This window comes from Clostridium peptidivorans, assembly GCF_900205925.1.
GTDB classification, from domain to species: Bacteria; Bacillota; Clostridia; order Clostridiales; family Clostridiaceae; genus Clostridium_AK; species Clostridium_AK peptidivorans.
This window is the reverse complement of sequence record NZ_OAOD01000007.1, coordinates 1-115,343: the sequence shown is the minus strand read 5'-3', so window position 1 is coordinate 115,343 and position 115,343 is coordinate 1. Positions and strand designations below refer to the sequence as shown.

The 115,343-nt window shown below is 30.4% G+C and carries 117 protein-coding genes, 1 tRNA gene, 1 pseudogene, 3 riboswitches and 1 other annotated feature (1 of these 123 running past the window's edge); of the genes and pseudogenes, 84 read left to right on the top strand and 35 right to left on the bottom strand.

Annotated features, from left to right (window positions below; genetic code table 11):
- Together malQ and htpG are read left to right on the top strand one after the other, a co-directional pair.
- On the top strand, positions 1 to 7 hold the 3' end of the coding sequence (malQ, locus tag CRN98_RS08090; protein WP_097026923.1) for a 4-alpha-glucanotransferase. Its footprint begins 1,466 nt before the window's first position; 7 of the gene's 1,473 nt are visible here — the last part of the coding sequence; the start codon falls outside the window, past its left edge; the stop codon is at positions 5 to 7.
- A gap of 224 nt (positions 8 to 231) precedes the next feature.
- Positions 232 to 2,112 carry a molecular chaperone HtpG gene (htpG, locus tag CRN98_RS08085; protein ID WP_097026922.1) on the top strand — a complete coding sequence of 627 codons (1,881 nt, stop codon included), beginning with the start codon at positions 232 to 234 and terminating at the stop codon, positions 2,110 to 2,112.
- Between the two features lie 357 nt (positions 2,113 to 2,469).
- Here the strand turns inward: htpG and cls are convergent, their stop codons facing one another.
- Complete coding sequence (gene cls / locus CRN98_RS08080; RefSeq protein WP_097026921.1) at positions 2,470 to 4,005, bottom strand: cardiolipin synthase; 1,536 nt, start codon at positions 4,003 to 4,005, stop codon at positions 2,470 to 2,472.
- 176 nt (positions 4,006 to 4,181) lie between these two features.
- On the opposite strand from cls, the gene CRN98_RS08075 reads away from it, so the two are divergent.
- From CRN98_RS08075 to CRN98_RS08005, 15 genes are all read left to right on the top strand, one after another.
- Positions 4,182 to 4,634, top strand: a complete 453-nt coding sequence (locus CRN98_RS08075; protein ID WP_097026920.1) for a MarR family winged helix-turn-helix transcriptional regulator — start codon at positions 4,182 to 4,184, stop codon at positions 4,632 to 4,634.
- Between the two features lie 32 nt (positions 4,635 to 4,666).
- Positions 4,667 to 6,523 carry an ATP-dependent zinc metalloprotease FtsH gene (ftsH, locus tag CRN98_RS08070; protein ID WP_097026919.1) on the top strand — a complete coding sequence of 619 codons (1,857 nt, stop codon included), beginning with the start codon at positions 4,667 to 4,669 and terminating at the stop codon, positions 6,521 to 6,523.
- 81 nt (positions 6,524 to 6,604) lie between these two features.
- Positions 6,605 to 7,021 (top strand): acyl-CoA thioesterase, encoded by a 417-nt coding sequence (locus CRN98_RS08065; protein WP_097026918.1) that lies wholly within the window; start codon positions 6,605 to 6,607, stop codon positions 7,019 to 7,021.
- Between the two features lie 186 nt (positions 7,022 to 7,207).
- Positions 7,208 to 8,566, top strand: a complete 1,359-nt coding sequence (locus CRN98_RS08060) for an MATE family efflux transporter (protein WP_097026917.1) — start codon at positions 7,208 to 7,210, stop codon at positions 8,564 to 8,566.
- A 185-nt stretch (positions 8,567 to 8,751) separates the two neighbouring features.
- Entirely contained in the window at positions 8,752 to 9,807 is a 1,056-nt protein-coding gene (locus CRN98_RS08055) for an energy-coupling factor ABC transporter permease (protein WP_097026916.1), read from the top strand.
- 61 nt (positions 9,808 to 9,868) lie between these two features.
- A complete protein-coding gene (cbiQ, locus tag CRN98_RS08050) occupies positions 9,869 to 10,681 on the top strand; it encodes a cobalt ECF transporter T component CbiQ (protein WP_097026915.1) in 813 nt (270 codons plus the stop codon).
- The gene (locus tag CRN98_RS08045) at positions 10,678 to 11,433 is read left to right on the top strand and encodes an energy-coupling factor ABC transporter ATP-binding protein (protein ID WP_097026914.1); all 756 of its coding nucleotides are present in this window, start codon (positions 10,678 to 10,680) and stop codon (positions 11,431 to 11,433) included. Before cbiQ ends, CRN98_RS08045 begins: the two co-directional genes overlap by 4 nt.
- Positions 11,434 to 11,509: 76 nt before the next feature.
- Complete coding sequence (locus CRN98_RS08040; protein WP_097026913.1) at positions 11,510 to 12,757, top strand: MFS transporter; 1,248 nt, start codon at positions 11,510 to 11,512, stop codon at positions 12,755 to 12,757.
- A 285-nt stretch (positions 12,758 to 13,042) separates the two neighbouring features.
- Positions 13,043 to 13,237 carry a YwbE family protein gene (locus CRN98_RS08035; RefSeq protein ID WP_097026912.1) on the top strand — a complete coding sequence of 65 codons (195 nt, stop codon included), beginning with the start codon at positions 13,043 to 13,045 and terminating at the stop codon, positions 13,235 to 13,237.
- Between the two features lie 14 nt (positions 13,238 to 13,251).
- Positions 13,252 to 13,491 (top strand): YdbC family protein, encoded by a 240-nt coding sequence (locus tag CRN98_RS08030; RefSeq protein WP_097026911.1) that lies wholly within the window; start codon positions 13,252 to 13,254, stop codon positions 13,489 to 13,491.
- A gap of 164 nt (positions 13,492 to 13,655) precedes the next feature.
- Positions 13,656 to 14,420, top strand: coding sequence for a type I 3-dehydroquinate dehydratase (gene aroD / locus CRN98_RS08025; protein WP_097026910.1), 765 nt, complete (start codon positions 13,656 to 13,658; stop codon positions 14,418 to 14,420).
- A gap of 354 nt (positions 14,421 to 14,774) precedes the next feature.
- Positions 14,775 to 15,416: a hypothetical protein gene (locus CRN98_RS08020; protein WP_097026909.1), complete on the top strand. Its 642-nt coding sequence runs from the start codon at positions 14,775 to 14,777 to the stop codon at positions 15,414 to 15,416.
- 44 nt (positions 15,417 to 15,460) lie between these two features.
- Positions 15,461 to 16,741 carry a VanW family protein gene (locus CRN98_RS08015; protein ID WP_179632037.1) on the top strand — a complete coding sequence of 427 codons (1,281 nt, stop codon included), beginning with the start codon at positions 15,461 to 15,463 and terminating at the stop codon, positions 16,739 to 16,741.
- A 189-nt stretch (positions 16,742 to 16,930) separates the two neighbouring features.
- A riboswitch (cyclic di-GMP riboswitch) is annotated at positions 16,931 to 17,018 on the top strand.
- Between the two features lie 132 nt (positions 17,019 to 17,150).
- Positions 17,151 to 18,152: a ketoacyl-ACP synthase III gene (locus CRN98_RS08010; RefSeq protein ID WP_097026907.1), complete on the top strand. Its 1,002-nt coding sequence runs from the start codon at positions 17,151 to 17,153 to the stop codon at positions 18,150 to 18,152.
- Between the two features lie 60 nt (positions 18,153 to 18,212).
- A complete protein-coding gene (locus CRN98_RS08005) occupies positions 18,213 to 19,745 on the top strand; it encodes a methyl-accepting chemotaxis protein (RefSeq protein WP_097026906.1) in 1,533 nt (510 codons plus the stop codon).
- Between the two features lie 162 nt (positions 19,746 to 19,907).
- Here the strand turns inward: CRN98_RS08005 and CRN98_RS08000 are convergent, their stop codons facing one another.
- Entirely contained in the window at positions 19,908 to 21,299 is a 1,392-nt protein-coding gene (locus CRN98_RS08000; protein WP_097026905.1) for a L,D-transpeptidase family protein, read from the bottom strand.
- A 389-nt stretch (positions 21,300 to 21,688) separates the two neighbouring features.
- Here CRN98_RS08000 and CRN98_RS07995 point away from each other — a divergent pair, with 389 nt between their 5' ends.
- From CRN98_RS07995 to CRN98_RS18120, 4 genes are all read left to right on the top strand, one after another.
- Positions 21,689 to 22,861: a glycosyltransferase family 4 protein gene (locus tag CRN98_RS07995; RefSeq protein ID WP_097026904.1), complete on the top strand. Its 1,173-nt coding sequence runs from the start codon at positions 21,689 to 21,691 to the stop codon at positions 22,859 to 22,861.
- Positions 22,862 to 22,966: 105 nt separating this feature from the next.
- Complete coding sequence (locus CRN98_RS07990; RefSeq protein WP_097026903.1) at positions 22,967 to 23,545, top strand: phosphatase PAP2 family protein; 579 nt, start codon at positions 22,967 to 22,969, stop codon at positions 23,543 to 23,545.
- Positions 23,546 to 24,008: 463 nt separating this feature from the next.
- Positions 24,009 to 24,566 (top strand): ATP-binding cassette domain-containing protein, encoded by a 558-nt coding sequence (locus CRN98_RS18125; protein ID WP_341455800.1) that lies wholly within the window; start codon positions 24,009 to 24,011, stop codon positions 24,564 to 24,566.
- Positions 24,548 to 24,955, top strand: coding sequence for a hypothetical protein (locus CRN98_RS18120; protein ID WP_341455799.1), 408 nt, complete (start codon positions 24,548 to 24,550; stop codon positions 24,953 to 24,955). Before CRN98_RS18125 ends, CRN98_RS18120 begins: the two co-directional genes overlap by 19 nt.
- A 76-nt stretch (positions 24,956 to 25,031) precedes the next feature.
- On the opposite strand, the gene CRN98_RS07980 is transcribed toward CRN98_RS18120, so the two are convergent.
- On the bottom strand, positions 25,032 to 25,292 hold the full coding sequence (locus CRN98_RS07980) for a thioredoxin domain-containing protein (RefSeq protein WP_097026902.1): 261 nt from the start codon (positions 25,290 to 25,292) through the stop codon (positions 25,032 to 25,034).
- Between the two features lie 202 nt (positions 25,293 to 25,494).
- Between CRN98_RS07980 and nagZ the strand changes: the two genes are divergently transcribed.
- The 6 genes and pseudogenes from nagZ to CRN98_RS18185 form a co-directional block, all read left to right on the top strand.
- On the top strand, positions 25,495 to 26,955 hold the full coding sequence (gene nagZ / locus CRN98_RS07975) for a beta-N-acetylhexosaminidase (RefSeq protein WP_179632035.1): 1,461 nt from the start codon (positions 25,495 to 25,497) through the stop codon (positions 26,953 to 26,955).
- 54 nt (positions 26,956 to 27,009) lie between these two features.
- Positions 27,010 to 27,579 carry a hypothetical protein gene (locus CRN98_RS07970; RefSeq protein WP_207653582.1) on the top strand — a complete coding sequence of 190 codons (570 nt, stop codon included), beginning with the start codon at positions 27,010 to 27,012 and terminating at the stop codon, positions 27,577 to 27,579.
- Positions 27,580 to 27,731: 152 nt separating this feature from the next.
- Positions 27,732 to 28,496, top strand: coding sequence for a MerR family transcriptional regulator (locus CRN98_RS07965; protein WP_097026901.1), 765 nt, complete (start codon positions 27,732 to 27,734; stop codon positions 28,494 to 28,496).
- Positions 28,497 to 28,744: 248 nt separating this feature from the next.
- Positions 28,745 to 29,473, top strand: a complete 729-nt coding sequence (locus CRN98_RS07960) for a DUF421 domain-containing protein (protein WP_097026900.1) — start codon at positions 28,745 to 28,747, stop codon at positions 29,471 to 29,473.
- Between the two features lie 15 nt (positions 29,474 to 29,488).
- Positions 29,489 to 29,854, top strand: a complete 366-nt coding sequence (locus tag CRN98_RS07955; RefSeq protein ID WP_097026899.1) for a DUF4363 family protein — start codon at positions 29,489 to 29,491, stop codon at positions 29,852 to 29,854.
- Positions 29,833 to 29,943, top strand: a pseudogene (locus CRN98_RS18185) (hypothetical protein); the annotation flags it as partial. The gene CRN98_RS07955 and the pseudogene CRN98_RS18185, both read left to right, overlap by 22 nt.
- An 84-nt stretch (positions 29,944 to 30,027) precedes the next feature.
- Here the strand turns inward: CRN98_RS18185 and CRN98_RS07950 are convergent.
- A tRNA-Met gene (locus CRN98_RS07950) sits at positions 30,028 to 30,103 on the bottom strand.
- 116 nt (positions 30,104 to 30,219) lie between these two features.
- A complete protein-coding gene (locus tag CRN98_RS07945) occupies positions 30,220 to 30,588 on the bottom strand; it encodes an HsmA family protein (protein ID WP_097026898.1) in 369 nt (122 codons plus the stop codon).
- 211 nt (positions 30,589 to 30,799) lie between these two features.
- Here CRN98_RS07945 and CRN98_RS07940 point away from each other — a divergent pair, with 211 nt between their 5' ends.
- From CRN98_RS07940 to CRN98_RS07920, 6 genes are all read left to right on the top strand, one after another.
- Positions 30,800 to 31,105 carry a hypothetical protein gene (locus CRN98_RS07940; RefSeq protein ID WP_097026897.1) on the top strand — a complete coding sequence of 102 codons (306 nt, stop codon included), beginning with the start codon at positions 30,800 to 30,802 and terminating at the stop codon, positions 31,103 to 31,105.
- The gene (locus tag CRN98_RS17480; protein ID WP_179632033.1) at positions 31,083 to 31,319 is read left to right on the top strand and encodes a hypothetical protein; all 237 of its coding nucleotides are present in this window, start codon (positions 31,083 to 31,085) and stop codon (positions 31,317 to 31,319) included. The genes CRN98_RS07940 and CRN98_RS17480 overlap by 23 nt, the downstream gene beginning before the upstream one ends.
- Before the next feature lie 440 nt (positions 31,320 to 31,759).
- Complete coding sequence (locus CRN98_RS07935; protein ID WP_097026896.1) at positions 31,760 to 32,884, top strand: radical SAM protein; 1,125 nt, start codon at positions 31,760 to 31,762, stop codon at positions 32,882 to 32,884.
- Between the two features lie 389 nt (positions 32,885 to 33,273).
- Positions 33,274 to 33,588 carry a hypothetical protein gene (locus tag CRN98_RS07930; protein ID WP_097026895.1) on the top strand — a complete coding sequence of 105 codons (315 nt, stop codon included), beginning with the start codon at positions 33,274 to 33,276 and terminating at the stop codon, positions 33,586 to 33,588.
- Positions 33,589 to 33,830: 242 nt separating this feature from the next.
- The gene (locus tag CRN98_RS07925) at positions 33,831 to 35,351 is read left to right on the top strand and encodes a methyl-accepting chemotaxis protein (RefSeq protein WP_097026894.1); all 1,521 of its coding nucleotides are present in this window, start codon (positions 33,831 to 33,833) and stop codon (positions 35,349 to 35,351) included.
- Positions 35,352 to 35,532: 181 nt separating this feature from the next.
- A complete protein-coding gene (locus CRN98_RS07920) occupies positions 35,533 to 36,336 on the top strand; it encodes a DUF368 domain-containing protein (protein ID WP_097026893.1) in 804 nt (267 codons plus the stop codon).
- 747 nt (positions 36,337 to 37,083) lie between these two features.
- Here CRN98_RS07920 and CRN98_RS07915 read toward each other — a convergent pair.
- The 6 genes from CRN98_RS07915 to yfcE form a co-directional block, all read right to left on the bottom strand.
- Entirely contained in the window at positions 37,084 to 37,779 is a 696-nt protein-coding gene (locus tag CRN98_RS07915; RefSeq protein ID WP_097026892.1) for a response regulator transcription factor, read from the bottom strand.
- Between the two features lie 15 nt (positions 37,780 to 37,794).
- Positions 37,795 to 39,231 (bottom strand): sensor histidine kinase, encoded by a 1,437-nt coding sequence (locus CRN98_RS07910; RefSeq protein ID WP_097026891.1) that lies wholly within the window; start codon positions 39,229 to 39,231, stop codon positions 37,795 to 37,797.
- Positions 39,232 to 39,260: 29 nt separating this feature from the next.
- A complete protein-coding gene (locus CRN98_RS07905) occupies positions 39,261 to 40,013 on the bottom strand; it encodes an ABC transporter permease (RefSeq protein WP_097026890.1) in 753 nt (250 codons plus the stop codon).
- Positions 40,000 to 40,725 (bottom strand): ABC transporter ATP-binding protein, encoded by a 726-nt coding sequence (locus tag CRN98_RS07900; protein ID WP_097026889.1) that lies wholly within the window; start codon positions 40,723 to 40,725, stop codon positions 40,000 to 40,002. Before CRN98_RS07900 ends, CRN98_RS07905 begins: the two co-directional genes overlap by 14 nt.
- A gap of 82 nt (positions 40,726 to 40,807) precedes the next feature.
- On the bottom strand, positions 40,808 to 42,052 hold the full coding sequence (locus CRN98_RS07895) for a hypothetical protein (RefSeq protein ID WP_097026888.1): 1,245 nt from the start codon (positions 42,050 to 42,052) through the stop codon (positions 40,808 to 40,810).
- Positions 42,053 to 42,196: 144 nt separating this feature from the next.
- Positions 42,197 to 42,742, bottom strand: a complete 546-nt coding sequence (gene yfcE / locus CRN98_RS07890) for a phosphodiesterase (protein ID WP_097026887.1) — start codon at positions 42,740 to 42,742, stop codon at positions 42,197 to 42,199.
- A gap of 168 nt (positions 42,743 to 42,910) precedes the next feature.
- Here yfcE and CRN98_RS07885 point away from each other — a divergent pair, with 168 nt between their 5' ends.
- Positions 42,911 to 43,897, top strand: a complete 987-nt coding sequence (locus CRN98_RS07885) for a biotin--[acetyl-CoA-carboxylase] ligase (RefSeq protein WP_097026886.1) — start codon at positions 42,911 to 42,913, stop codon at positions 43,895 to 43,897.
- Between the two features lie 35 nt (positions 43,898 to 43,932).
- Here CRN98_RS07885 and CRN98_RS07880 read toward each other — a convergent pair whose 3' ends face one another.
- The gene (locus CRN98_RS07880) at positions 43,933 to 44,493 is read right to left on the bottom strand and encodes a biotin transporter BioY (RefSeq protein ID WP_097026885.1); all 561 of its coding nucleotides are present in this window, start codon (positions 44,491 to 44,493) and stop codon (positions 43,933 to 43,935) included.
- A gap of 175 nt (positions 44,494 to 44,668) precedes the next feature.
- Here CRN98_RS07880 and CRN98_RS07875 point away from each other — a divergent pair, with 175 nt between their 5' ends.
- On the top strand, positions 44,669 to 46,042 hold the full coding sequence (locus tag CRN98_RS07875; protein WP_097026884.1) for a hypothetical protein: 1,374 nt from the start codon (positions 44,669 to 44,671) through the stop codon (positions 46,040 to 46,042).
- Between the two features lie 132 nt (positions 46,043 to 46,174).
- On the top strand, positions 46,175 to 46,666 hold the full coding sequence (locus CRN98_RS07870; protein WP_097026883.1) for a DsrE/DsrF/DrsH-like family protein: 492 nt from the start codon (positions 46,175 to 46,177) through the stop codon (positions 46,664 to 46,666).
- A gap of 523 nt (positions 46,667 to 47,189) precedes the next feature.
- Here CRN98_RS07870 and hutG read toward each other — a convergent pair.
- Positions 47,190 to 48,203: a formimidoylglutamase gene (gene hutG, locus CRN98_RS07865; RefSeq protein ID WP_097026882.1), complete on the bottom strand. Its 1,014-nt coding sequence runs from the start codon at positions 48,201 to 48,203 to the stop codon at positions 47,190 to 47,192.
- 263 nt (positions 48,204 to 48,466) lie between these two features.
- On the opposite strand from hutG, the gene CRN98_RS07860 reads away from it, so the two are divergent.
- The 7 genes from CRN98_RS07860 (at position 48,467) to CRN98_RS07830 (ending at position 55,731) form a co-directional block, all read left to right on the top strand.
- Positions 48,467 to 48,667 carry an asparagine synthase gene (locus tag CRN98_RS07860; RefSeq protein ID WP_097026881.1) on the top strand — a complete coding sequence of 67 codons (201 nt, stop codon included), beginning with the start codon at positions 48,467 to 48,469 and terminating at the stop codon, positions 48,665 to 48,667.
- A gap of 296 nt (positions 48,668 to 48,963) precedes the next feature.
- The gene (gene mnmH, locus CRN98_RS07855) at positions 48,964 to 49,989 is read left to right on the top strand and encodes a tRNA 2-selenouridine(34) synthase MnmH (RefSeq protein WP_179632031.1); all 1,026 of its coding nucleotides are present in this window, start codon (positions 48,964 to 48,966) and stop codon (positions 49,987 to 49,989) included.
- Between the two features lie 59 nt (positions 49,990 to 50,048).
- A riboswitch (FMN riboswitch) is annotated at positions 50,049 to 50,163 on the top strand.
- Between the two features lie 241 nt (positions 50,164 to 50,404).
- On the top strand, positions 50,405 to 51,490 hold the full coding sequence (ribD, locus tag CRN98_RS07850) for a bifunctional diaminohydroxyphosphoribosylaminopyrimidine deaminase/5-amino-6-(5-phosphoribosylamino)uracil reductase RibD (protein WP_097026879.1): 1,086 nt from the start codon (positions 50,405 to 50,407) through the stop codon (positions 51,488 to 51,490).
- Between the two features lie 38 nt (positions 51,491 to 51,528).
- The gene (gene ribE, locus CRN98_RS07845) at positions 51,529 to 52,182 is read left to right on the top strand and encodes a riboflavin synthase (RefSeq protein ID WP_097026878.1); all 654 of its coding nucleotides are present in this window, start codon (positions 51,529 to 51,531) and stop codon (positions 52,180 to 52,182) included.
- Positions 52,183 to 52,194: 12 nt separating this feature from the next.
- Positions 52,195 to 53,397 (top strand): bifunctional 3,4-dihydroxy-2-butanone-4-phosphate synthase/GTP cyclohydrolase II, encoded by a 1,203-nt coding sequence (locus CRN98_RS07840; protein ID WP_097026877.1) that lies wholly within the window; start codon positions 52,195 to 52,197, stop codon positions 53,395 to 53,397.
- Between the two features lie 135 nt (positions 53,398 to 53,532).
- Positions 53,533 to 53,997 carry a 6,7-dimethyl-8-ribityllumazine synthase gene (gene ribH, locus CRN98_RS07835; RefSeq protein WP_097026876.1) on the top strand — a complete coding sequence of 155 codons (465 nt, stop codon included), beginning with the start codon at positions 53,533 to 53,535 and terminating at the stop codon, positions 53,995 to 53,997.
- Between the two features lie 177 nt (positions 53,998 to 54,174).
- On the top strand, positions 54,175 to 55,731 hold the full coding sequence (locus tag CRN98_RS07830) for an ABC-F family ATP-binding cassette domain-containing protein (protein ID WP_097026875.1): 1,557 nt from the start codon (positions 54,175 to 54,177) through the stop codon (positions 55,729 to 55,731).
- Positions 55,732 to 55,914: 183 nt separating this feature from the next.
- Here the strand turns inward: CRN98_RS07830 and CRN98_RS07825 are convergent, their stop codons facing one another.
- Complete coding sequence (locus tag CRN98_RS07825; RefSeq protein ID WP_097026874.1) at positions 55,915 to 56,364, bottom strand: GNAT family N-acetyltransferase; 450 nt, start codon at positions 56,362 to 56,364, stop codon at positions 55,915 to 55,917.
- Positions 56,365 to 56,592: 228 nt separating this feature from the next.
- Between CRN98_RS07825 and CRN98_RS07820 the strand changes: the two genes are divergently transcribed.
- Entirely contained in the window at positions 56,593 to 57,420 is an 828-nt protein-coding gene (locus tag CRN98_RS07820; protein ID WP_097026873.1) for a MerR family transcriptional regulator, read from the top strand.
- 416 nt (positions 57,421 to 57,836) lie between these two features.
- Here the strand turns inward: CRN98_RS07820 and CRN98_RS07815 are convergent, their stop codons facing one another.
- The 3 genes from CRN98_RS07815 to CRN98_RS07805 form a co-directional block, all read right to left on the bottom strand.
- Positions 57,837 to 58,355 carry a DUF2812 domain-containing protein gene (locus CRN98_RS07815; RefSeq protein ID WP_097026872.1) on the bottom strand — a complete coding sequence of 173 codons (519 nt, stop codon included), beginning with the start codon at positions 58,353 to 58,355 and terminating at the stop codon, positions 57,837 to 57,839.
- 14 nt (positions 58,356 to 58,369) lie between these two features.
- Positions 58,370 to 58,681 carry a PadR family transcriptional regulator gene (locus CRN98_RS07810; RefSeq protein ID WP_097026871.1) on the bottom strand — a complete coding sequence of 104 codons (312 nt, stop codon included), beginning with the start codon at positions 58,679 to 58,681 and terminating at the stop codon, positions 58,370 to 58,372.
- Between the two features lie 427 nt (positions 58,682 to 59,108).
- On the bottom strand, positions 59,109 to 59,453 hold the full coding sequence (locus CRN98_RS07805; protein WP_097026870.1) for a hypothetical protein: 345 nt from the start codon (positions 59,451 to 59,453) through the stop codon (positions 59,109 to 59,111).
- Positions 59,454 to 59,640: 187 nt separating this feature from the next.
- On the opposite strand from CRN98_RS07805, the gene truA reads away from it, so the two are divergent.
- Positions 59,641 to 60,390, top strand: coding sequence for a tRNA pseudouridine(38-40) synthase TruA (gene truA / locus CRN98_RS07800; protein WP_097026869.1), 750 nt, complete (start codon positions 59,641 to 59,643; stop codon positions 60,388 to 60,390).
- A gap of 36 nt (positions 60,391 to 60,426) precedes the next feature.
- Here the strand turns inward: truA and CRN98_RS07795 are convergent, their stop codons facing one another.
- Positions 60,427 to 61,554 carry a S1C family serine protease gene (locus CRN98_RS07795; RefSeq protein ID WP_097026868.1) on the bottom strand — a complete coding sequence of 376 codons (1,128 nt, stop codon included), beginning with the start codon at positions 61,552 to 61,554 and terminating at the stop codon, positions 60,427 to 60,429.
- A gap of 298 nt (positions 61,555 to 61,852) precedes the next feature.
- On the opposite strand from CRN98_RS07795, the gene CRN98_RS07790 reads away from it, so the two are divergent.
- From CRN98_RS07790 to CRN98_RS07780, 3 genes are all read left to right on the top strand, one after another.
- Positions 61,853 to 62,542 (top strand): response regulator transcription factor, encoded by a 690-nt coding sequence (locus tag CRN98_RS07790; protein WP_097026867.1) that lies wholly within the window; start codon positions 61,853 to 61,855, stop codon positions 62,540 to 62,542.
- Between the two features lie 33 nt (positions 62,543 to 62,575).
- Entirely contained in the window at positions 62,576 to 64,048 is a 1,473-nt protein-coding gene (locus CRN98_RS07785) for a sensor histidine kinase (RefSeq protein ID WP_097026866.1), read from the top strand.
- 113 nt (positions 64,049 to 64,161) lie between these two features.
- On the top strand, positions 64,162 to 65,502 hold the full coding sequence (locus tag CRN98_RS07780; RefSeq protein WP_097026865.1) for a TolB-like translocation protein: 1,341 nt from the start codon (positions 64,162 to 64,164) through the stop codon (positions 65,500 to 65,502).
- Between the two features lie 767 nt (positions 65,503 to 66,269).
- On the opposite strand, the gene CRN98_RS07775 is transcribed toward CRN98_RS07780, so the two are convergent.
- A complete protein-coding gene (locus tag CRN98_RS07775; RefSeq protein WP_097026864.1) occupies positions 66,270 to 66,686 on the bottom strand; it encodes a carboxymuconolactone decarboxylase family protein in 417 nt (138 codons plus the stop codon).
- A 140-nt stretch (positions 66,687 to 66,826) separates the two neighbouring features.
- On the opposite strand from CRN98_RS07775, the gene CRN98_RS07770 reads away from it, so the two are divergent.
- Together CRN98_RS07770 and brnQ are read left to right on the top strand one after the other, a co-directional pair.
- Complete coding sequence (locus CRN98_RS07770) at positions 66,827 to 67,273, top strand: Lrp/AsnC family transcriptional regulator (protein ID WP_097026863.1); 447 nt, start codon at positions 66,827 to 66,829, stop codon at positions 67,271 to 67,273.
- Positions 67,274 to 67,339: 66 nt separating this feature from the next.
- Positions 67,340 to 67,597 (top strand) — a binding site (T-box leader).
- A 120-nt stretch (positions 67,598 to 67,717) separates the two neighbouring features.
- Entirely contained in the window at positions 67,718 to 69,061 is a 1,344-nt protein-coding gene (brnQ, locus tag CRN98_RS07765) for a branched-chain amino acid transport system II carrier protein (protein WP_097026862.1), read from the top strand.
- Between the two features lie 288 nt (positions 69,062 to 69,349).
- On the opposite strand, the gene CRN98_RS07760 is transcribed toward brnQ, so the two are convergent.
- Together CRN98_RS07760 and CRN98_RS07755 are read right to left on the bottom strand one after the other, a co-directional pair.
- Entirely contained in the window at positions 69,350 to 69,793 is a 444-nt protein-coding gene (locus CRN98_RS07760; RefSeq protein ID WP_097026861.1) for a 2-thiouracil desulfurase family protein, read from the bottom strand.
- An 18-nt stretch (positions 69,794 to 69,811) separates the two neighbouring features.
- Positions 69,812 to 70,699: a diacylglycerol/lipid kinase family protein gene (locus tag CRN98_RS07755; RefSeq protein ID WP_097026860.1), complete on the bottom strand. Its 888-nt coding sequence runs from the start codon at positions 70,697 to 70,699 to the stop codon at positions 69,812 to 69,814.
- Positions 70,700 to 70,880: 181 nt separating this feature from the next.
- On the opposite strand from CRN98_RS07755, the gene CRN98_RS07750 reads away from it, so the two are divergent.
- On the top strand, positions 70,881 to 71,834 hold the full coding sequence (locus CRN98_RS07750; RefSeq protein WP_097026859.1) for an RsmB/NOP family class I SAM-dependent RNA methyltransferase: 954 nt from the start codon (positions 70,881 to 70,883) through the stop codon (positions 71,832 to 71,834).
- On the opposite strand, the gene CRN98_RS07745 is transcribed toward CRN98_RS07750, so the two are convergent.
- Complete coding sequence (locus CRN98_RS07745) at positions 71,835 to 72,758, bottom strand: ribonuclease Z (protein ID WP_097026858.1); 924 nt, start codon at positions 72,756 to 72,758, stop codon at positions 71,835 to 71,837.
- Positions 72,759 to 72,929: 171 nt separating this feature from the next.
- Here CRN98_RS07745 and CRN98_RS07740 point away from each other — a divergent pair, with 171 nt between their 5' ends.
- On the top strand, positions 72,930 to 74,318 hold the full coding sequence (locus CRN98_RS07740; protein WP_097026857.1) for an MATE family efflux transporter: 1,389 nt from the start codon (positions 72,930 to 72,932) through the stop codon (positions 74,316 to 74,318).
- A 71-nt stretch (positions 74,319 to 74,389) separates the two neighbouring features.
- Entirely contained in the window at positions 74,390 to 75,253 is an 864-nt protein-coding gene (locus CRN98_RS07735; RefSeq protein WP_097026856.1) for an MBL fold metallo-hydrolase, read from the top strand.
- 118 nt (positions 75,254 to 75,371) lie between these two features.
- Here the strand turns inward: CRN98_RS07735 and CRN98_RS07730 are convergent, their stop codons facing one another.
- The 3 genes from CRN98_RS07730 to CRN98_RS17925 form a co-directional block, all read right to left on the bottom strand.
- Positions 75,372 to 76,358, bottom strand: coding sequence for a GIY-YIG nuclease family protein (locus CRN98_RS07730; protein ID WP_097026855.1), 987 nt, complete (start codon positions 76,356 to 76,358; stop codon positions 75,372 to 75,374).
- 734 nt (positions 76,359 to 77,092) lie between these two features.
- Complete coding sequence (locus CRN98_RS07725) at positions 77,093 to 77,581, bottom strand: hypothetical protein (RefSeq protein ID WP_097026854.1); 489 nt, start codon at positions 77,579 to 77,581, stop codon at positions 77,093 to 77,095.
- 64 nt (positions 77,582 to 77,645) lie between these two features.
- Positions 77,646 to 78,239 carry a hypothetical protein gene (locus CRN98_RS17925; protein ID WP_242960862.1) on the bottom strand — a complete coding sequence of 198 codons (594 nt, stop codon included), beginning with the start codon at positions 78,237 to 78,239 and terminating at the stop codon, positions 77,646 to 77,648.
- A gap of 198 nt (positions 78,240 to 78,437) precedes the next feature.
- Between CRN98_RS17925 and CRN98_RS07715 the strand changes: the two genes are divergently transcribed.
- The 6 genes from CRN98_RS07715 to CRN98_RS07690 all read left to right on the top strand — a co-directional run bounded on the left by CRN98_RS07715 (position 78,438) and on the right by CRN98_RS07690 (position 81,342).
- Positions 78,438 to 78,776 carry a hypothetical protein gene (locus tag CRN98_RS07715; protein WP_097026853.1) on the top strand — a complete coding sequence of 113 codons (339 nt, stop codon included), beginning with the start codon at positions 78,438 to 78,440 and terminating at the stop codon, positions 78,774 to 78,776.
- Entirely contained in the window at positions 78,776 to 79,159 is a 384-nt protein-coding gene (locus CRN98_RS07710) for a 4-fold beta flower protein (RefSeq protein ID WP_097026852.1), read from the top strand. Before CRN98_RS07715 ends, CRN98_RS07710 begins: the two co-directional genes overlap by 1 nt.
- Positions 79,160 to 79,179: 20 nt before the next feature.
- Positions 79,180 to 79,524, top strand: a complete 345-nt coding sequence (locus CRN98_RS07705) for a hypothetical protein (protein ID WP_097026851.1) — start codon at positions 79,180 to 79,182, stop codon at positions 79,522 to 79,524.
- An 87-nt stretch (positions 79,525 to 79,611) separates the two neighbouring features.
- Positions 79,612 to 79,806 (top strand): DUF4250 domain-containing protein, encoded by a 195-nt coding sequence (locus CRN98_RS07700; protein ID WP_097026850.1) that lies wholly within the window; start codon positions 79,612 to 79,614, stop codon positions 79,804 to 79,806.
- 142 nt (positions 79,807 to 79,948) lie between these two features.
- A complete protein-coding gene (locus tag CRN98_RS07695) occupies positions 79,949 to 80,662 on the top strand; it encodes a superoxide dismutase (protein ID WP_097026849.1) in 714 nt (237 codons plus the stop codon).
- A gap of 140 nt (positions 80,663 to 80,802) precedes the next feature.
- Positions 80,803 to 81,342: a hypothetical protein gene (locus CRN98_RS07690; protein WP_143331282.1), complete on the top strand. Its 540-nt coding sequence runs from the start codon at positions 80,803 to 80,805 to the stop codon at positions 81,340 to 81,342.
- Positions 81,343 to 81,457: 115 nt separating this feature from the next.
- Here CRN98_RS07690 and CRN98_RS07685 read toward each other — a convergent pair whose 3' ends face one another.
- The 6 genes from CRN98_RS07685 to CRN98_RS07660 all read right to left on the bottom strand — a co-directional run bounded on the left by CRN98_RS07685 (position 81,458) and on the right by CRN98_RS07660 (position 86,771).
- Positions 81,458 to 82,144: an ABC-2 transporter permease gene (locus tag CRN98_RS07685; protein WP_179632025.1), complete on the bottom strand. Its 687-nt coding sequence runs from the start codon at positions 82,142 to 82,144 to the stop codon at positions 81,458 to 81,460.
- Positions 82,145 to 82,157: 13 nt separating this feature from the next.
- A complete protein-coding gene (locus tag CRN98_RS07680) occupies positions 82,158 to 82,808 on the bottom strand; it encodes an ABC-2 transporter permease (protein ID WP_097026846.1) in 651 nt (216 codons plus the stop codon).
- A gap of 11 nt (positions 82,809 to 82,819) precedes the next feature.
- Positions 82,820 to 83,680: an ABC transporter ATP-binding protein gene (locus tag CRN98_RS07675; RefSeq protein ID WP_097026845.1), complete on the bottom strand. Its 861-nt coding sequence runs from the start codon at positions 83,678 to 83,680 to the stop codon at positions 82,820 to 82,822.
- Between the two features lie 21 nt (positions 83,681 to 83,701).
- Positions 83,702 to 84,088: a GntR family transcriptional regulator gene (locus CRN98_RS07670; RefSeq protein ID WP_097026844.1), complete on the bottom strand. Its 387-nt coding sequence runs from the start codon at positions 84,086 to 84,088 to the stop codon at positions 83,702 to 83,704.
- Between the two features lie 239 nt (positions 84,089 to 84,327).
- Complete coding sequence (gene ilvA, locus CRN98_RS07665; protein WP_097026843.1) at positions 84,328 to 85,536, bottom strand: threonine ammonia-lyase; 1,209 nt, start codon at positions 85,534 to 85,536, stop codon at positions 84,328 to 84,330.
- A 29-nt stretch (positions 85,537 to 85,565) separates the two neighbouring features.
- Complete coding sequence (locus tag CRN98_RS07660; RefSeq protein ID WP_097026842.1) at positions 85,566 to 86,771, bottom strand: dicarboxylate/amino acid:cation symporter; 1,206 nt, start codon at positions 86,769 to 86,771, stop codon at positions 85,566 to 85,568.
- 440 nt (positions 86,772 to 87,211) lie between these two features.
- Here CRN98_RS07660 and CRN98_RS07655 point away from each other — a divergent pair, with 440 nt between their 5' ends.
- Entirely contained in the window at positions 87,212 to 88,111 is a 900-nt protein-coding gene (locus CRN98_RS07655; RefSeq protein WP_097026841.1) for a tetratricopeptide repeat protein, read from the top strand.
- A gap of 319 nt (positions 88,112 to 88,430) precedes the next feature.
- Here the strand turns inward: CRN98_RS07655 and CRN98_RS07650 are convergent, their stop codons facing one another.
- Positions 88,431 to 88,802: a hypothetical protein gene (locus CRN98_RS07650; RefSeq protein WP_097026840.1), complete on the bottom strand. Its 372-nt coding sequence runs from the start codon at positions 88,800 to 88,802 to the stop codon at positions 88,431 to 88,433.
- A 666-nt stretch (positions 88,803 to 89,468) separates the two neighbouring features.
- Between CRN98_RS07650 and CRN98_RS07645 the strand changes: the two genes are divergently transcribed.
- From CRN98_RS07645 to CRN98_RS07600, 10 genes are all read left to right on the top strand, one after another.
- Entirely contained in the window at positions 89,469 to 91,424 is a 1,956-nt protein-coding gene (locus CRN98_RS07645) for a DNA gyrase/topoisomerase IV subunit B (protein ID WP_097026839.1), read from the top strand.
- An 11-nt stretch (positions 91,425 to 91,435) separates the two neighbouring features.
- On the top strand, positions 91,436 to 94,306 hold the full coding sequence (locus CRN98_RS07640; protein WP_097026838.1) for a DNA topoisomerase IV subunit A: 2,871 nt from the start codon (positions 91,436 to 91,438) through the stop codon (positions 94,304 to 94,306).
- Positions 94,307 to 94,580: 274 nt separating this feature from the next.
- Positions 94,581 to 95,747 (top strand): ABC transporter substrate-binding protein, encoded by a 1,167-nt coding sequence (locus CRN98_RS07635; protein WP_097026837.1) that lies wholly within the window; start codon positions 94,581 to 94,583, stop codon positions 95,745 to 95,747.
- Positions 95,748 to 95,886: 139 nt separating this feature from the next.
- Entirely contained in the window at positions 95,887 to 96,765 is an 879-nt protein-coding gene (locus CRN98_RS07630) for a branched-chain amino acid ABC transporter permease (protein WP_097026836.1), read from the top strand.
- Positions 96,766 to 97,791: a branched-chain amino acid ABC transporter permease gene (locus tag CRN98_RS07625; RefSeq protein WP_242960860.1), complete on the top strand. Its 1,026-nt coding sequence runs from the start codon at positions 96,766 to 96,768 to the stop codon at positions 97,789 to 97,791.
- Positions 97,784 to 98,545: an ABC transporter ATP-binding protein gene (locus tag CRN98_RS07620; RefSeq protein ID WP_097026835.1), complete on the top strand. Its 762-nt coding sequence runs from the start codon at positions 97,784 to 97,786 to the stop codon at positions 98,543 to 98,545. The genes CRN98_RS07625 and CRN98_RS07620 overlap by 8 nt, the downstream gene beginning before the upstream one ends.
- 8 nt (positions 98,546 to 98,553) lie before the next feature.
- On the top strand, positions 98,554 to 99,264 hold the full coding sequence (locus CRN98_RS07615) for an ABC transporter ATP-binding protein (protein WP_179632041.1): 711 nt from the start codon (positions 98,554 to 98,556) through the stop codon (positions 99,262 to 99,264).
- Positions 99,265 to 99,317: 53 nt separating this feature from the next.
- Positions 99,318 to 99,797, top strand: a complete 480-nt coding sequence (locus tag CRN98_RS07610; RefSeq protein ID WP_097026833.1) for an L-2-amino-thiazoline-4-carboxylic acid hydrolase — start codon at positions 99,318 to 99,320, stop codon at positions 99,795 to 99,797.
- Positions 99,798 to 99,816: 19 nt separating this feature from the next.
- The gene (locus CRN98_RS07605) at positions 99,817 to 100,818 is read left to right on the top strand and encodes a dihydroxyacetone kinase subunit DhaK (protein WP_097026832.1); all 1,002 of its coding nucleotides are present in this window, start codon (positions 99,817 to 99,819) and stop codon (positions 100,816 to 100,818) included.
- Between the two features lie 19 nt (positions 100,819 to 100,837).
- A complete protein-coding gene (locus tag CRN98_RS07600) occupies positions 100,838 to 101,476 on the top strand; it encodes a dihydroxyacetone kinase subunit L (RefSeq protein ID WP_097026831.1) in 639 nt (212 codons plus the stop codon).
- 126 nt (positions 101,477 to 101,602) lie between these two features.
- On the opposite strand, the gene rocF is transcribed toward CRN98_RS07600, so the two are convergent.
- Entirely contained in the window at positions 101,603 to 102,499 is an 897-nt protein-coding gene (gene rocF / locus CRN98_RS07595) for an arginase (protein ID WP_097026830.1), read from the bottom strand.
- Between the two features lie 419 nt (positions 102,500 to 102,918).
- Between rocF and dhaK the strand changes: the two genes are divergently transcribed.
- From dhaK to dhaM, 3 genes are all read left to right on the top strand, one after another.
- Positions 102,919 to 103,911: a dihydroxyacetone kinase subunit DhaK gene (gene dhaK / locus CRN98_RS07590; protein ID WP_097026829.1), complete on the top strand. Its 993-nt coding sequence runs from the start codon at positions 102,919 to 102,921 to the stop codon at positions 103,909 to 103,911.
- 16 nt (positions 103,912 to 103,927) lie between these two features.
- Positions 103,928 to 104,560: a dihydroxyacetone kinase subunit DhaL gene (dhaL, locus tag CRN98_RS07585; RefSeq protein WP_097026828.1), complete on the top strand. Its 633-nt coding sequence runs from the start codon at positions 103,928 to 103,930 to the stop codon at positions 104,558 to 104,560.
- Between the two features lie 107 nt (positions 104,561 to 104,667).
- Complete coding sequence (gene dhaM, locus CRN98_RS07580; protein WP_097026827.1) at positions 104,668 to 105,057, top strand: dihydroxyacetone kinase phosphoryl donor subunit DhaM; 390 nt, start codon at positions 104,668 to 104,670, stop codon at positions 105,055 to 105,057.
- Positions 105,058 to 105,129: 72 nt separating this feature from the next.
- Here the strand turns inward: dhaM and CRN98_RS17705 are convergent, their stop codons facing one another.
- Positions 105,130 to 105,585, bottom strand: a complete 456-nt coding sequence (locus CRN98_RS17705; RefSeq protein ID WP_179632023.1) for a SoxR reducing system RseC family protein — start codon at positions 105,583 to 105,585, stop codon at positions 105,130 to 105,132.
- Positions 105,586 to 105,783: 198 nt separating this feature from the next.
- On the opposite strand from CRN98_RS17705, the gene dut reads away from it, so the two are divergent.
- The 10 genes from dut (at position 105,784) to CRN98_RS07525 (ending at position 113,419) form a co-directional block, all read left to right on the top strand.
- Positions 105,784 to 106,215, top strand: a complete 432-nt coding sequence (gene dut, locus CRN98_RS07570) for a dUTP diphosphatase (RefSeq protein WP_097026825.1) — start codon at positions 105,784 to 105,786, stop codon at positions 106,213 to 106,215.
- A gap of 1 nt (position 106,216) precedes the next feature.
- Positions 106,217 to 107,464: a M16 family metallopeptidase gene (locus tag CRN98_RS07565; RefSeq protein ID WP_097026824.1), complete on the top strand. Its 1,248-nt coding sequence runs from the start codon at positions 106,217 to 106,219 to the stop codon at positions 107,462 to 107,464.
- A gap of 108 nt (positions 107,465 to 107,572) precedes the next feature.
- Positions 107,573 to 108,442, top strand: coding sequence for a pyridoxal 5'-phosphate synthase lyase subunit PdxS (pdxS, locus tag CRN98_RS07560; protein WP_097026823.1), 870 nt, complete (start codon positions 107,573 to 107,575; stop codon positions 108,440 to 108,442).
- A gap of 1 nt (position 108,443) precedes the next feature.
- Positions 108,444 to 109,013: a pyridoxal 5'-phosphate synthase glutaminase subunit PdxT gene (pdxT, locus tag CRN98_RS07555; RefSeq protein ID WP_097026822.1), complete on the top strand. Its 570-nt coding sequence runs from the start codon at positions 108,444 to 108,446 to the stop codon at positions 109,011 to 109,013.
- 84 nt (positions 109,014 to 109,097) lie between these two features.
- A riboswitch (TPP riboswitch) is annotated at positions 109,098 to 109,207 on the top strand.
- A gap of 156 nt (positions 109,208 to 109,363) precedes the next feature.
- Positions 109,364 to 109,858, top strand: coding sequence for an energy coupling factor transporter S component ThiW (gene thiW, locus CRN98_RS07550; RefSeq protein ID WP_097026821.1), 495 nt, complete (start codon positions 109,364 to 109,366; stop codon positions 109,856 to 109,858).
- A 63-nt stretch (positions 109,859 to 109,921) separates the two neighbouring features.
- Complete coding sequence (gene thiD, locus CRN98_RS07545; protein WP_097026820.1) at positions 109,922 to 110,788, top strand: bifunctional hydroxymethylpyrimidine kinase/phosphomethylpyrimidine kinase; 867 nt, start codon at positions 109,922 to 109,924, stop codon at positions 110,786 to 110,788.
- A gap of 37 nt (positions 110,789 to 110,825) precedes the next feature.
- Entirely contained in the window at positions 110,826 to 111,653 is an 828-nt protein-coding gene (gene thiM / locus CRN98_RS07540; RefSeq protein WP_097026819.1) for a hydroxyethylthiazole kinase, read from the top strand.
- 11 nt (positions 111,654 to 111,664) lie between these two features.
- Positions 111,665 to 112,300 (top strand): thiamine phosphate synthase, encoded by a 636-nt coding sequence (thiE, locus tag CRN98_RS07535; RefSeq protein ID WP_097026818.1) that lies wholly within the window; start codon positions 111,665 to 111,667, stop codon positions 112,298 to 112,300.
- A gap of 213 nt (positions 112,301 to 112,513) precedes the next feature.
- A complete protein-coding gene (locus CRN98_RS07530) occupies positions 112,514 to 112,900 on the top strand; it encodes a MarR family winged helix-turn-helix transcriptional regulator (protein WP_097026817.1) in 387 nt (128 codons plus the stop codon).
- Between the two features lie 12 nt (positions 112,901 to 112,912).
- Positions 112,913 to 113,419: a GNAT family N-acetyltransferase gene (locus tag CRN98_RS07525; RefSeq protein ID WP_097026816.1), complete on the top strand. Its 507-nt coding sequence runs from the start codon at positions 112,913 to 112,915 to the stop codon at positions 113,417 to 113,419.
- Between the two features lie 78 nt (positions 113,420 to 113,497).
- On the opposite strand, the gene CRN98_RS07520 is transcribed toward CRN98_RS07525, so the two are convergent.
- Positions 113,498 to 114,316 (bottom strand): TIM barrel protein, encoded by an 819-nt coding sequence (locus CRN98_RS07520; protein ID WP_097026815.1) that lies wholly within the window; start codon positions 114,314 to 114,316, stop codon positions 113,498 to 113,500.
- 488 nt (positions 114,317 to 114,804) lie between these two features.
- Here CRN98_RS07520 and CRN98_RS07515 point away from each other — a divergent pair, with 488 nt between their 5' ends.
- Positions 114,805 to 115,227, top strand: coding sequence for a site-specific integrase (locus CRN98_RS07515; protein ID WP_097026814.1), 423 nt, complete (start codon positions 114,805 to 114,807; stop codon positions 115,225 to 115,227).
- Positions 115,228 to 115,343: the final 116 nt, after the last annotated feature.

The window sequence follows — 115,343 nt, the reverse complement described above, 5'->3', positions numbered from 1 at the left end:
AAGATAAAAAGGGATGATAGTTATTGAAGCAATTATCAATCATTTTTTTGTGAATTAGTAATAGGACAATCAACAAAGCTAATTTAATGGAATAAAAGGGATAAGTTAAGAAGTATTGACATAAAGTTTTAATTGTGATATATAAAAACTAAGGGTTAGCACTCGATGAGCGAGAGTGCTAATAGAAAATTTTAAAATATATGATTTTTATTACGAAGGGAGAAGATTTAATTGGAAACAAAAGAGTTTAAGGCAGAGTCTAAAAAACTTTTAGACATGATGATCAATTCAATTTATACTCATAGGGAGATTTTTTTAAGAGAACTTATTTCTAATGCTAGTGATGCAATGGATAAAATTTATTACAAAGCATTAACAGATGAGTCTTTAACATTTGAAAATGATAACTACTATATTAAATTAGTTATGGACAAGGAAAATAGAATATTAAAGATCTCTGACACTGGTATAGGAATGACAAAAGAAGAACTTGAAGAAAATCTTGGGGTTATAGCAAAAAGTGGATCCCTAGCATTTAAAAAAGAAAATGAACTTAAAGATGGCTATGACATAATTGGTCAATTTGGTGTAGGATTTTATTCTGCATTTATGGTAGCAGATACTGTTACTGTTATTAGTAGAGCTTTTGGGAGTGATACAGCTTATAAATGGGAATCCAGAGGTGCAGAAGGTTATACTATTGAACAATGTGAGAAAGATTCAGTTGGTACAGAAATTATACTTAGGATAAAAGAAAATACAGAAGATGAAAACTTTGATGAATACTTAGAAGAACACAGATTAAAATCTATTATTAAGAAATACTCTGATTTTATCAGATATCCTATTAAAATGAACGTAACTAAAAGTAGACTTAAAGAAGGCAGCGAAAAAGAATACGAAGAGTATACAGAGGAACAAGTTGTAAATAGTATGATTCCTATATGGAAAAAGAATAAAAATGAACTTACAGATGAAGATTATAGCAATTTTTATGCTGAAAAGCACTATGGCTTTGATAAACCATTAAAACATATTCATATTAAAGCTGAAGGAACAGTAAGCTATAATGCAATTTTATTTATTCCAGAAAAAATGCCATATGATTTTTATACAAGAGAATATGAAAAAGGCTTAGAGCTATATTCAAATGGCGTTATGATTATGAATAAGTGTGCAGATTTATTACCAGATTATTTTAGCTTTGTAAAAGGTATGGTGGATTCTGAAGATTTATCTCTTAATATATCTAGAGAAATGCTTCAGCATGATAGACAATTAAAGCTTATTGCTAAGAATATTAAGTCTAAAATAAAAAGCGAATTAGAAAATATGCTAAAAAATCAAAGAGATAAATATGAAGAGTTTTATAAGTCCTTTGGAAGACAGCTAAAGTACGGTGTATACAGTGACTTTGGAAGTAATAAAGATGTATTACAGGACTTATTAATGTTTTATTCATCAAAAGAGAAAAAGATGGTAACTTTAGGTGAATATGTTTCTAGAATGCCTGAAGAGCAAAAATATATTTATTATGCTGCAGGAGAATCAGTTGAAAGAATTGAAAAGTTACCCCAAGCAGAACTTGTATCGGATAAGGGATATGAAATCTTATACTTTACCGATGACATAGATGAATTTGCGGTAAGAATGATAATGAGTTACAAAGATAAAGAATTTAAGTCTGTATCCAGTGGTGACTTAGGTATAGAAGCAGAAGAAAATGATAATTCTTTAAATGTAGATGATAAAGAAACTAAAGAAATATTTGAACATATGAAAAATATTTTATCAGATAAAGTAGCTAGTGTTAAGGCATCAAAGAGATTAAAAAATCATCCTGTATGTCTTTCTAGCCAAGGTGAACTTACAATAGAAATGGAAAAAATATTAAATTCCATGCCAAATAATGAAAATGTGAAAGCAGACAAAGTTTTAGAAATAAACATAAATCACGATGTGTTTAAATCATTAAAAGATGCTTATGAAAATGATAAAGATAAACTTAACTTATACACAAGTGTACTATATAATCAAGCACTTCTTATTGATGGATTATCTATAAGTGACCCAGTAGAATTTACAAATAATATCTGCAAATTGATGAAGTAATTAAGGAATTTCGCTAAAGCGAAATTCCATCATTCAGCAGTTTGAGTGATATTTTTAATGTTGAATATATAAGTATAGGATTTGCATTGTAGAAAGCATTGAACAAGCACTAAAAGCTCTTTATTTCTGAATTTAAGACACCGTTAAGAGCCTTCTATTGTCTGAGCGACAGTGAGTTTAGGAGGCTTAGGTGTTTAAATTCAGAAATATTAGAGCTTTTTTGCGTAGTGAACGGCTGTATGATTTATAGAAATCTATGATTTCGTTATAAATCAGCACATCTCAGGCTACTGAGATGTTTCATTAATCATGCAAATCCCATACTTGGATTCAACAATATTAAAATGCCATAATTTTTTACATTAATGGAGCAAATACACGTAAAATTAATAAGATAAATTTTTTATACCATGGTATATTTTTATATTCATCTAAATTAATAATTTTGCATTTCTTTAGTGTATCAATAAAATCATCTTTAATTTCAAAAACGCTCCTTGTTTTGTACATCAATACTGCACATTCAAAGTGAAGATAAAGACTTCTATAGTCAAGATTAATAGTACCTATTACAGCAAAATCATCGTCTACTACAATGGACTTAGCATGAATGAAACCAGGGGTGTATTCATAAATTTTCACACCGCTTTCAATTAAAGGCCTATAATATGAACGGGTTACTGCATGAACATAGATTTTGTCGGGAATGAAAGGGGTTACAATTCTAACATCAATTCCACGTTTTGCTGCCAAAGATAGGGCAACAGTCATTTCATGGTCAAGAATTAAATAAGGAGTATATATATATATATAATCCTTTGCACTATTAATTAAGTTCATATATACAGATTCACCTAAAGCTTCTCCATCTAAGGGAGTATCAGCAAAAGGAAGTATGTAACCATCCTTTTCAAGCTCATTTTGAGTATATGATAAAGGCTTATATTTTTCATAACCTTCATCTGTATTATTTAAATAGTTCCATAAAGAAAGAAACATAACTGTAAAGTTCCAAACTGCTTCACCTTGAATCATAATGGCAGAATCCTTCCAGTGTCCATATTTTTCGCAGGCGTTTATATATTCATCTGCAAGATTAATTCCACCTGTAAAGGCTGTATGTCCATCAATTACAGCAATTTTACGATGATCGCGATTGTTTATTCTTATTGAAAGAACAGGAATAAGAGGATTAAACGCACAGCACTTGATTCCTAACTTCTTGAGATGCTTGTCATATTTATATGGAAGTTTTGTTAAACATCCAAAATCATCATAAATCACACGAACATCTACACCTTGGTTTACTTTTTCGGTGAGAATATCTAAAATAGAATTCCACATAACTCCTTCTTCAATAATAAAATATTCTAAAAATATATATTTCTGTGCCTTTTTTAATTCTTCCTTTAATCTTTCAAATTTTACTTCCCCAGGTGTTAAATATTCAGAAAATGAATTTCTATATATAGGACATGAGGAATATTTCTCTACATAAAGTGCTTGACCAGCAGCATTTTTATCTTGAAGCGCAATTTCAGTTATGATATTTTCATCTTGATTTAAAGCAGGAGACATTGTATTATAAATGTATTTCATTTTTCGTTTATTACGCTTACTAAGTTGGCTTCTTCCAAACATTAGATAAAAAAGGCCACCAAAAATAGGAAATAACATAATGGGAATTATCCATGCTATCTTATATGCAGGGTTCCTATTATTATTTACAATCCATAACACTGCAATTGCACTGAGTAAAGAGCTAACAGTATTAAAATAAATAAAATAATTTCCAAATTTCCAGATCATAATAACAAGAGTAAAAACCTGAATAAGAATAGCACACCCTACTAAAACTGCTCTGCTAAAAAGTAATCTTAATAATTTTTTCATAAATATGACTTCCTTTTGAATTATAATTTATACTATAGATAAAAACTTTAATAAATATTTATTACTAATTTATTAATTAATTATCCTGTATATTGACAATATAAATTATAAAACATATTATTTATATTGTATATATAATATAGTGAATGTTTACAAAAAGTTTGGAGGAATAGAATATGGAGGTTATGGATTTTAATAATACCATCTGGAATTTGTTTAGAGATATATCATTAAAAAAGGATAGTGTTTTCCGTCCTATGTATGATAAATATGGATTGACTTCTATGCAGGTAAGAATACTTAAAGATGTTAGAGAGCAAGAACAAACAATTGGAAGTTTAGGAAAGAGCTTATGTGTAGCGGGAGCAAATATTTCAGCCATGTGTAGAAAGTTAGAAAAAGAAGGATTTTTAAACCGTGTTCGAGATAAGAGTGATGAAAGAGTTGTAAAAGTTCATTTATCTGAAAAAGGAGAAAATGCTATTTTAGATATCGAAGCTTTGCTTACAAAAAAGTTTAACGTTTGCTTAAAAAACGAATCTACAGAAAATATAAATGACATTATTCAAGGGCTACAAAAATTAAATTTTTTATTACAGCAGATAAATGATTTGGATATAAGTTTATAAGAAAATAAATAAGATAAGGAGCATTAATAAAAATGAAAAATATAAAAAAACCTAAAAATCCATTATTTTATTATTATATCATAGCATTTATAGGTATTATGATGCTTAATGCATTTTTAATGCCTAGTCTTCAAAAACAACGTATTGTTGAAGTTGATTATGGAACATTTTTAAAAATGGTAAATGAAAAGAAAATAAATACTGTTGAAATACAGGATACAAAGATTACATTTAGTTCTAATGTTGATGGAAAAGAAACTATATATGTTACAGGAAAATTAGATGATCCTAATCTTGTGAATAGCTTGAAAACTTCTGGAGTTAAGTTTTCCAAAGTAATTCCTAAAGAAAATTCTCCACTTAATAATTTTCTAATGAATTGGATTTTACCAATGCTTTTTTTCATAGGAATGGGGCAGCTACTTGGAAGGATCATGCAAAAGAAAATGGGCACCATGGGGAACAGAATGAGTTTTGGAAAAAGTAATGCCAAAGTGTATGTTGCTGCACAAACAGGTAAGACATTTGTGGATGTTGCAGGCCAGGATGAGGCAAAAGAAGCACTTACTGAAATTGTAGATTTCCTGCATAGACCTGATAAATACAAAGAAATTGGAGCACGACTTCCAAAGGGAGCGTTGCTCGTTGGTCCTCCAGGTACTGGTAAAACACTACTAGCTCAGGCTGTTGCTGGAGAAGCTAAGGTACCATTTTTCTCTATTTCAGGTTCTGAATTTGTTGAGATGTTTGTAGGTATGGGTGCAGCAAGAGTGCGAGATTTATTTAAACAGGCACAGGAAAAAGCTCCTTGTATTGTATTCATAGATGAAATTGATGCTATTGGGAAAAAACGTGACAATTCTGGTATGACTGGAAATGACGAAAGAGAACAAACACTGAATCAATTATTAACCGAAATGGATGGATTTGATGGGGGCAAGGGAGTTGTAATTCTTGCTGCAACCAATCGTCCTGAAATATTAGATAAGGCTCTTTTAAGACCTGGTAGATTTGATAGACGTGTCCCAGTAGAACTTCCTGATTTAAAGGGACGTGAGGAAATCTTAAAGGTGCATACTAAAAAAATTAAAGTAGATACAAATATTGATTATAATAAAGTAGCAAGAGCAACTTCTGGAGCATCAGGTGCAGAACTTGCAAACATTGCAAATGAGGCGGCCTTAAGAGCGGTAAGAAGTAATCGAATGGAAGTAAATCAATCTGATTTTGATGAATCTATTGAAACAGTTATTGCAGGATATCAGCGTAAGGGTGCTGTTGTTCCAACAAAAGAAAAACTTATTGTTGCTTATCATGAAATTGGTCACGCTTTAGTTGCTGCAAAGCAAAAAAATACTGCACCTGTTCATAAAATTACCATTATTCCTAGAACCTCTGGTGCACTTGGATATACTATGCAGGTGGAAGAGGGCGAACGTGTTTTAATGTCCAAGGAAGAAATGCTTAATAAAATTACTACTTTTACTGGCGGACGTGCTGCAGAGGAAGTTATATTCAATTCCATTACCACAGGTGCTTCCAATGATATTGAACAAGCAACAAGAATAGCTAGAGCAATGGTTACACGTTATGGTATGAGTGAAGACTTCAGCATGATGGCGCTAGAAACTGTATCAAATCAATATCTTGGAGGGGATGCATCTCTTGCTTGCTCTGCTGAAACAGCAGCAAAGGTAGATGCAGAAGTTTTAAAAATAATCAAAGAAGCTTATAAAAAAGCAAGTGATATTTTAAATGAAAATAAAGATAAGCTTAATGAATTGGCAAAATATTTGTGGGAGAAAGAAACCATATCAGGTGAAGAATTTATGGAGATTTTAAATAATGATATAAATGATAATGATATAAATGATATGGTAGAGGTTTAATAAAAGAGTTAAGGGGCAAAAATAAATATTTAAGAAAGAGATATAGAGCCTTACAAGCCAGAGAAGGGAATGATAGTCTTTATGTATAAGAGCACAACAAAACTAAAGGTGAGATATGCTGAAACAGATCAAATGGGAATTGTACACCACTCTAATTATTATGTATATTTTGAAACTGCAAGAGAAGACTTTATTATTGGATCAGGTATTTCTTATAAGGATATAGAAGATATGGGCATAATGATGCCGCTTATTGAAACTCAATGTAAATACCTTCAAGGAGCAAAATATGCTGATAACCTTATAATTGAAACTACTTTAGAGGAATTAACTCCAATTAAGGTAGCTTTACAATACAGGGTTATAAGAGAAGTAGATGATAAACTTATTGCAGAAGGAAAAACCATTCAGGCTTTTGTAAATAAAGAAAACTTTAAAATACTAAATATTAAAAAGAAGAATCCAGATTTTTGGAGTAAACTAGAAAAACTTAAATAATAAAAAATGCACCCTTCATCCTAAATTAAATGGACGGGGTGCTTTTTATTTGTTAACAATATGAAAATATGCTTCTAAATGGCAATGGTGTGATGTAAAATAAAAATTGTATAGATAAAATATTATAGAAAGAAGAATGATAATGACTGACTTGGAATGTAAAAATTCTAAAAAAATAAATTGTTTATGTTTCTGAAAAATTCTACAAGAGCTGATGTTATTAATATTGCCTGGCCTGTTCTTGTAGAGCTTCTTTTAGGATCACTTTTTAGTATGATAGACATGATAATGCTCGGAAGAATTAATAATAATTCAATGGCAGCAGCTTCAGTTGCAGCTGTAGGTATAACAAACCAACCCTTATTTATAGGATTATCTCTTGTTCAAGCGTTAAATGTAGGCGGTACAGCAATGGTAGCTAGGTACCTAGGTGCTGGTAAGAATGAAAAAATAGAAACTACATTAAAGCATGTAATACTATTAAGTTTGATAATGTTAGCAATACCTCTATCATTAATGGGAATAATGTTTACTGAGCCTATTATGAAGTTCATGGGAGCACAATCGGACACTTTAGAAGTAGGCAAAACTTATTTTAAAATTATTATGATAGGTTTTATATTTCAATCATTCAGTATGTCTATATCAGCGGCGCTTCGAGGAATTGGTGAAACTAAAATACCTATGAAGATAAACCTTAAAGCAAACTTTTTAAATGTTATTGGTAATGCACTTCTTATATATGGTCTTTTTGGATTTCCAAGCCTTGGCATTACTGGAGCAGGAATATCTACTGCTATATCCAATGTGGTTGCAAGTATACTTTTATTTAGGTATGTTATAAAAGGTAAAAGTATTATTAAACTTAATTTAAATAAATCTTTTAAATTTAATAAAAATATTATATATAATTTAGTAAAGATAGGTGTACCTGCCTCCTTAGAACAGATGGCTTTAAGGATAGGTATACTTTTGTTTGTGAAAATAGTTGCAGGACTTGGAACAGTTGTTTATGCAGCACATCAAATATCACTAAATATATTAAGTCTTTCCTTTCAACCAGGTCAGGCTTTTGGGATAGCAGCTTCATCATTAGTAGGTAGAAGCCTTGGAACTAACGAACCTTCCAAGGCTGAAGATTATGCAAAGGAAACACGAAGAATTGGATCCATGATATCTACTTTTATGGCTATAATATTCTTTTTCTTTGGGCCTCAGCTTGTAGGATTATATTCAAATGATCCGGAGATTATACAAAAGTCATCTATAGCTTTAAAAATAATAGCACTAGTTCAACCATTTCAGTCATCTCAGCTTATATTAGCAGGAGGACTAAGAGGAGCAGGAGATACATTTTGGCCTTTAATAGCTACATTTTTCGGAGCAATATTAATTAGAGTTGCACTTGCACATATATTTGTGAATATATATGGATATGGTTTAACAGGAGCGTGGATAGCAGTATTTGTAGATCAATTTGTAAGATGGCTATTTGTTTATATAAGGTTTAAAACAGGAAAGTGGAAATATATAAGACTAAGATAAACATATATAAATCATTATAAGATAAAAGTGAAAATTGACAATTGTAAAAAAATATGATACAATTATTTACAATTAAAGTTATGAAAGTTTATTCGGACAACTTGTATATACAGGAATAAAACTCATAGAGGGTTGCGATTAAAGTTGCCCTTTATGAGTTATTATTTTATTAGGGGTGTGATGATATGCATATGGCAGATGCCTTGATTTCACCAATTGTTGGTGGAACAATGTTTAGTGCAACAGCTGGTATTGCTACATATTCAATAAAAAAAGTACAAAATGAATTAGATGATAAAAAAGTACCTTTAATGGGTGTTATGGGAGCTTTTGTTTTTGCAGCTCAAATGATCAATTTTTCAATTCCAGGCACTGGATCAAGTGGACATATTGGCGGAGGATTACTTCTTGCCATTTTACTTGGACCCCATGCTGGCTTTTTAACAATGGCATCAGTACTTCTAATCCAAGCACTTTTCTTTGCTGATGGAGGATTACTAGCTTTTGGTGCTAATGTATTTAATCTTGGATTCTATACATGTTTTATTGTATATCCATTAGTTTATAAAATGATTATGAAAAAAGGATATAACACTAAAAGAATTTATAGTGCATCTATAATTGCGGCAATAATTGGACTTCAGATGGGAGCTTTCAGTGTTGTTCTTGAAACACTGTTTTCAGGAAAAACCGAGTTGCCTTTTGGTACATTTGTTCTTTTAATGCAGCCTATTCATCTTGCTATTGGAATTGTGGAGGGACTTGTAACGGCAGCGGTAGTTTCATTTGTTTGGAAAGCACGTCCTGAAATTATTGAAAAATCTTCTTTAAAAGAGCCTTTAGGTAATGTTTCAATAAAAAAGATTTTTATTGTGATAATAACAAGTGTTATAATAGTAGGTGGTGTTCTTTCATCATTTGCTTCTAGCAATCCAGATGGATTAGAATGGGCAATGATTAAGACAGCAGGTACATCAGAACTAAACGCTGAAGGAAGTGTTCATGCAAAACTTTCTGAAATACAAAATAAAGTGGCCTTTTTACCTGATTACAGTTTTAAGACTTCAGAAGTCATAGATAAAGATGGAAATGAAGAGAAGAAAGAAGCAGCACAAGTTGTTAATGCACAAACGAGTGTATCGGGTATTTTAGGCGGAATTATGACTTTAGTTCTTGCTACCTTAACTGGATTTATTATTACTTTTTTCAGACGTAAGAAAAGAAAAGCAACATCAATATAAATTTACAGGTGGCGAGGGGAGTAACCTCGCCAATATTTTTGCTTAAGGGATGATCTATGATATGGCAAATATAACTGAATCGATTTATAATATTCATTTTTTGGATGAATTAGCTACTAAGAACACAATAATCCATAAAATAAATCCTAGTATAAAATTACTTGTGACAATAATATATTTAGTAGTAGTATTGTCCTTTGGGAAATATAATATTATAGGATTACTACCATATGTTTTTTATCCAATCATAATTTTTATTTTATCTGAAGTACCATTTTCCCCAATATTTAAAAAGTCTCTTATTGTTTTACCTTTTGTTATAGGAATTGGCATATTTAATCCAGTATTTGATACAAAAACTTATATTATAATATCAGAAATTTATATTTCTGGTGGATGGATTTCCTTTGCATCATTGATGATAAAGTGTAGTTTAACAGTTTTGGCAGGATTGCTTCTAATAGCTACAACTGGAATTGAAAAAATAGCCTTAGTATTAAGAAAACTATTTATACCAAAAATTTTTGTCACTCAATTTGTTTTAACTTATAGATATATTTCTGTATTATTAGAAGAAACAGCACAAGTTATAAAAGCGTATCATCTAAGGGCGCCAAGGCGGAAAGGCGTGTCTTTTAAAGTCTCAGGATCGCTTTTAGGTCAAATATTATTACGAGCCTTTGATAGGGCAAATAGAGTATATGATGCAATGATATTAAGGGGATTTAATGGAGAATATTTTTTTTCTGCAGATAGCAGACTATCAATTGGCTCTATAGCATATTTATTTTTATGGGTGACATTTTTTTTAATAGCAAGATTTTTTAATATTCCAGAAGTATTAGGAAAGATTATAATGGGAGTGATAACATGAGCCATGATTTTATAGATTGTAAGGATGTATACTATTCCTACCCCGATGGGAAAAAAGCACTAAATGGAATTACATTTAAAATAAGTCGAGGAGAATCTGTTGGAATTGTAGGAGCAAATGGAGCGGGTAAATCAACTCTTTTAAATTTACTATTAGGAATTATTTTTCCAATAAATGGTCAAGTCTATATTGGCGATACTATGATATGTAAGAAAACCTTGCCCTTAATCCGTGAAAAAATAGGGTTAGTACTTCAAGATGCTGATAATCAACTTTTCATGCCATCAGTATATGAAGATGTGGCATTTGGACCACGTAATTATAAATTAGATGAAAAAGAAGTACATAAAAGAGTCATGAAAGCTCTTGAAACCGTTGGAATATCACACCTTAAAGATAGACCACCTTATAAGTTGTCTGGAGGAGAAAAGCGTGCGGCGGCAATAGCAACTGTACTATCCATGGAGCCAGATATCCTTATAATGGATGAACCAACAGCAGCATTAGATCCAAAATCAAGGAGAAGATTAATATCTCTTTTAAAAGAGTTTACACATACAAAGATTATTGCAACGCATGATATGGACATGATTTGGGAAACTTGTGAAAGAACAATAATAATTAGTGAAGGAACTGTTATTGCCGATGGACCAACAAGAGAAGTTTTATCCAATGAGGAATTAATGAATAACAGTTCTCTTGAGTTGCCCTTATGCATTCAAAATTGTCCAATTTGCGGTAGTAAAAAATAACTTGCCAGGTGCCAGGCACCTGGCAAGTGCTATTATACTATCTTTAACATAAAGGAAATGAATTGAGGGAAAAGTTTTGGAGTCTAATAAAAATAAATTTTATAATAAAAATTATTATATTTTACTGGCCTTAGTATTTACTGGCTATCTAGTATTTGGATTTTCAGAAAATATAAAGGGGCCAGCTATTCCACGTATACAAGTAGATTTTGGCCTTAATGAAATGCAGATAGGATTACTTCTAGCGCTTAATTCATTAGGATATCTTCTTGCGTGTAGTTTTACTGGCATGCTTACAAAAAAATTCGGAATAAGATTTTCTAATTTATTTGCTTTTGGAACTATGGCTCTTTCAGGAGTTTTAATATTTTTATCAGTAAATTATACTACGCTGTCAGCAGCTTATTTCTTAATGTATATAGGTAATGGAATACTAGAAATAGCTCTTGGAATATTATCGGTAAAGGTTTTTACTAAAAACGCTGGTATGATGATGAATTTAGCTCATTTTTTCTATGGGTTAAGCTCAACTATAGCACCGATCATTGCTACTGGGCTTATGAAAATAAACGCTTTAGGTAAAAGTTTTAGTTGGCATGAAATGTATTTAATAATGTTATCCTTATCAATAGTACCATTGATAATAGCTTTACTTCCAAAGTTCCCTGAGGATTATACTCAAGAAGAAGAAAGTATATCAATTAAAGAATATGCAAAGGATCCTGCTGCATGGATGTTAGTAATCATTCTTTCATTTGGAGTAATTTCAGAGCTTGCTGTTGGTGGTTGGTTAGTTAATTTCCTTGAAAAAGTTTATAAATGGGATATAAAAGCTGCATCAGGGTTACTTTCAGCATTCTTTTTTACATTTACGCTTTCAAGACTACTACTTGGACCATTTACAGATAAGATTGGTTTTACAAAATCACTTATAATTTTTTCGGGAGGAGCAGGACTTCTTACTCTTATGGGAATAATTATTGGACAATCTGCTGCGATTTTACTTGCCCTTGCAGGGGCAGGTATAGCACCGATTTATCCTACAGTAATGGCTCTTTTATCAAAGCGATATTCCAAGAATAGTAGCACAGCTGTTACCTTCACGGTAACACTTATGGGAATAGGAAGTGTTATAGGAAATTTTTTAGTAGGCGGTATTATAGAATTATTTAAAAATATTTTCACAGATATATATGGTGTAGAAAACGGACTTATAATAGGGATGAAGGCTGGATATGCCTTTGTAGGAATTTGTGCAATGTTATGTTCCATTAGCTCAGTTATACTTTATAATTTTTTAAAAAAACAAGATCAGATTCTTTAAAATAGTTGTATGAGCATATTGTTATAGGTAGAACAAATATAATATATTAAAGGATTATTAGATTGTTATGACAATGCAGTTGATTGGACAGACAAAAAGGCTATTGAGCCTATTATTCGCTGTATAAATAAAAGATAATAGTGGTAAGAAGCTAAGTCCTTGAATTTTCAAAGGCTTTTATTTGGAGAAAGTTACACACTAAGGATACTATTACTTAATAACTATGATATAATGAATAGCGGTATAAATAAGAAAAGACTACAAAGAATATGAGGGAACAAAATTATGGATGGAACTAATAGATCAAATATAAAAATAGGATCAAAGGTTTTTGTTGTACAAAAGCAAGATCAACGCACAGGTAAACTAACTGAAGGGACAGTTAAGAGAATACTTACCAATTCGCCAAATCATCATCATGGAATTAAGGTTATGCTTGAAGATGGGATAGTTGGAAGAGTTCAGCAAATAATAACTTAAGAGGAGTGTTAATAGTGGCAGATTTTAAATTTGATATTAAACAAAATTTAGGAGTTATATCAGAAAGTACAAAGGGCTGGAAAAGAGAAGTCAATGTGATGACTTGGAATAAGAAAAAGCCAAAGGTAGATATTCGTGAATGGGATGAAAATCATGAGAAAATGGGAAAGGGAATTACATTAAATAAAGAAGAACTAAAAGAACTTAAAGAAATTTTAAATGGAATTGATATTGATGAATTAGATATAGAATAAATAATTACTGCTGGAAAGTCCCCAGCAGTTTTTGCTTTTATAAAAAGAGATGATTCATGTAAATTAGAGATTAGTAGAAGTAATATCTGATGCAGGAAGAAAGTGTGAAAATCCACACATAATTGTATATAATAATATGTATTACAAGATTTAAGGAGGCCAAGATGAATACGGTAAAGATAAAAAATATAGTACTAGGTGATGGCATACCGAAAATTTGTGTACCCATAGTAGCAAAAACTAAAAAAGAAATAGTAGACGAAGCATTAAGTTTTTCAAATATACATGTGGATGTTGTAGAATGGCGTGTGGACTGGTTTGATGATGTTTTTGATATAGAAAAGGTAAAAGATGTTTTAAATGATTTAGTGCCTGCTTTAAACAATATTCCTTTATTATTTACTTTTCGTACATATAAAGAAGGTGGAGAAAAGAAAATTGACCCTAAAACATATGCTGAATTAAATAAAGCTGTAGCAGCAACAGGATTAGTTGATATGGTAGATGTTGAAGCATTTACAGGAGACGAAATTGTAAAAGATATCATTGAAAGTGCACATGCTTCAGGTGTAAAAGTTATTGCTTCAAATCACGATTTTGGTAAGACACCATCTAAAGACGATATAATTTATCGTTTAAGAAAAATGCAGAATTTAGGCGCAGATATTCCTAAAATCGCAGTAATGCCAAAATCCAAATTAGATGTTTTGGAATTACTAGAAGCTACAGTAATTATGTCAGAAAAATATGCTGACAGACCTATCATAACAATGTCTATGTCAGGAATGGGTGCTATAAGTCGTTTAGCAGGGGAAATATTTGGCTCTGCACTGACATTTGCTGCAGCTAAAAAAGCATCAGCTCCTGGTCAAATAGGTATAGAAGATTTACACGGAGTATTGCAGTTAATTCATAAATATTTGAAATAACTATATATATTTAGTTGAAATATTATGTGGCATATAATTAAATTAATAAAATAATTAAAAACTATTAAAATTCACTAAAATGACTTCGATATATATAATATGGATGTGATTATAGTTGATAATAAAATTTTTCTTAATTGGAGCTGTATTTTTTTTAATTTCACTAATCTTTTGTAAAATTATATTAAAATTTTTTCAAAAGAAATTATCTGGAACAAAATATGGATTTACAGATAAGTTTCGGTATATCTTTTTTTGTTTAATTATGTTTGTGTTAGGTATAATAATAGGAAAAATGGTTATCTGGCGACTTATATAGCTATAGTAAAGTTTTAATATTAAGGAGTGTATACCATGTCAAAAGTAATGTCTATTTTAGAAAAGTACAATTTAGTAGAAAAAGTAAATAAAGAAAAGTCAGAGTGTACTAATTCAGATTTAAAAAATAATATTAAATATGATGAAGTGGTAAATAATGAGGATAATATTGTAAATGTTGAAGCTAATGATTACAAAGAAGAAGTTAAAATTATTGAACCAGTTATTGAGAAAAAATCTTCCACAATTGATAATAATAAATATGAAGAAAAAATGACTATAGATGAGATATATTCCTTACATGGACTTGAAAATAGTAATATTAATACAGTTTTCATGCTGCAAAATTTAATCAATGCTTTGCCACAAAATTTACCCAAAGATATAGTAAAGCAATCGGTTATAAATATTATTGATGCTTCCAAGATGGATTTAAACAGACTTCTTTCTGATGGAGAACAAAGATTAGAATTATTAGGTAAGGTAATGGATGGTTATTATAAACAAACTAGTGACAGTATTGCTAAATATAAAGAAGAAATAGCCAAGCTATCAAGCTTAATTAATGATTGCCAAGAACAAATAAAAATTAATGAAAGTATGTTGGAAGAGCAAATACACGAAATTAAATACGAATCTCAAAAAATAGGTGAAATCATTAATTTTTTTTCAAAATAGCATTATAATATCCTTTCAAATTTAGGACAACTTATGAGGGAATGATGAAGAAAAAATATCGTATTACTTTTGTCTTTAAAATTTTAATAGTTCAATTTGTTTCAAGTTTTTTGGGTTTAATAATTGGTTCAATATGGGGATTAAATATAGAAAATGAGAAGTGGAGCCAGTTAATTTATAATGGTATAAAAATAGCTGATATTGATTTAGGTGGCAAAAGCAAGGAAGAAGCAAGAAATATAATTAAAACTCAATATATAAATGATATGCGTAACAAGAAACTGTATGTAACTATTGATGATAAAATCTACTCTGTAGATAAGTCTCGTTTAATTAAGAGTTATAGTATTGATAGTGCTATTGATAAAGCATTCAACTTTGGGAAAAATTTAAGCATAATTGAACAACATAAGCTTGTAAAGATAGGAAGTAATAAGGCATATAGTTTAGATCTTATTTGTAATGATGAGGATATTAAGAGATTTATAAGTGGTATTGAGAAAGAAATCAATAAGAGCCCTGCAAATGCAACAATAAAAATGAGTAATGAAGGTACAATACAAATACAAGCTGATACAAAAGGCTCTATAGTTGAGAGAGAGAAACTTTATCAATGTATTGAAGATGTAATTAAAACAGGAAGAAGTGGTGACATATATATAAAGGCACATGTTAAAAAGGCTGAAGCCGAAATTACAAAGTCTAAACTTTCTGGTATTAATACTTGCATATCTTCATTTAGCACAAGTTTTAAATCATCATCTTTTATGAGAGCTAATAATATTAACGTTTGTGTTAACGCTATAAATGGTACACTTTTAATGCCAGGTGAAGTTTTTAGTTTTAATGAGGTAGTAGGAGAGAGAACAAAAGAACGAGGATATATGGAGGCTCCTGTTATAATTAACAATAAAATTGAATCAGGAATAGGGGGAGGTATTTGTCAGGTATCATCTACTCTATATAATGCAATTTTAAAAACAGGAATACAGAATATAGAGAGAATCAATCATTCTTTACCTTCTTCCTATGTAGAACTTGGGCTTGATGCTACAGTTGATTGGGAAAATATAGACTTTAAGTTTACAAATACTCTTGATTATCCAATATATATAGAGGCACATACTCAAAATAAAAATTTGTATATTAATATTTTTTCGAATTCCAATTTAAGGAAAAAAATATATGTAATTGAAAATCATATAAATCAAGATGAGAATGTTTATAAAGTAAAAGTTATAAGAAAAACATATGAGAACGGAGTGCTCATTGATTCAGAGTTTATTTCTAACGATACGTATACACCTGTATCTTCTAATCTGTAATATGAAAAAGTTTGAAAATTGATTCATTAAATAATACTATTAAAGGAGCAGTTTAATGATCCTAGTTGGACTTTACTTTTCGTAACTATATAAGATTATAATAAAATATGCTAAAGAAATAATAAATAAAGCCGATTATATATATGTATTCAAATTTATGTAAAAATAGGTGAATGCAATCCAAATAAATATAGAAAATAGCAAACCTATTGAAAAATAGGGACGCAAAGCTATGGGTCTAATGGATAGATAATCCAATGATTGCCAGGTTGCCAAAGTATTTTAATAAAGTAATGTTTTATATATAATGTTTATTATAAAGTGCTAAAGGTGTCCTTGCAATTAAGGATCCTATAGCATTTTTTTTGTTTTATAAATATTAATAAAGCAAACCAAGGAGGAGATTATTATGTTTAAAAATGTATATATAAGAGGAATAGGAAGTTATCATCCTAAAAAACTAGTTAAAAATCAATATTATATTAATCATTTTAAGCGTTATGGATCAGAAAAACATGTAATTGGACTTATGAAAAAACTTGGAAGAAATTCAAGGACTTTAGCTGGAAAAAATGAAAACAGTATAACTATGGGTTTAGAAGCTGCTAAAAATGCTCTTATAAATGCTGGATTAACTTCATTAGATGTTGATGCTATAATAGCAGCTTCTGATACTCCAGAATATTTAACTCCATGCTGTGCATTAATACTAAAAAATAAGTTACAAGCAGATAATGTTACTAATGTATTTGATGTAAACAATGATTGCGTAGGTATGCTTACTGGTATAGATATTGCATCAAAGTATTTAAAAACTGATAAAAAATATAAGAGAATTTTAGTCATTGGATCAATGCTCATAAGTCCTTTTGCACGTGAAGATGATATGGTTGTTTATTCATGTCTTGCAGATGGTGCAGCTGCTGTTATATTAGAGGTAAAAGAAGAGAATGAAGAAAGAGGGTTATTAGGATCTAGAGTATTTACAGATGATACATATAATGAAACTATTAGATTTCCTGCATGTGGGTTATCAAATGTCCCAAGTACTATTAAAGCACATGATAAAAAAATGGAATGGAATCCATTTGATTTTGGATTTCTTTCAGACAAATGGACAGAATTAATAACTGAATTATTAAAAGAAAATGAATATAAACCAAAAGATGTTTCTCATTATTTTATGTCTCAGTTTTCTAAATCTGATATAGAATTAACATTAAACAAGCTAGAAGCTTCTTTAAATAAAGCAACATTTGTTGGTGATAAATATGGATATACTGGTTGTACAAGCCCTATTATGGCTTTAGATGATAGAGTAAAAAAAGAAAAATTTAATAAGGATGATATTTTAATATTTTGTTCAGTAGCTGGTGGATATATAATGACTGCATTATTATATAAATGTTAGAAAAATTTATTAATAAATTTATAATACACAAATAATGCTTAAAAAGGGGATGAGATACTTATGCCTAATAATGATGGAATTGTAAGTAATTATCAAAAGAAAACTCTAAAATTTGTTTTAATTATCTATTCTATAAGTGCCCTAGCAGCAGGAATAATATTTGCATTTATGAAGCTTTTTGGATTATATGATGAGGTGAAATGGAGCTACATTGGAATATTTACATTAGTAGTGCTATTAGAGGTATTAACATTTAGATTAATTTATAAATCAATATTAAAAGCTAGTGATAATTGGATGAATCAGTTAAATAAGTTTAAGCCAATTATATTAGTAATATCATATATTAATTATCTATATATCTCACTAATGATTCCATCAAAGGAATTATGGATAAGTGTTTTTTACTTTATAATAATAGGGGCATTGTTTTTAGATAATAAAATGAATATATTATCTATAATAATAGGTGTATTATGCCAATTTATAATATTTAAATTCAATGCTTCAATTTTACCAGACGAACAGGTGATTGTAAGAGAATTAATTATAAGAGTTATAGTTATAGCACTTATTTCTATCGGAATTTTTATTTTTACACTCTTTGCTTCTATGCTACTTAAAGATGTGGAAGCCAATGAAGATATGCTTAAAGAAAAAAATGATAGAATTTCAAGTTTACTTAGCAAGATAGCTGAATTTTCAAATGGACTATTAAAATCAAGTAACTTGTTATCAACTATGATTGAAGAAGAAGCCAGCTCAATTCAAGAAATTGCTAGCACTAGTCATGAGATAAGTATAGATTCAAAGGAAATGTTAGATAAGTCATATAAAAGTAAGGATAGTTTACAAACATTACTAAATATAAATCAAATGGTATCTTTAAAAGCGAAAGATACTAAAGATGTTTCTATAAATTTAGTTAGTGTTTCCAATGATAATGAGGAATCTTTAAAAAGTGTACTAGGTATTATGGAGGGCATAATAAAGAGTATAAAAACAACTTATAATGCTACAAAGGTTTTAGAAGAAAAATCAGGACAAATGGATGAAATATTATCGGTTATAGGTAGTATTTCAGAGCAGACAAATCTATTAGCGTTAAATGCTAGTATTGAAGCTGCAAGGGCAGGGGAAGCAGGTAGGGGATTTGCTGTTGTTGCAGATGAAGTTAGAAGACTTGCAGATAATAGCCAAAAGTCATTAAGTGATATAAGTACCATTGTTAACGAATTTAAAGAAAAGACTAATCAGGTACAAGAACTAATGGAAGATAATAATGACAAAATAGGTGTGGGAAATAAATTTTTGAATGAAACAGTTTCTAATGTAATTAGTATGATCGAAGATTTAAAGTTGTCCGGAGAAAACATAGATGAAATTAATAAATTAACAAGTAACTTACTTAAGGAAACAGAAAACGTAGTAATCTTCAACTCTGATATAGTTGAAAAAACACAAAATACTATAAATATGTTTAGTACAGTAAGTGATTCAGTAAGTGAGAGTGCGGCTACAAGTGAAGAGATAGCTACTAATGCTGAAGAATTAAAAAATATAGCAATTGCAATGAATGAATTAATTAAATAACTTGCGTATCTTAATATTATAAAATAGTTTTACACTCTCCTATAATAGGTTATTTTATTTTGCTATATTTATAATACTAAAAAGGCGATTGATTAAAATCAGTCGCCCTTTTGAATTATAATCATTAATTTATTATTAAATAGATGATGCAGTGTATTATTATTAATAATAACAAATAACCGGGACTCCTGCTTCAATATTATAAAATATTGCTTTTGCTACTTGATAGGGTGCATTTATGCAGCCATGGGAACCATTTGTTAAATATATATTTCCACCAAATGCTGATCTCCAAGTTGCATCATGAATACCAATACCTCCATTAAACGGCATCCAATAACTAACGGGTGAAGCATAATCTGCTCCTCTTAAAACTGTATCTTTTTGTTTGTATTTTAATTTATAAGTACCTGCAGGTGTTGAATGATTTCTGCGTACATTTCCTGTGACTACACTTCCTTCTACAATAAGAGAGCCGTTTTTATAAAACCATAAATATTGCTTTGAGAGATTAATCTCAACATAAGTATTACCAATATCATTAATACCGTGGGATAGCGCAGTTTGCTTATATATTGGTTTTTTGGTTATAGATTGCCCGTTTTTTATAACTGCAATTATGTCCTGCACTTCTTTGGATTTATTAATTGACCAGCCATAGTCACCACCACTAACTTTTACTGTCTTTCCTAATGATGTAATAAAGTTTCTTGTAGTACCTAATGTATCATAGGTTTTTGCTAGTGTATCTATATAATATTTGATTTTTGTTTCATCAAATATAACTTCCAAATTTTCATCCACATTAAGCCAAGTATTTATTATAGAGCCATCTAAAATCTCTGTACTCTGACCAAAAGTATAGGTAATTTTTGTGGACGTATATTTATCAAATAAATTTTTAACAGCAATGATTTCTTTAGAATTTGAAGTATACTGCGGTTTTTCATAGCAGTTTGATGATTTTAAATTTAAAGTTGTTTCTCCTTTAGTAATTGCATCTCCAATATGATTATATAAAATGTCTTTATTGACTTTATTCCCTTCAACTTCCTTTACAATTTTATAACCATTATCTGTATACTTAAAACTAGCATTTTTAGGTTCAATTATGTTACTCGTATTAAAACAAGAGAGATTATTTACGCGTTTTTTTAGTAATTCTTCATCATATAAAGATATATCAGACAGTTGAAAGTTTGTCTTATTAAAAATGCTATAAATCCATTGAAAAGGATTTTGACTAGTTTTTAAACTTTTAATTTTATCATGTGAATTATGATTATATTTCAAACCAATATCAGACCCTTTAATTTCTTCTCTTACACCACCTTGCTCTTCTAAAAGCAGTGTATATGAGGTAAGTTCAGATGTGATTTGTTTATCTACGTCTTCTACAGTTTTACCTGAAATATCCATGCGATTAACTGAGGATCCAAAATAAAAACGATTCATAAAATATATGGACATAGCTAAATACATGCTAAGCAAAGTACCAAAAAAAATTATAGTACATAGCATAAATTTTTTTAGTCTATTTTTTCCTTTTTTCATAATCATTAATCTCCCCACATTATTAAACACAAGTTAAAAAGAGCCTATGTTTTAACTACATACTTTTATAATATGTAGTAACATTAATATTGCTCCTAAAATATGTGAGTGTTAAGCAGAAAATTGAGGAATTGCATTTAGCAATATATGATTAGTAAGATAAACAAACATTAAAAGTTAATGACCAAAATGTCATTGTAAGGCTACTTGCAAAAGAAAAGTAATTAGGAATTGCTTAATAATTATTTTAATCTAATTTTAATCTTTTATTAATTATACTTTAATTAATCTATACTATGATAAAGGCATAAATAAGTTTTGAATAAATTAAGATGTTACTTTATGATTTTAGAACTAAAATATCATGATTTAATTTAATAGGGGGAAATATGAAAATTTTAATAACAACGGATACATTTTTTCCCATGATAAATGGTGTGAGTACTTCAATAAATATCTTATATGAAGAGTTGAAAAATAGTGAACATGAAGTGAGAATACTGACATTATCTCAAACAGGTGAGCAAAAGGTAATAGGGGATATATATTATTTAAAGTCTCTAGGGGTAGGAATATATCCTGATGCAAGGATTAAGGCTCCATTTTATAATAAGCTAATAAATGAAGTAATAGAATGGAGGCCTGATATTGTACATTCTCAAACTGAGTTTTCTACAATGTTTGTAGCAAAATATATTTCCAGTAAGCTAGGAATTCCACACATTCATACTTACCATACCATGTATGAAGATTATTTAGAATATCTGATGGGAGGAAAGATAATTAGAAAAAGCACAGCAGCAAAGTTAACAAAGATACTTTTAAATTCTATTGATGCTATCATAGCCCCTACTGAAAAAACTAAAAATGTTCTTTTAAGTTATGGTGTGTATAAACATATATATGTAATTCCAACAGGGATAGATTTAAGAAAGTTTAAAAGACATGTCTCTATTGACGAGAAGAAAAAAATTATCTCAGAACTTGGAATCAATTCTCAAGATAAAATCATTACTTATGTTGGTAGAACAGCTAAGGAAAAAAATATAGATGAAATAATTACTCTTTTTAAAGAAGTTATTAATAAAATAACAAGTGCAAAGCTTTTAATTGTAGGCGCAGGACCAGAGCTTAAGAATTTAAAAAACTTAGTTAAAAGAGAAGGATTAGAATATAGTGTTTATTTTACGGACATGATAAACCCTAAAGATATCTACAAATATTATAAAATATCAGATGTTTTTGTTACAGCATCAAATAGTGAAACTCAAGGATTAACCTACATTGAAGCATTAAGTAGCGGATGTCCGATAGTTTGTAAATGGGATGAATGTTTAGAAGGTATTATTATTCAAGGAAAGAATGGATTTGTATATAAAAAACCGTGGGAGTTTGGTCATTATGTAGTTGAAATTTTACAAAGCCCTAGGTTGAGAGAAAATATGGCCAAAGAGGCTGTTATTAAAGCTAATCAATATTCAAGCGATAAATTTAAAGAAAAGGTCTTAAATCCATATATTATGACTATGAATTTAAGTAAATACAGCACTAATATTGTATAATTAAATAAAATATTATTAAAATCTATGATAGAATTAATATATGTAATATAATAAGTAATATATTTTCAAGTTTAAATAAAAATACAGGAAGGAAGTGATTACTATATGATAACTTACTTACAGATTTTTGATAGAAAAATGTTGAACTTATTAAGTAAAAAAATTAGATGTAAAGTACTTGATAAAGTAATGCCATTGATTACTGCACTAGGTAATGGCGCCATAGTGTGGGCAATTATTTCAGTATATTTAATAAAGAATAAGAATTACAGAATCCAAGGTTATATGGTAATTGCTTCCATAATTTTAGTTACTATTATTGGAGAGGGAATAATAAAGCACATTATAAAAAGGACAAGACCATTTGAACATATGAAGATAAATAAACTGCTAATATCAAAACCTATAACCTATTCCTTTCCATCAGGACACACCGCATCTTCATTTGCAGCATCAGGTATACTTATTATGATGGACAATAAATTAGGTATTATGGCAGTTGTTTTAGCTTCATTAATAGCCTTTTCTAGGGTTTATTTAAATGTACATTATCCATTAGATGTTATTACAGGAATTGTATTGGGTCTTATATGTTCTAAAGTTGTAGTAACTATTTTTCATAGCGAAAGCATAAATTATTTATATCTTACTGTTTTTTCACGCATTTTGTACATGATGCGATAGCTTTATTAAAAATATAAAAATTATCCATAAGTTGACAATTATGTGATTTATCTATATAATCATATTGAATATTAACAAATTTTGTTTTAAGAAAGGGCAAGGTATTGGCAGAAATGAGAATATAACTCACTTTTAATTATGTAAAATGAAAATTTAAATAAAGTTTTTAATAAAGCTTTATTGTCATGCATTTTATTAAATTTTGAGAGTGGATAGTGTTCTGTAACTGTTGATAGTTTGTCATATAATGCGATTTTAACCTTAGTTAGCTACTTAAATCTTAATGTGTAATAATATAAAACTCCTCTTACTATACGTAGAGGAGTAAGAAGTCATAACTAAATCAAATATTTAGTATGCCTTTCTAGTTATTTACATATAAGTTGAGATTTAATTTAGAATGAATTAGGGCTTAGCATAGTTATTACGCTATCCTCTCCAGATTACAAGGAGGGGATTTTTTATGTTATTAATGGAATGCAGTAATATTAAAAAATATTTTGGTGATAGATTGATGTTAGATTTAGAAAATTTGAAGATTTATTCTGAGGATAGAATAGGTGTTGTAGGTGTAAATGGGGTAGGCAAAACCACTTTGATTAATATACTAAGTAAGAGATTAGAACCAGATGAAGGATGGGTTAAGCTATATGAAAGATACTCATATATATATCAGCTAGAAGAACCTGAAAATAGAAAAATTAGCAATGAAATGGCTTCAAGGTTTGGTGTACAAAATACTTGGAATGAGAATATGAGTGGGGGAGAAAAAACCAGATTTAAGCTTGCGGATGGTTTAAGTAATAACAGCTTATTGATATTTGCAGATGAGCCTACCAGTAATGTGGATATAGAAGGTATTGAGCTTATGGAGAAAAAGTTTGGTGAATATAAAGGTGCATTAGTGTTAATATCTCATGATAGAAGTTTTTTGGATAAGCTTTGTAATAAGATATTGGAAGTAGAGGATGGCAAGATAAAAATATATAATGGCAGTAAAAAATGCTATTACAGGATATAAATTTGCTTATATTAGATGAACCTACTAATTACATGGATATAAATTCTCTTGAAGTTGTAGAAAATGCATTTAAGGAGTATGATAGAACGTTACTATTTGTCTCTCATGATAGAAGATTTGTGGAATCTGTTGCAGAGCAGATAATGACCATAGAAAATCATAAAATAAATATGTTTAATGGAAACTATAAGGAGTATATAGAGAGCAAAAATAAATGTTTAAATAATGAAAAAGAGGAAATTAAAAAACAAATTCTTGTACTACAGAATCGTCTTTCAGAAGTTATAGGAAGACTATCTATGCCATCAAAGAAGGATGATGTAGCATTACTAGATAAGGAATATCATGAAGTGATAGCTAAGCTAAAACAGTTGAAAACTAATTTGTAAAAATATGATATAATAAAGCTATGGGTTTTGAGAAAAAACTCATAGCTTTTCTATATATTAAAATATCTCAAATTTTTTATTTAGCAGCCTCCTCAAAAGCTTTTACAACAATATCTTTAGTAGTTCCTCCTTCATAAATCTTAACATTTCCAACATAATAAGTAGGGACATAATAGTAATCATACTGTTTAGATATATCTGGATGTTTCTCTTCATCTATTATTTCTACTTTAACATCTCTATATTTAGGATTTTCTTCTTTTACTTCATCTATCCAATTAATAGCTCGCTTACAATGAGGACACCAATCTGTTATAAATACTTTTATATTTTTCATCAATAACGCCACCCTTATAAAAATTTGTCATAACAATAGTATACACTTTTATAATAAATTTTAAAGTTACTATAACAAATATAAAGGTGAGTAAAAATATAATAGTTATTGAATTTATGATTATATGTAATAGATAAAAAGGATATTTTTACTATATTCACGTATATATAAGTAAAATAAAAGTTACAGGAAGGTTAAGATTATGATAAAGAAAATAGTATTACTTATGTGCATTCTTTTATCTTTTTCTTCGATAGGATGTAATAAGGAAATTAATGAGGAAAAGCTTGGAGTAAGAGGAGAAATAACAAAAGTATTATTAGATGGCAATAATAAAGCAACAGGAATATTAGTAGAGAGAAAAAATGAGCAAGATACAGAATATGATAAGGCTAGTGTTAATATTGGAGAGAAAACTAAGATTTATGATAATAATACTAAAAAAGAATTGGAAAGAAATGATTTAAAAAAGGGAGCAAAAGTAGAAATTATATTTGAAGGAGGAGTAAGAGAGTCTTACCCTGTTCAAGCGGACGCTAAAATAATTAGAGTTATTGAACAAGTTGACCATATAGTAGAAAAAATAAATACAATGACAATAGATGAGAAAATTGGGCAAATGCTTATGGTAGGTGTTGAAGGATATAATTTAAATGATAATTCCAAAAAACTTATAAAGGAACATAAGGTAGGAGGATTTATAATATTTGATGAAAATGTACAGAGTACTGAGCAGTTACTTGCTTTAGTTAACTCGTTGAAAAAGGAAAATGCAGATAACAATATTCCTTTATTTTTTTCTCTAGATGAAGAAGGTGGAAAAGTAACAAGGATGCCTAAGGAATTTAAAAGACTTCCTACTAATAAAGCAGTTGGACAGATAAATAATAGTGATTTTTCAAACAAAATAGGAAGAACTATTGCAGATGAAATAAAGTCCTTTGGGTTTAATATGAACTTTTCTCCAGTTCTTGATGTTAATAGTAATCCTAAAAATCCAGTTATAGGGAGTAGATCTTTTGGAGCAAATTCTGATATAGTAAGTAATTTAGGTGTTGAAACTATGAAAGGAATACAATCAGAAAATGTTATTCCTGTGGTGAAGCATTTTCCAGGACACGGTGATACCTCAGTAGATTCTCATATAGGACTACCAACTGTAAATAACGATTTAAATAGATTGAAAAGCTTTGAACTAGTTCCTTTTACTAAAGCTATAGAGAATGGCGCAGATGCAGTAATGATTGCTCATATACTTCTACCTAAAATTGATAAAGACAATCCTTCTTCTATGTCAAAAATTATTATAACAGATATACTAAGAGATAATCTTAAGTTTGATGGTGTTGTAATAACCGATGAGATGACTATGGGAGCAATAATTAAAAATTATAATATTGGTAAGGCTGCTATAAAGTCAGTAAATGCTGGAACTGATATTATATTGGTTGGTCATGATTATAATAATGAAATAGAAGTAATTAATGCTCTAAAGGATGCAGTATCAAAAGGAGAAATATCAGACAAAAGAATAAATGAAAGTGTGCATAGAATATTGAAACTAAAGCAAAAATATAACTTGAAAGATGAGATAATAAATTCTGTAGATGTAGATAAGATAAACAATAACATAAAAACACTTTTAGATGTTTATAGCTTTTAAAATATTTTTTATAAAAATGTTTTAAAAGGGATTAAATAATGGAGGTATAGGCTAATGAATAATAAAGAGAGGAAGCCTAATAAGCATTTAAATAAGCTAAGAAGATGGTTTTATGGTATAGTTTCTATTATAGCAGCTTCGGTAATTATTGCATTGAATACAGTAGCATCTATTGGCAGAACTAACATGGTATATGCAGTGAATGAAGATATTTCTTTGGAGCAATCAAAATCGGCTATAAAAAACTTAGAAAATGGAGCAATAGAGATATCATCATTAGAAGAGAAGTTTTCTGATAAACCAAAAGTTAAAGTTCCAGTTAATTTAAAAATAGAGGAAAATGATCAGAAGAGTGTTGATGCAGGACATTCACCATGGAAGCTAGATCCAGCATTTGTGGCTCAGGTTTTCGTAAGCTTAAAGATTTCTCCAGAAGGTATTGAGGGGGATTATCCTATCAAATATGAAGATCTTAAAGTAGTAAAAAACACTGGGGAAGAAGCAATTGTAGAAGTGCCAGGAGATAAAACTCCTATTAGAAGAGTATATCTAGAAAGACTCGTAAGACAAGACAGTACAGGAATATGGACTGTGATTGGATATGACCCAGTGTGTAATAAGTAACTAATAAGGATAAACAAGGGCATGATACATTTGTGGTATCATGCCCTTATTTATTGTTTTTATCGCTAAAAAAAGTAAAATATTAAAAAAAACGCTATTGACATTAACGTTGCGTAAAGGTGTATATTTATCTTGTCAGGAGGTGAAAGCACATGGAATATACAGTGAAAAAACTAAGTAAAATAGCAGGTATAAGCACCAGAACACTTAGATATTATGATGAAATAGGAATTCTTAAGCCGGCAAGAATTAATTCATCAGGATATCGTATATATGGTCAAGCGGAAGTTGATAGATTGCAGCAGATATTATTTTACAGGGAATTAGGTGTAAGTTTAGAAAGCATAAAAGATATAGTAACTTCACCGTCATTTGATGGGGCAAAAGCACTGAGAGAACATCGTGAGAAGCTTCTTGAAAAAAGAAAGCAATTGGATTTGTTAATTTCAAATGTTGATAAAACAATTGCTTTAACAGAAGGGAGAATTATTATGAGTAATAAAGAAAAATTTGAAGGCTTTAAACAAAAGATGGTTGATGATAATGAGAAGAAATATGGTAAGGAAATAAGAGAAAAGTATGGGGACGATACTATTAATAAATCAAATGCAAAGTTAATGAACATGTCAGAGGAACAATATAATGAGGTGACAAGTCTTGAAGAACAAGTAAAGGCAGCATTAGCAGAAGCCTTTAAAAATGGTGATCCATCAAGTGATATAGCTCAAAAAGCTGCAGACTTACACAAAAGATGGCTAACATTTTATTGGAGCGAATATAGTAAAGAAGCACATGCTGGTCTTGCACAAATGTATGTAGATGATGAGAGATTTACAGCATACTATGATAAAGAGCAGCCTGGAACAGCTGAATTTTTAAGAGATGCAATTTTTATTTATACGGGAATGAGCAAATAGTATATTAAATAAGCAATATAGAAAAGCGATTGGTTGAACTAATCGCTTTTTGGTGAATATTATAAGAGCTTTTTTATACTTGGTTTTTTTATAAACTAAGTATAAAAAAGCTTTTTATATTTATAAATATCATGTGAAACGGAAATACTATGCAGATAGATGAAAGAATGTATTGATGGATAGACAAAGAAACTATCAAGTTATATTGATAGTTTAAATGAAAAGTAGAAACTAAGGAGGTAAAAGCTTTGAATGAGGGATTAGTTGTTTTTGTTAGGGCAATTATTGGATTTTTTTCTCTGCTTATTTTTACAAAAATTTTAGGAAAAGAGCAAATAAGCCAGTTGACATTTTTTGATTATATTTTAGGTATTACAATTGGGTCTGTTGCAGCTACACTTACTACAGATTTATCAAGTAGGGCATGGCCACATTGGATAGGGCTTATAACTTGGGCTGCTTTAGGATATTTAATGCAAATAATAACTTTAAAGTGGCGATATGCAGCTAAGTATATAGAAGGTGAGCCAACTATTGTAATAATGAATGGAAAGATAATGGAAGATGCTTTAAAGAAAGTGAAATATACGACAGCAGAGATTTTAGAATTACTCAGAAACAAAGAAGTCTTTAATCTAAATGAAGTAGACTATGCCATAATAGAACCAAATGGAGAGATTTCAATTCTTAAGAAGCCGGAGTATTTGCCTTTAACACCAAAGGATATGAAGATTAAGGTAAAACCTTCAGGAATAGCTACAGAAATGATTTATGAAGGAGTAGTTATTGAAGAAAATTTAAGGCAACTTAATAAGGACACAAAATGGTTATTAAAGGAGCTAAAAAAACATGGAGTAAAGGATCCATCAGAGGTATTTCTTTTGACCTTAGATCCAGGAGGAAACGTATATATTGATAAGTATGAAGATCGCATTAAAAAGGTTACTGACGTAGGAGACTACAAAGGACCTTACTAAGGAAGGTGAAATAAAATGAGAAAATTTTTTGTAGTTGCTATACCAGTAGTTACAATAATTTGTTTTATACTCATAATGCTAAGTGGAAATTATCTTAAGAATTCTTTTGGCAAGGATGACAATGTACCAGAGCTTATTCAGGTTTTAACTAAAAATATTAGCGATGAAAAATGGGAAGAGGCTAATAATAATAGTGAAAAATTAGATGAAGCGTGGAATAAAATAGTTAGAAGAGTTCAATTTAGTTCAGAAAGAGATGAGATTAATGAGTTTAGTTTTAGTTTAGCACGTCTTCGTGGTGCAATTAAGGGAAAAGATAAAGCAAGTTCATTTTCCGAATTAAGCGAAGCATATGAACATTGGAAGGAGCTAGGAAAGTAATATTAGGGGAAGGTGGAAATATTGTTTGGAAAAATAAAACGAGGTTTTATATAGCTATTCCTTTAATAACGGATGGAAGCATAATAGAACAGAATCTTAAACATATAAAGAAAAATAAGAAATTGTTATTAAAAGAATTAAAAAAACATCCTAAATTAGGATGTTTTTTTCTATGGTTGCGGGAGCAGGACTTGAACCTACGACCTTCGGGTTATGAGCCCGACGAGCTACCAACTGCTCCATCCCGCGATATTCTTAACTAAGGTTTCCCTTAAGCTATGTTATAAGTATAGTGTAGTTAAGAATAAAAGTCAAGGGTTTTTAAAAAATAATAATTAATGATTATCTTACGTTAAATTTATAATTTATTTTGTCATACCAAAGATTGCCCCTGATATGAAAGGAACTAGCCAAATGAGCCATACAAGTAAACTTAATTTATGAAAATTAACCTTAGCTCTTTTATCATTTTTAATTAATACAATAGTTGCCCATAGTGCATGAAAAAGCATCAAGACAATTGCAAGTAAACCAGTTATGCCGTGAAAATTAAGATTAAAGCCTCCACCAGCGATTTTGTTCATTATTGTAGTTCCTAAGGTATCAAAGAGTAAACCTAACCAAAATATTCCTAGATGCCAACTCTTTAGCTCACCTTGTAATTTTTCGCTCCATACTCCAATAGTGTAAAATACAAGTGCTAAAGTTATCGATATAATTGCATACATTAACATGACAATTCCTCCTTAATCTATTTTTAAATTAGTGAACGATGTTCATTATATATTGTATAAATATGATTGTCAATATATTTGGATGTGTATATAATTTCCAATGGGTTAATTTTTACAAAATATATTAATAACAGGGTTTTGAAATTCTTGAGATAAATTAAGCTGCAAAGTATAATAAAAAGATTGTCAGAAGAAAATAGATTTTAGTTTCATGCCAAATAAAGATATGAGGTTTACATCAAAACTCTATGCTTATTATAGACTTGAAAAAGTTAAACCAAGAACTGTAAGAGATAATATAAATGGTAATTTACCTTTGTTTATTGAATATTGTAGTTTAAATAATATTAATAGTTTCAATGAGGTAACTAAAGAAATATTCTTAAACTATGCATTATGGCTTAAAGAAGATAAAAAAGTTGCTCAAAGTACAGGATATGCTCGTTGTTCAGTACTTGAAGAAATCATTAAGATAGGTCAAATAAAAGGTTGGGATGTACCTAAGACTAATATCTAATTTATCTAAATCTATGAGTTTTAATCCGTTACCGACAGGCGTATGCTTATACAATTTTAGAAGGGGGAACTGCTCTGATGGAGATGGCTGTTTCTTCTATAACTGCTCAAATTACGTTACCGAGGTTAAGTTCTACCCTATCTTAAAGCAAGAATTAGACCTTATGGAAAAGAAAATGGCAAGATTTAAAGAATTAGGTAGAGAAAGAGATTAGCAAACTAAGAAGATTAACTTTAAAACAGTAGCCGAGGAAGCAGGAGTATTTAAGGCTACCTTATATAATAATGATATTCTTTAAGTCGCAATCGTATATTATTGTTCACCAACAGGTTTTATTGGAATGCTATTTTGATAGTTACTTTGAATATAATAGCCTAATGTAGAAAGAGAATATAGTAAGTAGTCTGATCAAAAGTGTCAACAATGTAGCAAATGTCGACATGTTTTTGTTTCCATTGTTATACATACGTGCTAAAATTTAAGGCTATGTTAAAGAATAATGTTGAAAATTGAACTCTATTTACATACAAAACAATACAATTGATATATAATTAAATTGGTTCATGTATGTCTTTTGAAGAAGAATATGTGAAAAAGCATAGCAAGAAGATTTGAATTGAGTCTTCAGGAAGATTAATTAGAGGAGGACATGTTATGAAAATTTCAAAGAAAGATGCGTTGATATGGTTTGAATTTTTTTCAATATTGCCAGAGGATGAGGAACCAATGACAAAACAACAAGAAATCATTTACGCTACCTTTGCACAAATTGAGGCAGCGATCGATCATAGAAATGATAAGTTAATGTCGGAAATTAGAAGTTTGAAAACTTTGGAGAATAGAACTTTTTTTGTGGGGAATGAAAGCAAATTCGCCAAAGGATGTCGTTCTTGTCTGATGGGAACCGGTTTGAGTGCAATTAGGAAAACAAATAAATGTAACATAGAGTGCAAGTTCTGTTATAATTATGGAGATTTAGAAAATATTCCTCCAATTGGCGAAGGTATGTGGGAAATCGGAGGCACAAAATTTTATGAGAAGGATATTGATTTACTTCTTTCCATCTACCAGAAACCTACAGGTATTTCCTACGTTTATTTAGAGCCATTTATGGAGATTGAAAAATACTATTCGATTATAAAGAAATTTAATGATGCCCAAATTCATCAACATCTATATACAAATGGTATTTTAGCTACAGAAGAGACATTGAAAGCATTAGGTGAAGCCGGTCTTGACGAGATACGTTTCAACCTAGGTGCTTCTAATTGTTCAGACAAAGTTATTGAAAATATTAGAATAGCAAAAAAATATATTAAAAATGTAGGTATTGAAACTCCAATGACTCCTGAGTTTGTCGAAGGATTTTTCAAGAAAAAGCAGGCAATCTTAGATACAAAACTTGATTTTATAAATTGTGCAGAATTACACTTAAATGAGAATAACATAGACAATTATTATGGGGAAAACATGTATATTTCTAGACATGGCTACATATCTCCAATTTGGAGTAGGGAATTAACTCTGAAATTCATGAAAATAGCCGATGAAGAAAACTGGGATTTAGCAGTTCATGATTGCTCAAACCATACAAAATTTGCTAGAGATTTGAATTTGAGTAGCAAAGAGGGTAAGTGGTTTGGAGCCAGTAATTATGCCTGTGAGTTTCCTAGGATACCATATGAAGCATTTTTACCAATACTACGTGATGACAATTTCAAATTTTTAAGTGAAGAAGAATTGCCTGACGGCTATAAACCAGGAGAGTTGTTTTTTTAGAGAGTCTTTTCATTTGTTTTCAAGAAAAAAATTTGCCGCCAAGGAACTACTAGGTTCAGGCGGCATCATTTTTGTCTGTTCAAGGCTCGCTTATAGTATAGTTCTAATGACGAATAGCGGTTTCAAGGTGGAAATACATAAATAATATATTTTCGAAAAGATGAGAGGCAAGAGGACTAACTTGTCCTTTATTTTTGAATAGGGACACGAAATTTTAAAGTTTTTTGCATATATCCACAGGATTAACCAATATTTTGTATTTTTCTTATATGACGAATTATCAACAAAGTTATTGATATGTTATACACAGAAAAAAGTATAAAAAGAAAAGAGGTGAGTTTTAGTGATGGTTTGGTACTTGTTATACACTCTCTCACTAAAGATAAATTATGATTAAGATTGAAGAACTTTTGTCTGGTGAGTTTTCTGCGTATCCTGAAGAAACTCAGAAGTTTATGAAAAAATATACTGAAAGACTTAGGGAAAGCATAGAAGAAGAATTAGTAAGGGACATGGCAGATAGAATGCTTAAGGATATAGATAAAAGTAACGAAACCTTTATTAGCATTCTAACTGAGATATTAAATAATGGCTGTAAGGGTTTTAATAAAATGTCTACTCAATCACTGCTAAATATATATTTAGAGAGAAAAACTGAAGAAGATTTTTTTAACCTATTGAAAAGATTGAATGAAGAAGTATAAAGCCAATAGTTGTAAATTATTTGCATACAGAAGAAAAGACATCCTAAATATTGGGGTGTTTTTTTATTTATTATGACGTAAATAAAATATTAAATTTATATAACTTATTAAAGATTTCAGTAACTTTAACCGATAAAATAAGCTAAGAATATAAAGGATACCAATAAATATTATAATACATTTAGATTACTGTTAGTATTGTATTAAAATTAAAGTAAAAAGTTTATAGGGAGAGGAATTTTATGTTTTTTAAATCAAGAATAATGCCATGCCATGAAGCAGACGATATTATGGAATATGTTGATAATCGCATGAGAGGTAGAATAGTTAAGAAACCTGTTGTTGAGTATAGTAAACATATAAAAATAGCTAATTATTTTGATAAGCTCTTTGAAAGTGAAGGAAGTATGGCTGAATCAGCTAAAAGAATCATTGATATAGGTGCTAGTATAAGCAGTTTTGATTCTGAGATGAAATATATTTCTAATATGCTAATTGATTTTGCCAGAGAAATGTCAGATGTTAGTCAATCTAATTTAGCCATCGTTGAACAAACTACTGCTAGTATGAATGGTGTTAATGAAACCATTGATATTGCAACAAAAACCCTTAATAGTGTTTCAGATTCATCACAAAATCTTATGAAAAGCAATATTGAAGGTCTTGAGCAGATGGAGGAAATTGGTGATATTAAAGAAGGTGTTGTAAGTAATGCCAATATAATGAGTAATAAGATAGATTATCTAGTTGAGATGGCTAACAAAGTTAGTGATATTGTAAAAACTGTAGAAGCAATAGCAGGAAAGACAAATCTACTAGCACTGAATGCTTCTATAGAAGCAGCAAGAGCAGGGGAACATGGGAAAGGATTTGCAGTTGTAGCTGAAGAAATTAGAAAACTTGCAGATGATACAAAAGTAAATCTTTCTGGTATGAAATCTATTATGACAAATATTCATCAAGCTGCAGCAGATGGTAAAAGTAGTATGGATAAGACAATATATGAAACAAGTAAAATGAGTGAAAAAATTGATACAGTTAAGGTTACCATTCAAGAAAATGTTCAACTATTAAATTCTACAGTTAAGGATATAAAAGTGCTTAATGAGTCCATGAATGGAATTAGTATTTCAGCAAATGAGATTAATAAGGCTATGGAAATATCAACTGCAGATGCAGAAAAGCTTACTAATATGACAGAGGAGATTCATAAAAGTGCTATAGAAAGTTCAAATGAAGCGACAAAAATTTCTAAAATTGACTCTGAGTTATCGGATATAGTTAAAAATATGTTATCTCATTTAAAAAATAGTTCAAATTCAATAAATAATAAAGATTTCATTGCATATATGGAAAAAGCTAAAAAATCTCATGAAGAGTGGTTAGTTAATTTAAGAAGATCTGTAGATGAAATGAATACATATCCTCTCCAATTAGATGGGAGCAAATGTGCATTTGGTCATTTTTATTATTCAATTAATGTTGAACATCCAAAGCTTATATCTAATTGGAAGGCAATCGAAAAAGTTCATATGAATTTTCATAACTGTGGTAAAAAAGTAATGGATGCAATTCAGAGTAAAAACTACGAAAATGCACATGATTATTATAAACAAGCTAAAGAAATATCTTTTAAAATATTTAAGTACTTAGAAGACATTATAAAGGAAGTTAAAAGCATTGATGCAGCAGGAGAACAGATATTTAATATGCAAGCAGTGGAAACAGCATGTGAAGATTGTGGAAGCTGCAGCGCCTGTTAGAGAGAAGTGTGATATTTTAAGATAATAAAGTAAAATCACCTGTAAATTCTTTTGAGAATTTGTAGGTGATTTTTTATTTTTCTTAAGTATGAGCAAAATGTTAAATTATAACTTAAAACATTTGAATGTATGGTATAATAGTTAAAAAAATAGTTTATATGTTAATTTAGTGGAGGATGAGATGAAATTTATTAAAAATTTTTTAAAGGGGATAGTTATTGGTATAGCTACATTGGTTCCTGGAGTCAGCGGCGGAACTATGGCAATAATACTTGGAATTTATGATGATTTGATTCATTCAATTAGTCATTTTTTTGAAGACATAAAAGCACATACTATGCTATTACTACAAATTGGATTAGGCGGACTTACAGCTCTTGTTTTATTTAGTAAAATATTAGAATCAGCTTTAGAGAGTCAGCCATTTGTAATGAGGTTTTTATTTATAGGAGTTATTTGTGGTGGAATACCAGTATTATATAAAAAATCAACTTCGGGCAAAAAAAATAAAGGAGATTTATTATTCTTACTGATTGGGTTTGTAATAGTTCTTTTAATGGGTTCAGATCCCGCTACAACTACTACATTGGCAACATCACAGGGAGTTTTAAGCATAGTATTTCTTTTAATAGCAGGTGTGGTGGTTTCAATAGCCTTGATTTTACCTGGAATAAGTGCCTCTTTTATGTTACTTACATTAAATTTATATGATGTTACGCTAAATGCTGTAAATAATAGAAATGTGCCTTTTTTAATACCATTAGGAATAGGGGTTGTTATAGGCGTTTTAGCAACTACTAGAGCTATAGAAAATTTACTTAAAAAGTACCCAAGCAAAACCTATTTGTTAATTTTAGGATTTGTTATAGGATCTATTATACCTGTATTTCCAGGTATCCCTAAAGGAATTGGTATTGTAACGTCTTTAATAGCTTTTGTAATAGGATTTATAGTAATTCGATATATAAGTGAAAGAGACGTGTAGATATTTTTAATGTTGAATCCACCGTATGAGATTTGCATCTAGGAAAGCAGTTCACTACGCAAAGAAGCTCTAATATTTCTGACTTTAAACCACCTGAATTTTCTAAACTCGCTGTCTCTCAGACAGTAGAAAATTCTTTACGGTGTTTTAAAGTCAGAAATAAAGAGCTTCTATTTGCTTGTTCAATGCTTTCTACAATGCAAATCTCATAATATATATTCAACATCAAAAATATCACTCAAGTTCACTGACTGAAGGAAGGAATTTAGCACTGGCGAAAGCTCTTTAAATTAACACTTATCAAAGGGCCTATAATCACAAAAATCGGTAGATTGTAACGTATTAATTGCACAATTTTCTATTAAAAACATTTCATCATACTATCCAATCTTTAACGTATAAATTAAGGTTTTATATTCATTTAATTTATTGTTATACGTTCTTGTAACTTTCTAGGCTGTCGCCATAAAAGATTTTTATGTATTAATTCTTAAAATGAAGATATTTTTAATGTTGAGAAAAGCATAAAATTTTCATCGTAGAAGGCATTGAATAAGCTTTAAAACGGCTTCATTTATAAATTTTAAATAGCGTATAGAGCCTCCTACTGTCTGAGCGACAGCGAGTTTAGGAGGCTTAGTTATTTTGAATTTATAAATATTAGCCGTTGTTAGCGAAATGAACGCCTTCCTAGATGAAAATTCTATGCGACCAGCTCAACATTAAAAATGTCGTACTATTTCTAAATTAAACCCTAAGCTTGTATCCGGCTCCCCAAACAGTTTCAACATATTGAGGATTGGAAGGAGAGGACTCTATTTTTTCTCTTATTCTTCTAATATGAACAGTAACGGTAGCAGTATCCCCAAGAGCATCGAATCCCCAAATTCGTTCAAATAATTCTTCTCTACTAAATACTCTGTTTGGATTTTCAGCCAAATAAATGAGTAAATCAAATTCTTTTTGAGCTAAATTTATTTCATTACCATTTATAAATGTCTGTCGTGAGCTCTTAATTATTTCTAAACCTCTTATTGTTATAATGTCATTTTTAACTTTCGAAGAGAACTTACTTCTTATCCTCTCATAATTTTGAATATGAGATTTAACTCTAGCAACTAATTCACCTGGACTAAATGGTTTTGTAATATAATCATCTGCTCCAAGGCTTAATCCTTTAATTTTATCAATTTCTTCTTTTTTTGCAGAAACAAGCAAAACAGGAATATCTTTCGAATCTTGAATACTGCGTAAAATACTTAAGCCATCAATTTTGGGAATCATAACATCAAGTATTAATAAATCAAAAGTATTTTCTTTTAGAGTATTTAAACCTTGTACACCATCTGTACATATAGTAACTTCAAAGTTATTAAGCTCTAAATAATCCTTTTGAAGTTCTGCAATACTTAAATCATCTTCAACGATTAAAATTTTTTTCATAATGCCATCTCCATTTTAAATAGTTTTTGCCAGGGATATTATTATACTGGTACCTTCATCTTCATGGCTTATTGCCCATATTTTACCTTTATGACCCTCTACAATTTGTTTTGCGATGGCAAGTCCTAGTCCGCTGCCTTTTGCATCGCTTCTTGCTAAATCTGATCTATAAAACCTATCAAATATTTTGCTCACATCATTTTTATCAATACCAGAGCCATTGTCTTTTATTTCAATAATAATACTAGAATTGGTTTCCCTAAGCATTATTGTTATTAGCCCGTGCTCTTTATTCATATACTTACGAGAGTTATCAATAATATTAACTATAACTCTCTTCATTCTTGACCTATCAAGCATAACATAACGGAAATCCTTTAGATTATTTTGAAAATCAATATGTATATTATATTTTTCCAGCTCTGGTACGCTTTCTAAAATGCAATAATTAAAGTATTCAACAATATCTGTTTTTTCATAATTAAAGGGAATTTGATTCAAATCTAATTTTGAACATAAAAGCAAATCATCAATCATAACATCGATTTGTTCAGACTTTGAATAAATAGTTTTCAAATAACGTTCCAGCTTCTCAGGAGTATTTGCCACACCATCTAAAATCCCCTCTACGTATCCTTTTATGGAAGTGATAGGAGTTTTTAAGTCATGAGATATACTAGAAACTAGCATTTTTCTGTTATCATCATATTTCATTTTCATGCGAATAGAATCCTTTAGCTGTAATCTCATGGCTTCAAAATCGGCGCATAACTCTTTAATTTCTCTGTCACCACTTTCTATAATTTCAAAATTTAAATCACCTCTACTAATTTCAGCTGTAGCCTTTTTAAGCAGTGAAATAGGAGTTGATATTCGCTTTGAAAAAAGGTAGGACATAAATATGTTAATTCCTATAAATGATATAAAAAATGCGCTTATAAGAGTAATAATAAATTCTTTAAAAACCTCTGTATTTTTTTCAATTGGTGAAAGTAATATTACATTTCCGATGGACTTATCTTTAAATACAAGTGAAGCTCCGTCAACCATATAAGAACCATCGCTAATTTGCACCGTATTTTTTAAAGATTTATTTCTTATTACTTCTAAAGATTTTTCTATATCAATTTTAGTCATGTTTTTTGATGAAAATATGATATTGTTATTTTTAGTTATTATAATTTCTCCTTTAATATTTGAAAGTTTATCATACAAATATTTTTGAAATTTACTGTCTTCAATGGCTTCAGGATTAGATTTTGAAACATCTTTTACTGCATCAATAAGTTGATATCTTGCAACCATTAATTTTGTAAAATTGTCATAAGTAACATCTCTATTACAAACTTTTGAAGATACAAGTGTAAATATAAAAGCTGATAAAATTGCAATTATAAATGGAGTTATGACGGTTATAGTATTAGAAATAAGTAGACGTTTCTTTATATCCATTTAGTTCACCTTATAAAATATATATTTGCCTAAAAATCCTTTTTATCAAATAAATAGAAGGCACCTGTAAATAATAGTATAGCATAACTAAACATCATCATAAACTGTCGAAGAATCTTTAAAACGGAAATATCATTCATAATCCATAGTTTGTACCAATCCATCATACTTGTAAAAAACAAAGCAGAATAGCTTGAAAAAATAATTCCTAAGGCTTTAAAAACTATAAAAATGAGAATAGAAATAAAAAATACACTTATTCCGCTTTTAAGTATATTTGTAAAAAGTATAATTACTAGTGATAATACTATCATAGGAATTAATGTTACTAAATAAGAAATAAGTATTTTAATAATTCCTTGTATTGTAAAGGAACTTGAGTTGAAAATCATACCTGTTATAGTTGAAAAAATCATTACAAACATAAGATTAACTAGTACAAACATTATTACAGCAGTTAGTTTTGCAGTGAAAAACTTTAATCTAGTAATTGGCCTTGTAAGTGCAATTTTCATAGTGTTTTGAGCAAATTCTCCAGAAAAACTATCTATGGTTATAAGTGCTGTAAATAAAGGAAGAATTGTATTAACAACCACAGAAAGTACAAGCAAAGGAAAATCTATACCAGAAGCTCCTCGTACCCCAAAACCACTTCTAAGACCGAGGATAGAAAATTGGCCAAATATAATGAAAATAAGTGACACTATGGCTGCCACTAAAACTTTCTTCTTTTTGTATAACTTTTCAAGTTCATTAATCAAAGCTGCTTTAAATCCTACCATTTCGTTCTACCTCACTAATAAAATAATTTTCAAGGGAAGCATAGTTATTTAATATATTTTTGGTTGTATCTACATTAAGCATTTTGCCATTATATAAAACTCCAATACGGGTACAGGTAAGTTCTACATCATGGATAAGGTGGCTTGAGATAAAAAATGTAGTTTCTTCTTCTTCTGCAAGATTTTTTATAATATTTCTCATATCAATCATACCTTCTACATCAAGACCGTTTAATGGCTCATCTAAAATAACTACCTCAGGTCTTGATAAAATTGCAGCAGCAATTCCAAGCCTCTGTTTCATTCCAAGAGAAAATTTTCTCGGTTTTTCATTTCTGTATTTTAAAAGACCTGTAAGTTCTAAAACTTCTTCAATTCTTTTAGAATCAACGTTTTTATAGTACCTTGAAAATTGTTTCAAATTTTCAAAAGCTGTTAAATAAGAATAGGATTCAGCGGTTTCTATAATACAGCCAACCTTTTCCATGGCGGCTTCAAAATCATTTAAAATACTATGGCCTAAAATTTTAACATCACCATTATCTGGCTTTACGAGGCCAGCCATTATTTTCATGGCAGTAGTTTTACCAGCACCATTAGGTCCTAAAAATCCAAAAATATCTCCCTTATGTATATCAAGATTAATATCAGTTATGCCTCGTCCATTTTTATATACCTTGGAAAGGCCTTGAATTTCAATAACTTTGTCCATTTAAATCCCCCCAAAATTTATTATAATGAAGTTTTAAAATAACCTGCCGGGTAGTAATACCGGCAAGTTACTTTAAATATTATTAATTAAATACTCGGTTGTAATCACCGTCAGATATCATATTTCCTCTTGTATTTTCATTTATATTAAAGTATATTTCTGCTGAATATGGATTGATAGATATATCGCCTTTAATAGCATCACCAGAAGCAGAGGTAGCAGTAAAAGGTCCGTTAAGATTATTATTTTTTTCAAATTTTGCGCTAAACTCAAAATCTTTCTTATTAGCTGCATAGCTTTCATAACCATTTACATATTCTTCGTGATATCTTCCACTAATGCTAGTTTCAGTTGCTTTAGTAACATCTATAATTTTTTCACCTATTTTTTCAAACTTATTATTTTTTTCTATTAAAATATCAGTTTTATATTGTCCGATATATTTTTCTGGATTAGTTAGCTTGCTATGATCTCTTTCTATATTTTTTTCTACAGTCTTGCCAGAAAGGTCAGGTTTCTTAACAATAGTTGAGTTAATATTTGTTACTTTTCCTAATAATTCTAAAGTTATTATGTGCTCTTTTCCGCTATCATCTTTACCAGAAAGTACACCAGTTCCAAGGATACTTTGGATCACTCCATCTTTGTTTACTACCATTTTCCCAGATACCTCTTTAACAAAAATATCCTTTGTGATTTTTGGCATGTTGTCTTCGTTATTATTTCTATTTCCAAACTGATTTTTAGATTGAAGGGATACTATAGCATTAATTAGTGCTGGTATTTGGGATTCTTTTAAAGAACCAGATAATACCTTGCTTCCATCTGTATTTTCAGTAACAATAATAGAATCTTTTAAATTACCTACAAGAGCATCTGCTATTTTTTCAACATCGCTAGCTTCTTTTTCTTTAAAAGGATTTTTAAAAGTGTTTCCTTCACGAGGACTTGTATACTCACTTACATAATATATATTTTGATCACTATCTTTATTTATATAACAATTTTTATCATTGTAGTAATAATTATCTCTCTTAACTTTACCATCAATGTTCATTGATACGCTTTCCATAGCCTTTTTTGAAACATCATACTTATTAAGTGAAGTTTCGGATGAAAGAACATTACCGTTATCTTTTAACACAAAAGACATATCCATAGTATAGCTTGAAACATCTGAGGTAAGACTTTCGGCTGTGTATTTCATGGAATCCTTTAATTGATCATATCCGCTTTTAGACATTACTTCAGCCATAGCTGTAGAAGCAAACATTACAGTTCCTAGAGCAAAGCTTAAAAACATTGCTGTTTTTTTCTTTAATTTCATTTTTAATAACATCTCCTTTAAGTTTGTTTTACATGAAGGTCCTTCATACTTTTATTTTAAAATGTATATCTCTATTTTCCATAAACTAATTATAAACAAAATATAAACTTTTCCAGGTGTTGTTCTCATAACACCTAAGGATTATTAATTAAGCTCAATTTTCTTATAAATTTCTCCATCTAAAGTTTTTATTTTAAATACGTTGTTTTCAAGCACACCATAAGAATTAGGTGTATTTTCTTTTGGGAAGGTTATTGAACCAGGATTTAACACAAATATATTTTTATGTTTTTCAGCTAGAGGTACATGGGTATGACCATAAACTAATACATCACCTTTACTTAAATTAGGTAAATTATTATTATTATAAATATGACCATGAGTTAAAAATAATCTTTTTTTATTATAAAGAATTATGGAGTAATCACTTAGCATTGGATATTCTAAAACCATTTGATCAACTTCACTATCGCAATTTCCACGAATAGCAATAATCTTATCCTTATAAGAATTTAATAATTCAGCCACTTCTTTAGGATTGTAATCCTTTGGTAGTGGATTTCTTGCTCCGTGATATAATTCATCTCCTAATATGATTATGTAATTTGGATTTTCTTCTTGGCACAATTCAAAGGCTTTATTTAAATAATATAAAGAACCATGAATATCTGAAATAAATAGTAATTTCAAAGACACAATCTCCCTTCATCTTGTTATTATGTAACACTGGTAATATGTTGAAATAAGTTATATTATAGTATTAACTAATATTATAGCAAATAAAAGCTTAGCATTGATGATATATACTTTTTTCTAAATGAAAATGATATAATGATGAAAAGATAAGGAGACGGCACATTGAAAGAAGAAATAATTAGTTTACTAAAAAAAAATAAAAATGAATTTATATCTGGAGAGGATATTAGCAGTGTTTTGGGAATTTCAAGAGCTGCTGTATGGAAATATATGAAGGCAATAAAAGAAGCTGGATATAATATAGAATCTGTATCTAGAAAAGGATATAAGTTAATTTCATCCCCAGATTTACTTACTTTTGAAGAAATAAGTCCTTATTTAAATACTCACTACATAGGTAAACAAATAATTTACTTTGATTCCATAGACTCTACTAATAACGAAGCTAAAAAGTTAGCAAGCAGTGGATGTTTAGAAGGAACAGTGATAATAAGTGAAGAGCAAACTATGGGAAGGGGAAGGCTTGGACGTAACTGGGTTTCTCCAAAATTTAAGGGGATATGGATGTCTATCGTATTAAGACCTGATATTGAACCAATGAATGTAACAAAAATTACTCAAGTTGGAGCTGCAGCGGTGTTAAAGGCTATAAAGGAGCAGGGAATAAATGCATATATAAAATGGCCTAATGATATTATATTAAACAATAAAAAAGTTTGTGGAATACTTACTGAAATGAGTGGGGAAATAAATAATATAAATTATGTGGTTATGGGAATAGGTATAAACGTAAATATTGATAAAGAGGATTTCCCAAAGGACATTGAGGAAATTGCAACATCATTAAAAATTGAAGAGGGTAAGGGCATTAAGAGAAAAACTTTGGTTGCAAGTATTTTAAATAACCTAGAGGAATTATATGACGAATTTATAAATAATGAAGATATAAAAACTTCTATAGATATTTGTAGAGAAAACTCTATATTAATAGGAAAAACTATAAAAATAATAAATAGATCTAATGTAATTATTGCAGAGGCCATAAATTTAAGTGATGATGGAAAACTTATTGTAAAATATGAAGATGGAAGTATTCATGAAGTAATATCAGGAGAAGTTTCTATAAGAGGACTTTATGGATATGTATAAAAATCAGGGAGTAAATCCCTGATTTTTTTTTATATTTAAGAATGATCTAATACATAATTTTTTATTACAGGAAGAATCTTAACTCCAAGAGATGCAGTTAGTATACATTTAATCAAATCACCAGGAAGAAATATTAGAAAACCAGCCTTTAATGCAGAGGTAATAGTTATAGGGGTTAAAGTTACATATTTTAATATAATGTATAAATAAGGCACGCCAATAATATAAATGATGATTATCCCTGAAATACAGGCAGTTAAAAGTTTAAAGAAGCTTGGCTTGGTTGTATATTCAGATAGTTTACCTATAATATAAGCTCCAATAATATATCCTATTAGGTAACCAAAAGTAGGTTCAAAAATATAAGACAATCCACCAGGTTTTGTAAATACAGGAAGTCCTAATAATCCTAATATAACATATACAATTTCAGAAAGTGCACCTAACTTAGGACCAAGCAGTATACCAGAAAGTGCTGTAAATAAAAATTGGAGAGTAATTGGTGCAGGCTCTAAAGGAATCTTTATAAATGCTCCAATAGCAGTTAAAGATGTAAATAATGATACAAGAATCATATCTCTTGTAGTAATTTTCATTAAGATAACCTCCTAAAGTCAATTGTAAACTGAATTTATAAATTAAGTTTACAATTTTTGAATTTTGTTGTCAATATAAATAAAAATAATATTGTCTAATTGGAATAATATTAGATATTTATACAAAACATAATTTTGTATATTGCATTTCAATATAAGAAGTCAGGAGAAGACTATGGTTGTATTAGGGTTAATACATTATGTATATTTAGCAATAATTGTTTTAATTATTGGGATTATATTTTTAAAAAGGGATGTTGTAATACCTTGCATATTGGGCATTGGCATAATTGGCTTTATAGAAACATCAAGCCTTTTGGAAGCTGTACAAATAATTTACAAGGCTATTTTGGTATCTGGTAGGGAGTTTATAGAAATTGTCCTCATAATTTCCATGGTAAATGCCATGTCAAAATCTTTAAGTGATATAGGTGCAGATGAACTTATTGTAAATCCTTTAAGAAAATTTATGATAAATAAGGTGGTAGCTTTTTTTGTTTTAGGAATTACTGTTACTATAACTTCTTGGTTTATATGGCCTACTCCTGCCACCGTGTTTATTGGTGCAATAATGGTGCCTGCTGCTGTGAAAGTAGGACTTCCTAAAATTTGGGCAGCAGTTGCTTTATCTATATTTGGCAAGGGAATAGCACTATCTAGTGATTTTTTTATTCAAGGAGCACCTGCAATAACTGCTAAAACTGCAGGTATAAACGATACATCTGTAATAATAAAAGAAAGCATACCTTTTTGGATTGCCATGAGTGTCTTTACTGTAGGGACTGCATTTTTTATTATGAGAAGAGAGACCAATAAAGTTGCTGGCTATGATGAGAATCAGCATATCCAAGAGGTGATAATTGATAAAGACCCGCCAAAGCACAATCCAAAGTTTATAGCAATAACTACTCCTATAGCATTTTTGATAGATGTAATTTTTATATACATATTTAAGCTAAAGGGTCAAGGGGCTACGGCTTTAATAGGAGGAACTGCTATTTTAATTTTAATAGTTACATCCATTTTAAATTATGGAGTAGTAAAATCTTTAGGAGAAGTAACAAGATACATAAAGGATGGCTTTGTATTTGGTATAAAAGTTTTTGCTCCAGTTATAGTTATAGGTGCTTTTTTCTTTTTAGGAAGTGAAAATACAGCAAAGGAAATCTTAGGAGAGAATGCTACAGGTCTTTTAACAGATATGGCAATGTATATATCCAGTAAAGTAACACTGTCTAGTTTTTCAGTGATTATAATTCAAGGATTTGTAGCTGTAATACTTGGAATAAGTGGATCAGCCTTTGGAGGACTTCCTCTTATGGGAAGCTTGGCACATGCTTTTAATACTGCAATTGGAACTGATACATCAAAGGTAGCAGCTTTTGGGCAAGTACTTTCAATTTGGATAGGAGGAACTGCTATACCATGGAGTGTTGTATCTGTTGCAGCAATTTGTGATGTTAAACCCTTTGATTTAGCTAGAAAAAATATGATTCCAGTAATAGTAGGAATTATAGCCACATTAATAGTAGCATTTATACTGATTTAAGGATACGTTTTAAAATTATATTAAATTTAGTACATTATTTTTAGTATCTAAGACAAATTTAAATATATATAAATAAATACCTACAGTTTGTTTAAACTAAATATATTAATAAATACATAGGAGGAATTAAAAGTGAATAATAATGTAGAAAACAAAAAATTAAGCTTAGTTCTTTTTAGTGGCGATTATGATAAAGCTTTGGCTGCTCTTACCATTGCAAATGCAGCTAGAGATATTGGAGTAGATGTGAGTATATTTTGTGCCTTTTGGGGGTTGTTTTTAATAAGAGATCCTGAAAAGATGACTTTAGAAGATAAAACAGCCTATGAAAAAATGTTTGATTCAGTAACACCAGTAGGCCCTGAAGAGCTTCCATTATCAAAAATGAATATGGCTGGAATTGGAAAGGCAATGCTTCAAAAAATGATGGAGGATACAGAAACTCCTAGTCTAACAAGATTTTTAAATGGGGCAATAAAGAAGGGAGTAAAATTTTACGGTTGTAAAATGTCTGTAGAAGTAATGGGATTTAAAGAAGAAGAGTTTATTGAAGGATTTGAGCTCATAACAGCTCAAGATTATTTGAAGGATGCTTTAAATTCTGATATGCAACTATTCATATAAAACGCGACATTTTTAATGTTGAACAGGTTACATAGAATTTTCATCTAGGAAGACGTTCATTTCGCTAAAAACGGCTAATATTTATAACTTTAAAATATCTAATCCTCCTAAACTCGCTGTCGCTCAGACAGTAGGAGGCTCTATACGATATTTTAAATTTATAAATAAAGCCGTTTTAAAGCTTATTCAATGTCTTCTACGATGAAAATTCTATGCTCCTCCCAACATTAAAAATGTTTTCATTTTAAGGATTGGTACATACAGTTAATGAACTTGAGTGATATTTTTAATATTGAACACAAGTATGGAATTTGCATCGTAGAAAGCATTGAACAAGCACTAGAAGCTCTTCATTTCTGACTTTAAACCACCGTAAAGAATTTTCTACTGTCTGAGCGACAGCGAGTTTAGAAAATTTAGGTGGTTTAAAGTCAGAAATATTAGAGCTTCTTTGCGCAGTGAACCGCTTTCCTAAATGCAAATACCATACGATCTGTTCAATATTAAAAATGTCGTAATATTTCTACAGTGATAAATTGCATATATGAGATATTGTGTTAATAACGGAAAAAATAATTACTGAAGCTAAATTTGCGGTGGTGTTGTCCAAATCAAATCTTGGGGAAACTTCAGCAATATCAAAGCTTACGACTTTGTTGGATTTTAAAATATATTTAATAAATTTTATTACTTTTTCAGGATCAAGTCCAAGTGGTTGAGATGCACTAACTCCTGGTGCAAAGGCTGAAGAAAACACGTCTGAACATATGGTTATGTAAATATGATCCCTAAGTTTTATAAACTCATCCAATCTTTCAAACACATTCCAATCATCACTACTTAAAATGTCCTTTGCTAAAATATAATCTACTCCCAATCTATCAGCAGTTTTAAATAAATCTACAGTGTTACTGTGCTTCTGAATTCCAAGACACATATAGGAATATTCTAAGCTTTTGTCTTCACAAATATCGGCTATTTGCCTAAACATTGAGCCAGAATGATTGCCATTTGGATAAGGTCTAATATCAAAGTGAGCATCAAAATTTATTATACCAATATTAGGTTTAGAATTAGTTTTAGATAAATTATTTAATATTCCATTATAATGTCCAAAAGCTGTTTCATGTCCTCCGCCTAAGACTATAGGAAATAAATTTAAACTTAAAATTTTGTCTACTGCCTTTGAAAGTAAGTTTTGACTTTCTTCTAAAGAAATGTTTTCACAAAGTATGTCTCCAGCATCAAAAAGTTTAACTTCTTGTGTAAAGCAACAAGGAAGATGTGCAAGCTCCTTTCTAATACTTTCAGGACCTTTAGATGCACCAGTTCTGCCTTTATTTCTATTAATTCCTTCATCACAACAAAAGCCAATGAAAGCAAAACCTAATTTTCCATCAAAAGGAATTAAACTCTCATCCTTTAAATCTATAAATTCAACCCATTGATGCCATCTAAAGGCATCAAAATTTGTATCGCTATCAATTCTTCCTTGCCAAACTGATTTATCTGCAATTTTGTAGTTTTTACTAAACATCTTTTGTCAACCTCCCCATGTATTATATAAATATATAATATCATCTTTTTTGTGTCCATTGCCACCTGTATTATGTAAAAAATTAAAAAAAATGTTTGGAATAACAGCTACTATAAATTTGAAGAAGAACAAAAAGACAAATAAAGTAATTGTCGTAGGATTTACTTTTCTATTCTATTTTTACTAAGGATAAATATATCTATAGGTGGAATAATAATGTTATTCTTTAAATAAAATTTAGGATAAAAGAGGAGGAGTAAGTCATGCGTGAGGGAATGATTCCTACAGTTTTAGGAGCAGCAGTTACTGGAGCAGGTGCTGCAATGGTTAAGAAAAAAGCAAGCACAGCAATTGGTGCTGGTATTTTAGGATTTGGACTCGCACATATAGTTTTAGGCTCAATAGATTTAGTTCAGCATAGAGATGACAAGATGGAAAATACAAAAAGATTTGGATTGTGGTAGAAAAAATTGCATTATAAATTAACTTCTTAATATTAAAAGGCGACGTTATAAATATTGAAATTTAATTTCAGTATTTATAACGTCACCTTTTTAAATTATAACCTTCATAATATAAAATATACTTTATATCTATTAAATAGAGTTAATTAATAGATTGTGAGATTAAAAGTGAAATAGACAATTAGTAAATTTGATATGTCTTATTTGTTTGTGATATTATAAAGTACGTATGGATTAAATTTTTTATATATGGCAAGTATTTTAATAAATATAAACTAATTGTTGGGATGATGAAAATGTTAAGATCATTAGAATATGAAGAAGTACTTAAAGAAAATAAAAAGCCAATGGTTTTTGTGGATGTGCGTAGTCCTAAGGAATTTAAAGAAGCTACCATACCAGGAGCTGTAAATATACCCTTATTTACTGATAAGGAAAGAGAAGTAATAGGGACAATTTATGTAAATGAGTCTCAAGATAAAGCAAAGAAGCTTGGAATAGAAATTGTTTCAAAAAAGTTACCTGAAATATATGAAAGTTATAAGGCAATTAATGATGAAAAGAAAAAGATAGCTATATTTTGTGCTAGAGGTGGCATGAGAAGCTCATCTATAGCATCGTTACTTACTGCACTAGGCATGGATGTTGTAAAAGTTACAAAGGGATATAAAGGTTATAGAGAATATATAAATCATAAACTACCTAAGCTATTTGAAGAAATTAAATTTGTTGTTTTATATGGAAATACAGGCACAGGGAAAACTCATTTGTTAAGTAAATTAAGGGAAATGGGTTATGATACCTTAGACTTAGAAGCTGCAGCAAATCATAGAGGATCATTACTTGGATCAGTGGGACTAGGCTCAGGAAATTCTCAAAAAATGTTTGAATCTTTAGTATTTGAAGAGTTATCAAAGAGAAAAACAAACTTAGTTTTTACTGAAGGAGAGAGCAAAAGAATAGATAAGGTAATTATGCCAGAGTATATGTTTAATGCAATTGAAAATGGAACTCAAATTAATATAACAGCTCCTTTAGAATATCGCGTAAAAAACATAAAAGATGATTATTTAATAAACGAAAATAGTAAAGATGAAATAATAGAAGCTTTAAAAAATATGAATAAATATATATCTGCATCTAGAATAGAAAAATTTACAGGCAAGATTTTAAATGATGAATATGATGATGTAATTAGTGAATTAATGATCACTTATTATGATCCTATGTACAACTTTAAAGACAGAAATTTTTATTGTGAAGTGAATAATACTGATCTAGAGGAATGTTGTATTACTATATTAAATAAGGTGAAAAAATAAATCATTAAGTATTGACATATATAATGTACTGGTTTACAATGAATTTGTAAAACTTAATAAATTATCTTCAGGGCAGGGTGTGAATCCCTACCGGCGGTAAAGCCCGCGAGCCGTAAGGCATGATTCGGTGAAATTCCGAGGCCGACAGTAAAGTCTGGATGAAAGAAGATAGGCATGTTGTACTATAAAGTTAAACTTTTTATGGTATAATTTAATTTAGTGTCTACCAGCTCTGAAACTTATGTTTCAGAGCTTTTATTTGTTAGATATAAATTAAAAAACTTATTTGATTTTTGGCCCTGAGTGAAAGCTTGGGGTTTTTTGTTTGTAATAAAATAAAAGACTTTTGCAAATGATGCATAAATAATGTAAGGAAATCAAAAAATTATATAGATTATGCAGAGAAGGTGATATTGTGGATGAAAAGTATATGAAGATCGCTCTTGAACTTGCTAAAAAAGGTGAAGGAAGAGTAAATCCCAATCCGCTAGTTGGGGCAGTTATAGTGAAGGATAATAAAATAATTGGTGAAGGATATCATGAGTATTATGGTGGTCCTCATGCAGAGATAAATGCATTCTCAAGTGCAAAGGAAAATGTGGAGGGAAGTACCATGTATGTAACATTAGAACCCTGTTGCCACTATGGGAAAACTCCTCCTTGTGTAAATGCAATAATTAAAAATAATATAAAAAAAGTTGTAGTAGGAATGTTTGACCCTAACGCTAAAGTTGCGGGAAATGGAATAGAAATTTTAAGAGAGCATGGCATTGAGGTAATAACAGGAGTTTTAGAAAAGCAGTCCAGAGAGTTAAATGAAATATTTATAAAATATATAACAACTAAAAGTCCTTTTGTAGTCATGAAATATGCTATGACACTAGATGGCAAAATAGCAGCGTATACTGGAGATTCAAAATGGATAACAGGCGAAAAGGCAAGGGAAGAAGTACATAGACTAAGAAATAAAGTTTCAGGAATTATGGTAGGAATAGGCACAGTGTTTCAAGATAACCCAAGTCTTACTTGTAGAACTCACGGAGGAAGAAGTCCTAAGAGAATAATTGTAGATAGTAATTTAAGAATACCTCTAAATTCAAATGTGATAAACATAAAGGATGAAACTTTAACTATAGTTGCAACCACTAAGAAAGCTTCTCAGGAAAAGATACAGCTTTTAGAAGATAAGGGAGCAGAAGTTTTAATAGTTGAAGATATCGACGGCAGAGTAAATTTGCAAGCCTTGATGAAAAGACTTGGAGAAATGGGTGTAGATAGCATACTTTTAGAAGGAGGCAGCACTTTAAATTATTCAGCAATAGAGCAGGGGATAGTTGATAAAGTGCAGGCTTACATAGCACCTAAACTTATTGGAGGGCAAAGTGCTAAAACTCCAATTGGTGGAAAAGGAAAGGCATTAATGAGCGAAAGTATAAACCTTCAAAATATTACATTTAAAACCTTTGATGAAGATATTTTAATTGAAGGATATGTGAAATAGATACTATACAAAGGGGACTAGGAATTAGGAGGGTAGATATGTTTACTGGATTAGTTGAGGAAATAGGAATATTACAGGATATTCAAAGAGGAACAAAGTCAGCGAGACTTACTATAAAGGCTCAAAAGGTATTAGAAGACGTACAGCTTGGCGATAGTATAAGTACAAATGGTGTTTGTTTAACTGTTACAGATTATACAGAGTCTACTTTTACAGTAGATGTTATGGCTGAAACTTTAAGAAGTAGCAGTCTTGGAAGTTTAAAAAGAGGAAGCTATGTAAACTTAGAAAGAGCATTAAAAGCTGATGGAAGATTTGGTGGACACATAGTAAGTGGACACATAGATGGAACAGGAATTATTGAGAATTTTGAAAAAGAAGATAATGCATTTTGGATTACCATTAAGGCAAGTGAGGACATATTAAAATATATAGTTCATAAAGGCTCAATTGCAATAGATGGAGTTAGTTTAACTGTGGCTTATGTAGATGAAGGAGCATTTAAAGTATCTATAATTCCACATACGGGAGAAGAAACTATACTTTTAAAAAAATCACCAGGAGATATAGTGAACTTAGAGTGTGATGTGTTAGGGAAATATGTAGAAAAGCTATTAGGCATAAAAGCCAAGGAAAGTAAAGAAAAAAAATCATCCATAAGCCTAGAATTTTTAAGAGAAAATGGATTTTAAGGAGGAATTAAAATGTACAAATTTAATAGCATTGAGGAAGCAATAGAGGATATTAGAGAAGGAAAAATAATCATAGTTATAGATGATGAAGATCGTGAAAATGAAGGGGATCTTCTTATGGCAGCAGAGAAAGTTACAGGAGAGGCTATAAATTTTATGGCTAAATACGGTAGAGGACTTATATGTATGCCAATGGAAGAGGAAAGATTAAAGGAATTAAACATACATCCAATGGTAGAAAATAATACAGATAATCATGAAACAGCTTTCACAGTTTCTATAGATGCAGTGGAAACCACCACAGGAATTTCAGCCTATGAAAGAGCTTTAACCATAGCAAAAACTTTAGATCCTAAAGCTAAAGAATCAGATTTTAGAAGACCTGGACATATATTTCCGTTAGCTTCTAGAAAAGGTGGAGTGTTAAAAAGAACAGGACATACTGAAGCTGCGGTGGACCTTGCAAGACTTGCAGGACTTAAAGGGGCAGGGGTTATTTGTGAAATAATGAATGAAGATGGAACTATGGCAAGAACTCCTGAACTTATGGAATTTGCAAAAACACATGACTTAAAGATAATCACCATTGCAGATTTAATTGCATATAGAAGACACAGCGAAAAACTTGTAGAAAGAGTAGTTAAAACTAAAATGCCAACTAAGTATGGTGACTTTGAAATATATGGATATATAAATAAATTAAATGGAGAACACCATGTAGCTCTAGTTAAAGGAGATGTAAGTGGAGAAGAGCCTGTGCTTGTAAGGGTTCATTCAGAATGTTTAACAGGAGATGCGTTAGGTTCCAGAAGATGCGACTGTGGAGAGCAGTACGCAGCAGCTATGAAGAAAATAGCTGAAGAAGGAAGAGGAATTCTTTTATACATGAGACAAGAAGGACGTGGAATAGGACTTATAAATAAATTAAAGGCCTATGCTCTTCAAGACCAGGGAATGGATACAGTAGAGGCAAATATAGCTTTAGGATTTCCAGCAGATATGAGAGATTATGGAATAGGAGCACAGATACTTGCTGATTTAGGAGTAACTAAGATAAACCTTATGACAAATAATCCTAAGAAACTTTCAGGACTTTCAGGCTATGGCATTGAAGTATTAGAAAGAGTACCTATTCAAATGAATCATAACGAAAGAAACGAATTTTACTTAAGAACAAAGAAAGAAAAGATGGGACATATGCTTAATAATCTATAATCACTAGCTGCAAGTGACCAGTAAGCAGTGATAAGTGATTAGAAATTATCAGCTCATGTATTAAGTTTCAACGAGACTATAATTATAAAATAAAATCTAATTTAAAATATATTAAGAAAGTTGGAGGATGAAAAAATGAAAACATATGAAGGAAATTTAATAGCTAAAGGATTAAAATTTGGTATAGTTGTAGGAAGATTTAATGAATTTATAGGATCTAAACTTTTAGGAGGAGCATTAGATGCACTTAAAAGACATGGAGCAGAAGAAAATGAAATAGAAATTGCCTGGGTGCCAGGAGCTTTTGAAATTCCTTTAGCTGCAAATAAAATGGCAAAGTCAAAAAAATATGATGCAGTAATATGCTTAGGAGCAGTTATTAGAGGAAACACACCACACTTTGATTACGTTTCTTCTGAAGTTACTAAGGGAATAGCCCATGTAGGATTACAAACTGAGCTTCCAGTTATATTTGGAGTATTAACTACAGATTCAATTGAACAGGCAATTGAAAGAGCAGGAACTAAAGCAGGAAATAAAGGATATGATGCAGCAGTAACTGCAATTGAAATGGCTAATCTTTTAAGAGAAATAGAGTAAGCTAGAGTAAAGTTAGTAACTAAAAACTAATAAATATAGAAAGATTGTAAATGTGTAAATTACATTTGCAATCTTTCCTTATTTTTGTAGGAGTTTCAGCATTATTTTCTTCTTGACATCAAATACTCTGCCATTTAGACTAAATATGATGAATTTTTTAGAGTAAAGGAGCAAATTATGAGTATATTAACAGTTAAAAATATAAATCATGGTTTTGGTGATAGAGCTATATTTGAGGATGTGTCTTTTAGATTATTAAAAGGAGAGCATGTTGGACTAATTGGTGCCAATGGAGAAGGTAAGTCTACCTTTATGAATATAGTAACAAATAAACTTATGCCAGATGAGGGTAAAGTAATTTGGTCAAATAATGTTAGAGTTGGATATATGGATCAACATGCAGCATTAACTAAAGGTGAAAGTATTAGGGATGCCCTAAGAGATGCTTTTAGATATCTATTTGATTTGGAAAAAGAAATGAATTCTTTATATGAAAAAATGGGTGATGTAGAGCCAGAAGAATTAGAAAAAATGCTTGAGAGAACAGCAGTAATTCAAGATTTATTAGATAATAATGGATTTTACACAATAGATGCTAAAGTAGATGAAGTTGCAAAGGGGCTAGGACTTTTAGATCTAGGATTAGATAGAGATGTAGCTGATTTATCAGGTGGACAAAGAACAAAGATCCTTCTTGCAAAGTTGTTACTTCAAAATCCAGATATATTACTTTTAGATGAGCCTACTAACTACCTAGATGAAGAGCATATAGAATGGCTTAAGAGATATTTGGATAAATATGAAAATGCATTCATACTAATATCTCACGATATACCATTTTTAAATTCAGTAGTTAACTTAATATATCATGTGGAAGAAAGAAAGCTTACAAGATATGTTGGAGATTATGATGAATTTATGAGATTGTATGAAGCAAATAAAAAGAGACTAGAAGCAGCTTTTGAAAAGCAGCAAAAGGAAATTGAAAGGCTTGAAGACTTCGTTGCAAGAAATAAGGCTAATGTTGCCACTGCAAATATGGCTAAATCAAGACAAAAGAAACTAGATAAAATGGAAGTTATAGAGCTAGTAAAAGAAAAACCAAAGCCAGAATTTAATTTTAAAATTGCCAGAACTTCAGGAAAGATGATATTTGAAACTAAAGATTTAGTAATAGGGTATGACAGTCCCTTAACTAAACCATTAAATCTTTATATGGAAAGAGGACAGAAGATAGCCTTGGTTGGAGCTAATGGTCTTGGTAAATCAACGTTATTAAAGAGTCTTCTTGGAATAGTTAAGCCACTATCTGGAGAAGTAGAACTTGGGGATTATCAGCATATTGGATACTTTGAGCAAGAAGATAGGTCAGGAAACACAAATACTTGTATAGAAGAAGTGTGGAATGAGTTCCCAAGTAAAACCCAATATGAAATAAGAGCAGCTCTAGCAAAATGTGGATTAACAACCAAGCAATTAGAATCAAAGATAATGGTTCTATCTGGAGGGGAAGCTGCAAAGGTTAGATTATGTAAGATATTAAATACCGAAACTAATATTTTAATTCTAGACGAACCTACCAACCACTTAGATGTAGACGCAAAAGATGAATTAAAGAGAGCCCTAAAGGAATATAAGGGATCAATTTTACTAGTATCTCACGAACCAGAATTCTATAGAGATATAGTTACAGAAATATGGAATTGTGAGGATTGGACTACTAAAATTGTATAGGATATTTTGATAAACCCTTGAGGTATATAGCCTCAGGGGTTATTTTATTGTAGTAAAAATCACATGGAAATTAAGGAATAAACATTATAGTTGGTAAACTAAGGGAGTAGATATTAAGTAATTAAAAGCAACAATTATGATTTTTACTAATAGCTGACTAATGATTTTAACATGGGTTCAATATTATAATGCCTTTATCATCACTTTTTCTTCATTAATATCCAATTCCCCATTAAACTTAAATCCGAATTTCTGGTACAAATGTAAAGCATGCTGATTGTCATCATAAAGGCTTAGATAAACTTTATCGCAATGATATAGCTTGACAAGTTGTGTTATTAATGCTTCTAACATGATACTTCCAAGTCCTTGCCCTTGAAAGCGTTCATCAATTAAGTATCTATCAAGCCACACTCTCCCGTTTTGACCTTCCCGTGGAAAAAGTCCATACATTGCAAATCCGACTAAAGCTCCATCCCTATAAAGCCCTGCTGGTTGGTAGCAGCTGCATTCCATGGCATCTTCCAAACATTGTTTTGTAGATTCTATATATGATTTTTGAGATTCACTTACAGTCAAAGATAAAATGTCTTTTAAGTTCTCTTCTGTAACCTCTCTAATTTCAATATTCATACATTTTCTCCCTCCAATTAAATTGTAGTGCAGAAGGATTATCCTTCTGCTGATACTTTATTCGCCAAAGGAATAACTCTTTTAGCTAATAGAAAGGCAACCATCAGAAAAGCAATTATGGTTGCTGCAATAATAAGCGCCATTACATTATCCTTTCTTCCATTTGTTTTCTATGTATTTTATAATAAGGTGTAACGTAACCAGACAGTCAAGAGGGGATGTTAAATTATGAATAAAAATTTACAGAACTATTTTTCTACTGGGGAATTTGCAAAGCTCTGCGGTGTGAATAAGAGGACACTTTTTCACTATAATGACATAGGGCTACTTTGTCCTGATTTCACAGATGAAAACGGATACCGATATTACTCCCATCATCAAATTGATGTTTTTTTAATAATATTTATATTAAAAGAATTAAAGGTTCCCTTAAAAGAAATAAAAACATATCTTGATGAGAGAACCCCTGAACAGTTGCTTGAATTATCCAAACAAAAAATCTCTGAAATTAATAAAGAAATTAATAAGCTAGGTTATATGAAGTACTTACTAGAAGAAACAATTTCTTTTACAAATAAGGGAATAAATGCTCCTTGTGATGAGTTTATGGTTGAAGAGCAGGAGGAGGAATATATGATTCGTAGCACTTTACTGAATGAGGAAAACAGTAAGGATCATATAATGTGGATGTGTGAATACAAAAACTTCATGAACAGTATTCAACCAAAGGATATTTCTTTTATAGGTACAATGATTAGTAAAGAGAACATTATAAGTGGTAACTACACTCACTATTCCTATTTCTTCACAAAAACCAGCAATAAAAATATACTTCCCTCAATTGCTGTGAAGCTAAAGGGAATGTATGCTGTTGCTTATCACCATGGAAGTTATGAAACTACATATAAAACTTATAATAAACTGTTAGAGTTCCTTGAAAAAAAACACTTAAGGGTGAACGGATTCACCTATGAGGAATATCTTATAGACGAAGTTGCTGCGAGAAATGAAAATGATTATATTACACAAATAACAGTTGCAGTTGAAGAAATGTAAATCAAGAATTATACAATATTTTTCAAGATTAGATTTACATATTGTTGACTTAAAATATAAACGATGTAGCTAAGAAATGGACCCCAAACTTAAGAGGATGGTCTCAAATATTAGCGCAGCTATCGATACATTTTGAAGACATATTTGATGAAAGAATGATATAGCTTGCACAGCCTGTAGGCTCACGAGAGCCTACTCCCTTTTTCAGTTCAAGCTTGTACACTACAACTAATATGTCATGATTACCTAAACAAAAGAGGATAAACTTTAAAATTTATCCTCTCCATAAACAAAATATATATCTATATATAAAATTTTTTAAAGAAGTTTACACAAATTTCTTGACAGACTCTTTTTTATTGTATCAACGAGAGGATTGAAAATGAGGTATCATATAAATTCCATTCCTTATATCATTAAATATCCTTTGCATGTCTATATTGTTCAATTTTCAACTTACATTTCCAAACTATTTTTAAAATTGCTAAAGATATTATTGCAAGTAATACTGTAAATATTCCAAAAACATAGTAACCTGTATTAATTGTTACCATAAGCTCCATAAAAAAACAGATAACTTCTATAACAAGAGCAACTTTGAAAAAGTTCTTAATCTTATTGTAATGAGCGATTTTTGAGTCTACATCTGTATACATTTCAAAAGGAACATCTGATGCTTTTTTTCGTAAATATACCCATCTCCACCATTGAGCTATGACTTCTACTCCTGTATCCTCCATGAAAGCTGCATAGTCATCTTTTTCACCATTCCAACTATCAAGCAAGTCTATTTGATAATTGTATTCTCCAGGCTCACATTTTTCAAAAGTATAAAAGCCAAGAAAGAATTTTTTGAATGCCCATCCATTTAAACACATTTTCTCCAACCAATCTTCTTCTTCGTCTTTGTCATAATATAGTTTGAATTTTAACATGCATTCACATCCCCCTAATCATCCATTTTTTTTGCATTTTTTATAAGTTCATTTAACCTTTTCACTTCGTTTTGAAATATTTCTTTTCCTGTATTTGTAATAAGGTATTCCTTTTTCTTTCTAGATTCTTTATCCTCGCTATACAAGCTAATCCATCCTTTTATAAGCATTGAATTAATAGCTCCATATAAGGTTCCTGGTCCTAATGTTACCCTTCTATCTGTCATTTCACTTATATCTTGAATAATACCATATCCATGGTTTGGTGTACGTACAGCCAATAAGATATAAAATAAAGCTTCTGTCAAAGGTGTATTGTTATGCAAATATATCAACCTCCAATATATCGTGTGATGATATATAAAATATATCACCATGCGATATATTTGTCAATGATGCATTAATAATTATATATACAAAAAAAGAGATCATACAAACTAATCATAAAAATTGAAAAAGTATGAAATATAAATAATACACATCCTATGTACTCTTTGTTGGACGACTAAAATTGTATAATAGCTCTATATAATAAGTGGGAGTGTTGATGAGATAACAAATTTATAAGGAAAGCCGAAAGTGGATTTCTTTTTACATTATATGCACTATTATAAATTAAAGATTTTCAGGAGAGTGTAAAATATTTAAAACTTTTTAAAGAAGTTTACACAAATTTTTTAACAGACTATAATATTTTTAATGGAACTTCCTTTGAAGTCCCATTAATTCGTTTAAAATTACTTTTAAATTTTATCATTCAACTATTTCAATAGTCCATGAGTTAGATTCACAAATCTTATTTAATTGTTTGTATATATCCTTGATTCTGCTTGATTCAGCCCCTAAAGATAAAGATAGCATTCCTTCTTTTCCTCCACCACTAATTATTTCAATTTCACATTCATTATCAGAAATAAAATTAAGAGAAACTATAGATAATAAATCTGAACTAATTCTAAAATAATACGTTTCACTTGCAAAAATAAAAGATGATTCTGAAAGCTGCTTAAAATATTGATTTATATCAGAAATATCCTTTAGCAAATTTGTTATTTTTAGTAAATTTATTCCCTTAATATTGTACTTACTTATTTTCATGATTTTTACACTTCCTTCAATAACTTAATGTTAGCTATTAATATAATGCATATATTTATACAAATATTGTATTTATTTCCTAATTATATCACACAAATTACTGCAGAATAAAAATTTAATAAAGTTTTGCAATAGAAAGTATTTAAAGGTATACTAGTGTTACGAAAATCGAAAAAGGGGATTAAGTATGAGAAATATAAAAATGATAATTCAGTATGATGGAACAAGATATAATGGTTGGCAGAAACAAAATCAAAAGGACAGCACTGCTAAAACCATACAAGGAAAGATAGAAAATGTTTTAAATAAGATGACAGGAGAAGAAATAAATGTTATAGGATGCGGAAGAACTGATTCAGGAGTTCACGCAGAAAACTATATAGCTAATTTTTTTACTGATTGTACACTTACTACAGATGAAATAGAAAAGTATTTAGAAGAATATTTGCCAAAAGATATAGTGATAAAGGAACTAAGGTTTGCAAAAGACAGGTTCCATGCAAGATATAACGTTAAGGCGAAAACTTATGTATATAGAATTGATAACAATAAATATAATAATGTATTTACTAGAGATTTTACAAATCATATACCTGTTGAATTAAATATAGAACAAATGAAAAAGGCAGCTGAATATTTAATAGGAACTCATGATTTTAAAAGTTTTACCAGTTTAAAAGCTAAGAATAATAAATCAACAGTTAGAACAATAAATTACATAAATATAATCAAAAATGATGGATTAATAGAAATGGAAGTAAATGGGAATTCATTTTTGTTAAATATGGTAAGAATTATAGCAGGAACACTTATAGAAGTTGGTGAAGGAAAACTTATGGCAGAGAGTGTAGAAACTATATTAATGGAAAAAGACAGAGAAAAAGCAGGCAATAAAGCACCAGCTAAGGGATTAACATTAAAAGAAATTCAATATTAATTTAAAAAAGTTGGCTAAAATGCCAACTTTTTATATTTACTCGCTTAAAGTAAGGTTTGCTGTTATATTTTTTTTATTTCTCAAGATTTCAACTTTAACCACATCGCCCGCTTTATGAGCTTCTTTTATGACATTTATTTCTTCTATGGATGTGACAGTTTTTCCATCAAATTTAGTAATTAAATCATTTACTTTGATACCTGCTTTTTCAGCAGGGCTTTTAGGAGATACTTCTTTAACATAAACTCCCGTAGGAATACCTTCACTTTTAGAAATCTCATTTGTTATACCTACGGCACCAATACCTATTTTAAGCACTGGTTTGGTTAACGCTGTAAGCCTTTGTTTTACTGTATTTATAGGTATGGAAAAGCCTATTCCTTCTACACCTTGCTCAGTAATTTTTGCAGTATTTATTCCAATAACTTGACCTAAAGTATTTATAAGGGGACCGCCACTGTTACCAGGATTTATAGCAGCATCCGTTTGAAGAAAACTTTGAGTTCTTCCTTTTTCAACTTCAACACCACGATTTGTAGCACTAATTATTCCACGAGTTACAGTGCCTATAAATTCCTTACCTAAAGGGTTACCTATGGCAACTACACTTTCGCCAACTTCTACTTTATCTGAATCTCCAAGTTCTACAATTCCGGGAACTTTTACGTTTCCATCTATTTTAACTACAGCTATGTCTTGAGCTGAATCATAATTAATTATTTTAGCATTTACCACTTTGCCATCATTAAATATAATTCTCACTTGTTGAGCACCCGAAATTACATGATAATTTGTAAGTACATATCCTTCGTTATTTATTATAAAGCCGGATCCTATACCTTCTTGAACGCCAAAATCTCTGCCCCACTGGCGTACGATACTTTTTGTAGAAACACTAACCACTGCAGGACTTACTTTTTTAACTACTTCAGGAACAGATAGAGCTCCTTTGGGTTCAGTAAAGTTTGGCGGATTAGTTTGAGGCTGATCAACTTTTGTGTTTTTGTTATTTTTATTATTAGAAAGTAAATTAGGTGAACAGGAAAAAGTAAAAAATGCTAAAGAAGTTATCATAAGTGTCATTGAAAGCAAAAATATAAATTTTTTTCTTCTTTTTTTGTGTGTTTTATTAAAATGATTATCACTAAAATACAAATCTCCCATAATTAAATCCTCCCAAAGTATATTAACATAAATGTATTTTTTGCTTTTTATGTGGTAAATATACCAACGAATATTATATCTATGTTTACAACTTGGCAATAAATAGTTGATAATATATAAAGTGATATTTAGTGCAATGTTGTTTTTTATTATTTCGTCCTAGTCAAGAATTTAAGAGACTCTAGGAATCTTTCTAAGGACAAATAAATAAAAATCAACATTGGAATATCACATTGAACTGCTAAAGGAAGCTTTGCTTTGAGCAAAGCATTAAATATAACGGCAAGAAGGTGAGAAAATGAGGGAAAAAATACTTGTTGTAGAAGACGAAGAAGCAATAACAGACATTTTGACTCATTATTTGAAGAAAGAAGGATACGAAGTTTTTGAAGCAGAATGTGGGAAAAGGGCGCTGGAATTAATAAATGATAAAAAATTTGATTTAGTTTTATTGGATTTAATGCTTCCTGATATAAGTGGATATGATGTGTGCAGGAGCATATCTAGCAAATATAAAATTCCTATAATAATGCTTACTGCTAAAAATGATATAGTGGATAAAATATTAGGACTGGAGCTTGGAGCAGATGATTATATTACTAAGCCGTTTGATATAAGGGAAGTGTTAGTCAGAATAAAGGTGGCATTAAGGCGAATGGAAGGTTTAATTACAGTAGAAAAAATCAAGGAAGAAACTATTAAACTTCCTTATAATATTGAAATCTTTATAAATAGTAGAGAGGTTTATAAAAACGAAAGTGCGGTGAGATTAAAGCCCAAGGAATTTGAATTACTTTTGATACTTGCAGAAAATAGAAAAGTGGTCTTTACTCGGGACAAGCTATTGGAAAAGGTGTGGGGGTTTGATTTTGAAGGAGAAAGCAGAACTGTGGATGTGCACATTCAAAGAATTAGAAAAAAGCTTGGAGTAGAAAAGGACGATGCTTTAATAGAGACAGTGTTTGGACTTGGATACAAAATGCTTTAGCATCACGAAATATAAAATTAAGGAGAGAGCTTAGTGAAGTTTTCGATAAAGTATAAATTTTTAATTGGACTTTTAGTAATATTTTGCATAAGTTTCAATTTATTGAGTTTCTTTTTAAATAAGGTATCTTTTAAAAATAATGAAAAGATTATAGCATCAGAACTTTATGATAAGCAAAGGGATATATATTTTTATCTTTCGAATTATATTAAGCAAAATAAATTAGATATAAATGAAGAAAACATGAAAATACAGGCTCAAAGTATGGCGCTACAAGTATCCTCTAAAATTGAGGGCAGAGTAAGTATGTATAATACTAAGGGAGAATTTTTATTTGATACGGAATATGGAGAGGAAAAATCAGATGATATATACACAAAGGAAGTAGAGGAGCTTATTGAAACAGCTAAAGAAAATAAATCTTTATATAGTATTATAAAAGATGGAGATAAATATAAGGCTGTGTTTGTTGGAAGCTTATATTTAAACAATAAGTTATTAGGAGTAATAAGTTTTTCAAAGGATTACACCCATCTTTTTAATTGGAGTAAGGAACTTTTAAATAATATAAAATTATTTATGATAATAGTTTTTATAGTAACTTTTTTACTATCTATTGCACTAGCAAGCAGCATAATAAGCCCTATAAAAAAGTTAAGTGAAATAACAAGAGAAATAGCTTTAGGAAATTATGAATCAATTAAAATAAACACAACAGATGAGGTAGGAGAGCTAACAGAAAATTTTAATTTCATGCAAGAAAAAATAAAGGGACAAATAAAAACCATAGAAAATGATAGAGATAATTTATTAAGACTTGAGAAACATAGAAAATACTTTTTTGATAATGCAACTCATGAAATGAAAACTCCTTTAACTATAATAAGTGGATATGCGCAAATGCTTATGGATGAGGGAAGAGAAGATGAAGAAATATTTAAAAAGACAACTACAAGAATAAAAAAAGAATCAGATAGAATGCACAATATGGTGGTAGAAATTTTAGATATGTCCAAAGTTCAATCCAGCGTTCGATATAATGATGACATAAATTTATCATCTCTTATATTTAGCTTATGCGAAGATATGAAGCTAAAGGCATCTAAATATGATATTGAAATTAAAACTATGCTAGAAAACAATATATTTATTCATGGGAATAGTGATGAAATAAGAAGAATGATAATAAATGTTTTAGATAATTCTATAAAATATGGAGATTTGAAGTCTTGTATAAAAGTATCATTAGATAAAGTGCAGGATTATGCTGAAATAGTTATTAAAGATAGGGGAAAAGGTATACCTGAAGAAGAACTAAATAAAATATTTGAGCCATTTTATAGGGTAAGTAAAATTATGACTAGAGATAAAGGTGGAAATGGACTAGGACTTGTTATAGTTAAGGATATAGTGGACAAGCACAGCGGAACTATAGATATTAATAGTGAATTAAACGAAGGCACGAAAGTTATTATAAAAATTCCTCTAAAAGCAAATGTGATTTAGTATTTGTTTACAACTTGGCAATAAGTAGGATAATTAATGGCAAAAGGTAACAGATATTATATAAGTGCAAAGAAGATGTAACGAAATCATTTAAAGTATAAGGAGGAATTTAAATGAAGAAAAATATCAGAGGAACTATTTTAAAAATAGCAATACCAGTAGTATTAATAGGAGGAACTTTTATCTTAGAGCGTATGTTCAATGCTAAAGCAGAAGATTTTACAAACAGTGCAAAGGTCATTTCAGAAGATAACTCACAAATTTCAATAGTAGATGATAAACCTTTAGAAATAGCAGATAAAAAATCTTATGGAAACATACAAGGTTTATCAGAAAGTTTTGGATTCATAAGTAACAATGAAGTCATAGCAGGAATTGGATTAAGTAAGGAGGAATTTTACAAAAAATATACAAAAGATTCTAATAAAATGACAAGCGATGAAAGTAATAATGCCTATGAAGATATGTATGGTAAAGTATATAAAGTTAAATTGGATACTCTTGAAAAAACTCCTATAAAGTCAAATGATAAACTTATATCTACTAGACTAGTAATATCAGGACTTTCACCTGATAGAACTAAGTTTAATTTTCAAGATTTATCTAAAGTATATAATTATAATCTAACAAAGGATAATTTTCAGGCTATAAAAGATGTAAATATTGCAGAAGAGGAACATGGCAATTGGTCTGAGGATTCAAAGTGCTTTATAGGCTATAAAGATGGAGATTTAGAACTTTATAATACTGAAACGGGAACAACTAAAATTGTAAAAGTAAAAAGTGATGACTTGTATATAAGCGCAATTCCAAGCTTTTATAGTGAAAATGGAGAAGAAATATATTTTATAGGGGAAGAAAAACAAAACAGTTCTGGTAAAGGTGACCCAAGAAGGCAAGGAATATATAAGGTAAATTCAAGGACAGGTAAAGTTGAAGATGTTATGCTACTTTCTTATGTAGATAGAACCAGTAATAAATTTGGAAAATCAAATTATAAAGAAAACTGCATACCTTCAGTTGAGTATTATGTATTAGATGAGGGAAAGAGAATATTGTTTGAGGGAATCTTAGATGACGAAGATGGAACCTATATTTATGATGTGGAAAAGAAAGAATTTCATAAAGTTATAAATCATTTAGATTCTAAGGAAGGTTCTTTTTCATCTCCTTGTTATGTGTCTCCTGATAAGACTAAGGTTGTATACTTAAATAGAGCAAATGAAGGTGGCAAAGAGGTATGGAATCTTTATGCTGCTAAGATAAATGGTAACTCCTTTACAAGCAGAATTCTTATAAAAAAGGATATAAACTTAGTAAGCTCCTTGTATAATGCTGTACAGTGGTCACAGGACAGTAAGCAAATTTTATTCTTCGATACAGATAAGTCAGAAGTTAAAAATGGATTTGTAATTAATGATAAAGCAGTAGTGAATTTAGTAACATTTAAATAGTATATTACGACGTTTTTAATGCTCAGGTTTGCATATAATTTTCATCTAAGAAGGCGGTTCATTTCGCCAAGAGCTGCTAATATTTATAAATTTAAAATCCCTAAGCCGCCTAAACTCGCTGCAGCTCAGACAGTAGGCGGCTCTTAGCGGTATTTCGAATTTATAAATAAAGCCGTTCTAAGGCTCATTCAATGGCTTCTACGATGAAAATTCTATGCTCCAGAGCATTAAAAAGCTCTTCATGTGAACTGCTGAAGGAAGAAATTTAGCTAACTGAATTTCTAAAATATTTTAGCGCGGCAGCCTGGGAAGTTATAAGAACTTATACGAAATAAATGAGGAAATTTAATTTATAAATTAAAGATATGAGAGTATGATAAGAGGTTCTTAATAAAAAATTGTATCATTGATATTTTCCGACCTATCGGTCTTCGGGCTTATCAGCCCTTTATCAAGTATTAGTTTATTAAAAGGAACTTTCGCCAAAGCGAAATTCCTTCTTTCAGTCAGTGAGCATGAGGAATATTTTTAATGTTGAACACAAGTATGGAATTTGCATTGTAGAAAGCATTGAGCAAGCAATTAAAAGCTCTTTATTTCTGACTTTAAGGCGCCGTATAAAGCCTTTTACTGTTTGAGCTATAGGCGAGTTTAGAAGGCTTAGGCACCTTGAAATGAAGAAATATTAGAGCTTTTTTGCGTAGCGAACGCTTTCCTAAATGCAAATTCCATACGACCTGTTCAACATTAAAAATGTCGTACTATTTCTATATTGAACAATTTGGTTGTAAATCAAGTAATGCTCCAAATTTTTGGGAAGCTGTTACAAAACATATTAATGCAAAAAGCTCGGAGATTTCTTTGTCATCAAACTCTTCTTTTAATGCACTAAAATGTGTATTAGCAAAAGATATATTTTTAGAATACATATCTGCAAATTTAACAGCTGTTAAAATTTTTGAATTAGAAATATTGCTAGAAGGCTTACCTTTTGCCATACAATATTGACATCCGTTATTAAATGCAAGAGTACGACGAACTTCTTCTTTCAGTTCGTTACTAAAAGTATCGGAATTAAATATGCTGTTTTCTAAAGCAGTCCATTTTTCTAATATATCTTTATTATGACCTAGTAATTGTTGAAATGGTGTGGAACCTTCCTGTGAAAAAACTATTTTTGCCATACTAATTCTCCTTTATTAATACAAATTTTATTTTGTATAATATATTATATATAAAATAAAATTTGTATTGTATTTCATATGAGATATAATATAACAATATACATATCAATTGAAATGATTATAAGAAGGAATGATTACAAATGAAATTTGATGAAATTGATATATTAATCTTATCAGAATTACAAAAGAATAGTAGATTATCAATTAGAGAATTATCAAAACGAATTAATCTTTCACCGCCATCTGTTACTGAGAGGGTAAAAAGACTTGAGGATTATGGAGTAATTGAAGGATATACAATTAAAATAAATAATAAAAAACTTGGATTAACTATCGATTGTATAATAAAGGTTACTATGAAAAATGGAGAATATGAAAGATTTAAAACATTTATAAAAGAGTATAAAAGAAGTGAATGGGCTTATAGAATTGCTGGGGATAGTTGTTTTTTAATTAAACTATCTGTTAAAACTTTAAGTGAAATAGAAGAATTTATTGATAAAATATCATCATATGCTATAACAATAACTAATATCGCTTTTTCAGAGGTAGAAGTAAATAATGATATTAATAAGTTTTTATTTTAATAAAATTAAGCGTTGACACGCTTGGCTATATATGATATAAAATATGTAAGTCAATTAAATACATATGTAAATTCTATGAAGAGAAAAAGTAATCTATTTTATTGTTCCACAGAGAGTTGGCATTTTGCTGAAAGCCAATGTTCAAAGAATAGTTGAAAATCATCTCTGAGAAGCAAAGCTGAAGACTATTTAGTAAGCGATGCAGGTAGTCCACCGTTAAAAGGAACACGTATTATAATGTACGTTGATGAGTGTTATAAATTAATTTTTTGTATATTAATTTATGGAACTAGGGTGGTAACGCGAGTATAACTCGTCCCTTATATGGGGACGGGTTTTTTTATTTTTAAAATAAAATATAAAAGGGGGCATGATTATGGAAAGCGATATTGATATTATAATCTGTAATCATAAATTAAAAAATATAAATCGGGGGTTTTTAAAATGGAAAAAATGGGTAGAAAGAATTTATTATTTGTAAGTTTAATGATCTTTTCAATGTTTTTTGGAGCAGGCAATTTAATATTTCCACCACAATTAGGACAATTATCAGGAACAAATATGTTAGTATCAATGGGAGGGTTTTTACTTTCAGCAGTAGGACTTCCAATACTTGCAATTGCCGTAGTTGCCAAAGCAGGTGGACTTCATATATTAGCAAGTCGTGTTCATCCTAGCTTTGCACTTGCATTTACTCTTTTAATTTATTTATCAATAGGACCTTTCTTAGGTATACCTAGAGCGGCAAGTTTAGCTTTTGAAATGGGTATATCACCGTTTTTATCAACTACGTTAACAGGTAGCAAATTGCCATTATTTATATATACTTTAGTTTATTTTGGAATAGCTTTTTGGTTATGTATGTCACCATCAAAACTTGTAGATAGATTTGGGAAAATCTTAACACCTGCATTATTAGTTTTAATAGCAAGTATATTTGTTTTTAGTTTGTTTAAACCTATAGGGGGATTTGCAGTTCCAAGTGGAGAGTATGCACATTTTCCTTTACTTAAGGGATTCTTAGATGGATATATGACAATGGATGCCATAGCAGCACTTAATTTTGGTATTGTAATTTCTATTGCATTAAAACAAATGGGAGTAACAGAAGAAAAAGCACTTGTATCAAATACAATAAAAGCTGGAGCAATAGCGGGTCTGTTTTTAACAATAATATATGGAATGCTTGCTTATTTAGGAGCTGTTTCACAGACAAAATTTGGAGCAACTGAAAATGGAGCTCAAACACTTACAAATGTAGTATTTTACTTATTTGGACAAAATGGATCAGTTGTGTTAGGATTAATATTTTCACTTGCTTGCTTAACAACATCAGTAGGACTTTTAACATCTTGCAGTCAATACTTTGCTAAACTAATGCCAAAGGTTTCATATAAAACTTGGGTTGCAATATTATCAGTATCCAGTATGATGTTTGCAAATGTAGGACTTACACAAATACTTAAATTTTCAGTGCCAGCATTAACGGCAATATACCCAATGGCAATTGTTCTTATGGTGCTTGCATTTGCTAATGATTTATTCAAGGGCAATAACTATGTATATTTATTTACTATGATATTTACTTCCGTTGTTAGCATTTTAGATGCATTAGGACAATTTGGATTAAAGTTTGATATGCTTAATATTTTACCTCTTTATTCTAAGGGGCTTGGCTGGATACTTCCAGCGCTAGCAGGTGCTTTAGTAGGGTTTGTTTTTGGAAGTTTAAAGAATAAGAAGCCTGAAGAAAGGTCTGCTTTACAATCTGATAAGGTAGGAGCATAAATTAATAATAGGACATTTTTAATGCTGGGTGACGTATAAAACTTTTATCTAGGAAGACGTTCATTTCGCTAAAAAGGGCTAATATTTATAAATTTAAAATACCTAACCCTCCTAAACTCGCCATAAGCTCAAACAGTAGGAGGCCCTTAACGGTATTTTAAATTTATAAATAAAGCCCTTTTAAAGCTCATTCAATCCTTCTACGATGAAAATTCTATACTCGGCAGCATTAAAAATGTCACGATTTCCTTTAATTGTAAATAAGGTTATGTAATGCAATTATGACTTTTACAATGGTACAGTTTCTAAATCGTTTTCTGTATACACTTCAAATCCATTTTTAATTAGTAGCTCTGCGGTTAGACCATTTCCTTTTACTAATGTACCTGAAAATGTACCATCATATACAAGGCCACAACCACAGGAAGGACTTTTAGATTTTAATATTGCTCTTTTAATACCTTTATCTTTTGCAATTGCTAAAGTCTTTTCTGCACCTTCCATAAATTCTTTAGTTAAATCTTTACCCTCTCTATTAACTATTTTTTTATTGCCATTTTTATCTATAATAATTTCACAAGGCACCCTTGGAGTAGGTAATCCTCCTAATTGTTCTGGACATACTGCTATAGCTTTACCTTCTTTAACTAATTTTAACATAACTTTATTTTCGCTATTTCCTCCATTATATCTGCAGTTAACTCCAGCTAAACATGAACTTACTAAATACACTCTGTAACATCTCCTCTTTTATGAATTAATAAATACAAAATTTACTTTCTTTTCAACAATTTCAAACTTTATATCCGTATTTTCAAATATTTCACCATCTACATTTATTTTTACATTTTCTTTAGAATGAATTTGTATGTTGGAACCTTTATAAAAGGTAACATAATCCTTTAACCTTTCATGATTTCCTTTAATTAAAACAGGAAATAGTCTTAATATATTTAGCTTACTCATACTCTTTACAACGCATATATCGAAATTATTATTAAATGGATTAGCATTAGGTAATACCTTCATACCTCCACCATAATATTTACCATTTCCAATAGCTATTAGTAAAATTTTATCCTTTATATGAATATCATCTATATAAATTTCAAGGTTGTAAGATGAATACTTAATTAATGTAGTAAATATGCTAAACAAATAGGATAATTTAGATGGAATTAGTGGATTTTTCTTAAATATCTTTGCATTATATGTTATTTCTGCATCAATTCCAATAGATGATATATTTATAAAATGTTTATTGTTTATTTTACCAATATTAATAAGCTTGGTTTCTCCATTTATTAAATCCATTATAAGCTTGTCTATAGTTAAAGGACTATACACAGTTTTTATAAAGTCATTACCAGAACCAGCTGGAATTACTGCTAAAGAGCAAGAACTGTATAGCATCCCATTTAATACTTCATTTAATGTGCCATCTCCACCTACAGCATAGAATCTTACGTTTTCTTCTAAGGAGTAGTTTTTGGCAATTTCAGTAGCATGCCCAGGATATTTTGTGATTTCAATAATATAGTTTATATTTTCATGAGTACATATTTTTGAAATAACAGGAATCAATTTTTTAGCATAACCTTTGCCAGAAGTAGGATTTACTATAAATACGTGTTTCATTGTCCACCTCAAATGATAAATCTTAATTTTAACTAGTATGTCAAAGTAGTATTAGTCTAATTATAACATTTAAATGAAATGTTAAAAAGGCATTTTGAGACATATAAGCTTTTATGTATAAAAAATACAGTTGATTAATAAAATGTAGTATTACACACAACAAAACATGGGGGTGGTTCACATGGAAATAAAAAATGCTGCCTACAAGCTGCCTAAGGAATTTTTAGAAACGCTTTATAATATTTATTCTCCTGTTACTGTTGATACTATACTAAAAAGTTTTATAGAAGGAAGAAAGACTACATTAAGAGCAAACAAATTAAAGACAACTATTATGGAAATTCAAAAAGAGCTTCGTGAAAATAGTATAAGTTTTTCAAACAGCAGCTTAGTAAAAGAAGCATTTATATTAAATAAGGCAAAGGAATCACAAATTACAAAACTTAGTTGTTATAACACGGGGAGTATATATCTTCAAAATACTTCAAGTATGCTTCCGCCACTGCTTTTAGATTTAGAAAAGGGACAAACTATATTGGACATGTGTGCAGCTCCAGGTGGTAAAACAACTGAAATTGCGTCAATTATAGAAAACAAAGGGAAGATTATGGCAAATGAAATAAATACTATAAGACGAGAAAGACTTAAATATAATTTACAAAAGCAAGGGGCAAGCTGTACAGAAGTAATAGGTATGGATGGTAAAGTGCTTGGAGATAAATTTAAAGAAAAATTTGATAGGGTTTTACTGGATGCACCCTGTTCAGGGGAGGGAACAATTGAGATAAAAAGACATGAAAGCTATAGAGGATGGAGTACTAAATTTATACGTGAAAATTCAAAACTTCAAAAGAAGCTTTTAGAAAGTGGAATTAAAGCATTAAAAAGGGGAGGGATACTTATTTATTCCACCTGCACCATTTCTTCAGAGGAGAATGAAGAAGTAGTTGATTATATGTTAAATAAATATCCAAATTTAAGAGTTATGAATTTAAACTTAAATATAAAGAATTCCATACAAGGATTAAACCTATATAAGGACAAAAAATATAATGATAATCTTAAAAAGGCCCTTAGAGTAATCCCAAATGAAGAAATGGAAGGATTTTTTGTATGTAAGCTAAAGAAAAAATAATCAGTCTTGAAATTTTAATGCTTTAATCTTTCTATCTTCTCCAATAAAAGTATTTTCAAATATATTTGTGGCATTATTTAAAAAGCTTTCAGGTTCCATAAGGGATGGACTAAAATGAGTAAGCCAAAGCTCCTTTACTTCTCCTTTTTTGGCTAAAGTAGCTGCTTCTGAAAAAAGCATATGGCTATTTTCTACTGCCTTAGAAGACTTATCATCTTCACCATACATGCCTTCACAGATAAATAAATCCGAATTTTTTACAAAGGGTATAATAGAATATATAGGACGAGTATCTGTCAAATAGCTTATTTTTATACCCTTCCTATCTTCTCCAAGAACCATGTCTGGGTTATATATTTTCCCCTGGAATTCTACGATTTCCCCCTTTTGCAAAGTATTCCAAAGCTTTAACGGAACATTATTTTTAGTAGCTTTTTCTTTATTAAATTTGTTCTTTCTATTTACAGTTATGCTGTACCCTAAACATGGAGAAGTATGTTGAAGAGGAAGCGCAAATATATCCAAATCTCCTAGTTCAAATAATTTATCTTCATAGTAGTTTTCATTAAATGGAAGCTCAATAAGATCAAGTGAATAAGGTAAATAAGGAGATACAACAGTAAGGCCTGAGACTACTTTTGATAAACCTTCAGGTCCTATTATAGTTAAAGGAGTTTCTCTACCTGAATTTGCAATGGTAAGTAGGAGCCCAGGAAGCCCTATTACATGGTCTGCATGGAAATGAGTTAAACATATAACATCTATATCCTTAAATCCCCAGCCCAAAAGTTTCATAGAAACTTGTGTCCCTTCTCCGCAGTCTATAAGTATTTTATGACCTTTATAAGATAAAAGCAGTGAAGAAAGATATCTATAAGGGGTAGGCATACTGCCACCGCAGCCTAATAAGCATACATCAAGCATTTATAATCACCTCTAAAAATATTATATAGGATATTTTATATAATTATACATAGCTTTAAGGAATAAGATTCTCAAAGCTTTATTAAATTAACTTAAAAGATATCTTCTATATTGTAGTTATAAGTGATATAATTGTACAGGCTTAATTTTAGGGAATCGAGAGGTAATGCTATGGAGAATAAATTAAATTTAACAGAAGGAAATATTTTAAATATACTTATAAAATTATCACTGCCTATTATGGGCACGTCGTTTATTCAAATGTCTTGTAATCTTATAAATATGATTTATTTAGGAAGACTTAGCAGCAGCTCTGTAGCAGCGGTGGGTACAGCAGGTTTTTTTACATGGCTTGCAACGGGTATAATTTTTATACCTAGAGCTGGAGCAGAAATTGGCGTATCTCAATCCATGGGAAGAGGAAAAGTACAAGATGTAAAAGAATATGTAAAAAATACTCTGCAGCTTGATATAATTTTAGGAATTATTTATGCTTTAATACTTATAGTATTTAGAAAGCAGCTTATAGGTTTTTTTAACTTAGGAGATAAAAATATAATACATATGGCAGAAACCTATCTTGTAGTTATTTCTTTAGGAATGAGTTTTTACTTTATAAACCCTGTATTTACAGGAATATTTAATGGATATGGAGATAGCAAAACACCTTTTAAGATAAACACCATTGGGCTTTTAATAAATATAGTTGTGGATCCACTTATAATATTTGGGATAGGTCCTTTCCCAAAGCTTGGAGTAGCAGGAGCAGCTATAGGTACAATAATTGGACAATTTGTAGTAACGATTATTTTTTTATATAACATATTCAAAAAAACTGACTTGTTTAATGAAGTAAATATTTTTAATAAACCTAATTTAAAAATTTTAAAAAAGATATTTCACTTTGGGCTTCCTGTAGCTCTACAAAATATTATGTTTTGTATATTTGCCATGATAATTGCAAGAATAGTAGCTTCCTTTGGAGATGTTGCTATTGCAGTGCAAAAGGTAGGTTCTCAAATTGAAGCATTATCTTGGATGACTGCAGAAGGATTTGCAACGGCTATGGGAGCATATATAGGGCAAAATTTTGGTGCAAAGAAATGGGATAGAATAAATAAGGGATATGTTACAGCTATGATTGGCATAAGTGCTATAGGCATAGCTACTTCATTACTTTTAATAGTTGGAGGCAGGGCATTATTTTCAGTATTTATACCAGAAGTGGATGTAATTCCATATGGGGCGGATTATTTAAAAATTTTAGGATTTTCACAGCTTCTAATGTGTTATGAAATAACCACAGCAGGAGCATTTAATGGATTAGGAAAAACTATTCCACCAGCCGTAGTAGGTATAGTATTTACAGCCCTTAGAATACCAGGTGCAATATGGCTTTCAAAACCAAATATGTTGGGGCTTAATGGAATCTGGTGGAGTATAAGTATAAGCAGTATGCTAAAAGGAGTGGTATTGACTTCTTACTTCTTATATATACTTGCAAAGCAAAATAAAGCTATAAAGGAAAATAGACAGCTACTAAAACAAGTGAGAGTTTAATATCCACTTGTTTCTTTTTATGAAGATTTGATTATAAAAAACTGATTTTTAGTGTGAAAGGTGATTAAGCAATGAATAATATAATAAATGTAACAAGCGGAAAAGGCAGCAGCACCGCATTTTTAATACTTGGAGAAGATAAAACAGCATTAATTGATTGTGGAATGGCTTACTGTGCTTCTAATCTTATCAGAAATATTCAGCAAGTGCTTGAGGATGGAAGAAAGTTAGAGTATATACTTCTTAGTCACTCTCATTACGACCATATTGGAGCAGTACCATATTTAAGGAAGGTGTGGCCTGATGTTAAAGTGTTGGCAGCAGAATATGCACAAAATGTTTTAACTAAGGAAAGTGCTCTAAAAACTATTAGAGAACTTGGCAATGGGGCTGCTGCACTTTATGGAGAAAGTCAACTATTAAATTATGATGATAACTTAATGAAAGTAGATGAAAAAATTTCAGATGGAGATTTAATAGATTTAGGAGGTACAACCATTACTGTGCTAGAAACCCTTGGACATACTAAGTGTTCATTATCATTTTTAGTAAATAATCAGGTTATTTTTCCGAGTGAAACATCTGGGGTTATGAGTAAATCAGGAAAGCTTTATTCTTCATTTATAATTAGTTATAAGGAGACAATAGATTCCATCAAAAAATGCCAAAAAACAAATGCAAAATATATTGTATCTCCTCATTTAGGCTTTGTAAGTGAAAGTGAAACACCTATATACTGGGAAAAGTGCATGGAAGCTGCAAATAGGACCAGAAACTTTGTGCTTGAATTATTTCAAGAAGGATTTGATGAAGATAAGATTTTTGAAGAGTATAAAAAGAATTTTCAAGATAAAGAAGCTAGATCTCTTCAACCAGATAAAGCTTTCGAGATAAATAATCGGGCTATGATTAAATCAATAATTAATAATAAGTGAAAAGTAAAAGGGTACAGTTAGCCTCTAAAATGAATAATATGGTAATTGGGTAAATAATAAAGATAGAAAGTATGCTAAAATAATTAATTAGCATACTTTTAAAAATTCATCATTGAAATTAAATTACAACCTTATCTTCTCTATTCAAATAGAATTCAACTATTTCTAATTCATCTAATTCATCCTTGGGAATGTAATCTTTAATTTGAAATTGATTGCAAGGTAGAGTTTCCCAATTGCTTTTTATATAGGATTGGATCATATTAAATTCTAAACTTACAATTTCTTTATGTATTACCTTATAACCAATTATAAAAAATAGCTTATGTTCATTTTCAAGCTTTTCTACAAGCACTTTTCTTTGAAATTTTAAAGTATTTATAATGAAAGAGGTTTCTTTTAAAATAACATTCAATGCTTTGAAGTCATCTCTAAATTTTATCGCCTTATCAAAATCTAAAGCTAGAGATGCCTCTTCCATGTTTTTTTCTATGTTTTTTAAGATGGAGTCGTCTTTATTATATAAAAAATTTATAGCCTTAAATAGTTCTTTTACATATGTATCCTTAGATATATTTTTTCTACAAGGAGCTAAGCACTTTCCTAAATGAAAATTTAAACACCCTTCAAAAGATTTAGTAAATGTTTTATCTTTGCAAGAACGTATTAAAAGATTATCATTTATAGCATTCACTGCATCCTGTGCCATATGATAACTTGTATAAGGTCCAAAGTGCATAGAATCGTCTTCTATATTAAGACATACATCTAATTTAGGAAATTCTTCTCTAGTAATTTTTATATAGCCATATTTCTCATAATTTTTAAGAAGTCTATTATAATGAGGCTTGTACTTTTTTATTAGTTTATTTTCTAAAAGCAGTGCCTCGAATTCAGTATCGCATAATATAAAGTCAAAGTCTTTTATGTTCTTAACCAGTTTTTCTACTTTGGTAGAAGGTTTTTTTCCATTATAAAAGTATTGTTTTACCCTATTTTTTAAGTTTTTAGATTTTCCAACATATATTATTATATCTGAAGAATCTTTCATAATGTACACTCCAGGATGATGAGGGAGTGCATTTGCTTTTTCTATTAAATTCATATAATCACCGGAAATATTATACCATAAGGAAGGGGAAGGGGGGTATGCTTAATTATTGGCTATTGTTTATGAAAAAGATCATAGTAAAAGGAAATTGCGACATTTTGAATATTGAATCTATCGTATGGGATTTACATTTAGGAAAGCGTTCGTTTCGCAAAAAAGGTCTAATATTTCTGTCCTTAAAATATCTAAACCTTCTAAACTCGCTTTGCTCAAACAACAGAAGGTTCTTAACGATATTTTAATTTCAGAAATAAAGACCCTTTAGTGCTTACTCAATGCTTTCTACAATGTAAATCCCATATGATTATTCAATATTCAAAATATTACTTAGGTTTACTGACTGAAGGAAGAAATTTCCCTTTAGCGAAATTTCCTTTTAATAAATTGATACTTAGCAAAGGGCTGGTAAGCCCGCAAATCGATAGGTTGTAAAATGTTATCCATTCAAATTTTTATTAAGAGCCTTTCAGCATGCCAAATTAAACTTTTATATTCATTTCTTATAAGTTCTTGTGACCTCCAGTGCTGACGCCCTAAAAGATTTTTATGTACCAAGTCGTAAAATATTTTAGGAATTCAGCCTACTGAATTTCCTCCTTTAGCAGGTATAGGTGATATTTTTAATATTGAATATACAGTATGAGATTTGCATTGTAGAAAGCATTGAACAAGCATTAGAAGCTCTTTCCTAAATGCAAATCTCATACTGTAGGTTCAACATTTTTCTATTAGTAGCATTTAAAGCTTTTTATGTCTTTCAAATCCATTCCAAAATAAAACCATCTTCTGCCATCCCATCTCCAGCCAGCTATAGATTGTCGGCCTACATAGACTAGCCACATCCAGAAACTACTGCCGCGGTTAGGCCAAATATATACATATTTATATAGGCATCCTCTTATGGCACCTGGATCTACTGCAAATGTTTGAACTGGTTCCTGAGGAGTTACAGATGGTGGAGGACCACTTGGCGGTTGATTTACTTGTCTAGGCCCACCGGTATCACTAACTCCAAGAGGATGTGGGAATTGTCTATAAGATTGTTTGTAAAATTGCCTATAAAAAGGACATACTGCTGGACACATAAATGAATTGCGATTAGGCTCATCTATTTCCTCAGTATCATCAAAGTCTCTAAAAGTATTATTATCCCTAAAGTCATCTAAGTACTGAAATTCAGTAAATTCATCAAATTCTTCAAAATCATCAATATACATTACGTGATCTCCTTTTTAAGATTACCAATAATATAGTATGAGGATTAGGGGAAAAGTGTTAACATTAGTGGCATCTAAAGCTTCTTATGTCTCTTAAATCCATTCCAAAGTAAAACCATCTTCTGCCATCCCATTTCCAGCCAGCTATAGATCTTCGGCCCACAAAGGTTAACCATATCCAGAAACTTCTGCCGCGTCTAGGCCAAATATATACAAATCTAAATACACATCTTCTTATGGCACCTGGATCTACTGCAAATGTTTGAGGTCCACCGGATGCTGTTACTGGCTCTTGAGGAGTTACAGATGGTGGAGGTCCGCTTGGAGGTCTATTTCCTTGTCCGGGTCCAGGTGGAGATGATGGAGTTGGCATTTGTCTGTAAAATTGTTTAAAGAAAGGGCACCTTGCTGGACACATAAATGACCTATCATTAATCTCATCTACTTCTTCAAATTCATCAGAGTCATCAGAGTCATCAAAGCCTCTAAAGATATCATCGTTTCTAAAATCATTAAGATCATTTGAGTCTTCAAAGTCAGTAAATTCATCAAACTCCTCGAAGTTATCATCTTCATCAAAGTTATCACGAGAATTAAACTCATTTACAAATTCACTTTCATCTGATCTGTAAAAGTCTTCAAAATCATCAATATACATGATTTACTCTCCTTTTTAAGATTACCAATAATATACTATGCAGATTAGATGAAAAGTGTTAATGAAAAATAATATTTAAATAAAATAATATTGAAAAAATATTAGAAAATATTAGAAAATATTAATGATAAAAATGTGAACTAAAAATCTATTAGGAATATATATATTATAGTAAGCATTTTAAGAGCTGGAGGGTATATGTTATTTTTAGCAGGGAGAAATTTATTAAGAAATAGTTTGCTTGTACAATTATACAATGATCTTTTTACTTATGGATATGAATTTTGCGTAAGCATAGATTATAATGTCCCAGAATGTAGTAGAATAGAAATAATAGCAGCACTTTATTATCTGTTTGAGAGAAGGTGGATATTTTTTAATATTGAACAGGATAAAACCGTATCAGCTTATATACGAGGATCAGGCATAGATATAGTAGAGGATTTACTTTCTGAAGGTGGAGAGTTATTTTTATCTCAATTATATGGAAATCTTTTGAAACGAGTAAGTGAGCCACAGGTAGGAGGAAATGCTTAATGGAACCTTATGAACCTTTGTATGATAGATACGTAAACTTAGTTGCGTGGGTTGTAAATAATCAATATATATTTGATGTGAACTTAAGATGGGTAGCTTATATAGCTGATGGATATGTGTGGAATGTAAATGAACAGTGGATAGGAGCTATAAATAAATTAACACTTTTTGACAGACAGGGAAGAGTGGTAGCATGGAGCCCAAGATTCACAATAAGTTCTTTAGGTGGAGGAAGCCCTTTTAAGGAAGAGCCATTATTTCAGCCAAGACCTCTTGGGCCAGAAAAACCACTTATTGCAGGCCAACCTTTAAGGCCTGGAAGACCGCCTAGACCACCTTCAGGATGGTCGCCTCTAACCTTTGACGAATGGCTTAGAGGGTAATGAATAGAAGGGGGATTTAAATGATTCCTGCCCAAAATGAACTTTTAAGGCTTAATATACTATTTCAGCTTTACAATGATTTGTTTAAAGTAGAAAGTTTCGGAGATATTCAAAGACAATTTTATAAAATTATAGGGTGTAATAAATCACAAATACTTGCAGCTATTTTTTATCTAGATTCAAGGGGATCTATACAAGCAAGAAGTACTAGGGATAGAGATGTAATTCAAATGCATATAAGATCAAGAGGAATTGATGAAATTGAGGATAGACTAGGTAAAGGCGTACTTTTTGTTTCATCTAATCAAATTATACCAATAATACTTATAAAATGGCCTGAAGAAGATAATGATGATAAAAAGTAAATAATAAGTTTATAATATAATTATATATAAGATAAAATGTAAAGTATATAAAACTGAACATACAAATAGTGCAAGGAGAGGTAAACTATGTACTTGGATAAAGATAGAATTTTAAATATGGATTCATATATATTACTTAGTGTTATAAATATGAAACTTAGAGACGAATTTTTAAGCTTGGATGATTTATGCAAGACCTATAACATAGAAGAAAGTGAAATAATAAATAAACTTGAAAGTATTGAAGTTCATTACAATAGCGCTACTAATCAATTTATATAATTCAGGGTAAAAAGTCTTGATATTAAAAGTAAAATTAGAGTTAAAAAACTTTAGTTTTATTTTATTTGTAATCCTAATCATTCAACAAAAAGGACTAATTTGCATATAATATATAGGTGAAAAATTTTTTAAGGAGATTGCTATGATAGTAGCGGAAAAATTTAATTTTTCAACAGTGAAGGGAATAAGTTTGAAACAGCTTGAAGCACATTATAAACTTTATGAAGGCTACGTAAATAAACTAAATGAAATATGGAACATAACAAAAGATGCAGATGAATTTGAAGATCCAAATCCAACATACAGTTCCATGAGAAGTTTAAAACTTGGAGAAACCTATGCATTAGATGGAGTAAAACTTCATAATCTTTATTTTGAGAATATAACAGGTATAGATAAAGGAAGACCTTCAGGTGAAATACTTCAACTCATAAAAAGAGATTTTATAAGTTATGATAATTTTTTAAGCTATTTAAAAAAGGTTGGCCAAAGCATGAGGGGCTGGGCAATAGTTACCATAGATCCTTTAGATGGAAAACTTCATATAATAGGGTCAGATGCCCATGACGTAGGTGCTGTATGGGAAAGTTATCCTTTACTTGTACTTGATGTATATGAGCATGCATATTTTTATGATTTTACAACTGAAAGAGCCAAGTATATAGATATATTCCTTCAAAACATAAATTGGAATGTAGTAAATAAAAGACTTGAGGAGTATAAAATGCATCATGGGCTTAAAGGTGCTAAAAGTGGCAAAGGAGTTATGGGAACAGAAATGAAAAAGGATAAATCATATTCTAGATATTGCCCTAATTGGATTTTTGATGAGGAAACTTTGCAGATAATAGAATAGAAAATTATGATTAGGGTGCTAGGAGTTAGTAAGTGTAGCTTTTGAGAGCAAAGCTACATTTTACTCTAGCACTTTCCTGTTTTTATTTTTGTGCAAGCTTAAGTTATAAAGAAAATTTATGAAAGGAAGCTTGTATGCTTATGAAAAAATCAAATATATGTTTAATTGCTATTTTAGTTTTAGCATTGGGAATTTCTAGCTTTATTTTGATTAGAAGGCAAGGTGATATAAATCAATATGCTCAGGAAATGTTAAATGGAACTCAGTCACAAGGGACAATTGGATTTTTAAATTTAGGCACTAGTGATAAAGAAGTAATAAAAAATACAGGACAACCTAAAACAAAGTCTGAGGCAGTTATATGGGAAGCAGATCGATTAGAACATCAAACATGGACATATGAAAATAAGGGAATTGAATTAGGTATGATAAGAAATAAAGAAGAGCAACAAGTATGGAGTATAAAAATAACAAGTCCATGTGATTATAAAACAAGGAAAAGCATTGGAATAGGCAGTACTAAAAGTGAAGTGCTTAATGTATACAAGGATAAAATAAATGAAGAACATAGATTTGGAGATCAAGATATAGTAGTTTTAGGGTCAATTTATGATGGAATAATATTTCACTTTAAAAATAATAAAGTTGTCTCAATTTTCATAGGTGCTGCGGCAGAGTAATGATAAATAAAATTTAAAATGAGAAATAAGATGTTTAAAATAAGAATTATAAAAAACCTTGGAACTCCAAGGTTTTTTATAGCCTAAATCCTAATTTAAGGATTTATATTATCCATTAATCTAAATCTCTGGCATTATATAATTTTATTGCGAGCATACATGACAATATAACAGCGCAAACAGCTATTATAGATAGTATTATAAGATAAAATTTATAATTAGTTATAATATTATTTAGAAAATTTTGTATCGTTGATAGAGGTACTTTTTTTATTAATTTGCTAAATATAGTAGGAAATATTATTACTAGAGACCATATGAATAATCTATACATTCCAAGCAGTTTTCTTCCTATTTTAAAGTAAAGAGGATAGTATATAGAAAAAATTAATCCAGCCAACATAAAGGATAATAATATTCCTACAATGTTTAAGGAGTTTAAATTAGGAGATACAAATTTTAAAACATTTGAAAATATCAGTATTGAAACAAGGTAAATCATTAGATAAATAAATAAAGATATATATTTTGATATAACTATTGTGCCTCTATTTATAGGCAAACTATTTAATATAATATGAGATTTATTTTTTTCGTCATAGGCATCTGAATATAGTACTGAAAGGCATACCATGTAAACTGCCATAAGTGTATACAAACTGTTGAATACCAATGTGCTAAATTCCACAGGTATATTTTTACTAGCAGAACCAAGGGAAAATATCATGAAAATATAAAAAGCTATACCAATAATACAAATTTTTTTTTGAAGTTTTAAGTCTTTAATAATTAAATTAATCATAAATACACCTACTTTAAAAATCCTTATTGTCGTATATTTTAAAGGAAAAATACATGGATAAAGCATAAATACAAGCTAAAATTATAATACCTATAATAGTAAGATGTACACCATTATTATTCACAATAAAACTTGATATATTTTTAATAAGTCTTTCATCTTTATTTTGCATAATAAAACTGCTAATACTAAAAAACATAAAGAAAACTATAAAGTTAAAAAGTTTACCTAATTTTGTTCCAAATTTCAAGAATAAAGGAATCATTATACTACTTAATATAAGGACGGTTGAAGCTATTGTTTTTATATCTGTAATGGATATATATTTAATTTTAAGGTCTGAAATACCTATAAGATTAAATATCAAGGACATAAAAGTTAAAAATATAAGAGACAGTGCAGTGAAAAAGAATATTGATATATACCTAGAAAACACTACATTTTTACGGGTTATGGGTAAACTATTTATTAAGATATTTCCATTATAAACTTCATCATAGGCTAAGGCCCCAACAGTTAAGATATATCCTATTGTGACGCCAATAATATATATAGAGCCTTGAGAATTAATTTGATTATTTAAAGCAAATATAATTACAAATATACATAAAAAGGGTAAGGTCCTTTTTTGAATTAATATATCCTTTTTTATAAGATTAATCATAATGTTTCACCTCATATTACTTTCTTTACTGTATGAATCATAATGTCTTCTAGGGAAGGTCTTTCTATAATAACATTGTCTTTAAATAAATTTCGTATTTTTGAAGTATTATTTGTAAGGGCTTCAAAGCCAAAGGAATTTTCACTAATATTTAAAAATTCTTTTTTTGTATCCATATCTAGAAGGTCCTTGCTGCCTTTTACAATAGCATATTTTTCAAGTATATCATCCTTAGGCAGTGAAAAGACTATTTCTCCTTTGTTTATAAAAGTTATATAATCTGCAATTTTTTCTAAATCTGTAGTTATATGAGTGGAGAAAAATATACTCTTATTTTCATCTTGAATTAAACTATACAAAATATCTAATATCTCTCTTCTAAAAACAGGATCAAGTCCAGATGTTGGCTCATCCATTATTATAAGTTCTGCACCATGAGATAGGGCAACTGCTAGTGAAAACTTCATTTTCATTCCTTTAGAAAGTTCCTTGATTTTTTTCTTAGGATTTAAATCAAATTGTTTAATATAGCTTAGAAAGTTTTGTTCATTCCAATTTTTATAAAATGGAGAAATTATCCTTTTCATTTCATTTATAGTAAGTTCTTCATAATAATAATTTTCATCATATACAAAGCCTATCTTTTGTTTTATATCCTTTTCATGGTCTATATTATCTAACCCAAATACTTTAATTTCTCCCTTGTTCTTTCTTATAAGATTCATAATTAATTTTATAGTTGTACTTTTTCCAGCACCGTTAGGGCCTATAAATCCCATGATATAGCCTCTTTCTAAAGAAAAGTTTATATCCTTTAATACGAAATCACTATATTCTTTTCGTAAGCCTCTAACTTCTAAAATATTATTCATAAAACTAACCTCCTAAATTTTTTAATCAATCTGAGATCCTTCACTGTACAAGATTTTTAGTATATCTATTAGCTCTTCTAAAGATAAACTTATAAGTTGGCTTTCCTTAACTGCTTCAGCTAGTTTTTCTTCAATTATTCTAAGTCTTTTTTCTCTTAAGAGTTCCTTATTTTGAGCAGCTACAAAGGAGCCTTTACCCTGCATGGTAACAATATAACCTTCAGTTTCCAGCTCTTCATAAGCTCGTTTTGTAGTAATTACACTTATTCTAAGCTCTTGAGCTAAGTTTCTTATAGAAGGAAGGGCATCACCTTCACTTAGTTCACCCAAAAATATAAGTTTTTTTATTTGTTTTACTATTTGTTCATAAATTGGTTCGCCTGAGCTATTAGAAATTATTATATTCATGTATTATACTCCTTTAAAAGTGTATAGCGTGTATATACTGTATATGTACTATATTAACAGTATATGCAGTATATGCACAGTTGTCAACCTATTAAATAAAATTTTTATAAAATAAATGATAAGATAGCCTTTAGAGTAGGAGGAAGAAGTAAAAAATTAAAGGGTTATAGTGATTTTAAGGTTTTTAAGCATAAAAAAATTCCCCTTACATAGAAAAGGGGAAGAGAGATGGAGGTTTACTATATTAATTTATAACCATTTTCCTTAATACCATCTAGAATATTCTCTGAGTGATCCTTTGATTCAGTTGCTATTACCAGTTTTACATTAGCATAGTCAAGGCCAGCTTCATCCCAGTTTTGTTCCTGCCTTACTTTTATTATGTTTCCACCAAGTTTACTTATGAGTGTTATAAGTGAACCAAGCTGACCAACTTTATCTACAAGTTGAACATTAAAGGAAATTCTTCTTTTAAGCTTAGTAAGTTCCCTATCAATTATTTTAGAAGCCATAGCTATATCAATATTTCCACCACTTATTATTGAAACAACATTTTTGGGAGCGTTATTGATTTTTCCAGCAAGAAGTGCTGCAAGTGGGGCTGCACCTGCTCCTTCAGCAATAAGCTTTGATCTATCCATCAATGAGAACATAGCAAATGCTATTTCGTCCTCTGTAACTGTTACAACTTCATCTACATATCTTTTAATGTATTCAAAGGTTTTGTCTCCAGGAGTCATAACTGATATTCCATCAGCAAGTGACTTTGCTCCAGGGACTGTAGTAACCTTACCAGCTTCAAGTGAAGCCTTTGTAGAAGCTATTATTTCAGCTTGAACTCCAATTATCTTAATTGATGGTTTAAGAGCTTTTGCAGCTACTGCGATGCCAGATATAAGCCCGCCTCCTCCGATTGGGACAATGATTGCATCAACTTCTGGGAGTTCTTCAAGTATTTCAAGTGCTATAGTTCCTTGTCCTGCCATAACTTCATCATCATTGAATGGATGAAGAAATGTTGCACCAGTAGATTTTTGCATTTCAATAGCCTTGTTATAGCAGTCGTCATAAACTTCTCCAAACTGAACAACCTCAGCACCGTATCCTTTAGTTGCATTAACCTTAGCCATTGGTGCAGTTGTGGGCATAAATATAGTTGATTTTACTCCAAATGCAGTTGCTGCATATGCAACTCCTTGTGCGTGATTTCCAGCAGATGATGCAATAACTCCACACCTTTTTTCTTCTTCAGTTAAGCAGCATACCTTGTTATATGCACCTCTTAATTTAAACGAACCAGTTTTCTGTTTATCTTCACACTTTAAGTATACATTGTATCCAGTAATATTTGAAAAAGTACTAGAGTAGAAAAGTGGTGTTTTCCTTGCAACTCCTTTAATATTTTCTTGTGCTTTTTTAACCATATCAAGATTTAATCTAAGTTGCATTAGCGGTTTCCTCCTTTAAGTCATTTATATTATTTTGAGTAATTTACATTATTGGGTAGTTTTACATCCTTGTTATAAATTCTATCAACTATAATAGCTATAGCATTGTCTCCTGATACATTGCAAGCTGTTCCAAAGCTATCCTGCGTAATGTAAAGAGCAATCATAAGACCAAGTTGTGCTTCTGTGAATCCAAGCATTGACTGAAGTATTCCAAGTGCTGCCATAACAGCTCCTCCAGGAACTCCAGGTGCTGCAACCATTGTAACACCAAGCATCATTATGAATCCAACCATTTGTGGGAATGTGAATGATACATTATTAAGAAGCATAACTGCTATGGAGCAGCATGTTAAGGTTATTGTGCTTCCTGAAAGATGAATGGTTGCGCATAGTGGTACAACGAATTCTCTAATGGCCTTTGAAACTCCATTTTTTTCAGAACATTTTAGATTAACTGGTATAGTAGCTGCTGATGATTGGGTTCCAATAGCTGTTAGATAGCCAGGAATCTGATTTTTTAAGCAAGTAAATAAGTTCTTCTTTCCAATTGTACATGCAGTTGTGAATTGAAATAAAATTATTATTAAGTGTAATGCAATAACTACTAAAAATACTTTCCAGAATACTGAAAGAACTCTTGAAACTTCTCCAGCATGTGTCATGTTAGCAAATATACCGCCAACGTGAATAGGAAGAAGTGGAATGATTATATTCGAAATAACCTTTTCAATTATCTTTTGGAATTCAAACGACATCTTATATAAAGTATCCCCAAGTTTTTCATTTTTAATTGCAGCAATTCCAAGTCCTAAAATGAATGCTAATATAAGTGCTGCCATAACATCCATTACTGGTGGCATATCTATTTTGAAAAGTGGTGCAAGTAATTTTTCCTCTGGATTAACTGCATTTTCTAAAGTTCCAGATGAGTGAATAAAGCTTGGAAATAGTGAAGTTGCTGTAAGGTATGCAATAAATCCTGCTATTAAAGTTGATCCATAAGCCAAAGCAGTAGTAATTCCAAGAAGCTTTCCAGCTCCCTCGCCAAGATCGGCAATACCTGCTACAACAAAGCCAAGAATAATTAAAGGTATTACAAATCCAAGGAAGTTACCAAAGATTGAGTTGAATGTTGCTAATATACTTACGATCATTGTTGGAGCATAAGCACCAATAAGTATTCCAAGTATAATAGCAATAATTAGTTTTGGAATAAGACCCATTTTTTTCATTGATTAATCCCCCTTCTTAATATAAATTATATTTTGCAGGATTTTAAAAATCCAAATAGCAAACAATATAATAGATTATAGGATTATGAAAAGACTGAGAGGTTGCAATAATAGTTGGAATTTTCAAATAACTTTTTGCGTGAGTTTTTTATGTGATATTATATATAATATCATAATTACAATTTATGGCAAAGTTCCATGAAACACAAATTTCAAGCAAATAGGAGCAAATAATGAAAAACTATAATATTATCTCTGTATTGCATACAAATAGCATTGATGTATTTTCGTGGAATACAAATGTCGTTAATATTGAATAATAAGGCATCATAGTATTTTTAATTAAAATTTTTGCGGGTGAATTATAATTGATTTAAATATTGCTTAAACTTAATATATAATAAAAAGGTGCTAGATAAAATGTACTAGGAGTTGAAAAAATGAGCAAGGATTATAAATTTAGAAGTTATAAAAATATAGCATCTATGTTTGAAGAAAAGAGAGAAATTTCAAAGGCAATAAGCTTTTATGAAAAGGCCTATAGCGAACCTTCAGGAAGAGGGGACATAGAACTTTTAATAAAATTGGCACTCTTATATGATGAAGTAGATGAATTAGATAAGTCAGAAAAAATGTACAATGAAGTAATAATTTTAAATTCTAAAGAAGCAAGAGCATATTATGGTCTTGGAACAGTTAAGGACAACATGGGTGATTTAACAGAGGCAATAAGCTTTTATAGAAAGGCTACTGATATAGATAATGATTATGAAAAGGCATATTTTTTTATGGCAAATGCCTATGATGAGCTTGGAGAAAAGGAAGAGGCAATAGAAAATTATCTTAAAGCATTAGAAATACAGCCTATGGATTTTTGGGCTCATGTAAATTTAGCATCAATATATGAAGAACTTAATGAAGATGAGAAAGCATTAGAAGAAATAGAAACAGCTTTAATCATAAATGAATATAATTATTTAGCTCTATTTAATGCCGCAGTTATAAATAAAAAGCTTGGAAATGTTTCAAAGGCTAAGGAGTATTACGAAAAATCTATTGAATCAGAAGCATTTTATGGATACAGCTATTTAAACTTAGCTCTTTTATATAAAATGGAAAATGAATATGAAAAAGCTGTAGAAATATTAAGTAGTGGTATTAGATACAACCCAGATGAATGCTCATTATATTACAATAGAGCATGTATTCTTTGCAATATTGGAAGATTAGAAGAAGCAGTAGAAGACATGAAAAAGGGAATAGAGCTTTATCCTAAATTTATAGAATATGTGAAAAGAGACAAAGAACTTAGACCAATTAGGGAATTCTTTTTTAGTTAATGATTAATACTGAATAAGTGATAATGTTTATTATTGAAATTCAGTTCGCTGAATTTCTTCTCCTAGCAGGTTAAAATGATATTTTTAATGTTAAAGATTTGAAGTATGAGATTTGTATTGTAGAAAGTATTGAATGAGCTTTAAAATGGCTTTGTTTATAAATTTCAAATACCGTATAGAGCCTTATACTGTCTGAGCGACAGCGAGTTTAGAAGGCTTAGGTATTTGAAATTTATAAATATTAGCCGTTGTTAGCGAAATGAACAACTTTCATAGATACAAATCTCAAACTGAAATTTCAACATTATCTTAAAATGAATTACTTCTTAGGAAGTAGTGCTGCAGCTAAACGAATTATATATCGTATAGAGTCTTCGGATAGTGGATTTGTTAAATTTAATGCAGCAAGTGCTTCTTTTGAAAGTTCCATCGCGGTGTCCTCTTTCATAATGTTATCTTCTTCTTTAAAATTAATCTCTACATATTCAACAGCTTTTCCTACAGCGCGAATTATTTTTTTTACATTTTCAGGAGTAGCTTCATCTTTTGCTAAAGTAGATAGTATAAAGGATGCTATGCCAAAGTAGTCATCTTTAATGCCTACTCCTTTGTCTTTTAATAAATATACGAAGTAAGCTATCCCAATTACAAGAAATATTATAAGAATATATTGAAGTGCTATACTTGACATAAATTTCGCCTCCTTTCTTTACTAGGAAATAATTAAGTTCCTAGTATTTTTATATGCAAATTTTAAGCATTTGTGAAAATAGAAATCCAATTAAAAATGTAAAGTATATAATCTTTAAATGAAACAAAAGATAATCATAGAAGTTTTATAAAAAACTTTCTATCTAAATATTCATCATTGACTATCGAATATTAACTATAAAATAAAGTGGGGTGCAGCTATGAAGATATTAGCATCACAGGAAGTTTTAGATTTGCTTAAAATAGACATTGAAAAAACAAAAAATCAGGTAGTGAGAATTAAAATTTCAAGCTATGGCTGAGGAGGGCCAAGTCTTGGAGTTGCTCTGGATGAGCAAAGAGAAGATGATGTAGTATATGAGTTAGATGGAGTGAAATTTGCAGCATCAGAAGATATATCTTATCTCTTAGAAGATGCAGAAATATTAAAAATTGCATATGGATATAGAGTAAGAAGAAATCTAAACTGTTGATTAAGCTACGAGCTCTAAATTTAGCACATATGCTGAGTTTAGGGCTTTATTTGTTAATACAAATTAACTATTAATCAACAAAAATTGTTGCAACTTTTTATGAAGGGAACGTTTGTTTTATTTTTGAAATTTTGATATAATCTAAACTTGAGACGTGGCAAGGGGGAATTAACGTGGAAAAAAATATAGAAAATACTTCAGTATATGATGTCACAGCCCTTACTTCACTTGAAAAATTAGAGCCTGTTCGTGTGAGACCAGGGATGTACATAGGATCCACAGGAACAAAGGGATTACATCATTGTATATGGGAAATTTTAGATAATTCTATTGATGAAATATCAAATGGTTATGGAGATACAGCAATAATTACTTTAAATAAAGATAAAACAGTTAGTGTTCAGGATAATGGAAGAGGAATACCTACAGGAATTCATCCGGTTAAGAAAAAATCTGGTGTGGAGATGGTATTTACAGAGCTTCATACAGGAGGTAAATTTAATAATTCTATATATAAAACTTCAGGAGGGCTTCATGGTGTTGGAGCATCTGTTGTAAATGCGCTTTCAGAGTGGCTTGAAGTAGAAGTAAAACAAAATGGAAATATATACAAGCAAAGATTTGAATATGCTTACGATAAGCAATCAAAAAGAAAGATGCCTGGAACAGCTGTAACAAAGCTTGAAGTGGTGGGAAATACTAAGGAAACAGGTACTAAAATTACATTTTTAGCTGATAAAGAAGTGTTTTCAACTACAGAATTTAAATTTGATGTAATAGATCAAAGACTTCAAGAATTAGCCTTTCAAAATAAAGGAATAACTTTAATACTTGTGGACAATAGAAAGGAAGAAGTAATAGAAAAGGTATATCATTCTGAAAGAGGACTTTTAGATTTTATGGATTACCTAAATGAAAGTAAAACTGTTCTTCACAATCCACCAATATTATTTGAAGGTGAAAGGGAAGTAAATGGCCTTAATATGTATGGGGAAGTGTGTATTCAATTTACAGATTCTACTACAGAAAACATAGCAAGTTACGTAAATAATATTCCAACCACAGAAGCAGGAACCCATGAAACAGGATTTAAAACTGGTATGACAAGAGTCTTTAAAGAATGGGCTAAAAAACTTAATTTGCTTAAGGAAAAGGATAAGGAATTTGAAGGAGATGACTTAAGAGAGGGAATCACCGCAATTATAAGAATAAAGATTACAAATCCCGTATTTGAAGGGCAAACTAAAACTAAATTAGGTAATAATGAAGCTTATACCATGATGAATGATTTAACATATACTAAGTTTTCTGAATGGATAGAAGATAATAAGGAAACAGCAACTATTATAATAAATAACGCTATAGAAGCAGCAGCCAGAAGAGAAAAAATTAAAAAGATAAACGAAGCTGAAAAGAAAAAGATAGGAAAGGGAACTGCACCACTTGCAGGGAAAATAGCCGTATGTACGCTAAAAGATTCTTCTTGCGCAGAGTTTATAGTAGTTGAGGGAGACTCCGCTGGAGGTTCTGCAAAGCAAGCAAGGGATAGAAGATTTCAAACTATTATGCCTTCTAAGGGTAAGATAATGAATACAGAAAAGCAAAAGCTTGAAAATGTATTAAGTAGTGAAGAACTTAAAATATTTAATACAGCCATAGGCACAGGAGTACTTGATAATTATAGAGAAGAAGATTTGAAATACGATAAAATAATAATAATGTCTGATGCGGATGTGGATGGATATCATATTCGAACTCTGTGGATGACATATATATATAGATATATGAGACCTTTGGTTGCAAATGGACATCTTTATCTTGCAATGCCTCCATTATATAAGGTATATAAGGAAAGCAAGGGGAAAAGTATAGTAAAATATGCGTATAGTGATGAAGAACTTGAGAAAGTTAAAAAGGAAGTTGGAAAGGGATATTTACTTCAAAGATACAAAGGACTTGGAGAAATGAATCCAGACCAGCTTTGGGAAACTACATTGAATCCTGAAACTAGAACTATTCAAAGGATTACCATAGATGATGCTGCAAAGGCTGAAAAAATGGTATCTTTACTTATGGGAGATGTAGTAGAGCCAAGAAAAAATTATATGTATAAATACGCAGAATTTTAGGAGGCGAAAGTATGGCAAAAAAGATTGACATTCCTAAGGATAATAATATAATTTCAATACCACTTGAAGAAGCTATGCCAGATAATTATCTTCCTTATGCAGTGGAAGTTGCAAAGGATAGAGCGTTACCTGATGTTAGAGATGGATTAAAACCTGTACATAGAAGGATAATATATGGAGCTTATAAGCTTTCAGCATTTCCCGATAAGCCATATTATAAGTCAGCTAGAATTGTTGGAGATATTTTAGGTAAGTATCATCCTCATGGAGATGGCTCAGTTTATGACGCTATGGTAATACTTGCTCAAGAATTTGCAACCAGAGAACCCTTGATTGATGGACACGGGAATTGGGGTAGTCAGGACGGAGACAGCGCTGCTGCAATGAGATACACCGAAGCAAGGCTTACGAATATTTCCATGGAAATGATAAGAGACATAGATAAAGGTGTAGTAAATATGGTGGATAACTACTCAAATTCAGAACAGGAGCCAGAGGTGCTTCCAGCAAGATATCCAAATCTTCTTGTAAATGGAACCTTTGGAATAGCTGTAGGACTTGCAACAAACATTCCGCCTCATAACTTAAAGGAAGTCATAAATGGTACTTTAGCGTACATAGATGATACAAATATAGATACTAAAGGACTTATGCAATATATAAAGGGGCCAGACCTTCCTACTGGAGGAATAGTAATAGGTAAAAATTCACTTGAAAGTGCTTATGCAACAGGAAATGGAAAGGTAACTTTAAGAGCAAAAGCAAATATAGAAAGACTTGAAAGTGGAAGACTTGGAATAGTTATAACGGAGTTCCCATACAGAAGAAGTAAAGCAAAGTTTTTAGAAACAATATCTATTATGACGGCAGATAAAAGGCATTCAAAAGCACTAGAGCCTATTAGTGATATAAGAGATGAATCGGACAGAACAGGAATAAGGTCCGTTATAGAGTTTAAAAAATCTGTAGATGAAGATATGGCAGAAAAGGTGCTAAAATATCTTTATAAAAAAACAGACATGCAAAGTAATTTAAGTTTTAACATGGTAGCAATAGCCAATGGAAAACCTGAAACATTAGGACTTAAAAGCATAATAACTTATTATGTAGAGCATCAAAAGGATGTAGTAACAAGAAGAACTAAAAGAGAACTTGAAATAGCGGAAAAAAGATTTCATATAATAGAAGGCTTTATAAAAGCAATAAATATAATGGATCAAATTATTGAAACTATAAGAGCATCTAAATCTAAAAAAGATGCACAAAAAAATCTTATGGATAAATTTCAATTTACAGATACTCAAGCTGAAGCCATACTTGAACTTATGCTCTATAGACTTACAGGACTTGAAATAACAGCCTTTGAAAAGGAATATAAGGAACTTGATAAAAAAATAAAAAGGCTAAAAAAGATACTCCAAAGTGAAAAAGAGCTTTTAAGTGTAATAAAGGAAGAACTTATTGAAATAAGGGATAAGTACGGAAATGACAGAAAAACTTTACTAGTAGAAGACGATGAAGAAGCTAAAATTGATATAGAAGAAATAATAGTAGAAGAGGATGTAGTAATTACCTTATCAAATGAAGGATTTATAAAAAGAGTTCCTCTTAAAACCTATAATCGTTCAAATACTGATGTGGATGAAATCGAGTATAGAGAAGGAGACTATAATAAGTTCTTAATATTTGCAAATACAAAGGACACTCTTGTGGTGTTTACAGATAAAGGAAATATGTATCAGACAAGAACTATAGCTCTCCCTGAAATGAAGTGGAAAGAAAAAGGCGAAAAGATAGATGTAATCATAAAGGGAATAAATTTAGAAGAAGAAAAAATAATAGATGCATATGGAATAGATAATTTTGTCGCTCAAAAGGATATAATGTTTATCACTTCTACAGGAGGAGTTAAAAAGACTCCACTAGATAAATTTAGTACAAATTATTCTAAACTTATGGCACTTAAACTTAAAAATGAGGACAAATTAATTAAGGCATATTTAATAGATAGAGATAGAGAAGAACAGTTTATTCATGTGAAAACTAGATTAGGCCTTAATTTTACATTTGAAGAGCCAAAGCTTGAGATAGCGGATAGAAACATATTGCCTCAGCAAATGTTTAACTTAAGTCCGCAAGATGAAGTAATTGAAATTGAAGCTGTAGAAAACTATGAATTTAAGAGCTTTCAACTACTATTAGGTAAGGACGGTAATTTAAGAGAGTTTAAGAATGGTATTAAAAAGTATGATTTTAAAATAAGTACTAATTCTTCAGATAAAATTCTTTTGTTTTTAAATAATGGAGAAGTAATTAGAATACCAGCTTTTATGCTTGAAAATATACCAGATAAATCTATAAATCTTCTTGAAATCATGGAGCTTAATTTAAAAGAAGTAACTATTTTGAATGTAATAGCTCTAGATTCAAAAACAAAGTTTGACGAGGTACTTTTCTTTACTAAAAAGGGACTAGTAAAGAAAACTTCTTTAGAAGAATTTAACCAAGATTATAGCATAACTACTTCATATAAATTTAAGTCAGAACATGATGGCTTAGTGGCTATAGACTTTGCTTGTTCTGATAAAAAAAATGACATGATAATAATGACTAGAAGAGCTATGTGCATAAGATTTGATAAAGAATCTGTAAGTCCTATGGGAAGAGTTGCCTCGGGAGTTACAGGTATAAGCTTAAAAGATGATGATGAAGTTTTATTTGGATGTGTGATAGATGATAAGTTACAGGGATTACATTTAATATCTAAATATGAAAATGAAAAGAAGTTGAACATAGCATCTATAAAGTCACAAAATAGAGCAGGTAGAGGAAATAATGTTATGATGCTTGTTATGGGAGATATTATAAAAAGCTGTGAATAGCACTTTAGGATATTTGATAAAAGAATGTTTACTTGTATCGATTTTACATATAAATTATTTTAAAATTAATTACAAAGCCATGTATTGATAAAAATACATGGCTTTTAAAATTATGATTCTAATGTAGTAATCATAAAGTTAAATGAAGCCTCATATTATTTTTTAAATGGGGTTTTTTATATTTAGGGGGTGCTCGGAAAAGATAAGAAATAAATGTTTTTTATATTTAACTACATTTATATGAAAAAATTAATAAGGAGAAGTGGGTGTATTTATGAAAGGATCTAAGAGAGTATTAGCTATTACAGCAGCAGTGACGATTATAACATTAGCAGTGCTTACTGGATGTGGAGGAAATAAGGGGCAGGGATCAAAACAAGAGTCCAAGGGAGCAGAGTATAAGATAGCTGTAGTAGGTCCGATGACAGGGGACTATGCACAGTACGGAGAAGCCTTTAAAAGAGGTACTGAGATGAAAGCTAAGGAGATTAATGATGCAGGAGGAGTTAACGGAGTAAAAATTAAACTTGAAATGTTAGATGATAAGAATGATCCTAAAGAAGCTGCAAATATTGCTCAAAAGATAACTTCTAACAAGGACTATTTAGCTGTTGTAGGTAATTTTGCAAGTACTGCATGCTTAGCAGGAGCACCAATATATCAAAAGGCTGGAATAGTTCAGCTATCCCCTACATCTTCACATCCTCAGTTTACTAAGCAAGGAACATACATGTTTAGAAATGTTAATACCCAAGAAATTGAGGGCCCTATTGCTGCGGAATATGCTGTAAAATTCTTAGGTAAAAAGAATGTGGCAATAATATATATAAACAATGACTGGGGAATTACTGCAAAGGATTACTTTAAGCAAGGAGTTGAAAAGTTCGGTGGCAAAATAGTTGCAGAAGAAACATTTATAGGAGGACAAACAAAGGACTTTACACCTACTATAACTAAGATTAGAGGAACAAATCCAGATATATTATTTTTAGCAGCTATGTATTCAGAAGCAGGTATGATAACTCAACAAATAAAACAGCTTAATTATGATATACAAATGATTGGAACAAGTTCATTAAATAACGAACAGCTTATAAAGCTTGCAGGAAAATCAGTGGAAGGCATGTATCTTACAAGTAATTTCTTCCCAGGGGATCCAAGTGAAAAAGTTAAAAACTTCTTAACAAAGTTTAAAAATACTTATGGAGTAGATGCAGATCAGTTTGCAGCACAAGCATACGACTCACTAGGAATGATTGCAGAAGCTTTAAAAGTATCAGGATCGGATAAAGCAAAATTAAGAGATGCTCTTCAAAATATAAAAGACTATGATGGAATCACTGGTGTTACAAACTTTAATGAAAATAGAGATGTTGTAAAAACCATGGTACTTTTACAAATAAAGGATGGTAAGTTTAATTTAGTTAACACTAAAAAATAACAGTTAATGGTTAATAGTTAATACTTAACAGGTTAAGATGAAAGTCAGCTCTGCTGACTTTCTATAGGAATTATTTACTATTAAATATTCAGTGTTAACTATTCACTATTAACTATCACTAAGTGATGGGGGAGTGTAGATGATACTTCAACAATTAATCAATGGACTTACAATAGGAAGTACCTATGCACTAGTTGCAATAGGATACACAATGGTGTTTGGAATACTTGAATTAGTTAACTTTTCCCATGGTTCTGTTTATATGACAGGTGCATTTATAACTTTAATGCTTTTAACTTCAGCCCACATGAATTTCTTCCTAAGTTTTGCACTAAGTATACTTCTTACAGGAATACTTGGAATAGTAATTGATAAAATAGCACTATATCCTCTAAGAAAGAAAGATGCACCAAAGGTTACGGCGTTAATAAGTACTATAGGTGTATCTATATTTTTACAAAATTTCATCATGATGATATGGGGCTCTGAAACAAAGAATTTTCCTTTGATTTTAGATTTAGGAGGAATAAATTTAGGAAATGCAAAACTCACCTACCTTCAGATAATAATATTTTGCATTTGTATATTTTTAATGCTTGGTTTACAGTTCGTTGTAAATAGGACCAAGATAGGTAAGGCTATGAGGGCAACTGCTCAAAATGCTGAAACTTCAATGCTTATGGGAATCAACGTAAATATGATCATATCTTTAACATTTTTTATAGGTTCAGCTCTTGCATCGGTGGCTGGAACAATGGTTGGAATGTACTATCAAACAGTGGATCCTATGATGGGATTTATGGTAGGGATGAAAGCCTTTGCAGCAGCAGTTTTAGGAGGAATAGGAGTGCTTCCTGGGGCAATGCTTGGCGGTATCATAATTGGAGTTATTGAAACATTGGCAGCGGCTTACGTTCATGCAGGATATAGAGATGCTATAGCTTTTGCAATTCTTATAATAGTTCTTATCATAAGACCAACAGGATTAATGGGCAAACAGGCTCCAAAGAAAGTGTAGGTGAGAAATGTGAAATCTACTTTGGGAAAAATTGTAGAACGTATTTTTAAATATAAAAAAGTTTTTGTTATTTTATTTATGTTATTAGTAGTTTCGGTGCCGATGCTTAATCTTTCTTCCTATATTATGAGAATACTTATATTAGGTGGAATATATATGGTACTAACCCTTAGTTTAAATTTACTTACTGGGTTTACAGGACAGGTTTCTCTAGGACATGCTGCTTTTTATGGAATAGGGGCATATACCTCCGCACTACTTTCTTTAAAGTTTGGCTACTCATTTTTAATAACAGCAACTTGTGGAGGAATCATGGCAGCTATATTTGGAATTTTACTAGGATCTCCTACATTGAAACTTCAAGGTTCCTATCTTTCAATAGTAACCCTAGGATTTTGTGAAATTGCAAGAATTATAGAGTTAAATTGGATGAGTTTAACTCGTGGCCCTTTAGGACTTCCAGGGATACCAACTCCTAAAATATTCGGATTTACCATAGAAAAAGATAGGGGATATTATTACTTAGTTGTGGTTTTAATATTAATTACTATATTTGCTATTAAAAATATCATAAATTCAAGGACAGGTAGAGCAATGATAGCTATTAGAGAAGATGATATAGCAGCAGAGGCTATGGGGATAAATATATTTAAATATAAACTTTTAGCCTTTACAATATCAGCTTTCTTCGCTGGACTTGCGGGAAGTTTTTATGCTCATTATGTAACTTTTATTGATCCACAAAGTTTCACTTTTGATGAATCAATTCAAATACTTAGTATGGTTATCCTCGGGGGAATGGGAAGTATACCGGGAAGCATAATAGGTGCTTTAGTACTAGTATCTATACCTGAAATGCTTAGAAGTGTTCAAGAATACAGAATGGTGATTTATGGAATAGTTCTAGTTTTCATGATGCTTGTAAGACCTCAAGGGTTGTTCGGGAATGTAAACTTTTCTAAGATATTAAAAAGGTTAGCCTCCAATAAAGATGGTAAAACAGAGGAGGTAGGGAAGAATGCATAAATTAGAAGTTAATGATATAACTAAAAGATTTGGTGGATTAATTGCAGTAGAAGAAGTGGACATGTATATAGACCATAATGAAATAGTAGGGCTCATAGGCCCTAATGGAGCAGGAAAGACTACGTTATTTAATCTTCTTACAGGAATGTATACTCCAACTACTGGAAAAGTTATTTATGAGGGGAATGATATAACAGGATTAAAACCTTATATAATTACTAAATGCGGACTTGCAAGAACTTTTCAAAATATAAGGTTGTTTGGAAAAATGACTGTGATAGAAAATGTACTTGTTGGTATTCATAGCAGATGCAAAAGTAATACTTTTGATGCTGTGCTAAAAACTAAGAGACATAAGATAGAAGAAAAAGAAAATGTAAAAAAAGCTTTAGAAATACTAGAAATGGTTGATTTAAAAGAGAAAAGTGAGGAGCTCTCTAAAAATTTACCCTATGGAGAGCAAAGAAAGCTTGAAATAGCAAGGGCACTGGCTAGCAATCCGGGAATTTTGCTTTTAGATGAACCAGCCGCAGGGATGAATGAAAATGAAACTGAAGAGTTAAAAAAATTTATAAGAAGGCTTAAAGAATTGGGAAATACAGTGCTGTTAATTGAACATGATATGAAGCTTGTTATGAATATATGTGAAAGAATTTACGTTATAGATCATGGGAGAAAAATTGCTGAAGGATTTCCAAAGGATATTCAATGTAATGAAAAGGTGATAGAAGCTTACCTAGGAAAGGGGGTTTAAATATGCCCATTTTAGAACTTAGGGATGTACATGTAAGTTATGGAAATATAAAGGCTGTAAAGGGGATTAACCTAGAGATAGAAAAGGGAGAAATAGTAACTTTAATAGGAAGCAACGGAGCTGGAAAGACAACTATCATGAAAACAATATGTGGCTTAATTAAACCTACTAAGGGAATAATTCAATTTAAAAATGAAAATATAACAACTAAAAATACAAACCACATAGTAAAAATGGGAATTAGTATGTCGCCAGAAGGCAGACAAGTTTTTCCCAGAATGACTGTTTTAGAAAACCTTGAAATGGGTAGTTTTATAAGAACTAAAGAAGAGGAAAAAGAAGAACTTGAAAAGGTATTTACTCTTTTTCCAAGATTAAAGGAAAGAATAAAGCAAATAGCTGGAACCTTATCCGGTGGAGAACAGCAAATGCTTGCTATAGGAAGAGCCATGATGGCAAAGCCACAGCTACTTCTTCTAGATGAACCTTCCTTAGGGCTAGCACCTATAATAGTTCAAAATATATTTGAGCTAATAAAAGAAATAAATAAAATGGGTACAACTATTTTGTTAGTTGAACAAAACGCAAGAATGGCACTTATGATAGCAGATAGAGGTTATGTACTTGAAACCGGAAAGATAGCACTATCAGACACTGCAGAGAATTTATTAAATAGCGACATGGTAAGACAAGCGTACTTAGGGGAAGCCACATGTTAGCTAAAAATTTATATATTAAAGCAAAATTTAAAAAGTGAAAGAGGGGTTTTATTATGGAAGAAAAAATATATACACAAAGTGAATTAACTGAGGCTGTAAGATTAGCTATACAGGATAGAGCTACTTGGTTTTATCTTTTACTTAAAGCTGGAGAAAAGCAAGGCATAGATACTGAAAAAATGGCTTATGATGCTATAACAGAGTTTGGCAAAATGAAGGGCAAAAAAATGGCCGATGCAAAAAATGCAGGAGAACTTATAGATAAGATTTCAGAAGGACAAGGATTTTATGCTTTTGCTATGGAAAGAGTAAAAAGTGAAGAGGAAGTAGGAGAATTAAAGTTTAGGCATTGTGCACTTGTAGAAGCTTGGAAAAAACTTGGATGTTCACCAGAAGAAATAAAAACACTTTGCAAATTAGCTAGCTATGGAGACTTTGGAATAGTAAGTTGTTTCCCAGATCTTAAATTAGAATTCCCAGAACTATTATCTCATGGGGATAGCTGCTGTCATATGATTATAAGTAAAAAGTAACTAAGGGGTGAGATGTTATATGAAGAAAATAATAAATGAAGCTAAGAATTTTGTGGATGAAACTATAGAGGGAATACTTTGTGCACATGGTGAGGATTTAAAGGCTGTAAATGGAGATTTAAGGTGCTTAGTTAGAAATGATAAGGTTAAAGATGGTAAGGTAGGAATAGTGACTGGAGGAGGCTCAGGGCACTTACCAGTATTTTTAGGATATGTGGGAAGGGGACTTTTAGATGGAGTGGCAGTAGGTAACGTATTTGCATCTCCTAGTGCTCAAAAAATGTTAAATGTTATAGAGGCTGCTAATAAAGGTAATGGAGTTTTATGCCTTTATGGGAACTATGGTGGGGACACTATGAATTTTGAAATGTCTCAGGAAATGGCTGAAATGGAAGAGATAAAGGTTTGTCAGTCTATTGTTTGTGATGATGTGGCTTCAGCTCCAAAGGGAGAAGAAAATAGAAGAAGAGGAGTTGCAGGACTTTTTTATGCTTATAAAATAGCAGGTGCTAAGGCTGAGGAAATGGCAAGCTTACAAGAAGTTAAGGCTGCAGCAGATAAAGCTATAGAAAATACAAGAACTTTAGGTGTAGCTTTGACTCCATGTATTGTTCCAGAGGCAGGGAAACCTACTTTTTCTATTGCAGAAGATGAGATGGAAATAGGCATGGGCATACATGGTGAACCAGGAATAAATAGAACTAAAATGATGACTGCAGATGAAATAGCTACTTTAATAATAGATAAAGTTGCAGAAGATATTGAATTAAAAGCTGGGGATGAGGTTTCAGTTTTAGTTAATGGACTTGGGGCAACTCCTAAGGAAGAGTTATATATAATATATAGAAAAGTTTATGAAATTCTAAAGGGTAGAGGAATAAATATTCATAGACCATATATAGGGGAATTTGCAAGTTCTATGGAAATGGCAGGTATGTCTATATCCATACTAAAATTAGATGATGAATTAAAGAAATTATTAGATGCTCCTGCATATTCGCCATTTTTTCAGCAAGGTTAATATTTAAGGAGGTTCCATTATGGATAAATTAAATGCCAATGATATAAAGGGTATCTTTAAATCTATAAGAGATGTAGTGGATTTAAATAAGATATATCTTATAGAGCTAGATGGAGTAATGGGAGATGGAGATTTAGGCATAACCATGAGCTTTGGTTTTAACAAGATTGTAGAGTCTTTAGATAATTTAAACATAGAAGACATCGGGATGTTAATTATGAAGGCTGGAATGATTATGGCTGATGAAGCTCCGTCAACCCTTGGAACTTTAGTTGCTACTGGAATGATTAAAGGTGGAAAAGTATTAAAAGGGAAAAAAGAAATTGAGTTGCAAGATATAATAGAAGCAAATAATGCAGCATTAAATGGAATGATGGAGAGGGGCAAATCTAAAAGAGGTAATAAAACTATATTAGATTCTCTTTTTCCAGCTTTAGATGCTTTAGAGAAAAGCAAAGATTTAGAAGAACACTTAAAAGAATCATTTAACAAAGCCTATGAAGCAGCAAAGTTTGGAGCCATAAATACAAAAACTATGAAATCAGTACATGGCAGAGCAGCATTTTATGGAGATAAATCCATAGGAAATATAGATGGCGGTGCAGTACTGGGAAGCTATTTATATGAGGGTGCTAATAATTACTTAAATAAAAAATAAGAATATTTTAATATAATTAGCTTAAATTTTTAAGCAAGTAATTTTGTTAAATATTAATAGATAATAATTAGAATAAATTTACCCCTGGCAAACTTACTCTAATTATTATCTATTAATTGTGAATTATTATCTAATATATTTAAATGCCCAGCTTAATAAATCTACACTTAAATCTGCAGTAGCATCGTCTTTATCAAGTTCTGGATTTAATTCTACAAAATCCATTGATTTTATTAATTTACTTTCTCCAAGACATTTTAATACGGTTTTAGCTTCACCTATGGTCATGCCATCTACAACTGGAGTACCTGTCCCAGGTACAAGTAAAGAATCAATACAATCTATATCAAAGCTTAAATGAACATTTTCTACATTTTGTGCTTTTAATTTAGTTAAAATATCCTTGATTATGGAGTTAATATCATCTTCATGAACTCTAGAAGTAGAATATACATTTAAGTTTAGCTTTTCAATAAGCTCACATTCACCTTTATCTAAATCTCTTGCACCAATTATAAATACATTTTCAGGTTTAACTTTTGTTCCATGAAAATACAAATTAGTTAGTTCATCAAAACCTTCTCCCATGGCAGCTGCAAGAGGCATTCCATGAATATTACCTGTAGGAGAAGTTAAAAAAGAATTTATATCTCCATGGGCATCTACCCATATAACACCAAAATTTTTATAGTATTTACTAACTCCTGATATGCTTCCAAGTCCTAATGAATGGTCACCACCAATAACAAGGGGGAAACTTCCGGAACTTAAAGATGCATATACCTGATGTGCAAGATTAGTATTTACTTCGATAATAGGTCTTAAATATTTCATTTTAGGATGATGTTCAAACTTTGCAGCTTCTAATACCTGCGGCACATATAAATCGCCTAAATCGTATACGTTATGATATTTGTTTAATACAGATGCTATATTTTTTTCTCTTAATTTTTTAGGACCAAATTCTACGCCTTTTTTATCGCAGCCATAAAATAGTGGTACACCAATTAAATTAATGTCCAAATAAATAACCCCCTTTACTTTAATAAATTTATAGTTCGATTATGAATTATATAACATATTCAGAAAGAATATAAGGTTTTTTTACAAATTTATATAATTAAAAATATTCTGAATTAAACATATAAAAATTATACTTACTATTAGTATGTTACTTATTTAAAAAATTACAAGAGTATAATAAAGTTAAATTAGGGAAAATGTCAAGCTAATTAAAAATTTAAATTAAAAAAATTTTAATTTAAATTCATATAATTTGTTTTCAATGTATAGTATAGTAGCAATAAAAATAAAATGTTACAGATATATATTATAAAATTTTAGTAATACATAGTAGAAATAAAGGATATTCTATTATGATGGTGAAATTTCATAATACAAAATCATCAATAAGATTATTTTTAGAATATGGGAGGGAAAGTATGAAAAAATTAATAAATAATTCAGAGCAGGTCGTAGAAGAAATGATAAGCGGAATGCTAGCTGCTCATTCAGGAAATATTAAAAGGCTAAATGAAGAAAATATTATAATAAGATATGGTACAATTGATAATGAAAAGGTTTCCTTAGTAAGTGGTGGTGGAAGTGGACACGAACCAGCTCATGCGGGATATGTAGGATATGGAATGTTGGATGCAGCTGTATGTGGTTCAGTATTTACATCACCAACACCAGATAAGGTCTATGAAGCTATAAAGGCTGTAAAGTCAGATAGGGGAGTTTTACTTATAATAAAAAACTATAGTGGGGATGTAATGAATTTTGAAATGGCAAAAGATATGGCAGAGATGGAAGGCATTAAGGTTGAAAGTGTTATAGTAGATGATGACGTAGCAGTAGAAAATAGCACCTATACTATAGGAAGAAGAGGAATTGCAGGAACAGTATTAGTGCATAAAATAGCAGGAGCAAAAGCAGAAGAAGGAGCAAGTCTTGAGGAAGTAAAAAATATTGCAGAAAAAGTTATAAAAAATTTGGGAAGCATGGGAGTTGCACTTACATCTTGTATAGTTCCTGAAGCTAAAAAACCTACATTTACATTAAAGGATGATGAAATGGAAGTAGGAATTGGAATACATGGTGAGCCAGGTATTTATAGGGAAACTTTGAAAAGCTCTGATGAAATAACAGAAAAGTTACTTGATAAAATACTTCAAGATTTAAAAATTTCTTCAGGGGAAGAAGTTGCAGTGATGATAAATGGCCTTGGATCAACACCGCTTATGGAATTATATATAGTAAATAATAGAGCTAATAAAATATTAAACGAAAAGGGAATAAATATATATAAGACCTATGTTGGAGAGTTTATGACATCATTAGAAATGGCAGGATGTTCAATTACACTTTTAAAACTTGATAGCGAACTTAAACATCTTTTAGATGCTCCAGTGGATACATTAGCCTTTAAATAACAAATGGGGTGATATTTTGAAAATAGGGCTAAATGAAGTTAAAGAAATTATAAAAAATATAGGTAAAGTAATAGAAGAAAATAAAGAGTTTTTAACAGAGCTTGATGCAAATATTGGTGATGCAGACCATGGTATAAACATGTCTAAGGGTTTTAAGGCAGTGACCAAAAAATTAAATGAAACAAATACTGAAAGCATATCGGAGATTTTAAAAATGACAGGTATGATACTGGTCTCAAATGTAGGTGGAGCATCAGGTCCCTTATATGGTACTGCATTTATGAGAGCTTCAATGGCTATAGATAAAGAGTATATGGATATCTATGATTTTATAAATATATTAAAAGCTGCATTAGAAGGCATTAAGTTTAGAGGAAAGTCTAAGGTAGGAGAAAAGACTATGATAGATACCATAGAACCTGCATTAAACGCTCTTATAAAATCAAAGGATGATGACTTAAGTGATAAAGAAGCTTTAGAAAATATGAAAGATGAAGCGCTTAAAGGCGTGGAATACACAAAAACTATAATTGCAACTAAGGGAAGAGCAGCATATTTAGGAGAAAGAAGCATAGGGCATCAAGACCCAGGAGCAACTTCAAGTTATTTAATGATAAATGAAATATACAAATATATAGTTAATGCTTAATACTTAGCGTTTAATACTTGGTGAAGAAATTCTGCTTATGCAGAATTTCTAAATTTAACTATTAATTTCTAACCATTGAATATTAACTAAAAAGAGGGGTGTTTAATATGGTAGGGATGGTTATAATATCTCACAGTAAAAAAATTGCTGAAGGGGTTAAAGAACTGGCACTACAAATGGCTCCAGAGGTATCCATAGCAGCAGCAGGGGGAACTAAAGATGAGGGTATTGGAACAGATATAGATATTATATTAGAAGGAATAAATAAGACATATTCAGAGGATGGGGTTGTAATATTATTTGATCTTGGAAGTGCATTAATGAATGCAGAAATGGCACTGGAGTTTCTGTCAGAAGATAAGAAGGAGAAAGTTAAGATAATAGATACAGCTTTAGTGGAGGGAGCTATAACCGGAGCTGTGGAAATAAGTATGGATAAAAGTTTGAAAGAAATTACAAAGGTATTAGGGGAATTGAAGCTTGGTAAAATGGCTTAATTAAAGAATGGTATTAAGTGATTAATAAAGAGTGAGATAGGAAAAATAAAAGGAAATTGCGACGCAATTTCCTTAAAAGCTCTCTTGCTTTCTTAAAAGCTCTATTCTTGCAAGCTCTTCTTCTGATAGTATTTTTATCATAGATACTGAAGGCTTATTATTTTTTACATGATGGTTATTAACTAGTCTAAGTATTCCATAGGATACTGCTAAAAAGCCAAATCCCATAAATATTGAAATAAGATCATCTTTGAAAAATACATGTCCAACGCCAATTCCTGTTAGCATAAATATAAGAGGTAGTACATAGGCAAAGAAAGTAAACTTAAAAAAAGTATTGTCTTCCATAAGTACTTCTACAGAATCTCCAGGTTTTGCAGATGCTGTATTTTCCACTTCTAAAAGCATAGGTGGTACTTCACAACTACCTCCACAAGATGCACAGTTATCTCCACATCCAGACATTCTTTTAAACATTACATTAGCTGCATTCCCCTTAACACTTGTAACATATCCTACCTGATTCATTAATTTCACCTCTTCACTGATTTCCAAGTAAAATACTCGGATATAACATTTCAATAATATTATAGCACATACGACAAAAAACGCAAATGGAATAATAGTATTGTTAAATAACCACTTAGTATATAAAATAGATGTAAGGGTAGTAAGAAATATGAGTTTAAATGGTGAAAATTTATCTGAATACAGGAGGAATAATAAATGGAGCTTAAAATAAAAAGAATACATAAGGATGCAATACTTCCAAGGTACGCTCATGAAAGTGATGCAGGAATGGATCTTTGTTCAGTGGAGGAAAGAGTAATAAAACCTAATGAGACAGCTTTGATAAAAACAGGTATAATAATAGAACTTCCAAAGGACACGGAGGCACAAGTTAGACCAAGAAGCGGATTAGCACTTAAAAATTCTATTACTGTTCTTAATTCACCAGGAACTGTGGATGAAGGTTATAGAGGAGAGATAGGAGTAATACTTATAAACCATGGAAAAGGTGATTTCAAAGTAGAAAAGGGCATGAGAATTGCTCAAATGGTAATAAAACCTGTGCTAAAAGTTAAAGTTATTGAAGTAGATGAAGTAAATGATTCTGACAGAATGGCAAATGGGTTTGGGTCTACAGGGAGTGTGTAATTTGATAAAGGAATTTTTAAAAAATGGATTAAAAGTTATATATAAATACGTTCCGGGAAATATAACATCCTTTTGTATAGGCGTAGATGCAGGAGCTATAAGAGAGAAGGGGTTTCCACTAGGTACAGCTCATGCTGTAGAGCACATGGTGTTTAAAGGAACTGTAAATAAGAATGAGCTAGAAATAAATCAGCTATGCGATGAATTGTTTGGATTTCAAAATGCTATGACAAATTATCCCTATGTAGTTTATTATGGTAGCCTTTTAAATGAAGATTTTGAAAAGGGTCTAGAGCTTTTTTCTGATATAGTTTTAAAGCCTACTTTTCCCGAAAATGGATTTAAAGAGGAAATGGATATAATTAAGCAAGAACTTAATGAATGGTCAGAGGACTTATATCAATTTTGCGAAGATGAATTACTGTATAATGCTTTTCATCAGAGAAGAATAAAAAATTTAATAATAGGAACTCATGAAAGTATATCTAAAATTACATTGAATGAATTAAAGGAGTTTTATAATAAATATTATATACCATCTAATATGGTGGTAACTGTAGTTACAGGATCTTCAAAGGATCAGGCTATAAATATAGTTGAAAAGTGCTTTAACAACTCTAAAGTACAAGAGAATATCAGTGATTTAAAAAGCATTAAGGTAGATACTTTGGAGGATAAATATCTTTACGAAAATAACAACTCTGGCATATTTGTGAAGCTGAAAGAAGGTATAGGTGGGGCGAAAATACAATATGCTTATCCAATACATAATTTATCACTAAAGGAACTTGGTTGTTTGAAGGTATTTAATAACTACTTTGGAGAAGGAACCTCCAGTATTTTATATGATACAATTAGAACCCAAAATGGACTAGCTTACGAAATTGAAAGTACCATAAAAGAAGAAAATGGAATAAAGCTATTTAAAATTTCTATGGGAACATCGGAAGAAAATATTAAAAAATCGTTAGGACTTATAGATAGCTCTGTAGAAAAAATTAAACAAGATACTGGGGTTTTTAATGATCAATTAATTAAAAAGATTATAAGAAGTATTGAACTTAAAAGAGCATTGAGGTCAGAAAAATCAGTGCAATTAGCTAAAGATTTAGCTTGTAATGAAATAATGTATGGATCTAATGATATTATATATAAAATGCCTGAAATTTTAAGTGAAGTTACAAGTGAGGACATTTCTAGGGTAATAAATAAAGTATTAAATTTTCCTACAATACAAATTATAAATTAACAAATAAAATGTACCGGTACGATTTGTATCGGTACATTTTGTACTAATACATTATTGTTTTATAATATGGATGTAAGAAAATTTAGATTTTATTGGGGGAATATTTTTATGAACAATTACGAATTAAACAAAAACCTTGCTCAAATGTTAAAGGGCGGAGTAATTATGGATGTTGTCAATCCAAAGGAAGCTGAAATAGCGGAAAAGGCTGGGGCTTGTGCTGTTATGGCCCTTGAAAGAGTACCTTCCGATATAAGGAAGCAAGGTGGGGTTGCTAGAATGTCGGATCCTAAAATGATTAAAGAAATAAAATCAGCGGTTTCAATACCGGTTATGGCAAAAGTTAGAATAGGTCATTTTGTAGAAGCTCAAATACTTCAAGCTTTGGAAATTGATTATATTGATGAAAGTGAAGTTTTAACTCCTGCAGATGAAGCTTATCATATAAATAAATGGGATTTTAAAGTTCCCTTTGTATGTGGTGCTAAAAATCTTGGAGAAGCTTTAAGAAGAATAGGTGAGGGAGCTTCTATGATTAGAACAAAGGGAGAAGCTGGTACAGGAAATGTTGTTGAAGCTGTAAGGCACATGAGATGCATGATGGATGAAATAAGAAAAATAAAAAATGCTTCAGAACAAGAGCTTATGACAATTGCAAAGGAATTGTCAGCTCCATACGAATTAATAAAATTTGTTTGGAAGGAAGGTAAGCTTCCAGTGGTAAATTTTGCAGCAGGTGGAGTTGCAACACCAGCAGATGCTGCTCTTATGATGCAGCTTGGCTCAGAAGGCGTTTTTGTTGGTTCTGGGATATTTAAATCAGGTAATCCAGAGAAGCGAGCAAAGGCAATAGTACTTGCAACTACTCATTATAATGATCCTAAGGCACTTGCTGAGGTTTCAGAAGAATTAGGTGAGCCAATGAGTGGAATAGATTTAAGAGATTTAACTAATAGATATGCAGAAAGAGGCTGGTAAGATGAAGATAGGAGTTTTATCACTTCAAGGTGGAGTTATAGAGCATATAAAAAGCATAAATGCGCTAGGCTTTGATGCAGTAGAAGTTAAAACTTTAAAGGATATTAAAGATATCAGTGGACTAATTCTACCAGGAGGAGAAAGTACTGCTATTGGTAAAATTTTAAGAGAAACAGGAATGCTTACTACGCTTAGAGACAAGGTACTATCAGGATTACCAGTATGGGGAACTTGTGCAGGTATGATATTACTAGCAAAAGAAATTGAAAGTGATAGCACAACTCATCTTTCTGTAATGGATATAAAAGTTAGAAGGAATGCATATGGAAGGCAAATAGATAGTTTTAGCACTGAAGATATTGTTAAGTGCGTATCAGATAAGTCTATTCCTCTTGTGTTCATTAGAGCACCTTTTATTGTTAGTGTGGGAGAGGATGTAGAAGTTCTTCATGAGTTAAAAGGGAACATAGTAGCAGCTAAACAAAATAATATCCTTGTAACATCTTTCCATCCTGAACTTACAGAAAATCTTGAGTTTCACAAATATTTTATTTCTATGTGTCAATCTTAGTTTGAATTTTATAGGAACTTTATAGAGATTAATTGACTTAATTTTTTATATATAGTATGATGTTAATGAAAATTAATAATATAGGTAATCACACAGGGGAGTTGGTAATGGCCAGCTGAGAGTAAGAATCCCATTCTTAGACCCTTTAACCTGATCTGGATAATGCCGGCGTAGGGAGTTAGATGTAGATATTGTTTTGATATTTAAGGCATAAACTTCGTAGGAGTTTGTGCCTTTTAATTTTTACATTGTAGAAAAATTAAAATTAAGACGTACTGCTTTTAAAATACTTCTAATTTTCTGCTGGATATTTTTAATATTTCATATTATTTAAACTTAGGAGTGATTTTATGAGTACAAAAAAATTAACTTTTTCAGCACTACTTATAGCTATGGGAGTTTTACTTTCAAATTTAATTTATATTCCTATAGGAACTTCAAGATGTTTTCCAATACAACATCTAATTAATGTGCTTTCTGCAGTAATGTTTAATTCCTACATAGGAGTAGGTATTGCCTTTTGTATATCAGTTATAAGAAATATTTTAGGAACAGGTTCTATAATGGCTTTTCCCGGAAGTATGATAGGAGCATTTTTAGCGGTGCTATTTTATAGAAAAGGTAAAAAAATCATATATGCTTTTTTAGGAGAAGTTATAGGTACAGGGGTAATTGGAGCACTTCTTTGCTATCCAATTTCTAAATTAATACTTGGGAAAGATGTTGCAGCATTATTTTATGTAATACCTTTTTCTATAAGCAGTGTAGGCGGAGCGTTAATAGCTTATGTAGTACTGACTATTATATCAAAGAGAAACATAATACATATGGTTTATAAACAATAAAACTAAATTTAAAAAATTGATTAAAAAAATATTAACTAGCAATCAAACGAGGAGGTTTTAGAAATGAAAAAAGTATTAACTATAGCAGGTTCTGACAGCTCAGGAGGAGCAGGTATTCAGGCTGATTTAAAGACATTTTCTGCGAATGGAACCTTTGGAATGAGTGTTATAACTGCTATTACGGCTCAAAATACTCAAGGTGTTTGGGCAGTAGAAGATTTATCCTCTTCAATTATAGAGGCTCAAATAGATGCAATATTTAAGGATATAGAAGTGGATGGAGTAAAAATAGGAATGGTTTCAAAAATAGAAACTATAGATGCAATTAGTAAAAAATTAAATGAATATAAACCTAAAAATGTGGTTTTAGATCCTGTAATGATTTCAAAAAGCGGATTTGATTTATTAAGACCTGAATCTAAAAAATCACTTATAGAAAATCTTATACCTTTAAGCTCTATTATAACTCCTAATATACCTGAGGCTTTGGATATAATAGAAACTTATAAACACATGTATAAGGATAACGATGAATATAGCGAGTTGTTAAAAGAAGCGGAAACATTAACCACCATAGAAACAAGAGAACAAATGGAAATGGCAGCAAGGATAATTCATTTAATAGGAGCTCCTAATGTACTTTTAAAGGGAGGACATCTAGCAAATGATGCAGTGGATATATTATATGATGGAAAAGAATTTCATTATTTTGAAGGAGAAAGAATACATACTAAAAATACTCACGGAACAGGATGTACTTTATCTTCTGCCATATGTGCTAATTTAGCACTAGGTTATTCCTTGATAGAATCAATAAAGGGAGCTAAGGAATATATTACAGAAGCAATTAAGCACTCATTAGACATTGGACATGGTGTAGGTCCTACTAATCATTTTTATACATTGTATAAAAAAGCTGGAATTCTATAGGTATAGAGATCTATATATAAATCGGGAGGGAACTATTATGGAAATTTATGAGGAACTTAAACATATTCTTTTACAAGTTAAAGAAAAGACACCTCTTATACATCATATAACAAATTACGTTACAGTAAACGATTGTGCAAACATAGTACTTGCGCTAGGGGGAAGTCCTGTAATGGCAGATGATGAAGCAGAAGTGGAGGAAATGGTATCTATTGCTTCAGCACTTGTGATAAATATTGGTACATTAAACAGCAGAACTATAAATTCTATGATACTTGCAGGAAAAAAAGCAAATGAGCTGAATATTCCCATAATACTTGACCCTGTAGGTGTTGGGGCAACTAGCCTTAGAACAAAAACTGCAAAACTTTTACTAGAAAATATATGCTTTGATGTCATACGAGGAAATCTTTCAGAAATAAAAGTTTTAGCAGGATTAAGCTCAAAGACTAGGGGTGTAGATGTAGATATAGAAGAAAAAGATGAAATAGAAGGAAGAAAGAAACTTGGAGAAGAATTATCTAAAAAATTAAATTCTGTAATAGCTATAACAGGAAAAGTGGATTCTATAAGCTATGATGATAAGACATACTTAATACGTAATGGACATCCTATGTTATCACAAGTTACGGGAACGGGATGCATGTGCTCTTCTCTTATAGGTACATTTTTAGGAACTAGAGAAGATAAGCATTTAGGAGCAGTACTTGGAGTGTTAACTATGGGTGTAAGCGGAGAAAGAGCATATAAGGCTGTAATGGACAAAGATTTGGGAACTGGAAGCTTTAGAGCAGCTATAATTGACAGCGTTTCAACTATTACTCCTGAGATAATTCACGAATATGCAAAGATAACTGAAAAGTAAGGAGAATAATTATGAATAAGAAAAACGTAAATTATACTTTGTATCTTGTAACAGATAGAAGTTTCATAAAAGATAAGCCTTTAGATAAAGCTGTAGAGGAAGCAATATTAGGTGGAACAACATTAGTACAGATAAGAGAAAAAGATGTAGATTCTTTAGATTTTTATAAAGAAGCTTTAAAAGTAAAGGAAGTATGTAGAAAGTATGGTGTTCCTCTAATAATAAACGATAGAGTTGACATTGCGTTAGCTGTAGATGCTGACGGTGTCCATGTTGGACAAAGCGATTTGCCTTGCAGCATAGTAAGAAATATAATAGGCTCGGAAAAAATTATAGGAATTTCAACATCTAATGTAGAGGAAGCGCTAAAAGCACAAGAAGACGGAGCAGATTACGTAGGGGTTGGAGCAGTATTCCCAACTACTACAAAGGATGATGCAGATAGTGTAACCATAGAAGAACTTTCAAATATAAAGAAAAGCTTAAATATTCCTGTGGTAGCAATTGGAGGAATAAGCGAAAATAATATAGAAAAGTTAAAGCCAGCTGATATAGATGGAGTTGCTGTTATATCTGCAATACTTGGAAAGCTGAACATAGCAGAAGCAGCGAAGAATTTAAAGAAGCTAATGGGAAATGTAGAATAGAATGTAATCATTAGAGATATTTACGGATTTTTATTGTTGTTTAAAATATTTAATAAAAATAAGATTCAAAGGGTAGTTGAAAGTTCAACTACCTTTTGTTATTATAATTATAGTTGAACTTTCAACTATAATTATAGGAGGTGAAGAGTAATAAAAAATCTTAATAGTTATGTTTTAAGGGAAATAGGAACGGTTTCTCGTTGTATTAATTCTATGAGCGATATAAAGTTTAAAGAATTAAATTTACAAAAGGGACAATATATATTTTTAACGAGAGTATGTGAAAATCCTGGAATTAATCAAGTTGATTTATCAAATCTTTTGAAAGTAGATAAAACGACAACAACAAAAGCTATACAAAAACTAATTGCGGCAGGTTATATAAATAAAAATAGAGATGATATTGATAAAAGAATGTGGAGATTATATCCAGAAGAAAAGGGCTTAGAAATATATACACTTGTTATACAAGAAGAGAATAGAAATATTGAAATTTGTTTTAGCAATTTTACTGAAGAAGAAAAAGAATCAATGTATCAATTAGTAAAAAAGATGAGAAAAAATATTGAAAATGACTGGAAAGAAATAAAAAATTTCTAGGAGTGATTATTTATGATAAGAAAAGCATGTTTGGAAGATTTAAAAAAAATTATGGAGATTTTAAAGGAAACTATAGTTGAAATGCATTCTTATGGGAATTATCAATGGGATAAAAATTATCCTAAAGAAAAAGACTTTATGAAGGATATTGAAAGTGGCGATTTATTTGTAGCTGAAAAAGATAGTATACTGCTTGGATTTATATGCATAAATAAAACAGAACCCATTGAATACAATGAACTAAATTGGTCATTAAATGAAGAGACTGTAGTTGTCCATAGAATGGCAGTGAATCCATCCTACAGAAGAAGTGGGGTTGGAACAGAACTAATGACTTTTGCTGATAGCCTAGCTTTAAAGAAGAATATAAAATATTTAAAAACAGATACTTACTCAATGAATAAAAAGATGAATTCACTATTTGTAAAATGCGGATATAAGCTTATTGGAGAAATGAGTTTTCTAGGAAAAGAAAAACCATTTTATTGTTATGATAAAGTATTAAATAAAGCAAAGTAGTAAAAAAATGCTAAGAGGTTCTCAAAGAGGACCTCTTAGTATTTTAAATTTATAAATATTAAAAATGTCGTACTTTTACTAAAGACTCTCATAAAAATTCTTAAGAAGCAGCGCGTCCTTTTCAAGCATAGGGCTTTCGCAAATTACACAGCCTTTAATATCAAAAGTTTTAAAGGCTTTTAAACATTCTTCAAATTTAAAATCACTTTCTAAAAAAGGAAGGTGATTTTTTTCGCCTTTTTCTCCATAGTTTATGCCTGATATATGTATATGCATATCTTCTAAGGCTTCGTAGCCAAGCTCATTTTTTATGTGTTGAAGTACTTTTGCAAAATCATCATAAGTTTTTAAACTGCCATTATATCTTGCATGTAAATGAGAAAAGTCAATGCAAGGCTTACAGGTTTTAACTTCTTTGCAAAGGGCTACATTTTCCTCAAGGCTTCCAAATTGAGTACCTTTACCAGTGGTTTCAAGTCTATAATCTACTCCAATGTCAGGAAGTTTTAATAAATTTTCCTTAATGGTATTAAAGGTTTCTTCTTTGCTATCCTTTAAATAAAATCCAGGATGAAATACTAAGCTTCTTCCCTGTACTTTTAAAAGTGCCTCAGCACCTTTTATTATTCTTTCTATAGACTTTTCTTGTTTCTCATCTTCATCAGCATTTAAATTTACGTAATAAGATCCATGAGCAGAAAGATAAAAATCATTTAAAAGCTTTGAGTTTAAAACCTCATCTTTATTTTTTTCTGTGATATTTACAGAACGCACAAAAGGAAGTTCCATTGCATCAAGTCCTATATTTTTTAAATATTCTATACCAGTTTTATAATTAAACTTCATACCTTCTTCGCCTATAGGTAAACCAGATATTCCAAATAATAATTTATCCATAATAAAGCACCATCTTTCTTGAATTATGTTATATAAGCAATAAATAATTTAATCTAAAAATTATATCTAATAATTAATATTATTAGATTATAATAGTTAGTTGTCAAGCATATAAATAAGAATATCAGGATTAGGTTTACAATAAATGTATTGACCCCTGGGGTCAATACATTTATTGTAAACTGTTATTTCTGAAAATATTATAAAATAATCCTTAATATGGTATAATAACAATAATTATTATACTGAAGGGAAGGATTACTATGTTATCTTTAGTGATCATAGTATAGATAGTAAATAACAATATAGAATAGCAGTATTATAGGGGATAAGAGAGTATAGATAAAGAGTGTATGTTAGAGTGAAGTACCATACTTAATATAGATATTTATAAGGTGATATTATCATTGATACAGGTTAGGTATAAGTGGTAAAATGATAGTATAAACTTGTTAGACATATAAAGTAAGTATGGAGGAACAAAAGAAGTGGAATTACACACGATAAGATATAAAGAAAAAGATATTATTGTGTTGTTAGACAATAATATAAGATTAGTTAAACCAGTATATGACTACTTGAAACACCTTAGACAAAAAGATAGAGCATTTAACACTATAAAGGCTAATGGAACAGATTTAAAGACATATTGGGAGTTCTTGAATAGAGAGCATTATCAATATGATGAAGTAACACCTAACATTATAGGAGAATTTATAGAGTACCTTAGAGAGCCTAACGCTACCGATAACGTAGTTAGTATTTATGCGGAAAGTAAACCTACAGGTAAAACAATAAACAGAATACTTAGTACAGTTTATAACTTCTATAAGTATTGCGGAATGGTTAGAGAGATTAATAATCCTATTATAATGGAAGAAGTAAACAGACCATTTGATATGTTTAAGTAAAATGTACCCTATCGGATAGACACTTGAAAAAAGTCTACCCGGTAGGGTATTTTATCTATAATAGAGTAAATAAAGAAATGGGTGGGTTTAATGAGTAATAAGATATTTACACAAGA

What these genes read in the sequence shown, in the direction of transcription:
- CRN98_RS07915 (WP_097026892.1), bottom strand. Translation starts at nt 37,779, where the DNA reads ATGAAAAAAATTTTAATCGTTGAAGATGATTTAAGTATTGCAGAACTT.
- CRN98_RS07525 (WP_097026816.1), top strand. Translation starts at nt 112,913, where the DNA reads ATGATAAGAAAAGCATGTTTGGAAGATTTAAAAAAAATTATGGAGATT.
- CRN98_RS07965 (WP_097026901.1), top strand. Translation starts at nt 27,732, where the DNA reads ATGGAATATACAGTGAAAAAACTAAGTAAAATAGCAGGTATAAGCACC.
- CRN98_RS08035 (WP_097026912.1), top strand. Translation starts at nt 13,043, where the DNA reads ATGGATGGAACTAATAGATCAAATATAAAAATAGGATCAAAGGTTTTT.
- CRN98_RS08065 (WP_097026918.1), top strand. Translation starts at nt 6,605, where the DNA reads ATGTATAAGAGCACAACAAAACTAAAGGTGAGATATGCTGAAACAGAT.
- CRN98_RS07980 (WP_097026902.1), bottom strand. Translation starts at nt 25,292, where the DNA reads ATGAAAAATATAAAAGTATTTATAACAGATTGGTGTCCTCATTGTAAG.
- CRN98_RS07620 (WP_097026835.1), top strand. Translation starts at nt 97,784, where the DNA reads ATGCATAAATTAGAAGTTAATGATATAACTAAAAGATTTGGTGGATTA.
- CRN98_RS07635 (WP_097026837.1), top strand. Translation starts at nt 94,581, where the DNA reads ATGAAAGGATCTAAGAGAGTATTAGCTATTACAGCAGCAGTGACGATT.
- CRN98_RS18125 (WP_341455800.1), top strand. Translation starts at nt 24,009, where the DNA reads ATGTTATTAATGGAATGCAGTAATATTAAAAAATATTTTGGTGATAGA.
- dut (WP_097026825.1), top strand. Translation starts at nt 105,784, where the DNA reads ATGGAGCTTAAAATAAAAAGAATACATAAGGATGCAATACTTCCAAGG.
- CRN98_RS07815 (WP_097026872.1), bottom strand. Translation starts at nt 58,355, where the DNA reads ATGTTAAAATTCAAACTATATTATGACAAAGACGAAGAAGAAGATTGG.
- CRN98_RS07640 (WP_097026838.1), top strand. Translation starts at nt 91,436, where the DNA reads ATGGCAAAAAAGATTGACATTCCTAAGGATAATAATATAATTTCAATA.
- CRN98_RS07735 (WP_097026856.1), top strand. Translation starts at nt 74,390, where the DNA reads ATGAATAATATAATAAATGTAACAAGCGGAAAAGGCAGCAGCACCGCA.
- thiE (WP_097026818.1), top strand. Translation starts at nt 111,665, where the DNA reads ATGAATAAGAAAAACGTAAATTATACTTTGTATCTTGTAACAGATAGA.
- CRN98_RS08060 (WP_097026917.1), top strand. Translation starts at nt 7,208, where the DNA reads ATGTTTCTGAAAAATTCTACAAGAGCTGATGTTATTAATATTGCCTGG.
- CRN98_RS07995 (WP_097026904.1), top strand. Translation starts at nt 21,689, where the DNA reads ATGAAAATTTTAATAACAACGGATACATTTTTTCCCATGATAAATGGT.
- CRN98_RS07990 (WP_097026903.1), top strand. Translation starts at nt 22,967, where the DNA reads ATGATAACTTACTTACAGATTTTTGATAGAAAAATGTTGAACTTATTA.
- thiM (WP_097026819.1), top strand. Translation starts at nt 110,826, where the DNA reads ATGGAAATTTATGAGGAACTTAAACATATTCTTTTACAAGTTAAAGAA.
- CRN98_RS08055 (WP_097026916.1), top strand. Translation starts at nt 8,752, where the DNA reads ATGCATATGGCAGATGCCTTGATTTCACCAATTGTTGGTGGAACAATG.
- CRN98_RS07910 (WP_097026891.1), bottom strand. Translation starts at nt 39,231, where the DNA reads ATGGATATAAAGAAACGTCTACTTATTTCTAATACTATAACCGTCATA.
- CRN98_RS07655 (WP_097026841.1), top strand. Translation starts at nt 87,212, where the DNA reads ATGAGCAAGGATTATAAATTTAGAAGTTATAAAAATATAGCATCTATG.
- brnQ (WP_097026862.1), top strand. Translation starts at nt 67,718, where the DNA reads ATGGAAAAAATGGGTAGAAAGAATTTATTATTTGTAAGTTTAATGATC.
- CRN98_RS07875 (WP_097026884.1), top strand. Translation starts at nt 44,669, where the DNA reads ATGGTTGTATTAGGGTTAATACATTATGTATATTTAGCAATAATTGTT.
- nagZ (WP_179632035.1), top strand. Translation starts at nt 25,495, where the DNA reads ATGATAAAGAAAATAGTATTACTTATGTGCATTCTTTTATCTTTTTCT.
- CRN98_RS07670 (WP_097026844.1), bottom strand. Translation starts at nt 84,088, where the DNA reads ATGAATATAATAATTTCTAATAGCTCAGGCGAACCAATTTATGAACAA.
- CRN98_RS07970 (WP_207653582.1), top strand. Translation starts at nt 27,010, where the DNA reads ATGAATAATAAAGAGAGGAAGCCTAATAAGCATTTAAATAAGCTAAGA.
- ribH (WP_097026876.1), top strand. Translation starts at nt 53,533, where the DNA reads ATGAAAACATATGAAGGAAATTTAATAGCTAAAGGATTAAAATTTGGT.
- ribE (WP_097026878.1), top strand. Translation starts at nt 51,529, where the DNA reads ATGTTTACTGGATTAGTTGAGGAAATAGGAATATTACAGGATATTCAA.
- CRN98_RS07630 (WP_097026836.1), top strand. Translation starts at nt 95,887, where the DNA reads ATGATACTTCAACAATTAATCAATGGACTTACAATAGGAAGTACCTAT.
- thiD (WP_097026820.1), top strand. Translation starts at nt 109,922, where the DNA reads ATGAAAAAAGTATTAACTATAGCAGGTTCTGACAGCTCAGGAGGAGCA.
- CRN98_RS07700 (WP_097026850.1), top strand. Translation starts at nt 79,612, where the DNA reads ATGTACTTGGATAAAGATAGAATTTTAAATATGGATTCATATATATTA.
- pdxT (WP_097026822.1), top strand. Translation starts at nt 108,444, where the DNA reads ATGAAGATAGGAGTTTTATCACTTCAAGGTGGAGTTATAGAGCATATA.
- truA (WP_097026869.1), top strand. Translation starts at nt 59,641, where the DNA reads ATGAGAAATATAAAAATGATAATTCAGTATGATGGAACAAGATATAAT.
- CRN98_RS07710 (WP_097026852.1), top strand. Translation starts at nt 78,776, where the DNA reads ATGGAACCTTATGAACCTTTGTATGATAGATACGTAAACTTAGTTGCG.
- CRN98_RS07690 (WP_143331282.1), top strand. Translation starts at nt 80,803, where the DNA reads ATGAAAAAATCAAATATATGTTTAATTGCTATTTTAGTTTTAGCATTG.
- CRN98_RS07900 (WP_097026889.1), bottom strand. Translation starts at nt 40,725, where the DNA reads ATGGACAAAGTTATTGAAATTCAAGGCCTTTCCAAGGTATATAAAAAT.
- ilvA (WP_097026843.1), bottom strand. Translation starts at nt 85,536, where the DNA reads ATGCAACTTAGATTAAATCTTGATATGGTTAAAAAAGCACAAGAAAAT.
- CRN98_RS17480 (WP_179632033.1), top strand. Translation starts at nt 31,083, where the DNA reads ATGTACCTAAGACTAATATCTAATTTATCTAAATCTATGAGTTTTAAT.
- CRN98_RS07940 (WP_097026897.1), top strand. Translation starts at nt 30,800, where the DNA reads ATGCCAAATAAAGATATGAGGTTTACATCAAAACTCTATGCTTATTAT.
- CRN98_RS07805 (WP_097026870.1), bottom strand. Translation starts at nt 59,453, where the DNA reads ATGAAAATAAGTAAGTACAATATTAAGGGAATAAATTTACTAAAAATA.
- CRN98_RS17925 (WP_242960862.1), bottom strand. Translation starts at nt 78,239, where the DNA reads ATGTATATTGATGATTTTGAAGACTTTTACAGATCAGATGAAAGTGAA.
- CRN98_RS07740 (WP_097026857.1), top strand. Translation starts at nt 72,930, where the DNA reads ATGGAGAATAAATTAAATTTAACAGAAGGAAATATTTTAAATATACTT.
- CRN98_RS07780 (WP_097026865.1), top strand. Translation starts at nt 64,162, where the DNA reads ATGAAGAAAAATATCAGAGGAACTATTTTAAAAATAGCAATACCAGTA.
- CRN98_RS07930 (WP_097026895.1), top strand. Translation starts at nt 33,274, where the DNA reads ATGATTAAGATTGAAGAACTTTTGTCTGGTGAGTTTTCTGCGTATCCT.
- CRN98_RS18120 (WP_341455799.1), top strand. Translation starts at nt 24,548, where the DNA reads ATGCTATTACAGGATATAAATTTGCTTATATTAGATGAACCTACTAAT.
- ftsH (WP_097026919.1), top strand. Translation starts at nt 4,667, where the DNA reads ATGAAAAATATAAAAAAACCTAAAAATCCATTATTTTATTATTATATC.
- CRN98_RS07675 (WP_097026845.1), bottom strand. Translation starts at nt 83,680, where the DNA reads ATGAATAATATTTTAGAAGTTAGAGGCTTACGAAAAGAATATAGTGAT.
- CRN98_RS07530 (WP_097026817.1), top strand. Translation starts at nt 112,514, where the DNA reads ATGAGCGATATAAAGTTTAAAGAATTAAATTTACAAAAGGGACAATAT.
- aroD (WP_097026910.1), top strand. Translation starts at nt 13,656, where the DNA reads ATGAATACGGTAAAGATAAAAAATATAGTACTAGGTGATGGCATACCG.
- CRN98_RS08020 (WP_097026909.1), top strand. Translation starts at nt 14,775, where the DNA reads ATGTCAAAAGTAATGTCTATTTTAGAAAAGTACAATTTAGTAGAAAAA.
- dhaK (WP_097026829.1), top strand. Translation starts at nt 102,919, where the DNA reads ATGAAAAAATTAATAAATAATTCAGAGCAGGTCGTAGAAGAAATGATA.
- CRN98_RS07945 (WP_097026898.1), bottom strand. Translation starts at nt 30,588, where the DNA reads ATGTTAATGTATGCAATTATATCGATAACTTTAGCACTTGTATTTTAC.
- CRN98_RS08075 (WP_097026920.1), top strand. Translation starts at nt 4,182, where the DNA reads ATGGAGGTTATGGATTTTAATAATACCATCTGGAATTTGTTTAGAGAT.
- CRN98_RS07830 (WP_097026875.1), top strand. Translation starts at nt 54,175, where the DNA reads ATGAGTATATTAACAGTTAAAAATATAAATCATGGTTTTGGTGATAGA.
- CRN98_RS07715 (WP_097026853.1), top strand. Translation starts at nt 78,438, where the DNA reads ATGTTATTTTTAGCAGGGAGAAATTTATTAAGAAATAGTTTGCTTGTA.
- pdxS (WP_097026823.1), top strand. Translation starts at nt 107,573, where the DNA reads ATGAACAATTACGAATTAAACAAAAACCTTGCTCAAATGTTAAAGGGC.
- CRN98_RS07775 (WP_097026864.1), bottom strand. Translation starts at nt 66,686, where the DNA reads ATGGCAAAAATAGTTTTTTCACAGGAAGGTTCCACACCATTTCAACAA.
- CRN98_RS07660 (WP_097026842.1), bottom strand. Translation starts at nt 86,771, where the DNA reads ATGAAAAAAATGGGTCTTATTCCAAAACTAATTATTGCTATTATACTT.
- CRN98_RS07755 (WP_097026860.1), bottom strand. Translation starts at nt 70,699, where the DNA reads ATGAAACACGTATTTATAGTAAATCCTACTTCTGGCAAAGGTTATGCT.
- CRN98_RS07840 (WP_097026877.1), top strand. Translation starts at nt 52,195, where the DNA reads ATGTACAAATTTAATAGCATTGAGGAAGCAATAGAGGATATTAGAGAA.
- hutG (WP_097026882.1), bottom strand. Translation starts at nt 48,203, where the DNA reads ATGTTTAGTAAAAACTACAAAATTGCAGATAAATCAGTTTGGCAAGGA.
- CRN98_RS07600 (WP_097026831.1), top strand. Translation starts at nt 100,838, where the DNA reads ATGGATAAATTAAATGCCAATGATATAAAGGGTATCTTTAAATCTATA.
- CRN98_RS07695 (WP_097026849.1), top strand. Translation starts at nt 79,949, where the DNA reads ATGATAGTAGCGGAAAAATTTAATTTTTCAACAGTGAAGGGAATAAGT.
- thiW (WP_097026821.1), top strand. Translation starts at nt 109,364, where the DNA reads ATGAGTACAAAAAAATTAACTTTTTCAGCACTACTTATAGCTATGGGA.
- cls (WP_097026921.1), bottom strand. Translation starts at nt 4,005, where the DNA reads ATGAAAAAATTATTAAGATTACTTTTTAGCAGAGCAGTTTTAGTAGGG.
- CRN98_RS07650 (WP_097026840.1), bottom strand. Translation starts at nt 88,802, where the DNA reads ATGTCAAGTATAGCACTTCAATATATTCTTATAATATTTCTTGTAATT.
- CRN98_RS07880 (WP_097026885.1), bottom strand. Translation starts at nt 44,493, where the DNA reads ATGAAAATTACTACAAGAGATATGATTCTTGTATCATTATTTACATCT.
- CRN98_RS07520 (WP_097026815.1), bottom strand. Translation starts at nt 114,316, where the DNA reads ATGGATAAATTATTATTTGGAATATCTGGTTTACCTATAGGCGAAGAA.
- mnmH (WP_179632031.1), top strand. Translation starts at nt 48,964, where the DNA reads ATGTTAAGATCATTAGAATATGAAGAAGTACTTAAAGAAAATAAAAAG.
- CRN98_RS07610 (WP_097026833.1), top strand. Translation starts at nt 99,318, where the DNA reads ATGGAAGAAAAAATATATACACAAAGTGAATTAACTGAGGCTGTAAGA.
- CRN98_RS08010 (WP_097026907.1), top strand. Translation starts at nt 17,151, where the DNA reads ATGTTTAAAAATGTATATATAAGAGGAATAGGAAGTTATCATCCTAAA.
- CRN98_RS07730 (WP_097026855.1), bottom strand. Translation starts at nt 76,358, where the DNA reads ATGAATTTAATAGAAAAAGCAAATGCACTCCCTCATCATCCTGGAGTG.
- CRN98_RS08000 (WP_097026905.1), bottom strand. Translation starts at nt 21,299, where the DNA reads ATGAAAAAAGGAAAAAATAGACTAAAAAAATTTATGCTATGTACTATA.
- CRN98_RS07685 (WP_179632025.1), bottom strand. Translation starts at nt 82,144, where the DNA reads ATGATTAATTTAATTATTAAAGACTTAAAACTTCAAAAAAAAATTTGT.
- CRN98_RS07825 (WP_097026874.1), bottom strand. Translation starts at nt 56,364, where the DNA reads ATGAATATTGAAATTAGAGAGGTTACAGAAGAGAACTTAAAAGACATT.
- CRN98_RS08045 (WP_097026914.1), top strand. Translation starts at nt 10,678, where the DNA reads ATGAGCCATGATTTTATAGATTGTAAGGATGTATACTATTCCTACCCC.
- CRN98_RS07820 (WP_097026873.1), top strand. Translation starts at nt 56,593, where the DNA reads ATGAATAAAAATTTACAGAACTATTTTTCTACTGGGGAATTTGCAAAG.
- CRN98_RS07705 (WP_097026851.1), top strand. Translation starts at nt 79,180, where the DNA reads ATGATTCCTGCCCAAAATGAACTTTTAAGGCTTAATATACTATTTCAG.
- CRN98_RS17705 (WP_179632023.1), bottom strand. Translation starts at nt 105,585, where the DNA reads ATGAATCAGGTAGGATATGTTACAAGTGTTAAGGGGAATGCAGCTAAT.
- CRN98_RS07680 (WP_097026846.1), bottom strand. Translation starts at nt 82,808, where the DNA reads ATGATTAATCTTATAAAAAAGGATATATTAATTCAAAAAAGGACCTTA.
- CRN98_RS08015 (WP_179632037.1), top strand. Translation starts at nt 15,461, where the DNA reads ATGAAGAAAAAATATCGTATTACTTTTGTCTTTAAAATTTTAATAGTT.
- CRN98_RS07725 (WP_097026854.1), bottom strand. Translation starts at nt 77,581, where the DNA reads ATGTATATTGATGATTTTGAAGAATTTGATGAATTTACTGAATTTCAG.
- CRN98_RS07895 (WP_097026888.1), bottom strand. Translation starts at nt 42,052, where the DNA reads ATGAAATTAAAGAAAAAAACAGCAATGTTTTTAAGCTTTGCTCTAGGA.
- dhaM (WP_097026827.1), top strand. Translation starts at nt 104,668, where the DNA reads ATGGTAGGGATGGTTATAATATCTCACAGTAAAAAAATTGCTGAAGGG.
- CRN98_RS07795 (WP_097026868.1), bottom strand. Translation starts at nt 61,554, where the DNA reads ATGGGAGATTTGTATTTTAGTGATAATCATTTTAATAAAACACACAAA.
- CRN98_RS07605 (WP_097026832.1), top strand. Translation starts at nt 99,817, where the DNA reads ATGAAGAAAATAATAAATGAAGCTAAGAATTTTGTGGATGAAACTATA.
- CRN98_RS07750 (WP_097026859.1), top strand. Translation starts at nt 70,881, where the DNA reads ATGGAAATAAAAAATGCTGCCTACAAGCTGCCTAAGGAATTTTTAGAA.
- CRN98_RS07925 (WP_097026894.1), top strand. Translation starts at nt 33,831, where the DNA reads ATGTTTTTTAAATCAAGAATAATGCCATGCCATGAAGCAGACGATATT.
- CRN98_RS07745 (WP_097026858.1), bottom strand. Translation starts at nt 72,758, where the DNA reads ATGCTTGATGTATGCTTATTAGGCTGCGGTGGCAGTATGCCTACCCCT.
- CRN98_RS07955 (WP_097026899.1), top strand. Translation starts at nt 29,489, where the DNA reads ATGAGAAAATTTTTTGTAGTTGCTATACCAGTAGTTACAATAATTTGT.
- cbiQ (WP_097026915.1), top strand. Translation starts at nt 9,869, where the DNA reads ATGGCAAATATAACTGAATCGATTTATAATATTCATTTTTTGGATGAA.
- CRN98_RS07935 (WP_097026896.1), top strand. Translation starts at nt 31,760, where the DNA reads ATGAAAATTTCAAAGAAAGATGCGTTGATATGGTTTGAATTTTTTTCA.
- CRN98_RS07860 (WP_097026881.1), top strand. Translation starts at nt 48,467, where the DNA reads ATGCGTGAGGGAATGATTCCTACAGTTTTAGGAGCAGCAGTTACTGGA.
- CRN98_RS07770 (WP_097026863.1), top strand. Translation starts at nt 66,827, where the DNA reads ATGAAATTTGATGAAATTGATATATTAATCTTATCAGAATTACAAAAG.
- CRN98_RS08005 (WP_097026906.1), top strand. Translation starts at nt 18,213, where the DNA reads ATGCCTAATAATGATGGAATTGTAAGTAATTATCAAAAGAAAACTCTA.
- CRN98_RS07920 (WP_097026893.1), top strand. Translation starts at nt 35,533, where the DNA reads ATGAAATTTATTAAAAATTTTTTAAAGGGGATAGTTATTGGTATAGCT.
- CRN98_RS07905 (WP_097026890.1), bottom strand. Translation starts at nt 40,013, where the DNA reads ATGGTAGGATTTAAAGCAGCTTTGATTAATGAACTTGAAAAGTTATAC.
- CRN98_RS07790 (WP_097026867.1), top strand. Translation starts at nt 61,853, where the DNA reads ATGAGGGAAAAAATACTTGTTGTAGAAGACGAAGAAGCAATAACAGAC.